We start from the raw sequence: 113,336 nt of genomic DNA, 5'->3' as shown, positions 1-113,336 counted from the left end.
TGTGTGCGGGCTGGATGAGATCGACGAGTCGGAGTTCTCGGGGCTGGCGCAGCGGCACCGGCGCGAGCTGCACGTGCATTGCTACCGGATGCTCGGGTCGTTCGAGGATGCCGAGGACACCGTCCAGGAGACGTTCCTGCGTGCCTGGCGGCGGCGGGAGACCTTCGCGGGGCGCTCGTCGTTCCGGGCCTGGCTGTATCGGATCGCCACCAACGCCTGCCTGGATCTGCTGGCCAAGTGCCGCCCGGAACCGGCGACCGGCGGTGAGGTGCGGTGGTTGCAGCCCTACCCGGACCGGCTGCTCGACGAGCTGGCCGCGGCCGTCGCGGACGAGCCGGAGGTCGTCGCCGTCGCGCGGGAGACGATCGAGTTGGCGTACCTGGTCGCGGTCCAGCACCTGGCGCCGCGCCCGCGGGCGGTGCTGATCCTGCGGGACGTCCTCGGTTGGCCGGCGAAGGACGTCGCGGAACTGCTCGGCGACTCGGTCAACTCCGTGAACAGCGCGTTGCAGCGGGCCCGCGCGGGCATGCGGGAGCATCTGCCCGCTGAGCGGCAGGACTGGACCGGCGGCGAGGAGGACGCCGGGACACGGGAACTGGTGCGCCGCTACACCGACGCCAGCGTGGCCACGGACATCGACCGGCTCGCCGCACTGCTGCGCGACGACGTCCGCTGCTCGATGCCGCCCACCCCGGGCCTGCACGTCGGCCGCGACGCGGTGGTGACCGACTGGGTCGGCAGCGGCTTCGTGGGCATGACGGGCCTGCGTGCCGTCGAGACCCGGGTGAATCGGCAGCCCGCAGTCGCCTTCTACCACTGGCGGAAGCGCGAGGGCGCGTACCTGCCGCTGACGATCGACGTGCTGCGGGTCACCGGCGGGACGATCAGCGAGATCATCACCTTCCACGACGATCAGTTCCCGAGGCTCGGGCTACCGGAACGTCTGCCGGCCGACGGCACCGACTGAACACTCGACCGCACCGGACCGGCCGCAGGTTTCGCTGACCGTCGCATCCGGGTAGCGCAGGGCGCATGAACCGCAATCTCGCGAAGGGGCTGCAGGTTGCGTGGGGTCTGCCGGAGTTTCGCAGTGGGTTGCGACATCTCATCGATCTCGACGAGGTGTCGGTGCTGCTGGCCACGCTCTCCGGTCCGGAACATGACCGCGGGGTGGAACGCAGCGTGTTGACGCTGCTGCGGTCCGGCCTGGACGCGGTCGAGGTTCGTGAGGCGGTGTTGCTGCTGCTGGAGCGGGACGAGGTACGCCGGCCGCTCGTCGCCGCGGTGGGGCCACTTGTGGACCGGCCGGGTCAGGCTGCGGCCATCGCCTCGGCGGCCGAGGATCCGGTGGTGCGACGTGAGGTGCGGGCGGTGCTGGACAGTGCCCGGGTGCGCGAGCTGATCTGGCTGGCGATCGACAACCAGGTCAGCCACGACCGGCTCGGACTGATCCGGCGGGCGGCGCTGCTGTTCGTACGGCACTCGAGCGTACGGCGTCTTGCCTGGGCGCTGCGCCGACACGGCGTGCTGCGCGAGCTACGTCGCAGGCCGTGACCCACGACGATCGCCGGGCGGTCGACCGGCGCGACGGCGTCGACCCGATAAATCGGAGGCGTCGCGGCGGTGTACGTCGCTAGCGTGCCACCTCGTGGGCAGCACGAACCTCCGAACCGAGCGTCTTGAGCTTCGTCCCGTGCGGGACGAGGACATCGACCGCATCCTGGAGTACCGCAACCTGCCGGAGGTCACCCGCTGGCTGGTGCGCACCGAGGTCGACCCGGCGTCCTTCCGGGCGGCGTGGCAGCGCGCGGCGAAGGATCCTGACGACCACAGCAGGGCGGTGGTGCTCGGCGGCGTGGTGATCGGGACCGTCTCGCTCGACGTGATCGACGGCATGGGGCAGCCCGGCATGCCGGCGCGGACCGAAGCCGAGCTCGGCTACATCTTCGACCCGGCGTACGGCGGCCAGGGTTACGCGACCGAGGCGGTCACCGCGATGGTGGCGTACGCGTTCGACCGGCTGGGCGTGCGACGGATCACCGCCGGCTGCTTCGCGGACAACCTGGCCTCGGTGCGGATCCTCGAGAAGGTCGGCATGCGTCGTGAGCAGCACGGTGTCGGTGACTCCTGGCACGCCGAGCTGGGCTGGGTGGACGGCTACACGTACGCCCTGCTCGCCGAGACCTGGCGGCAGATGTCGGGGTCAGGGGCGGCGGAGGTACCTCGACCAGCGCGGAGTCGGTGACCCGACCGGGCCGGGCCGAGCTATCCACGCTCGGCCCAGCCGGCGAATCATCGGGTGAACCGGTTGGCGGCCTCACCTTCCAGATGGCCTGGTGGGAGGCGGCGTCCGCAGATCACGAGCAGGAGATCCTGGGCCAGCCCGCGTACCGGCGTTCCGCTGCCGTGGCACCAGTCGAGGTCGGTTGCCCGCAGCGCCACCCCGGCCAGGTCGGTGCCGAAGAACGCGATGTTCCTGGGTGCCAGCCCAGCGAGGACCATAGCCATGCGGTCCGGCGGAATCCGCCGGCCCAACCCGAGGCTGACGGTGATGTCGAGCCCGTGGATGACGTCGTGGGACAGAGCTCCGAGCGCACCACCGCCCGGCGGTCTCCAGGGATGGGCGACGTTGTCGCGGAGCGTCGCCAGGAGTTCTGCGCTGGTCATGCGCGCCGCGTCACGTCGTGCGCACCGGTCGGCCATCCGGTTGAAACTGCCGCCTGACTTCACCAGCTCCACGAACGTCCGGCCGAGCGAGGTGCGGAACGGCATCGTCGTGTGGGCGACGACCTCGCGGACCCGCCAGCCGTCGCACAGGGTCGGCGCGTCCCACTGGTCTGGTCGGAGGGTGGCGAGCAGGTCCACCTGTTCGCTCCGTTCCGCGGTCACCGCCGCCCGGATGTCTTCTTCAGTCACTGTCAGCCCTTCATCGTCGTGGTACGTCGTCGGAGGGACGTGCTGCATGACATACGGACGAGGCGCGGCGAACTCATCGGTCAGCCCGTGTCGTTCCCGATGCGTAGGGTCGGGAGGATGTTCGAGACGTCGACCGACGAGGTTGCCGAGCTGGAGCGGTTCCGGACGGAACTCACCGGCTACTGCTACCGGATGCTCGGCTCCGGTTTCGAGGCCGAGGACGCGGTGCAGGAGACGCTGGTGCGGGCGTGGCGGTCCTACGACCGTTACGACGAGCGACGAGCATCGCTGCGCACCTGGCTGTACCGCATCGCCACGAACGTCTGCCTCGACATGCTCCGCAGCGCGCAGCGTCGGGTTCTGGCCATGGACCTGGGCCCCGCTACCCAGGCCGGAGCTTCCCTCGGCCCGCCGGTGGCGGACCAGCGGTGGATCCATCCGATTCCGGACGGCCGTGCCCTACCGTCGACCGACAGCCCGGAGGAACTGGCCGTCCAACGCGAGACCATCCGGCTGGCGTTCGTCGCCGTGCTCCAACACCTGCCGCCCCGGCAACGCGCCGTACTGATCCTGCGCGACGTGTTGTGCTGGCCGGTGGGGGAGGTGGCACAGCTGCTGGAGACCACTGTGGCCGCGGTGAACAGCTCGCTGCAACGGGCCCGGGCGACGCTGCGGGCGAACGAACCCACACCCAGCGATCCGTGGCGGCCCGCCGACCCGGCCCACCGGGATCTGCTCGACCGCTACTGCACCGCGTTCGAACGGCACGACATCGCCACGCTGGTGTCGCTGCTGCACCAGGACGCCACGATGTCGATGCCGCCCTTCGCGTGGTGGCTGCGTGGCCGGGACGAGATCCGTCTGGCGTTGCAGGACCCGCAGGCGTCGTGCGCGGGCGCTCGGCTGTGGCCGGTGCGGGCGAACGGATCACCGGCGTTCTGGCAGACGCGCCCCGACCCGGCCGGGGACCATCGGCCGTTCGCGCTCGTGCTGCTCGATGTGACCGACGATCTGATCACCGGCATCGTCACGTACCTCGACGCCGACCGGCTGGTGCCGCTGTTCGGGATTCCGCAGCCGGCCCGGTGGTAGGGCGGTTCCGTCGTTCGGCGGGCGGTCGGGCCTTGGCGCGGCTCGCCTCAGGTGGCGGGCAGGCGGACCTCGAACCGGCAGCCGCGGTCGGTGTTGCGTACGTTGACCCGGCCACCGTGCGCCTCGACGAGTCCGCGCACGATGGCCAGGCCGAGTCCGCCGCCACCGCCTGAGTCGGCCGCTCCGGGGGTGCGGGCTCGTTCACCTCGGAACGCGACGTCGAAGACCCGGTCCAGGTCTTCGCCGGGGATGCCCCCGCAGGTGTCGGAGACGGCCAGCCAGACGTTGTCGGTCTCGTGGCCGGCGGCGATGTGCACGCTGCCGTCCTCCGGTGTGTAACGGACGGAATTGATCAGCAGGTTGCTGACGATCCGGGCGAGTTCGCGTTCGCCGGCCCGCACGTTGGGCCAGCCGCTGTCGGCTGCCACCAGGTGGATCCGGCGGCGGGCGGCCAGCGGTGCGACGCCGGCGATCGCGTCGGACACCACGTCGCGCAACGGCACGGTGGTGGGCATGAGCCGTAGCGCGCCGGCGTTGATCCGGGACAGCTCGAACAGGTCGTCGACGAGTTGGGCCATCCGGTCGGTCTCCACCCGGATCCGCCGGTGGTACTCGTCGATGACGGCTGGGTCGTGGATGATGCCGTCCTCCAGGGCCTCGGCCATGGCTCGCAGCCCGGCCAGCGGGGTACGCAGGTCATGGGACACCCAGGCGACGAGTTCACGGCGGCCGGCCTCCAGCCGCCGTTCGCGTTCCCGGGCAGCCCGGGCCCAGACCGCTGCGGCGGCCAGCCGGCTGCCGAAGGTGGCGCCGACGGCGAGGCTGATCACCGCGGAGGCGCTGACCGTGACGAGAACGACCCACAGGTCGTGCGCGGACAGGAACATCGCCTGCGCGACCGTGGCGACTCCGGCGACCACGGCGAGGACGGTGACCGTGAGCAGCACCAGGATGTGAACGAGGATCGACCGGCCGCGCAGCATCCGTAGCGCTGCGGCGCCGGCCAGGCCGACGACGCCTCCGGCGGCGAGGGCGTAGAGCCCGATGAGCAGCGTGTCGCTCACTGGCCGGTTTCCTCGTCGAGCGGGTCGTAACGGTATCCGACGCCCCAGACGGTGCGGATCCGCTGCGGGTCGGCCGGGTCGTGCTCGATCTTCTCGCGCAACCGACGGACGTGGACGGTGACCGTCGACTGGTCGCCGAACTGCCATCCCCAGACCTTGTCCAGCAGGTCGCTGCGCGACCACGCTCGGCCCGGATGCCGCATGAAGAAGATCAGAAGATCGATCTCCCGGGCGGTCAACGACAACGGTGTTCCACCCATGGTGGCGACGCGGCGGGCGGTGTCCACGGTCAGCGCCGCGTCGGTCAGCTTCGCCGAGACGGTGGGGTGGGCGGTGTGCGCGGCGGTGCGGCGCAGCACCGAGCGGATCCGCAGCACCAGTTCGCGGGGGGAGAAGGGCTTGGTGACGTAGTCGTCGGCGCCGACCTCGAGCCCGAGGACCCGGTCGGCCTCCTCGCCGAGCGCGGTGAGCATGACCACCGGCAGGTCAGGCAGCTGTCGCCGGATCCGGCGGCAGACTTCGAGGCCGTCGATGCCGGGCATCATGAGGTCGAGTACGAGGAGGTCGGGTCGCTGGGCGGCGATCGCGGCAAGGCCGTCGGCGCCGTCGGCGGCCAGCTGGACCTCGCAGCCGGCCTGCTCCAGGTAACGCCGGACGACGTCACTGACCGTCGGGTCGTCGTCGACCACTAACACCCGGTGTCCCATCCTGACCAGGCTATCGACCGAGGATCACGGACGACCCTCGGTGGGTCTTTCGGATTCCTTACGGTCCGCCGCCGCGCGTCGCCGTACCACGCAGGCCAGCAGCGTCGTGCCGGCGACGGCGAGCAGGACGGCGGCCAGATTGCGGCCGTACGGCAGCGGCAGCACCGAGGCGTTGTCGGCGGAGCGTCCGAATCCCAGGGCGAGGGGCAGTCCCACCACGCTGAGCGCCGCGGCGGTGATCGCCGCAGCGCGGACCGTCGTCCGGCACCGTGGCGGAACGCGGGTGAGCGCGACGCCGACGGCGAGCACCGCCGCCATCCAGACGACGTCGTGGCCCACCAGCACGGCGGTCAGGAAGAGCAGCACCCCGCCCGGCGCAACGTCGGCGTCGGTGAGGGCGCCGCCGACGGCGTACGCCATGAGCAGGCAACCGCCGGCGACCAACCCGGCCCGGGTCTTCACGGTGTCCCCGCAACGGTGATCCGGCTGATCCACTTGGTCTGCAGCACGCCGGGCCGGTTGGGCGCGATCAGCCGCGCCGGATAGCCGTGGTCGATGTGCAGGGGCTCGCCGCCCAACCGCAGCGCGACCAGAGTCAGCGGATCTCCCACATGTTCCGGTGGCACCGTGCAGGCCCGGTATCGCCCGCCCACCTGAAGTGACTCGACAAGTGCCGTCGAGCGTCGCGGATCGGCACCCACGAGCGCAACCAGATCGCCCAGCCGCACGCCGGTCCACGTGCCGACGGCGCTCCAGCCCTCCACGCAGGCGATCGGCAGGTCCGCGCGGTACTGCGGAAGTCGATAGAGGGCGGCGAGGTCCAGGCTGACGCTGCGGACCGGTCCGGTAACCCACAGCCGGTACGCCGGGTCGAGGGCCGCGGCGCGCACTCCGGCGCCGGCCGCGGTCCGGTTCACCGGAAGGCCCTGCGGTCCCACGTCGGGGTGGCGTGGGGCGAGCACCGCGAGACCGGCCAACGGCCGGATCGTCTGCCCGACCGTGGTCAGGGTGATCAGTCCGGAGGCGGAGGCGACGCCGCCGAGCAGGGCACGCCGGTTCAGGCCGTCCTGCCGTGGCTCACCGGCCATCGGACGGGCGAGCGCGGCGCGGACCGCCGGCAGGTGTACGCCGATGTGCACCAGGAGCCCGCCGACCGCCAGCCAGGCCACCCAGTAGTGCCCGGCGGTGAAGAAGAACGGCATCGGCGCGTACCAGCGGGAGATGTTGAGGACGCCGCTGACCAGCAGGAACAGTGCGGCGGCGACCAGCAGGCCAGTGCCCGCGCGTTCGGCGGCGTGCGCGATCGAGCGGGCCGGCGGCCAGCTGAACAGGCGCGGGTACACCGACCACAGCTTGGCGCCGAGCAGCGGAATCGAGGCGAGCCCGGTCGCCACGTGCAGACCCTGGGTGAAGCGGTAGAGCCCGACCGGACGGGCCGGCCACCAGAACCAACCCGGCGGGTGCTGGATCAGGTGGCTGAGCAGACCGGTGGCGAAGCAGATGCCGAAGGCCACGCCGAGGGCGACGCCGAGCTGACTGGTCAGCCGGGTAGACCGTAGCCGGGACCGGAACCGCCCGGGGCGCAGCGGTCCGCGCCGCAGCGCCACCGGTGGTGCCGGCAACGGCGTCAGGCACCACCGGGCGAGGCGGCGCAGCACCGCCGCGCGGCCGGTCACCGGGGGGTCAGGGTGGCGAACCACCGACCTGCCTCCGTCCAGGTGTCGCGCAGCCGCATCGCGGTGGCGTCGGCCAGTTCGGGAAGCTCGTTGACGGGTACGCAGGCCCAGGGCAGCACGCGGTCGGTGCCGTCCGGGGTCTGCACCGTCGCGGTCCCGGACCAGGCCGGTGTGCCGGCCGGTGCCAGCTCCGCATGGAGGTACCCGTCGGCGGCCAGCAGTTGACGGCAACGGCGAAGCAGGCGGTACGGGTCACCGCCGATGCCGATGTTGCCGTCGGCCAGCAGCAGGTGCCGCCAGCGGCCGGCACCGGGCACCGGACCGAAGACGTCGCGGTGCAGGGCGGGTGCGCCACGACGGCGCGCCAGCCGAACCGCGCTGGCGCTGACGTCGATGCCGAGGGCCGGCCGGCCGGCGTGGACGAGGGCGCTGGTGAGCCGGCCGGGGCCGCAGCCGACGTCAAGGGTGTGGCCGGTGCAGCACTCGATCAGCGCATCGTCTCCGTCGATCACGTCCCGGCACCAGGCGGCCGGGTCGAATCGGTAGACACCGCCGCTGGGATGCCGGGCCGTGAAGGCGGCCGGGATGCCCGCCGCGGCCCGGTCGATCGCGGTGTCGAAGACCGCGACGGCGTTCACCGGGCGACCGGTGCGGGACGCGGCACCTCGGCGGCGACGGCGTGGGCGAACCGGCTGTCCGGCGGGCACAAGCTCGCCACGGCGCGGGCGTCGGCGGCGGTGTCCACGTCGGACAGGCGAGGCAGCAGGCGTACCCGCAGGCCGCGCCGACGCAACGCCACCTCGGTGGATCGGCCGGTGGTCGCCGTGGAGGTGGCGATGGTACGCAGCACGACGGCGTGGCCGGGGTCGCGCAGCCCCAGTATCCACCATCCGCCGTCGGTGGCCGGGCCGAGCACCGCGTCCGGGCCGCCCGCTGTGGCGAGCAGCTCTCGGGCCTCGTCGAGGTGATCGACGAGGAGCTGTGGGGTGTCCATGCCGATCAGCACGGCGGGTGTGCCGGGTGTGCGGGCGTCGGCGAACGCGTTGGCGAGGCGGTCGCCGAGGGAGTCGCCCCGTTGGGGGAGTGTCGCCCAACCTGGCGGGGCGGGGTGCTCGCCGTCGAGGACGAGAACGCGGGTGCCGGCCGCCGCGGTGGTGACGGTGTCGAGGGTGTCGGCCAGGGCGGCGGCGGCGACCCGGGCGGCCTGCTCGGGGGTGCAGGGTGGGCAGAGTCGCGTCTTGACCCGCCCGGGTGTCGGCGCCTTGGCCAGCACCAGGATCTGGGCGGCGCTCACCGGGCCAGCACCGCGCTCATGTCGCGGATGGCACGGGCGGTGCCGAGCACGGTGCCGGTCACCTTCGAGCGGGTGCCGGCCGCCCTCGGGCGGTAGTCGACGTCGATCTCGATGACCCGCCAACCGGCCCGGTCCGCCGAGATCAGCAGCTCCAACGGGTAGCCGAACCGCCGGTCGCGCAGCCCCAGCGCCAGCAGGTCGTCGCGGCGTACCGCCCGCATCGGGCCGATGTCGTGAACGTCCAGGCCGGTGCTGCGGCGCAGCCGGTGGGCGAGGACGGCGTTGGCTGCCCGGGCGTGCAGCGGCCACACGCCCCGTCCGACCGGGCGGCGTCGGCCGGTGGCCAACTGCGCCTGACCGGTGCGCACGTACGCGGCCAGCCGGGGCAGTTGTGCCGGGTCGAAGGAGCCGTCGGCGTCCATCACGCACACCACCCCGTCGGCGGGGTCGGCCGCCACGACACCGGCGTGCACGGCGGCGCCGTAGCCGGGCTCGGCGACGCTGATCACCTCCGCGCCGTGGGCGCGAGCCACCTCGGCCGAGCCGTCGGTCGAGCCGTTGTCCACCACGATCGGCCGGTATCCGGCCGGTATCCGGGCCAGCAGGCCGGGCAGTGCCGGCGCCTCGTTCCGGCAGGGAAGAACCACATCGGTCATGTCGCGGACGCTAATCAGGATCGAGCGGAGCAGGTATTACCAGCCGATGATGAAGTCTTACGAGACGCTGACGACTGCCCGTCAGGGCCGCCTCCGGCGCCCGGCTGGTTCTAGCGTCGGCCCGTGACCCACGTACTCGTCACCGGCGGAGCCGGTTTCATCGGAACCCATGTCGTCGCCGCGCTGCACCGGGTCGGTCATCAGGTGTCCGTCGTGGACGCCGGCCATCCGGGCGCGCACCGCGTGCCCTTACCGGACGCCGTGGCCGGCGCCCCGCTGCGCCGGGTCGACCTGCGTGACCGGGCCGCCGTCGCCGCAGCCCTGACCGGCGTGGACGTGGTCGTGCACCAGGCGGCCATGGTCGGGCTCGGCGTGGACCTCGACGACCTGCCCGAGTACGTCGGCTGCAACGATCTCGGCACCGCCGTGCTCCTGGCCGAGATGGCCCGCGCGGGTATCCACCGGCTCGTGCTGGCCAGCTCGATGGTCGTCTACGGCGAGGGCGCCTACACCTGCGCCCGGCATGGTGCGGTACGCCCCGCCCCACGCGCCGCCACCGACCTGGCCGCCCGGCGATTCGAGCCCGCCTGCTCCGACTGCGGCACGGCCCTGGAGCCGGGACTCATCGATGAGGACGCACCACTGGACCCACGCAGCGTGTACGCCGCCACGAAGGTCGCCCAGGAACACCTGACGGCGGCCTGGTGCCGGCAGACCGGTGGCACCGTGGTGGCGTTGCGATACCACAACGTCTACGGGCCCGGCATGCCGCGCGACACGCCGTACAGCGGTGTCGCGGCGATCTTCCGGTCCGCGCTGGCGGCGGGCCGGGCTCCGCGCGTGTTCGAGGACGGCTGCCAGCGACGCGACTTCGTCCACGTCGACGACGTGGCGGCGGCCAACCTCGCGGCGGTGACGGCCACCGGGAGCCGGACCGGCTGGCGGGCCTACAACGTCGCCTCCGGGCATCCGGCAAGCATCGGGGAGATGGCCGCCGAACTCGCCCGGGCCGCCGGCGGTCCGAGGCCGGTGGTCACCGGCGAGTTCCGGCTCGGCGACGTACGCCACGTGGTCGCCTCACCGGCCCGTGCCCGGGCCGAACTCGGATTCCGCGCGGCGGTCCGCCTCGCCGACGGAGTCCGGCAGTTCGCCCACGCACCACTGCGCGGATGAGCACGACGCTCCTCGCCCGGCTGCGGCGCACCACCGCACGGGCCGACCTGATCGCCGTCGGGGTCGCCGTCGGGTTGTTCGCCGCCGCCGCCGGTGTCGGCGGTCTGCTGCACCTGCTGGGACGTCCGGTGCACGCCAGTGCGGCACCGTTGTTCGCGCAGTGGCGGCCGCACGTCGGCCCCGGCACCCCGCTGGCGGTGGCGGTGGCCGTACTCGTCTGCTGGCGCGGAGCCGCCCTGGCCGGCCGGCTGCCGTGGCGGCGGCTGCTCGTCCTGTCCTACGCCACCGCGGTGGCCTGGACGCTGTCACTGGCACTTGTCGACGGCTGGCAACGCGGCATCGCCGGCCGGCTGACCACCCACCACGAGTATCTGCACGAGGTTCCCGGCGTCACCGACATCGCCGCGATGCTGGCCGCCTTCACCTCCCGGATCCTCGACTTCCAGCCGGATTCCTGGACCACCCACGTGTCCGGCCACCCGCCGGGAGCGCTGCTGGTGTTCGTCTGGCTGGACCGGGTCGGGTTGGGCGGGGGCGGCTGGGCGGGGGTGCTGTGCATCCTGACGGCGGCGCTCACCGCCGTCGCCGTGCCGCACACCGTGCGGTTGCTCGGCACCGACGACGCGGCGCGGGCCGTGCTGCCGTTCGCGGCGTTGTTCCCGGGAGCGGTCTGGTCCGGAGTGTCCGCCGACGGCCTGTTCGCCGGGGTGACCGCCACCGGGGTCGCCCTGCTGGCGTACGGGCTCACCCGGGGCAGCGCGGTCGGCGCGCTCGGCGGCGGCGCACTGCTGGGTTTCGGCTGTTACCTCTCCTACGGGCTGGTGCTGATGGTCCCGATCGTGCTGGCCGTGGTGATGCTGGGCCACCGGCGCCGGCCCGCCGCCTGGTGGGCGCTCGGCGGCGCGGCACTCGTGGTGGGCGCGTTCACAGTCGCCGGCTTCGACTGGCTGACCGGCTATCACCTGGTCATCGAGCGCTACTACCAGGGCATCGCCAGTCGGCGCGCCTACGGCTACTGGGTCTGGGCCAACCTGGCGATCCTCACCGTCGCCGCCGGCCCGGCAGCTGCCGTCATCCTCCGCCGCGCGGCGGTCGCCGGATGGCAGGCGGTCTCGTCACTGCGGCCGGGCCGCGGTCTGCCGCGACCGCAGCAGGGCTCCGTCGGGTACGCCGCCTGGCTGCTGCCCGTCGCCGCGGCGGCGGCGATCGTCGCCGCGGACCTGTCCGGCTACAGCAAGGCGGAGGTGGAACGCATCTGGCTGCCCTTCACCTGGTGGCTCATGGCGGGCGCCGCCCTGATTCCCGCCACCGGCCGCCGTACCTGGCTCGCCGGGCAGGCAGGGGTGGCCCTCGCGATCAATCACCTGCTCCTGACGACGTGGTAGGGCACTTCTTACCGAACGATGACATACCCGCTCGATGCTGACCCTTCATCACACAAAGGGCCGTATCCCGAGGCGTCGGCGCACCACGGCAGCCGACGTGCCAGTGACGTTCAGGAGAAGCCATGACAAACCGACAGCGGCGCTTCCGGCCGACGCAGACCAGACAGGTCCGGATCGCCATGGCGGCGGTGGTGCTCGCCGCCACCGGCGCGCTCACCGTCACCTTCGTCTCCGGCGGCGGCAACGGCACCGCGGACGCGGCGACAAACCTCGCGCAGTTCGTGGCGATCGAGGACGTACGGCCGAACGTGTCGAACCCGAAGCCGACCGTCGGCGCCGCCACCGGCCGGTTCACTGTGGACTGCGGCACCAACGAGAACGGCAAGTTCAGCCCGGACAACCCGGTCGCACAGCCCGGTGTCAAGAACGGCGCCGAACATGTGCACGACTTCGTCGGCAACCTGGCCATCACCGCGGACTCGTCCAACGCCGACCTCGCCGCGTCCGGCACCACCTGCAAGAACGGCGACAGGTCGTCGTACTTCTGGCCGGTCGTGCGCATCGACCGGACGGTCCGCAGCGGTGACCGGGTCGCGCAGGCCCTCGCCCGGACCCAACCGATGATCGTCTGCCCCTCCGTGCGGGACCGGCTGCCCGCCGTCCCCCTCCGGGTCCGCGACACCGTCGACCGTCGCCTCGCGGAACTGGAACGCCTGCACGCCCAGGCCGGCCGGCGGATGACCGCCAGCCGAGGTCGGGTCGACGCCGCCCTCAACAGGCAGGTCCTCGACGCGCTGCGGACCCGCCGCGCCATCGTGATCAAGAGCATCAGCAACGCCCTGCGCTCCGCCGGCACGGCCCGGCCGGCCGGCCTGGTGTCGCTTGTCGACTGCGATGTGAGCTACGACGGTATGCACGCCTCGATGCACGGCCCCAGCCATGCTGCCAGCGCCACGGCGGACCGCGTCGCGAACCCGCGGCTCCGCTGCCCCACCGTGCGCGGCAGGTTGCCCGGAGTGCCGGCCCCAGCCGTCGCCGAGGTCAACCGTAACCTCGACGAGCTCGACCGGCAGATCTCCGAGGCCACCGAACGGATCGCCACCAGTGGAGGTCAGGGCGGCCCCAATTTCGTGGACAACGCGATCGTCGGCCCGCTGACGGCCAAACGGATCGCCGTGCTCGACCGGATCGGCATCGCCATCGGACGTCACACCGCCCGGCCGCAGGGTCTGGAAGCGCTCGCCCCCTGCACCGTCGACCAGGCGGCCGGCGACCCGGGGCCCACCACGCCCGGCAGCGCACCCAGCCCGACGGCGTCCGCGCTGCCCGAACCCCAGGGGCCCGATTTCGAACTGCCCGGCAACACCGGTGGCATTGTCCGCCCCGCCCAGGTGCTCATCGAGTACCGGGGCAACCCGGTCAGCAAGGTCGTGCCGATGCCCAGGTTCCTGCGGGCGCTCACCGGCGACGCCAAGCCCACCAGCCGTGGCCCGGCCAACGCCCGCCCGTCCTGGACGTGCTCCGGCTTCGCCGACCGGCTCGCCGACAAGTACCCGATCTGCCCGGTCGGCAGCCAGGTGCAGCGCGTGCACGACTTTCCGGGCTGCTGGGACGGCCGGAACATCGACAGCGACAACCACCGTAGCCACGTCGCCTTCGCCGACCCGGCCACCGGCGCCTGCCCGCAGGGATTCCGAGCGATCCCGCAGCTGCGGATCACCATTTCCTACGACATCCCCCGGGACGTGCAGGAGAAGGGTCAGTACGCGCTGGACTCCTTCCCCGAGGAGAACCACAATCCCTTCTCCGACCACGACGACTTCATCAACGTCAACTCCACCCGCACGATGAAACACATCGTCACCTGCATCAACAAGGGCCGGGACTGCTCGTGAATCCGCAGACCGTGTCCCCGTCCGCCGACCTTGCCGTCATCGGTGGCTCGGGTCTCTACGCGCTGCTCGACGGCGCCACCGAATATGTTGTCCAGACGCCATACGGTGCGCCATCCGACGCGGTGACGATCGCCGACGTCGGCGGCCGTCGGGTGGCGTTCCTCCCTCGACACGGCCGCGACCACCGGCATCCTGCGCACCGGATTCCCTACCGGGCCAACCTGTGGGCGCTGCGGTCGCTCGGGGTACGCCAGATACTCGCGCCGTGCGCCGTCGGTGGCCTGCGGCCGGAACTCGGTCCCGGCACGTTCGTGGTACCCGATCAGCTCATCGACCGGACCAGCGGCCGGGCGCAGACGTACTACGAGCAGGGCGCGGTGCACGTCTCCTTCGCCGACCCGTACTGCCCGGTCGGTCGGCGTACCCTGCTGACGGCTGCCACCGGCCGGTCGGTGCCCGCGCACGACGGCGGGACCATGGTGGTGGTCGAGGGGCCGCGCTTCTCCACCCGCGCCGAATCCCGGTGGTACGCGGCGGTCGGCGGCGCGGTCATCAACATGACCGGCCACCCGGAGGCGGTTCTCGCCCGAGAGTTGGCTCTCTGCTACAGCTCGATCGCCCTGGTGACCGATCTGGACGCCGGCGTGGAGAGCGGTCACGGGGTGACCCAGCAGGAGGTGTTCCGGGTCTTCGGTGAGAACACCGAGCGGCTGCGCGGGCTGCTGCTCGACGCGGTCGCCGCGCTTCCGGTCGAGCGGGACTGTCCCTGTCCGCACAGCCTGGACGGCATCACCCTCCCGATCGAGCTGCCCTGACCGGCGGCCGGAACCTCGTTCGCCCGGCTCAGCCGGCCTTCTCCTACCTGGTGGAGGCCGGCTGAGCCGGTGACCGGGCCGCTCCGGACCGAGGCGATCAGCTCCGTTCGAACACCTCGGGACTGGTGCTCGGGTCGGTGAAGCGAAGTCGGTAGAGCGCGGGCATCGGCATCTGCCGCACCGTGGCCCAGCTGACCGGCACGCCGAAGCCGGCCAACGCCCGGCAGATGAAGGTGCCGTGGCTGCCGACGAGAACCACCCGGCCGGCGTGGTGCCGGGCGAGTGCCCGCAGGGCGGCGACGGCACGGATGCTGAGCTGATCGAGGCTCTCCCCGCCCGGGCGTGCGTAGGAGAGGTCCGTCCAACTCCTGACGTAGTGCGACTCCCATACCTCGGTGAAGGCGAGGCCGTCGTCCCACTCGCGCAGCTCGGTCCGGGTGCGTACGGGCAGGCCGAGCGCGTCGGCGGTCGGCTGGACGGTCTGGATCGCGCGCCGGTATGGGCTGGACCAGACCGCCGCAGGGCGTGGCTCGGTGAGCATCGCCACCAGTTCCTGCGCCTGCCGCAGCCCGTCTGCGGTCAGCGGGCGGGTGAAGTCGTCCGGACCGTCGGCGGTCGGCGGGACGGAGCGGGCGTGCCGGACCAGCACGATCTCGGTCGGCATCAGAGACCTCCGCTGTCGCCGTGACCGTACCCCTGCTGCCGTGCCCATCCATCGACGACATCGTCGCCTGCTATTAGGTGCTGGGCTTCCACCCGACGTACCAGCAGCGCAAACCCAACCCGTACGTGGCGCTCCGGCCGTTGTCAGACAGTGCCGAGCCGGCGTGCCGAGCGGGGCGCCGGACGCGTGGGCCGGCCCACCCGGGTGACGTGTAGCAGCCGGTCCGGTGCGACGTCCAGCAGCGCACCGAGCGCCGTCCGGGTGGCATCGACGTCGATCAGCTGGCTCAGCGGATGCGCTGCCAGCCCGGCGGTGTGCAGGGTCAGCCAGACCCGCAGCAGCACCCTGCCGAACTCGACCTGACCGGGCCGGTCGAGGTCCGCCGGGCCGACGAGGACCAGCACCGCGCCGCCGCGCGCGAGCGGGTCGTCGGCGGCGGCGAGCAGCCTCGGCAACCCCAGCCGCCGCAGCAGTGGGTAGGCGGCCAGCGCCGCGCGCAGCCCGGTCGCGGCGGGCCGCGACAACGCGAGGCAGCGGTCGTTGAGCCCGTCGGCGTGGTAGCTCGGATGTGTCGGATCGAGCCGTAGCCAGCGGCGCAGCTCGGTGACGACCGCCGGGTCCGCGTACAGCCGCCGATCGGCGGCGCGTAGCAGGGCACCGAGCCGATCCGGGTACGGCACGGCGTGGAGGCCGCCGCCCGCCTGCCGGGCGATCGCGTCGACCGCGTCGAGGGTCTGCTGCTCCGGACCGGCGGCGAAGCGGCCCCGGTCGGTGCGGCGCTGCCACACGTCGGTGGTGCGAAACGGGGTCGGGTAGCGGTGCCGGGCGGGCCGCAGCCGGCCCACCTGCCGGTGCTGTTCGTCGTAACCGGAGATGAACTCCAGGTGCAGGCCGGCGTCGGCGGCGACGATCAGGCAGGTTTCGACGAACGCGCCGAGGGACAGGCGCAGGTCCCGGCCGGTGGGGTCGGCCGCCGGCAACGTGTGGGCCGCGTGCCAGCCGACGTGGACCGTCCCGGTTTCGTAGCGCAGTCGCCACGGCTGGGTGTTGTGCGCACTCGGCGCCCGCCAGCAGAACGGCTCCAGCGCGCGGAACGCGGCGAGGTCCACCTACCGCTCCTTCGCGTAGAAGGTGTACCCGTGCAGCGGGCGACCGCCGAGCCGCCGGTACTGGGCAGCCGACGCCGGATTGTCCCGCCCGACGTAGGTGCTGCGCAGCGTCGTGTAGCCGGCGGCGTGCAGGTTGCGGTGCAGGTGCGTGGAGAGCAGCCGCTGGTAGCCGCGCCCCTGGTACTGCGGCAGCACGCCCTTGACGATCAGCACCGCCTCCCTCCGGTAGCGGCGACGCGTGGCCAGCAACCGCACCTGGTTGACCGGGTGCAGGTCACCGCGGACGGCGACCAGGAACTCGCTGATGTCCGGTACGCAGAGCACGAACGCCACCGGCCGCCCGTTGCGGGTCAGGTAGAGCAGCAGTGACTCGTCGAGCAGGTATGCCAGACCGTCGGTCTGCCGCCGTAGCTGTCCGGCGGAGATCGGCGTGTAGTAGCCGAGCTGGGCGAAGGAGGCGTTAAGCATCCCGCGCAGCAGGTCGAGCTGGTCGTCGAGCCGCCGGACATCACCACGGTGCAACTCCAGCCGGGCGTCGTCGGGCGCACTGCGAGCCAGCTGCGCCGGGGCGGGCACCGGGCAGATCCAGGTGTCGGACTCGAACCGGCGGTGGAACCCGTACGCCTCGTAGGCGGCCACGTAGCGCGGCGGGTTCCAGGCGCTGTCGACGAAGCCCCGCTCGGCGTAGCCGGAGGTGATCACCCCGCCGGCCTGGTTGGGTAGCAGCGCCACCGGGCCGAACAGCAGGTCCCGGTCGGCGTCGGCATGCGCGGCAATCGCGTCGAACAGCGGCCCGGCGGCCGGCGCGGTGAACTCGGTCAGCCCGAACAGCTGGCACCGACGGCCGATTTTCGTGTCGAAGGCTGAATCGGTGTGCAGGGTGGTGCGTCCGACCACCGTGCCGGCGGCGTCGCGCAGCAGGTACAGCGGTACGCCGTCGCGCCACCACCGCCGGATCTGCTGCCGGGGAACGGGTACGTGACGCGGTTCGTCGGCGTACAGCCGGTCGGTGAACGCCAGGAACTGCCGCAGGTCCCGGCGGGTGGTGACGCGGTCGAACCGGTGGCTGCTCACCGCCGGACCGCCGGACCGGTCGTCTCCGCGCCCAGCGGGGTGAAGGTCGCGATGTGTCCCATCTCCGGGCTTTCGGCCCGCCATGCGCCGTTGGAGTACCCGTCCGGAGCGGCGCTGTAGAGCCGGATGAACCCGGCGGTGGCATTGCGGGTGCCGTCGGTCAACCAGACCATCAGCCGGCGGTGATGGCGGGTACGGGCGAAGCGCAGCATCGCGTCGCGGTCGGTGAAGAACGCGATGGTGCCGAGGGTCAACGGAAACTGCCAGTAGACCGTGTGCCAGCAGTAGCCGGACATCCGGCGCATGTCCCGGACCATCCGGAACCAGGCCGGCGCCAGTCGCAGCAGCACCAGGGGATTGGCGTACCGGGTCCCACCGATGAACATGGCGCCGGCGCGGGCCTGGGCGGGAGCGCGGGAGAAGTCGCGAGTACGCATGGTCACCTCACCAGGTAGACGTTCTTGATCTTCTGCTGCCCGGCGAACGGGCCACTGCCGGGTTCGTGCAACTCCACTCGCAGGTCACCGGCGGTCGGGTCCTCCACGAGGGACTGGGCGAAGTCCCGGGAGACCGAGGTGAGATGCCGGCGTACGCCGCTGCGGCACGCGGCGGCGAGCGCGTCGCGCTGCGCGGCGGCCAGCGGGCGGCGCAGTTCGAGGTGGATCACCGGCCGGGTCTCCAGCGCCGCGTCCTCGACCAACGCCAGACAGAAGCGGTTGATCTCGGCGGCGTGCGGATTGCCGGTGTAGAGGCCGTACTCGACGTCCTGGGGGTAGAGGTTGGCCCCCAGGTAGGAGACAGTGGAATCGCGCCGTCCGAACAGCAGCAGCACCGGCAGGGTCATCCGCTCGGCGGAGACGGCGGTGCGGAACTCGGCCCCGCGTACCGGGTCGGCCTGCGCCAGCTCGACGATCCGCCGGTACGGCACCAGCAGCGCCTCGTCCCCGATGTTGTAACGCAACCGGGGTTGCAGCACGTCGGTGGTGACCGTGCAGACCAGCTCCCGCCGCTCGTTGGTCTCCAGGTAGGTGCTGAACGGGTTGTACTGGAACACCATCGGCAGCCGCTGCTCGTCGGTGCCGAGCAGCGCGGTCCGCAGGGCGCGGTCGGTCTGCAACCGCCGTCGCAGCCACACCGTGAGCCGGGTCTCCGCACCGATGCCGATGGTCAGGTCCGACGCACCGTACGCCGAACGCACAAGCGCGAACCGCTGCTCCAGGTAGTCGCGCAGCGCCTCGGTCATTCCCTCGCCGCCGCAACTGGCGAAGATGCGGTAACGCGACCACGGGAAGCCCTCGGCGTCGAGCCGGTCGCGCAGGTGTTTCAGGAACGGCGGGTACGCGGTCACCAGGTAGTCGAAGTCGGGACCGAATTCACGGAGCGTGTCGACGATCTTCCCGAGGTCCGGGCCGGTGTTCTTCACCACGGCGATGCGGGCCATCGCGGCGCCGGTCGTCGTCCCGGTCGCCCAGGCGCCCATCGAGTAGGCGTTGATGACGAACGGTCGGCGCATCGGAAACACCAGCCCGGTGTAGCCGGCGATGTCGCGGTGCACCGCGCGCAGTTCCCGCTCCGCCCGGGGCCAGTTGAACGGCTGCCCGGACGAGCCGGCCGACTCGTCGACCACCACCCCACGGGTGGGCAGCCGTCCCCGCCAGCAGCGCGCGGCGGCGTCGTGGGCCGTGACGTAGCGGAGCTTGTCGGTCTCCGGAAAGTCGCCGAGTCGGCGGCGGTTACCGGCGGGGCGGGCCCGCAGGAAGGCCCGGTAGGCGGGTACCTGCCGGGCGGCTCGTACGCAGATCGCCGCCGCGTTCGCCGCGGCCAGCCGGTCCAGGAACGGGTGGTGCCGCCGCGCCAGCCACCGCCACCCGGCGGGGTGGCGGCCGGCGAGCCGGCTCAGCGCGGCGACCAGCCGGCCGAGGGTCGCCAGGACGGCCTGCCGGGCCCGCGCGGCCACGACCGGCAAGGGAGAATCGGCGGTACGCAGAGCAGGGTGTCGGTGTGGCAGTTCGGCCATGACGACATCCTGTCGACGCCGCGGCGTCGACACCTGAGCCCGCGCACGGTCCCCGCTGAGTATCCCTACCCAGCCGGCTTCCCGGGTTACTCGTTGAGCAGCTGCTCGCGGAGGATGTCGGCGTGCCCACAGTGCTGGGCGAGTTCGCGCAGCACGTGCAGGTACACCCAGCGCAGCGGCAGCGGGCCCCGTCGGTTGCCGCGCAGTGTGTCGTCCAGATCCAGGGACGACGTCGCCTGGCGTGACGCCGCGCAGGCCTCGCGGTGCGCCTGCTGGACGCTGGCGATCGTGTCGCCGTCGTCGAGGACGAACGACTCGTCCGGCGTCGCCGGAATGCCGATCTCAGCGCGCGACCGGCACGTGACGGCTTCGTCGAACCAGACCTTCTCCACGAATGTCGCATGCTTCACCAGGCCCAGCAGCGTGGTTCGGGAAACCACCAACGAGCGGCGTGCCTGCTCCTCGGTCAGCCCGTCCAGGCAGTTGGTGAGCGCCCTGCGGTGCTCGTCGATGAACGCCTCGAACTGGGCCTTGGCCGGCTGTGCGACGACCTGGTCGGCGAAGGTGGGTGGGTAGGAAGGCATGGACGTAGCATCCCAGACCGCCACTCAGCAGCGGCCACACCGCTCTTAGAATCCGTCGGGTGATTGTACGCAGGGCCGGCGTGGCGGACGTGGCGGCGCTCGCGGAACTACGTGGCATCGACGGGAACACGCTCCGGGCGTACGCCGACTGGGTGGCCGCCCACGCGCAGACGCACCTGCCGTTCGTCGCCGAGATCGACGGACTGGTGGTGGGTGCCGCCTGGCTCCATGTCGCGCAACGGGTGCCGGGTAACGGAGCGCTTGAGCGCTGGTACGGCGACATCCAGTCGGTCGAGGTCCGTGCGGAGTACCGCAATCGCGGCATCGGCGGCGCGCTGATGGCCGCGATCCTGGCCGAGGCCCGCTCCCGGGGGCTGCTGCACGTGACCGTCCACTCCGGTCGCCGCGCGGTCGAGTTCTACCTGCGCAACGGCTTCACCCAGCACCGCCAGACCCTGCTCTGGGAGCCGACGCACCGGCCGTCGCCGTGACCGTACGCGGCCGTTCGCTTGCTGCGACCCACCCTGCCCGACCCGGGCCTGCCCGGGCCTGGCTCGGCGGCGTAATTCGGTCGCGTGCGGTGCGGCTGGCGGGGACGATACGGCGATGCCCGGTGCACCCGAGGGATTCACCTACCGCCTCCGCAAGAACGGTGACGTCGAACTGCTCCATCACGGCCGGCCGGCCGGCGTGCTTCGGGGTGCCGCTGCGGCCCGGTTCCTGATCGACGTGAACACCGAAGATCCTCAGGAGTTGATGGCGCGCATCACCGGCAACTACAAACACGGCAACGAGCGGACGGCCAAGAAACACCCCCGCAACCGCCACCGGTAGCCCCCGTCGGTGTGCCGACACGCACTGGTCCAACTCGCCGGATGCCGGCAGCCGGTGGCCGGACCGTCAGGTGTCGGCTTCGAGGGCGAAGGTGTTGCCGTCGGGATCCTGGAACCACGCGATGCGTCCACCGCCGGCCCGCGCGGTGATGCCCCTGGCGTCATGGTCCAACTGGTCGTACCTGATCATTTCGACGCCGGACGAGACGAGTTCGTCGACGATCTGGTCGATGTCGTCGACGTACCAGGTCGCCAGGGTCGCGGGGCTCTTTCCGGCAGTGACCGACTGGTAGACATTCAGCGCCGGCCTGCCACCGCAACCATAGATGCGGCTGCCGTCGGCGATCTGGGCGCTGGGGCCGGACTGCAATGCCTGAAGGCCGAGCTTGCCTTCGTAGAACCCGATCGCCAGTTGGATGTCGAACACCGCGATCGATGCTCTGAGGTCGTACCTGCTCAACGGCATGAACCACTGTCGCACAGGGCTAGCCGACCGGAGGGCTTATCAGTATGGTCCTGCGTCGCGGGTCGGCTGACAGCCATCCCGTTGCCTGCTCGCTGGGCAGCACCGCCGCCCAAGGGATCTCCGCACGCGTTCGCGCGCCTCTGCCGATGCGCAGCACGAACCGCCAACGCTCCTGACCGCCGGGCCCGCACCAGGCCCGACCACGGATGCACGGTTCGGCGGTCAGCAACTCGTACTGCTCGGCCACCAGACCATCGCACCAGTACCACCGAAGGTGCCGGTCCTCGAAGCCCCGGAACTCCGCGCAGATGCGGAACTCCAGCCGTACCCAAAAATCCTGCTCATCCATGGCGATCCCCACCGACAACCGGGTGCCATCGCACCGTACGCCACTTTCGATGACTGATCGGCGGGCTACTGTCGCTCGCGTACCAGATCGCGCTCAGACCTCCATAGTCAGACGAGGACGGCTCAGTGAGTGATGTTCCGGATCTCGGCCCCGTGCCGCAGCGCATCACCGTCGACGCGGAACAGGTGCGTCGGCTCGTCGCCGACCAGTTCCCGCACCTGGCCGACCTCCCGATCGAGCCGGTGGCCAACGGTGGCTGGGACAACTGGACCTTCCACCTCGGTCCCGACCTGCTGGTGCGTCTGCCCAGCGCCGCCGAGTACGCCCTGGCGGTCGACAAGGAACATCGCTGGCTGCCGGCCCTCGCTGCCCGGCTGCCGCTGCCCATTCCCACCCCGGTGGCGAGAGGCCAGCCAGGTGTGGACTATCCCTACCCGTGGTCGATCTACCGGTGGCTCGGCGGCGAGCCGGCCAGCCTGGACCGCATCGCCGACCCGGCGCGATTCGCGGTCGACCTGGCCGAGTTCCTGGCGGCCCTGCGGTCCGTCGATGCCGCTTGCGGTCCGCAGCCGGGTGTCCACAACTGGTTCCGGGGCGGCACCCTGCGCACCTACGACAAGATTGTGGAGCAGGCGCTTGCGGAGTTGGACGACCACGTCGATGTCGAGCTGGTGCGCGAGATCTGGGCGACAGCACTCGACGCCCGCTGGGACGGTGTCGACCGGTGGTTCCACGGGGACATCGCCCAGGGCAACCTTCTGCTTGCTGACGGCCAGCTGGCGGCCGTCATCGACTTCGGGACATGCGGCGTCGGTGACCCGGCCTGCGACCTGGCGATCGCCTGGACCTTGCTGACCGTCGAAGGCCGGCAGGCATTCCGCGCCCGGCTGTCGGTGGATGATGCGACGTGGGCGCGCGGCCGTGGCTGGGCCCTCTGGAAAACCCTCGCCACCTGCTCCTACACGTTTGACGCTCCCGAGGACGCAGCAGAGTTCGCGAACGCGCAACGCATCCTCGCCGAGATTCTCTCCGAATATGTGGCCAGCACTGTCACCAAGCCTCGCCGGCAACAGTGACACCCGCCCTGGCACCCCTCGGCCCCGGCCGGAGCACTAGGTTGCGACAGATGCGCACCATCGCGAGCGATCGCCTGCTGCTGCGACCCTGGCACGAGGAGGACGCCGACTTCCTTCTGGATCTCGAGTCGCGCTGGGAGGTGGTGCGGTTCCTGGGCACGCGGCCGACACTCCTGAACAGCCGCGAGGACGCCCTCGCCTCGATCGCACGCCGACGCGCCATCGACGATCCGATCCACGGGATCTGGGCCATCACCACCGCGACGGACCGCCGGCTGGTAGGGAACCTCCTGCTCAAACCGATTCCCCTGTCGGCTGGCGAACCTACCGGCCGCCCGACCGATGTCGAGATCGGCTGGCACCTGCATCCGGACGCCTGGGGGCACGGCTACGCCACCGAAGCAGCGGCGGCGGTCCTGGACGACGCGTTCGAACGAGGTCTGACGAGGGCCATCGCGGTCACGAAGCCGGACAACCATGCCTCCCAAGCCGTCTGCCGGCGGCTCGGCATGACGCGCCTCGGCCGGACGACGAGGTACTACGACACGACGAACGAACTCTTCGAGAAGCTGACCGGCCTCTGACCTCGGCATCGTGACCGGGACGTGTCGACCTTTCCGAGCCCCGCCCCTGGCCCGCTACCGCGCGGGTTCCAGTACGACGACGGGGATCTGGCGGGTGGTCTTCCGCTCGTACTCGGCGAAGAATGGGTACGCAGCCTTCTGCGCGCTCCAGATCCGTTCCCGCTCGTCCCCGGTGGCGACCCGAGCGACCAGATCGACCGTGTCCGTGCCGATCTCCGCTCGCGTCTGCGGATTCGCGAGCAGGTTGTGGTACCAGTCGGGGTTGGTGGGCGCGCCGGCCTTGGACGCGAACACGGCGTAGCCGCCGTCCACCTTCTGGTACATCATCGGGTGTACGCGGGGCTGGCCGCTCTTGGCGCCGACCGTGTGCAACAGCAGCAGCGGCTCGCCGGCGAAGTGACCGCCCACCTGCCCGCCGTTGGCGCGAAACTCGGCGATGACCTTGTCGTTCCAGTCGCTCATGTCTTCCCCTCGACCAGTGCGTACCGGCTTCTTGAGTCCGATTCTGACAGTCCCGGCTCCGCCGCACACCGCGACGCGACCGGGCACCGCGCGAGCTTCTCCACCGACCGTCCGTGGCGGGTGGTCACTGCCCGTGGGACGCGGACAACGGCAGGAGTGGACGGACAACGGCCCGGGTCAACGCGTCCATCCTGGTGTCAAGCGTCAATGATCGAGACGCGGTTGGGGTTGCTTGGCTCAGGCTGAAACATGGTCAGCAGGCTCTCGCCCTCGGCCACGACGGCGTCGCGCTCGTCCGTCGTGAGCGTACGTAGCGGCGTGATCCGTAACGTCGCCGCGCCGTCGTCGGCGGTGACCGCCCAGGTGCCCGAGACCCGTCCGTCGACCAACAGGAAGCGTGCGCCGGTGACGCTCAGCCCGCGATGTTCGACGTCGATGACGCGGCTGCGGTCGTCGTAGCCGAGCACCGCGTTGTCGAACGCCGGCAGGAACCGCGGCGGCGCGGGGGTGTGCGGGTCGGGCAGTGCGCCGTCCGGCACGTCGAGCAACTCGCGGCCGCGCTCGTCGCGGAACGTCCGCAACGAGGGGCGCAACCGTTGGACGGACTCCCGCAGCCCGCCCAACCCGGACCAGGCTCGGATGTCGGCGGTGGCCGCCGGGCCGTACGCGGCGAGGTAGCGCAGGACCAGCGCGTCGACGGTGGCGGGCGACGTCGACGCCAACGGCCGACCCAACCACGTCTCGATGGTGGTGTTGTACGCGGCGGCGCGCTGGCCCCAGACACCACGCGGTGGCACCTGCACGAGCGGCACGAGCGTGCTGAGCGCGTCGCCCAACGTGCGCGCCTGCACACCCGGCCAACGGTCGGCGATCACGCGGGCCGCCTCGGTGAGCATGCGCGGCCGCTCCTCGAACAACGGTCTGCCCAGTTTCGTCAGCTCGTCGAGGTCGACGCCGGGCAGCGCCCGGCGCAACGTCGACCACATGCGTGAGACCAGCATCGTCTGGTGCACCGGCCGGAGCGTGACGCAGTCGTCGGCGGTCACCAGGTGCAGGGTTCGGCGCATCAGCAGGGTGCGGACGGCCCGGCGGCTCAGCAGCAGCTCGGCCAGCGCCGCCGGCTGGAAACCGGCCAGCCGGCTCCACAACCCGACGTAGGGCTCCAACGGCTCCTGCGCCTGCAACCCCACCAGGTGCTCAAGGGCGTCGGCGACCGGCATGTCGTGCCGTTGCAACAGGAGCTGACGGGCCAGCAGCGCCCGGTTGAGGGCGCGACGGTCGAGCACGCTCATGGCGCCGACGCTATCGCCCACCCCAGACATCTTCTGCTCGGCGGATCCAGGTGTGCGACGGCTCCACCCTCGTATCCTGGTCAGGCTACGAGCAGGCGGAGACCGAGCTCCGCCGTGTCGAGGGCGACCAGGTCGCGGTTGCGCTCGGCCCACCGACCCGAGGACAGGTCCTCGCGGAGTCTGCTGACCGCCCGCTGCTCGGCCTGCGGTCCGACCCGGGCCCACACCGAAACCGCGCGGCGTACGTGTTCGTCCAGGTACGCCTCAGGTCGACGCCAGTACGCCTCGAAGAACCCGTCGACGCAGTCCCACGGCACGAGCACCGGCTCGGCGCGCCCGCCGATCGCATTGGCCAGATCGGCCAGCGACGGCCACCCGACGAGGAGGTCAGCGAACTCCGGCAGGTAATCGCGGGTGAGCCAGAATCGTTGACGCCAGCCGGTGTCGTCGGCGTCATACGTGAACACCACCACGCGGCGGGCCACCCGTCGCATCTCGCGCAGCCCGGCGACCGGGTCGGGCCAGTGGTGCACGGTGCTGACCGCCATCGCGGCATCGAACGACTGGTCCTCGAACGGCAGACTCTGCGCAGCGGCGGCCACGCACGGCGCCGCGCCCGGAGGACGCAGCGCCCGCATGACCGCCGACGGCTCCACCGCCGTGACGTCGCGGTCGGGCGGCTCGTACGAGCCGGTGCCGGCTCCGACGTTCAGCACCGTCCGGGCGTCACCCAACGCATCCCAGATGCGCGCGGCGATCCGCGGCTCGGTGCGTCGGGTCGCGGGATAGTCGGCTCCGATGGCGTCATACAACTGTGCCCCGAACACTTTCAGCTGCTCCTCCGGTGTCGTCCTGATTCCCCTCGCCCGTGCCTCCAGCTCCCGGTCGATGGCCGTCACCATGGCGGCAGCGCGATCACGCTGATCCAACAGCAGACCCCGCAGCCGGCACAGATGTGCGACCGCGTCCGTGGTCGGATCGTCGACCAGGTCCGCGATCTCGCGCAGCCCGAAGCCGAGCCGCCGGTAGGCGAGCACCTCCCGGAGCCGCTCCACATCGTCGGCGGAGTAGGCCCGGTGTCCGGCCGCGGTTCGGGTGGACGGTTCGAGGAGGCCGATCTCGTCGTAGTGGTGCAGGGTGCGGACGCTGACGCCGGCCAGCTCCGCCACCCGTCCCACGGTCAGATGCTCCGCCATGGCACGACTATCGGGCATCACGCCGCGTGAGGAACAAGGCTCGCCGCCGCCCGATCTTCCTCAGGTCCGCTCCAACGTCTGCGCGCGAGCGCGACCGTATTCGGCCAGGGCGTGAAAGGCGGCCTTCGGCGTCCACGAGCCGTCGGGCAGTACCCGCACGATGCCGCGCGCGGCCAGGTCGTAGTCGTGCGCGGGGTCGCCGGTGGTGGGTAGGTGCCGGTTCGCGAACGTGTAGACGAACGCTGCCTCCACACCGCCACGCTCGTAGTCGCGTAGCAGATCCAGCAGGTAGCGGGACTGGCCCGCCTCGTCCCGTTCCAGGCTGGTGGTGAGCTGCACGGCACGGCCCTGCTCGTCGTAGGTCACCGGCTCCGTCGCGCCCGCGACGTCGGCCGCGCCCCGGAAGGTGCAGCAGCCGAACTCGGTCGCGGCGTACGGCTTGCCCTGCCCCACGGCAGCGGCCAGGGTCTGCGGAAATGCCGCGGCGTTCGTCGCGTCACGGTAGCCGGCGTCGCTGGCGATGATGTCGAACGGCGCCCAGTCGACGTCTTCCAGGGGGATCGCGGCGTAACCGACCAGGCCGCCGAACCGCTGCCGCACCGCAGGCATCACCTCGGCGAAAAAGTCGCGCACGGCGGCTCGGGCAATCGGGACCGCCTCCCGCATCCGCATCGGATCGGCGAACAGTGTCAGCCGCTCGACCAGGTCACGACCGGGCAGGAAGCCGTCGGTGAACAGGGAGATCTCGGAGCCGGTGAGGTACACGACCGAGGCGCCGGTGCGGCGGAGCCGCTCGGCCCGCTCGGCGCCGTCGAGCAGGAACGCTTTGAGCCCGTCGCGGTCGAGGCCATTGGTGAAGGGGGAGTACCACACCTCGAGCCCCGCTTCGGCGGCGAATCGCGCGGCCAACTCCAGCCGGTCCTGGATGCCGCCGGTGAGGCGTACCGCGTCGCAGTGCAACTCCTCGCGGATGACGCGCAGGTCGCGCCGGACGGTCTCGGGGTCGAACGGCTCATGGGTGGTGGAGCCGGCGCTGACGAAGCCGGTGTCGTAGTTCATGCCGAAGACACGCACGGGATCTCCTCGCCCTAGGGTACGCGCCGTACCTTACAGGGTACGTCTAGTACCCTGCAATGAATGGGCACCAGACGCCGGGGCGAGGAACTGGAACGGGCGATCCTGCAGGCGGCGGCGGAGGAACTGCGCCGGTCCGGCTACGCGGGGATGACCATGGACCGGGTCGCCGCCCGGGCCGGGACCAACAAGAACGCCATCTACCGCCGGTGGCCGCATCGGGCGGCGTTGGGCGTCGCCGCGTACCGTCACCTCTCCGACGTCGCGATGCCGAACCCCGACACCGGTACCCTGCGGGGCGACGCGCTCGAGATGCTGCGGCAGGCGAACGAGACGTGGTCCTCGCCGCACGGAGCGGTCCTGCGCAGCCTGCTGGCCGCAGCGGCGGACGACCCGGCGCTGCTCGACCTGATGCGCGAACGATCAGGCGCGGACACCATGGACCGCGCCTGGCTGACCATGCTCGACCGCGCGGTCGCCCGCGGTGAGGCACCGCCGACGGCCGTGCACCCGCGGGTCGCGGCCGCGCCGATGATGCTGCTGAGAGCCGAGTACGCGATGCGCGGCACCCCGTCGGTCCCCGACGAGGTCCTGATCGAAATCGTCGACGAGGTCTTCCTGCCGCTCGTACGCGGTCGCGTCTGACCTCCTCGCCGGCGGTGGCCGACGCGGGGCTGGCCGGGGTCGGGCGGGGCTACCCTGACCGGGTGCGGTTGGTCATCATGGCAGACACCCACCTGCCGAAACGTGCCCGGGACCTGCCGCCCGGGCTGTGGGCCGCCGTCGACGCCGCAGACCTTGTCATCCATGCCGGCGACTGGGTCGACGCCGCCCTGCTCGACGACCTGGAGCGGCGCAGCGCCCGGCTGGTCGGCGTCTACGGCAACAACGACGGTCCCGACCTGCGTGCCCGACTGCCGGAGATCGCCCGCGTGGAGGTCGGCGGGATGCGGATCGCGGTGGTGCACGAGACCGGGCCGGCCAGTGGCCGGGAGCGGCGGTGCGCGGCGCGCTTCCCCGACTGCGACCTGCTCGTCTTCGGCCACTCCCACATCCCCTGGGACAGCGAGGCGCCCGGCGGCCTGCGGTTGCTCAATCCCGGCTCGCCGACTGACCGGCGCCGCCAGCCGTACGCGACATACCTCACCGCCGACCTGGCCGACGGTCGGCTCGACGCCGTCACTCTGCACGAGGTGCCGCGCCAGCCGTAGCCGGGACGCGGGCCGGCCTAGTCTGGACGCATGCCGAAAGCCATCTGGAACGACCTGGTCATCGCCGAGAGCCCGGACACCGTCGTGGTCGAGGGCAACCACTATTTCCCCCGCGCCGCGCTCCGCGACGACCTGCTGCGGGACTCCGACACCCACACGGTCTGCCCGTGGAAGGGCACCGCGTCGTACTACACGCTGGAGCACGACGGGCGGACCAGTGTGGACGCGGTCTGGTACTACCCGCAGCCGCTGCCCGAGGCCGAGATGATCCGGGACCGGGTCGCGTTCTGGAAGGACGTCAAGGTCGTCGGGGACGACTGACGTCGATGTCAGCGCCCGAGGGTGCTGTCGAAGGCGGTCAGCCGCTGCACGAACCAGGACGGGTCGGCCAGGTGGGGGTAGTGGGTGACGGTGGGCGACATCTCGACGACCGCACCGGAATTCGACTGCCCAGCCAGGCCGGATAATCGTCGGCCACGGGTAGGCCGTGTAGCGACAGGAAGGGTGTGGGCTGCCGCATCGCCATCACGTTCGCCATGAACGCGGCCAGTTCCGGCGGTTCGAGGTCGAGCAGGGGCGCCCATGCTCCGAGCAGTACGTCCTGGCGCAGCGTCCGGTTCTTGCTGATCTCTCCGGCGACGGCGGTGTCCAGCTGCCCGTACATCCTGGCCAACGCCGACGTCATGAACGCGGCGAAACCTTCCCCTCGTAGGGCCCTGGCCGCCCGTGCCGGCAGCGGCTTCACGTCGAGTGTCTGATCGACGGTGACCACACCGCGCGTCGGAAAACGGGCGGCGTACGCAGTGGCCACCACCCCACCGAAAGAGTGCCCCACGACCAGGGGATCCTGCTCGATTCCCAGGGCGCGGACGAGTTCGTGGAGGTCGTCGGCCATGCTCAGCGGGTCGTACGGCGGCACTCGTGGCGAGGTGCCATGGCCGCGCAGGTCGACGCGGACCGTACGGAAGTGCGCGGCCAGCGGCACCCGAGCCCAGGAACGGCGGTCCTCGGTCATGCCATGGATCGCGACGAGGAGTGGTCCGACGCCATCGACGTCATGGGCCAGCGGAACGGTCCGGATCATCGGTGCGTGCCTTCCGGTCCGCCGGTCCGGAGACTGGCGCGAACGAGGCTGCGGGCCAGCTCGGTGCTTTCCGCGAGCGTGTCGAGAGCGAGTGGTTGGGTGGCGAGAGCGCCCTCGTGCAGCACGAGGAGCCGGGTGGCGAGGGTGGCGGGTTGTGCGCAGCCCGCCGCGGCGGCGAGTTCCCTGAAGAGATCCAGCAGCCAGTGCTTCTGGTCCGCAGCGATGCGGTGGGCGGGATGCGCCGGGTCCGGCAGTTCGGCCAGCGCGTTGATGAACGCGCAGCCGCGGGTGTTGGTCCTGCTCCAGGTCCGCAGCGCGTCGAACGGTGCGGTGACCGCCGCGACCGGATCGTCGCACGCGTCGACGGTGTCGTGGACGAGCGACCGCCAGCGTCGGTCGCGCTCGGTGAGGTACGCGGAGACGAGGTGGTCTTTCGAGCCGAACTGGTTGTACAGGGTCCGCTTGGTCAGACCCGAGTGCTCGGCGATGAGGTCCACGCCGACGGCGGTGATCCCGCGGTCGTAGAAAAGCTCCTCGGCAGCCGCAAGAATGCGCTGGCCAGCCGGGGTGCGGAACCGCGTTTCCGGCATCTGGGGCTCCTCCTCACCGATCGCTGTACGCTGGGTGGTTCACAGATCAGTGTACTTTGCGGAGGGGGGCAGGCTGATGGCGGTGCCGACGACCATGCGTGCCGTGCGGATCACCCGGCACGGTGGACCGGACGTGCTGACCGAGGCGGAGGTGACGGTGCCCGCCCTGGCGGCGGGGGAGGTGCTGATCCGAGTCAGCGCGGTGGCGCTGAACAACACCGACCTGTGGACCAGGGAGGGTGCCTACGGTCGCCCGGGGGACCCGCAGGCGCGGTCGGGCTGGCGGGGGCCGATCGAGTTCCCCCGCATCCAGGGTGCCGACGTGGCCGGCCGGGTCGTGTCGGTGGGGCCCGGCGTGGACGCGAGCCTCGTCGGTCGCAGGGTGGTGGTCGATCCGGCGATCTACGACGCCGACGGGCCGGACGCGAACCCGGTCGGCCTGATGGGCAGCGAACGCGACGGCGGTTACGCCGAGTACGTGACCGCACCGGCGCGGCAGGTGCACGACATGACGGAGTCGCCGCTCGCGGACGATCAGCTCGCGGCGTTGCCGACGGCGTACGGCACGGCGCTGGGCATGATCGAGCGGGGCCGGCTGCGGGCCGGGGAGACCGTCCTGGTCTCGGGAGCCTCCGGCGGCGTGGGATTGGCGCTGGTGCAGATCGCGCGGGCGCGCGGCGCGCGGGTGCTGGCCATCAGCAGCGGGGAGAAGATTGACGCGGTGCGCGGGGCGGGAGCGCACGACGTGGTGGACCGCGCGCAGGACGTCGTCGAGCAGGTTCGCGCCATCGCCCCGGAGGGCATCGACGTGGGACTGGATGTCGTCGCCGGCGACCTCGTGGGCGAGGGTCTGCCCCTGTTGCGCGACGGTGGCCGGTGGGTCATCGCCGGCGCGCTCGGCGGCTACCAGGTGGCCTTCGACGTGCGCCGCCTCTATCTGCACAACGCGCAGTTGATCGGCTCCGCGATGCACAGCCCGGCACACTTCGAACTCCTGATGGACCTGGCCCGGCGAGGTGAGATCGCACCCGTCATCGCGGCGACCTTCCCGCTGCACCAGGCCGCAGACGCCCAGGAGGAACTCGCCCGTCGGCAGCACGTGGGAAAGATCGTCCTGGTCCCGTAGCGGTCGTCGGAGGCGGCATCCGGCCGGTCGTCCTTCACGCCGGCCGGCGGTGCAGTTCCAGGGCGCCCCGGTCGAGGACCAGCCGGCCCTGACCGTCGACCGCCTGGAAGAGCGCACCACCCGGCCGCCGCCACACCAGCACGCTGAGGGTGTCGCCGGGAAACAGTGGCGCGCTGAACCGGGCGGTGATCCGGTGGATCCGGTCGGGATCCCCGTCGGCCACTGCGTGCAGCAGCGTCCGGGCGGCGAAGCCGTACGTACACAGCCCGTGCAGCACCGGCCCGCGCAGCCCGGCGGCGCGGGCCACGGCCGGGTCGGAGTGCAGCGGGTTGCGGTCGCCACTGAGCCGGTAAAGCAGGGCCTGGTCGGCGCGGATCTGATGGTGGCCGGTGTGATCGGGCTGCCCCGCCGGCCGCTCCCAGGCGGTGACCGGCGCACGCTGTCCGCCGAACCGCCCCGCGTCGATGACGAACATGGCCCGCTCGACGGTGGCCAGCGGTGCGCCGTCCACGCCGTGGATCTCCGAGCGGTGGTGGACCAGGGCCCCGCGGGTCTGGTCGTACACGCCGGTGACGCTGGCGGTGGTGCGGGCCCGACCAGTCGGTGGAAACGGCCGGTGCAGGGTCAGCGTCTCACCGGCGTGCCGGACGACGGCCGGTTCGCCGAGATACGGCGGTTCGGCGGCGAGCAGGGTGGCGAAGGTCGGCAGCGCGGCGTGCCGGTGGCCGGTGGAGTTCTCGGTGGTGAAACGCAGTTCGTCGGCGGGGTCGGCCTGCCCGGCGCCGACGCCGAGGGCGTAGAGGATCGTGTCGGTGACGGTCCACGTCCGCTCGGTCGTCGTTCGCGGGTAACAGTTCGGTGCGCAGAGTCGGGACGCCATCGCGGGTCCGACACGTTCAGTTACTAGCTCCGGCGGTGTTGATGCTGGCCGAGATTTCGGATTCGCCGCATCAACTGGGTTGTTCAGGCACTCCACGGTCGGTGTCTCCTCGATGCGGGGCAAGCGAACTGGGGCCGTACGGCGGAATCTGGCTACTGTCTGTGTCGAGAGCCCAGTGGCCGAAACTCTTGACGTTGTAAACCGCCTCACAGTAGCGTCCCATATTAAGCAACCAAGACCACAATATGAGCCGCTGAAGTCTGGGGTAGCCATGAGAATGCGAGTGCGGGCCGCGGCCGCAGCCCTGCTGATGACCGTCGCCGTGGCGGGGTGTTCCGAGAACCAGTCCTCCGGGGAGCCCGACGGCGACAGCGCCGCCCCCTCCGCCGCCGTCAACTTCGGCGTCGGCGTCGACCCGGCGTACTCGCCGATCTACCTGGCCAACCAGGAGAACCTCTTCGAGCAGGCCGGCCTCAACGTGACCGTCACCCAGTACCAGGAGGGCACCGGCGGGCTCGACGCCATCCTGGCCAAACAGGGCCAGGTCACCGCCAGCACCGAGTCGAGCCTGCTCAACCGGGCGACCCGGGGCGACATCAAGGGACTCGCGGTCTTCTCCCAGTCGCCCAGCTTCATCAAGCTCGTCGCCCGGTCCGGCATCACCGACGTCGCCGGCATCAAGAAGTACGGCGTCGTGCCGGGGACCGTGAACGAGTACGCCACCAACAAGGTGCTCGACAGCGAGGGCATCAGCCGCGACGCGGTCGAGTTCGTCAACGCCTCGCCCGCCGAGATGCCGGCACTGCTGCAACGCGGCGACGTCGACGGCTACATCATGTGGGAGCCGTGGCCGTCGCGTGGCGTCGCCAACGGCGGCACGGTGCTGCTGACCAGCGGGGACATCGGCTACGTCTACAACCTGATCATCGGTGTCGACGGCGCCTGGTACGAGGCCAACAAGGAGACCGCCAAGAAGGTCGTCGACACCATCGCGACGGCGTGCGAGCAGCTCACCGCCGACCCGGCCAAGGCCGGCACGGTCACCGAGGCGGCGATCAAGGTGCCGGCGGCGGAGGCCCAGGCCCTCCTCGAAGGTGTCCAGTGCCAGGTCCGGGACTTCACCGACGAGGACATCGCCCGCTACAACGAGATCGCCCAGTTCCAGCAGGACAGCAAGATCGTGGACCAGAAGGCCGACCCGGCGGCGGTCATGGTCAGGGGAGTGGTGTGAACCGCTCCGGCTCCCCGGTGTCCGTACGCGACGTCGACATCCGCTTCGACGACTTCGTGGCGGTCCGCCAGGCGAACCTGGAAATCGCCGGTGGGGAGTTCGTCTGCCTGCTCGGCCCCAGCGGTTGCGGCAAGTCCACGCTGCTCAACGCGATCGCCGGGTTCGTCAAGCCGGTCGGTGGGGAGGTGACCTGCGCCGGTGCGCGGGTCACCGGCCCCGACGTGTCGCGCGGGGTGGTGTTCCAGAGCGCCGAGGCCCTCTTCCCGTGGCTGACCGTACGCCAGAACGTCGACTTCGGCCCGCGGATGCGCGGCGTCGGCAAGGCGCAGCGGGCCAGCGCCGTGGACCGCTACCTGGCCATGGTCGGGCTCAGTCACAGCGCCGACCGGTTTCCCGGCCAGCTCTCCGGCGGCATGCGCCAGCGTGCGCAGCTGGCCCGGGTGCTGGCCAACGAACCGTCGGTCGTGCTGATGGACGAGCCGTTCGGCGCGTTGGACGCGCAGACCCGGCTGGTGATGCAGGTCGAACTCGACCGGATCTGGCGGGAGACCGGCGCGACGATCGTGTTCGTCACCCACGACATCGGCGAGGCGATCCTGCTCGGCGACCGGATCGTCACCATGACCGCCGGTCCGTCGGCGGCGATCAAGAACGTCTACCCGTGCGACCTGCCCCGGCCCCGTGACCTGACCGACCCGGCGAGCGCCGCGCTCTTCCGTCAGCTGCGCGAGGACATCGGCACCGAGGTGGCCCGGACCCTGCGCGCCCAGGGCCTCGACGACGGGCACGACGGGCCGGATGCCGGCGGCGACGGCGGCCGGCCCGCCGACGAGGACAGGAGGACGCGACGATGAGCGTGGACGTCCGTACCGTCGCCGAGCGGACCGGCCGGACCGGGCCCGAGCCGGCCCGCCGCCGCCGGAGCCGGCCCCGGCTGACCCGAGTCGGGCTGTCGGTCCTGTCGGTGGCGCTCGGCATCGTCATCTGGGACCTGGTCAGCCGCAACTACACGGCTTTCTTCCTGCCGTCGCCGTTGCTCACCTGGCGCGGCGCGGTCGAACTGGTCCAGGACGGCACGCTGTGGAGTTCGGTGAGCGCCTCGTCGACCCGGATCCTGACCGGTTGGGGACTGGGCGTCGTGATCGGGGTACCGGTCGGGCTGCTGATGGGCTGCGTGCCGTGGCTGCGGTTGATGCTGGACCCGTACATCCAGTTCTTCCGGTTCGTGCCGCCGATCGCCTTCGTCACGCTGGCGATCATCTGGCTCGGCCCGGGTGAGGCGTCGAAGGTCGCGCTGATCTTCTACACGACCGTCTTCATCGTCGCGCTCAACACGCTGGCCGGGGTCCTGTCGGTCGACGAGTTGCGGCTGCGGGCGGCCCGGGCCCTCGGCGCCAGTCCGGTTCGCACGCTGGTCTCGGTGGTGCTGCCCTCGACCGTGCCGCACGTCGTGACCGGTGCTCGGCTGGCCATGGGCAACTCCTTCCTGACGATCGTCTCCGCCGAGATCGTGGCGGCGCAGAGCGGCCTGGGTTCGCTGATCTGGACCGCCCGCAACTACGCCAAGACCGAGTGGGTCTTCGTCGGCATCATCGCCCTGGGCATGCTCGGCTACCTCTTCGACTGGATCCTGCGCATGGTCAGCAGCAGGACCCTGCGCCGCTACGGCGTCACCTTCTGACCAGGCCGCCCCGGCGGGCGGCCCGGCCACGTCGCGCCCCATTCCGCGCGCCCACCACTAGCGAAAGGCTCGCCATGCTGTGCATCGGCGTCGACATCGGTGGCACCTTCACCGACGTCATCGTGTACGAGCCGGCCACCGCCCGGCTCGCCGAGGCCAAGACCCTCTCCACGCCGGACGACCCGGCGGCGGCCATCTTCGAGGGCCTGGCCAAGCTCGGCGTACGCCTCGACGAGGTCGACCGGTTCGTCCACGGCACCACCCGGGTCACCAACGCGCTGTTGGAAGGCTCCGGTGAGCCGGTCAGCGTGGTGGCCACGGCGGGCTTCCGTGACGTCCTGGAGATGGGGTTGGGGCATCGGCCACAGCTCTACAGCGTCAAGGAGGCGGGACGTCCGCCGCTGGCCCCGCGTCGGCTGCGGCACGTGCTGCGGGAGCGGATCGGCGCCGACGGCAGCGTGGTGCAGCCGCTGGACAGCGCCGACCTCGACGCCGTGCTGGAGCGGGTGGCCGCCGCCGGGCCGAAGGCGGTCGCCGTCTGCCTGCTGCACTCCTACCGCAACCCGGCGCACGAGCGGGCGGCGGCCTCCCGGCTGGCCGAGCGTTACCCCGGTCTGGTCTGCACGATCTCCTCCGACGTGGTGCCGGAGCAGGGCGAGTACGAGCGGTTCACCACCACCGTGCTCAATGCCAGCGTCCGGTCGACGGTGGCGGACTACCTGCGCGGGCTCGGCACCACGCTCGCGGCCGGCGGCTACGCCCACCCTCTGTCGATCATGACCAGCAGTGGTGGGATCGTCTCCACCGAGGAGGCCGGCCGGCTGCCGATCAACCTGGCGTTGTCCGGTCCGGCCGGCGGAGTCGCCGCCAGCGTCCACGTCGCCGGGCTGGCCGGCTACCCGAACGTGATCACCTGTGACATCGGTGGCACCAGCACCGACGTCTGTCTGATCAAGAACGGCACCCCGTTGATGACGAACGACGGGAAGATCGCCGGCTACCCGAACCGCACCTTCCAGGTCGAGATCAACACGATAGGTGCCGGCGGCGGCTCGATCGCCTGGCGGGACCTGGGCGGCGAACTGCGGATCGGGCCACGCAGCGCCGGCTCGACCCCCGGTCCGGCCGCGTACGGTCGGGGCGGCACCGAGCCGACGACCACCGACGCGCATCTGGTCGTCGGCCACCTCGATCCGCAGGAGAGCCTCGGCGGCGAGGTACGCCTCGACGTCACCGCCGCCCGAGCCGCCGTGCACCGCCTCGCCGCCGAGTTCGGTCTCGACGACCTGGAACTGGCCCACGGCATCATCACCATCGCCACCACCAAGATGACCAGCGCGATCAAGGAGATCTCGGTCGCCTGCGGTCACGACCCTCGGGACTTCGTGCTGATGCCCTTCGGCGGGGCCGGCCCGATGCACGCCACCGTGCTCGCCGACGAACTGGGCATCCGCCGGGTACTGGTGCCACCGGTGCCGGGCAACTTCTCCGCGCTCGGCTTCGTCACCGCCCAGGCCCGGCACGACTACGTGCGTACGGTGCTGGTGCCCGCCGACGAGACGGGTCTCGGTGCCGTACGCGCCGTGGTGGCCGAACTGCGTGACGTCGCGCGGGCGCAGCTCAAGGCGGAGGACGGTGTCGAACCAGACCAGGTCACGTTCGGCCTGTCGGTCGGCATGCGGTTCCGGGGGCAGTCCTTCGACCTCGCCGTACCCGTCGAGGAGGTGCCGGCGACCGCCGAGGAGCTGGTGGCGATGTTCCACGCCGCCTACGCCGAGCGGTACGCGTACGCCCGGTCCGGGCATCCGGCCGAGATCGTCAACTGCCGGCTGACCGCGTTCGGTCCCCGGCCCGCCGTACGCTTCGCGCCCCCGGCCGGGGCCGCGCCGCAGCCCGAACGGACCCGGATCTACGGTGCCGACGGCTGGGTCGACGCCACCGTGTGGCGGCGTACCGAGCTGGCCCCCGGCGGCGCGGTGTCCGGTCCAGCGGTCATCCGGGAGAACGGCAGCACGACCGTGGTCGGCGTCGGCTGGACCGCCACCGTCGACAACCACGGAAACCTGCTGCTCGTCAAGGAGTGACCCGGTGATCCCCTCCGCCTTCGACGCCATCGTCCTGGACCGCGCCGCCCGGGAACCGGACCGTCCGCTCTACGTCTTCGACGAGCGGGACCGACCGGTGTCGGCGGGTGAGTTCGCCGACCTGGCCGGCCGGGCAGCGGCGGTGCTGGCCGCGCTGGGGGTCGGTCGCGGCGACCGGATCGCGGTGTGGGCCGAGAACAGTCTGGGCTGGCTGGTCCTGCTGGCCGCCGCGAGTTGGCGGGGTGCCGCGCTGGTGACGCTGCATCCGGGTCTGAGCACCCCGGAGCTGACCGCGGCACTGGCCCGCAGCCGACCGCGTCGGCTCTTCGTCGCCAACCAGGTGCGGGACCGCGACGGCCCGGCCACCGCCGCGCAGGCCGTCGCCGGGCTGCCGTCCGACGCCCGCCCCGACGGCTGGCACGCGTTCGACGACGACCTGGTCGGACTGCCCGGCTGGACCGACGCTGTGCCGGCCCCGGCCGCGGACCCGGACGCCACCCTGAACATCCAGTTCACCTCGGGCTCGACCGGTCCGGCCAAGATGGTCTCGCTCAGTGCCCGCAACCTGATCGTCAACGCGCGGTGGACTGCCGACGCCGCCGGTCTCGGCACCGGCGACCGGATCGCCTCGCCGCTGCCGCTGGCACACGCGGCGGGTCTCGGCAGTGGCGCCGTCCTGGCCCTGGTCACCGGGGCACTGTGGGTGTCGGTACGCCGGTTCCGGTCCGGCCCGGTGCTGGCCCAGATCGCCCGGCACCGGTGCACGGTGCTCCAGGCGGTGCCGACGATGGCGACGATGCTCGCCGACACCGTCGAGGCCGCCCCGGACCGCTTCGACCTGTCCTCGCTGCGGGTCGGCTTCCTCGGCGGCGCGCCCTGCGCACCGGCGCTGCTCGCCCGCACCCGGCGGGTGCTCGGGCTGGACCGTATCGCCGTGGTCTACGGGCAGACCGAGGCCGGACCGACGATAAGCGTCGACCCCGGTGATGGAAGCTGCGGCCGTCCCGGCGACACCGTCGGCCGGATCGTGCCGGACCTGTGCGCCGTCGTCGTCGCCCCCGGCACCCGGACCGAGCTGTCCACCGGCTGTCCCGGTGAGCTGCTGGTACGCGGCGAGTCGGTGACCGCCGGCTACGTCGACGACCCGGCTGCCACCCGCGCCACGGTCACCTCCGACGGCTGGCTACGAACCGGAGACCTGGGCGTGCTCGGCACCGACCGGATCTTCACCCTCACCGGCCGGGTCAAGGAACTGATCATCCGGGGCGGTGAGAACGTCAGCCCGGCCGAGGTGGAGGCGGCGTTGCTCGACGACCCGGCCGTTGCCCAGGTGTGCGTACTCGGCGTGCCGTCGCCGCGCTGGGGTGAGGAGATCGGCGCCCTCGTCGTCGCCGTCACGGGCGCCGAGATCGACCCGGACCGGCTCACCGGGCTGGCCGCCGCCCGGCTGGCCCGGCACAAGGTGCCCACGCTGATCCGTACGGTGCCGGGGCTGCCGCTGCTGCCGTCCGGCAAGGTCGACCGGCGCGCCGCGCTCGGCCTGCTCACCGGCGAGGAGGAACGCTGATGCAGCTCGGCTCGTGTTTTCTGGACTCGTTGACCGTCACCAGTTTCTTCGGCAACGCCGAGATGCGTGGGATCTTCAACGACCGCCAGCTGATGCAGTCCTGGCTCGACGTCGAGGCGGCCCTGGCCCGTGGCCAGGCCGGCCTCGGCATCATCCCGTCGGCGGCGGCCCAGGCGATCACCGACGCGGCCCGGCTCGACCGGCTCGACACCGCGGTGCTCGCGGCCGGGGCCGCCGACACCGTGCACCCGCTCGTGCCGCTGGTCCGGGCACTGACCGACGCCTGCTCCGGTGACGCCGGCCGCTACGTCCATCTCGGCGCGACCACCCAGGACGTGATGGACACCGGCTTCGTGCTGCGCGCCCGGGCCGGGCTGGATGTCGTGCAGCGCCAGGTCGACGACCTGGTACGCATCCTGCGCCGGCTGGCCCTGCGTCACCGGGCCACCCCGATGCCGGCCCGCACCCACGGTCAGCAGGCGCTGCCGACCACGTTCGGCCTGCGCTGCGCGGTGTGGCAGAGCGAGCTGCAACGGCACCGGGCCCGCCTGGCCCAGCTGCGCGAACGACTGCTGGTGACCAGCATGGGTGGGGCGGCCGGCACGATGGCCGGGTACGGGTCGCAGGCGTTCGCCCTGGAACGCGCGGTGGCCGACGAACTCGGTCTCGGTGTCGCGGACACCCCGTGGCACGCCACGTCGGACCGGTTCGTCGAGTGCCTGATGGTCCTCGGGCTGGTCGCCGCCAGCGCCGAGAAGCTGGCCCGGGAGATCTACTTCCTCGGTCGTACCGAGGTCGGCGAGGCGTACGAGCCGCAGCGGGCGACCCAGGTCGGCAGCAGCACCATGCCGCACAAGCGCAATCCGATCCGGTGCGAGGCGGTGATCGCCGCGGCCGGCACGTTGCGCGCCCAGGTGCCGCTGGCGCTACAGACCATGGTCGCCCAGGACGACCGGGACATGGGCGTCGGCATGACGTTGTGGAAGTTGCTGCCGGAGTGCTTCATCCTCATCGGCGGCGCCCTGGAACGGCTGGTCGAGGTCTTCGGTGACCTCGGCGTCAACCCGGACCGGATGCGGTCAAACCTGGACGCGACCGGCGGGCTGGTGCTCTCCGAGGCGGTGATGCTGCGCCTCGCCGAGCCGCTGGGCCGCGAGCAGGCCCACCACCTGGTGATGCGGATCGTCCGCGACAGCCTGGAGCAGAACCGGCCGTTCGCCGAGGTGCTGCGGGCTGATCCGCAGGTGGCCGCCGCGCTGCCCGGCACCTCACTGGCGGGGTTGCTCGATCCGGTGTCGTACGTCGGCCATGCCGCCGCGCTGGTCGATCGAACCCTGCTGACCTCGGAGTCGACATGACAAGTGACCAGTCCGTGTTGCTGCACCGCTCGGGCCGGTTGGCCCGGGTGACCCTGCACCGGCCCTCCCGGCGCAACAGTTTCGACCTGCGTATGCTCGCCCGCTTCGAGGACGTGCTGCACGAACTCGGCCGCGACCGCACGGTCGAGGTGGTGGTCCTCACCGGCGACGGTACGGCGTTCTGCGCCGGCACCGACCTGCACGAGCTGGCCGGCCTCGACGCCGAAACCACCATGTACGTCCAGCGGCGCACCGCCGACCTGGTGGAGCGCTGGTACCGGCTGGAGCAGACCACGGTCGCCGCGTTCAACGGGCCGGCGATCGGCTCGGGCGCGGTCCTCGGGCTCGCCAGTGACCTGCGGGTGGCCGCCGACAGCGCCTACTTCACCTTTCCCGAGGTGACCTTCGGCATCCCGTTGACCTGGAGCGGCATGGCGATCCTCGCGGATCTGGTCGGTGCCGACCTGGCCAAGCGCTGGTTGCTGCTCGGCGAGCGGGTCGAACCGGCCGACATGCTGGCCCTGCGTCTGGTCACGGCCGTGGTCGACGCCGACGGACTGCCGGCCGCCGTCACCGGCATCACCGACCGGCTGCTCGCCACCTCGGCGGTCGGCCGGTCGATGACCAAGCGCGCGGCCCGGCTGGCCGGGCCCCGGTTCGACGCGGTGGCCAACGACTCCTACCTCGGCGCGCTGAGCGTGGCGCTGCGCCCGCCCGGCGGCTACCTGGACGGGGGAGCACGGTGAAGGTCTTCGAGGCGATCGCCGACGCCGTCGTCGCGCACGGCGTCGACACCGTCTTCGGTCTGCTCGGCGACGCCAACATGTTCCTGGTCGCCGACCTGGTGCACCGGCACGGGGTGCGGTTCGTCGCGGCCCGCAACGAGAACGCCGCGGTGATGATGGCCGACGGGTACGCCCGCACCACCGGCCGGTGCGCGGTCGCGACCGTCACCCAGGGGCCCGGGCTGGCCGTGGCCGGGGCGGCCCTGACCATTGCCCGGCAGGCCCGTACCCCGCTGGTCCTGATCGCCGGCGACACTCCGCCCGGTGACCCGCTGCACGTGCAGCATTTCGACCAGCAGCCGTACGCGCTGGCCACCGCGGGCACCTTCGTGCCGGTCGCCGCCGCCGGGACCGCCGTACGCGATGTCGGGTTGGCGTTCCGGGCGGCCCGCGAGCTGCCCGGCCCGGTGGTGCTGAACGTGCCGATCGATCTCGCGGACGAGGCGGTGCCGCCCGGCCCGGTCGGGCCGGCGCCGGTGCCGCCCCGGGCGCCGCGACCGCTCGTGCCGGATCCCGCCGACGTCGACGCGCTGGCCCGACGGCTGCGTGCGGCGCAGCGTCCGGTGCTGCTCGCCGGCCGGGGCGCAGAGTCGGCCGCCGCCGCGATCCGGGAACTCGCCGACCGCAGTGGGGCCCTGCTCGCCACCACGCTGATGGCCGCCGGCCTGTTCGCCGGGCACCCGTACGACCTGGGGGTGGCCGGCGGGCTGTCCCGGCCGCTGACCCGGCGGGTGTTGGCCGGGGCGGACCTGGTGGTCACCTTCGGGGCCGGGCTCAACAGGTGGACCGCCGACCACGGTGCCCTCTTCCCGGACGCGGTGGTGGTGAGCGTGGACGTCGACCCGGCGGCGATCGGGGCGCGCTGGCCGGTGACCGCCGGGGTGCTCGGCGACGCGGGTGAGACGGCCCGGGCGGTGTCGGCGGTGCTGGCGCCGGTACGCCGGCCGCACTGGCGCAGCTCCGACCTGTCAGCTGAGCTGGCGGTCGCCGACCCGTTCGCCGGGCTGGCCGTCGAATGCACGGCGGACCGGATCGATCCACGCGCGTTCATCCGGATCTGCGCCGGCCGGCTGCCGCGCGAGCGGACCACGGTGGTCGGCGTCGGTCACTTCGGCGGCTGGCCCAACCTGCTGCTCGACTCGGCCGCCACCGACCGGTCCTTCGTCGCGCCGTGGGAGTTCGGCAGCATCGGCGTGGGGCTGCCGTTCGCGGTGGGTGCGGCCGTGGGCCGTCCCGACCGGCCGGTGGTCGCCTTCGAGGGGGACGGCAGCCTGCTCACCGGGCTCGGTGAGCTGGACACTCTGGCCCGGGTCGGTGCGCCGGTGCTGCTGGTGCTGCTCGACGACGCCGCGTACGGCGCGGAGGTGCGCAAGCTCGCCCCTCGGGGGGTCGACCCGGAACTTGCCCGGTTCCCCGAACGGGATCTCGCCGCGGTGGCCCGCGCGCTCGGGGTGCCGGCGTGGACCGTCACCGACGACGCGGGCGCGCAGGCCGCCTTCGACGAGGTGCTGCCGCTGACCGGGCCGGCCGTGCTCCACGTTCGGGTACGCCCCGACGTGGTGCAGGAGAAGTTTTGACCGGGTCAGTCGCCCCAGACGTCGCCGAAGCCGTACCCGAGCTGCCGGGACAACTCGTCGGCGGTCCGGCAGGCCGCCGCGGCGAGTTCCGCCACCCGTGGCTCGTCCAGCCGGAAGATCGGGCCGGACACGCTTATCGCGCCGGTGACCCGGCCGTGGCGGTCGCGGACCGGCGCGGCCACGACCCGCAGTCCCTCCTCGCTCTCCTGGTCGTTGAGGGCCCAGCCCTGCTGCCGGACGGTCGCCATCCGGGAGACGAACGTGTCCAGGTCGGTGATCGTGTTGCCGGTCAGGGCGGTGAACGGTGCGGTGGCCAGCGTGGCCCGCAGTTGCGCGTCGTCCTGGTCGATCAGCAGCGCCTTGCCGGCTGCGCTGCACCACAGCGGGATGCGCCGGCCGAGCCGGGAGACGAGCTGCAGGTTGCGGGTGCCCTGCACGACGTGGATGGAGATCGCGTCGAGGCCCTCCAGGACCGACAGGTTGACGCTCTCGCCCTCTTCCTCGGCCAGCCGGTGCACCAGGGGGCGGGCGACGCCGTGCAGGTCGAGGCCGGCGAGGTAGCGGGCGCCGAGTTCGAAGACGGTGACGCCGAGCCGGTAGTTCCCGTTCTCCTCGTTGCGGTGCAGGAAGCCGGCGTCGGCCAGGGCACGGAACAACCGGCTGGCAGTCGACTTGTGCAGCCCCAGCTCGCGGCTGACGTCACTGACCTTGCGTTCGGTGTCGGTGCCGCGGAAGGCGAGCAGCACGCTGAGCGCGCGGTCCAGCGCCTGCGTGCCGGACTCGCGGGGGGCCGGCCCGTCGTCCGGGCTGGGGTCAGTGGCGTACGACATCTTGCTTCCCACCTTCTCGGTTGCTAGGTTTCATAATATAACTCTAGGACCACAATATGGTCCAGTCCATGACCGGGATCGAGCCGGAACCAGTGAGGCATCCGCATGACTGTGAACCCGATCGACCTGGAAGTCGTCACCGAAGGTCTCATCTCGATCGTCCGGGAGATGCGACAGACGATCTTCCGTACGGCGCACTCGCCGGTGATCGCCGACGCGCAGGACTTCTCGTGCGCGCTGTTCGACCCGCAGGGACAGATGGTCGCCCAGGGCCGGGACATGCCCGGTCACGTCATCGCCATGCCGGCCTCGGTCGGGGAGATCTTCGCCGACTTCGCCGACGAGATGCGTCCCGGTGACCTCTACATCGTCAACGACCCCTATCGCGGCGGCAGCCACCTCAACGACGTCACCCTGATCAGCCCGGTCTTCGTCGACGGCAAGCTCTTCCTCTTCCCCTGCGTACGCATGCACTGGGCGGACATCGGCGGGATGACCCCGGGCAGCGTCTCCGGCCAGGCCACCGAGATCCTTCAGGAAGGGCTGCGGATCCCGCCGATCAAGCTGATCGAGCAGGGCCGACCCAACCGGGCCGCGTTCGACATCGTCTTCGCCAACGTGCGGATGGCCGAGGAACGCCGCGGCGACCTCGAATCCAGCATCGCCGCCTGCCACACCGCTGAACGCCGGCTGCGGGAACTTGTCGCCCGGCACGGCACCGACCTGATCGGCGAATCCGTCGCCGCCAACATGGACCGCACCGAGCAGCGGCTGCGCGCCATGATCCGGGCCCTGCCCGACGGCACCTACCGCTACGAGGACTACCTCGACCTCTACACCGACGGCCACTACGACGCGGCCATCGTCCGCTGTGCGCTCACCGTCGACGGTGACGAGATCGAGGCCGACTTCCGTGGCTCGTCGGCCCAGGTGGCGGCCGTGGTGAACTCCTCGCGGGCGATGACCGTCGCCGGCGTCTTCATCGCGGTCAAGTCGGCACTGGACCCCGGCGGCCTGGTCAACCACGGTGCGTTCCGGCCGCTGCGGGTGCTCACCGAACCCGGCACCGTCGTGCACGTCAGCTATCCGGCCCCGGCCAACGCGCACAGCGAGGTCCGCAAGCGGGTCATCTCGGCCGTGATGGCCGCCCTCAGCCAGGTGGCACCCGACCTCATCGCCGCCGACCAGTTCGGCACCACCTTCCAGAACCTCATCGGCGGCGTCGACGAGCACACCGGGCGGCCCTACCTCTACTACGACTACCCGGCCGGTGGCAACGGCGGATTCCTCGAATCCGACGGGCCCAGCGCGATGAACCCCGTCGACCTCGGCGACATCTCCACCATCCAGTCCGTCGAGCGGCTGGAGACCGAGATACCCATCCTCGTCGAAGCGTGCGAGCTGCGGGCCGGCTCCGGCGGCGACGGGGTGCGCCGCGGTGGGCTCGGCAGCCGCCGGGAAACCCGCCTGCTGGCCAGTGGTGGCGCGTACTCGGTGCAGACCGACCGCACCACCGTCCCGCCGTACGGGCTGCGCAACGGCGGGCCCGGCGCACCCACCGTGACCCACATCCGGCGCGCGGACGGCGAGCGCGTGGACTTCGCCACCCCCGGCAAGGTCGCCGGCTTCCCGATGCGTGCCGGCGACGTACTGGTCATGGAGTCGGCCGGCGGTGGCGGCTGGGGAGATCCGCTGGAGCGGCTGCCCGAGGACGTCGCCCAGGACGTCGCCCAGGAGTACCTGACCGTTGCCGAGGCCCGGCGGCGCTACGGCGTCGAGATCGACCGGGCCGGCCGGGTCGACGCCACCGCGACCGCCGCGCACCGGCAACGACTGCGCGACGAGCGGCGCTGGCTGCGCACCACCGTCACCGCCAACCCGGCCTACACCGGCCAGCGGGGACAGCGACGCCTGGCCTACGTCGCCGCCGGCAGCGATCTCGCCGAGGACACCCTCGTCGAGGTGCACGGCGCACACCCGGCCCCGCTGCGGGCCTGGATCCGGCACGACGCGGCACTGGCCGCGGACGAACTCGCCCTCGACGACGACGGGCTGCAGATTCTCGGCGCCGCCCCGCACGACCGTAGCTACGTGCGGGTGCTCACCGGGGAAGGATGGTCATGAGCAAGGTCTTCCGGGTGCCGCTGCCGCCGGCCCGGGGCGGCGCCACCACCGCCCCGCGGGCACCGCAGCCGACCGCCACGCCGCCACGCTGCGGCATCGTCGCCGGCTGCCTGAGTCCACACCCACCACACCTGATCTACGCCGAGAATCCGCCGCAGAACGAACCCCGCTCCACCGGCGGCTGGGAAACGCTGCGCTGGGCGTACGAGCGGCTGCGCGCCCGCATCCGCGAGGTGCACAAGCCGGACGTGCTCATCGTGCACGCCCCGCACTGGATCACGATGGTCGGTCACCACGTCAACTGTGTGCCGAACCCGCGTGGCATCTCCGTCGAGCCGATCTTCCCGCACCTGTTCCGCTACCGCTACGACTTCCGTACCGACGTCGAACTCGGCGAGGCGATCGCCGACGAGGCCGGCGGCCTCGGCCTGGTCACCCGCAAGCTGCGCGATCCCCGGGTACGCGTCGACTACGCCACCATCGGCGCCCTGCACCTGGCGAACCCGGCCTGGGACATCCCGGTGGTCTCGCTGTCGGCGAACAACAACCCGTACTTCTACTCCGACGCGTCGCTGGAGGAGATGGAGGTGCTCGGCGAGGCCACCCGGCGGGCGGTCGAGGCCACCGGCCGGCGGGCCGTCCTGCTCGCCTCCAACTCGCTGTCGCACCTGCACTGGCACGAGGAACCGGAGCTGCCCGAGGACATGGAGCGGGAACACCCGTACAACAATCACCAGTACCGGTGGGACATGAAACTGCTGGAGGCGATCCGGCGTGGACCCACCGCACCGCTGCGCGAACTCATCCCCGAACACATCGAGGCGACCGCCTCGGAAACCAAGGCCGGCAGCCTCACCTGGATGCTCGCCGCGATGGGCTGGCCCAAGGTCGGCGGCGACGTGCTCGGCTACGGCACGATCATCGGCACCGGCAACGCGGTGGTGGAGTGGCTGCCCGAGGGGAGCCACCATGGCTGACCGGACCGGAATCCTCGCCGGGGCGCTGCTGCCCGGCATGCCCCACCTGCTCGCCGACCAGGCGGCGCCGAGCTGGTCGGCGCTGGCCGACGCGGCCCGCGACGTGGGCGCCCGGCTGCGCCGCCTCGAACCCGACGTGGTGCTGCTGCTGTCGACGCAGTGGTTCACCGTCCTCGGCCACCAATTCCAGTGCGACCCCAACCCGCGCGGCCAGCACGTCGACGAGAACTGGTACGCCTACGACTACGGCCTGCTCGACTACGACCTGCGGTTCGACGTCGACTTCACCGAACGCTGGGCAGCGCGGGTGCAGGCCGGGGGATTGCAGGCCCGACGGACCCGTTACGACGGGTTCCCGATCGACACCGGCACCATCGTCACCTCCGCGCTGCTCGACCCGGACCGGAAGCTGCGCTGGGCGCAGGTCTCCTGCAACCTCTACGCCGACGCCGACACCCTCGCCGACGTCGGTCGGGCCGGTGCCGCCGCCGCCCGCGACGCCGGTCTGCGCGCCGCGGTCGTCGTGGTGACCGGGATGTCCTCCGGGCTCATCCAACAGTGGATCGAGCCCGGCCAGGACCGCATCGGCGCACCCGGCCACGACCAGTGGAACACCCGGATCCTCGACCTGCTCACCACCGGCAAGGTCGACGAGGTCCTCGCCGTGCGGGAGGACTTCGCCCGGCAGGCGCAGGCCGACAGCCAGTTCCGGGCGCTGGCGTTCGCCACCGGCGCCGAAGCAACCACCGGTCCGGCCCGACTGCACGCCTACGGCCCGATCTGGGGCACCGGCGGCGCCGTCGTGTCCTGGAACCTGCCAGACCACCACTAGAGGAGAGAGCATGCGGAACATGGCCGTGGGCTTCGTCGAAGCCGAAGGTTTCACCCCCATCTTCGACGCCGTCGACGCGATGGTGAAGGCCACCGAGGTCGAGGTGACCAAGGTGGTCCGGCTCGGCGGCGGCATCGTGGCCGTCGCCGTACGCGGTGACCTGGCGACCGTCGAGGAAGCCGTCGACATCGGCGAGGAGACCGCCCGGGCCAAGAGCCGCTCGGTGCGTTCGATCGTCTTCGCGAGCCCCTGCGACGCCGTCAGCGCGCTGGCGGCCGACCCCCAACTCGTCGGCAACTGACCCACCGGTAAGGAGAACCAGACATGTCCTCCGACATCGCTATCGGAATCGTCGAGACCCGCGGAGTCGTGGCCCTCTCGGCGGGCATCGAAGCCATGATCAAAACCGCGGACGTACGGTGTGTCGGCGTCGAACGGGTCACCAGCGGCTATCTCGCCGTCGCGGTACGCGGCACCCTCGCCGCCGTACGGCAGGCAGTCGCCGCTGGCGAGACCGCCATCCGCGCCCACGGCGAGCTGCGCAGCTCGCAGGTCTATCCCAAGCCGCACCCGAACACCGCGGCGCTGCTCGACAACCCGGAAACCGCCCGGATCCGCGAGGTCATGGCCGGCCTGCACGGAGCGAGCTGATGGTGCTCGGCGAGGTCGTCGGCAAGGTGTGGGCCGACCGGATCCTGACCCCGTTGCAGGGCCGGCGGCTGGTGCTGATCCGGGTCCGGCCGGACGGCCCCGACCTGGTGGCCGTCGACCCGCTGAACGTCGGCGTCGGCACCACCGTGCTTGTCGTCACCGACGAGGCAGCCGCCGCGGTGGCCGGTGAGCCCACCGTCGACGCCGCCGTCATCGCCCTGGTCGCCGACGCCGGCACCGCCGAGGCCGCCGACACCGCGCCCATCACCGCCTGACCGAAAGGTACGCCTGATGACCGACGGGCTCTGGTCCCCCAGCCTGCTCGCCGGCCGGCCGGCCGGCGAGCCGACCGTGCTGCCGAACTTCGTCAACGGCGAGTTCGACACCTCCGGCACGCACTTCGCCAAGGTCTCCCCGGTCACCGGAGACACCATCCGGTACGTCGCCGAGGCTGACAAGTCCACAGTGGACGCCGCGGTTGCGGCGGCCCGATCGGCGGTGCGTGGACCGTGGGGTCGGATGGGGGAGCGGGAGCGGGCCGCGGTGCTGTACCGGGTCGCCGACGAGTTGGAGCGTCGGTTCGACGACCTGCTGGCTGCGGAGGTCGGTGACACCGGCAAGTCGATCGCGCAGGCACGGACCCTCGACATCCCGCGCGGCGCGGCGAACTTCCGGGCCTTCGCGGAGATCGTCTCGACCGCGCCGGCGGAGTCGTTCACGACGGTGACACCGAGCGGCGGACGGGCACTGAACTATGCGGTGCGCAAACCGGTCGGTGTGGTGGCGGTGATCGTGCCGTGGAACCTGCCGCTGCTGCTGTTGACGTGGAAGGTGGCCCCGGCGCTGGCCTGTGGCAACGCGGTGGTGGTGAAGCCGTCGGAGGAGACGCCGTCGTCGGCGACGTTGCTGGCGGAGGTGATGGCGGCCGCCGGGGTGCCCGACGGTGTTTTCAACGTGGTGCACGGGTTCGGGCCGGGTTCGGCGGGGGAGTTCCTGACCCGGCATCCGGGGGTCGACGCGGTCACGTTCACGGGCGAGTCGGCGACCGGTGGAGCGATCATGCGGGCCGCGGCCGACGGGGTGAAGGCGGTCTCGTTCGAACTGGGCGGCAAGAACGCCGGCCTGGTCTTCGCGGACGCCGACCTCGACGCCGCGGTCTCCGGCTCGGTGCGGTCGTCGTTCACAAACGGTGGGCAGGTGTGCCTGTGCACGGAGCGGTTGTTCGTGCAGCGGCCGGTGTTCGACGAGTTCGTGACCCGGCTGGCGAAGCGGGCCGACGAGTTGGCGTTCGGCTGGCCCGCCGACGAGGCGACGGCGAACATGCCGCTGATCTCCCACCAGCACCGGGAGAAGGTGCTGGGCTACTACGACCTGGCCCGCGCCGAGGGCGCCACGGTCCTCGCCGGGGGCGGTGTCCCGAGCTTCGACGACGCCCGCGACGGCGGCGCGTACGTCCGACCGACCGTGCTGACCGGCCTGACGCCCGACGCCCGGGTCAACCGGGAGGAGGTCTTCGGCCCGCTCTGCCACGTGGCGCCGTTCGAGGACGAGGACGAGGCGTTCGCGCTGGCCAACGACAGCGAGTACGGATTGGCCGGCACCGTCTGGACGCGGGACGTGGGCCGGGCGCACCGGGCCGGCGTACGTCTGGACGCGGGGATCGTCTGGGTGAACACCTGGTTCCTGCGGGATCTGCGTACGCCGTTCGGCGGCGTGAAGGCATCGGGCGTCGGCCGTGAGGGCGGCGTCCACTCCCTGAACTTCTACTCGGAGTTGACGAATGTCTGCGTGGATCTGTCATGACTGATGTGGCCCGGGCCGCGGACCTGCTCCGAGGCGCGTACGAGACCGGGAGACCCGTGCCGCCGCTGCGCGGCGAGTTGCTGCCGGCCGGGGACGTCGACGCGGCGTACCAGGTGCAGCAGGCGCAGGTCGTCGCGTGGGAGGCAGCGGGCCGCCGCCGGGTCGGAGCCAAGGTCGGCCTGACGTCGGCGGCGGTGCAGCAGGCGTTCGGCGTCTTCCAGCCGGACTTCGGGGTGTTGTTCGCCGACATGGCCGTCCCGGACGGCGCCGAGGTCGCCCGTGGTCGGCTGCTGCAACCTCGGGTGGAGGCCGAGGTGGCGTTCGTGCTGGGGGCGGATCTGCCGTTCGAGCAGGTGACGGCCGTCGACGTCATCCGGGCGACCGACCACGTGTTGCCGGCGATCGAGATCGTGGACTCCAGGATCGCGGGTTGGGACATCTCGATCGTGGACACGGTCGCCGACAACGCCTCCTCGGGCCTGTTCGTGCTCGGTAACCAGCCCCGGAAGCTGTCGGACGTGGACCTGCGGCTGGCCGGGATGGTGCTCGAACACGCGGGAGAGCCGGTGTCGGTGGGGGCCGGCGCCGCCTGCCTCGGCAATCCGGTGCACGCGGTGGCCTGGTTGGCGCAGACGCTGGCCGTCGCGGGCGCTCCGCTGGTCGCCGGCGACGTGGTGCTCTCCGGGGCGCTCGGGCCGATGGTGCCGGTCACCGCCGGCGCGGCGTACGAGGCACGGATTTCCGGCCTGGGCTCGGTCCGGGCCTGCTTCGAGCTGGGGGAGACGACATGACCACGGGTGTTGCGGTGATCGGGTCGGGCAACATCGGCACCGATCTGATGATCAAGGTGTTGCGGTTGTCGGAGTCGCTGCGGATGGTGGCGATGGTCGGGGTCGATCCGAACTCCGACGGCCTGGCCAGGGCCCGTCGGCTCGGGGTGGCCACGACCGCCGACGGGATCGACGGGCTGCTGGCGATGCCGGAGTTCGCCGACGTGCGGGTGGTGTTCGACGCGACGTCGGCGGGGGCGCACCACCGGCACGCCGCGCTGCTGCGGGAACACGGCCGGCTGGTGGTGGACCTGACCCCGGCCGCCGTCGGCCCGTACGTGGTGCCGCCGGTGAATCTGGACGAGCATCTGGACGAGCCGAACGTGAACATGGTGACCTGTGGTGGTCAGGCGACCGTTCCCGTCGTCGCCGCGGTCGGCCGGGTGACGCCGGTGCGGTACGCCGAGATCGTGGCGTCGATCGCGTCCAGGTCTGCGGGGCCGGGGACGCGGGCGAACATCGACGAGTTCACCGAGACGACGGCACGGGCGATCGAGGTCGTCGGCGGCGCCGAGCGCGGCAAGGCCATCATCGTGTTGAATCCGGCGGAGCCGCCGATGATCATGCGGGACACCGTCTACTGCCTGTGTCCGGGCCGGGACGTCGACCGGGAGGCCGTCGCGGCGTCGGTCGAGGCGATGGTCGCCACCGTCGCCGGGTACGTGCCCGGCTACCGGCTGAAGCAGCGGGTGCAGTTCGACGAGGTCGACGCCCACGTGCCCGCGTTGGGTGCCCGGTTCACCGGCGTGCAGGTGTCGGTGTTCCTGGAGGTGTCCGGGGCCGGGCACTACCTGCCGGCGTACGCCGGGAACCTCGACATCATGACCTCGGCGGCGCTGCGCACCGCGGAGCGGATGGTGGCGTCACGTGCCGGACGGGAGGTGCCGGCGTGACCGGGCTGTACATCCAGGACGTGACGTTACGGGACGGCATGCATGCCGTCCGGCACCAGTTCACCGTCGACCAGGTCCGGTCGATCGCCGCGGCCCTCGACGCGGCCGGTGTCGCGGCGATCGAGGTCGCGCACGGCGACGGCCTGGCCGGATCGAGCGTGAACTACGGGCACGGCGCCGCCTCCGACGCGGACTGGATCGCCGCGGCGGCCGAGACGGTCACCACCGCGAAGCTGACCACCCTGCTGCTGCCCGGCATCGGCACCATCGCCGACCTGAAGGCGGCCCGCGACCTGGGGGTGACAAGCGTACGGATCGCCACGCACTGCACCGAGGCGAACATCTCCGCCCAGCACATCGGATGGGCGCGCGACAACGGCATGGACGTGTCCGGGTTCCTGATGATGGCGCACATGACCGACCCGACGGCCCTTGCCGAGCAGGCGAAGCTGATGGAGTCGTACGGTGCCCACTGCGTCTACGTCACCGACTCCGGTGGCCGGCTGCTCACCCGGGACGTCGCCGAGCGGGTCGACGCGTACCGGCAGCGGCTCGACCCGGGCACCCAGATCGGTATCCACGCGCATCACAACCTGTCCCTCGGCGTGGCGAACAGCGTCGCCGCGGTCGAGCACGGCACCACCCGGGTGGACGCGTCCCTGGCCGGACACGGCGCGGGTGCCGGGAACGCACCCCTGGAGGTGTTCGTCGCCGTGGCCGACCTGCACGGCTGGGACCACGGCTGTGACGTGTTCGCGCTCATGGACGCCGCCGACGACCTGATCCGGCCGGTGCAGGACCGGCCGGTCCGCGTCGACCGGGAAACCCTCACCCTCGGCTACGCCGGGGTCTACTCCAGCTTCCTTCGGCACGCCGAACGGGCGGCGCAGCGCTACGGGGTCGACGTCCGCTCGATCCTCGTCGAACTGGGCCGCCGCGGCATGGTCGGCGGGCAGGAGGACATGATCGTCGACGTCGCCCTCGACCTGGTGAACGCCGCCACCGACACCGGAGGGGACCGATGAGCACCGTCGACCAACTCGCCGTACGCCTCGACGACGCGGCGACCGGCCGCACCGCGCTCCCGTCGTCCAGGGCCGGGACCGGGCTGGACGTGCCCACCGCCTACCGGGTGCAGCAGGCGGTGGTGGACCGCCGGCTGTCCCGTGGCGAACGTCCCGTGGGGTTGAAGCTGGGGCTGACCAGCCGGGCCAAGATGACGCAGATGGGCGTCGACGAGGTCATCTGGGGCCGGCTCACCGACGCCATGCGGATCCCGGACGGCGGCACCATCAGACTCGGCGACCACATCCACCCGAAGGCCGAACCGGAGGTCGCCTTCCTCGTCGAGGGCGGTGCCATCATGGCGGTCGCGCCGGCGATCGAGGTCATCGACTCCCGGTACGTCGACTTCCGCTTCACGCTGCCCGAGGTCATCGCCGACAACACCTCGGCCAGCGGCTTCGTGCTCGGTGCCTGGCAGCCGATACCGGACGGGATCGACAACCTCGGCGCGCTGCTGGAGGTCGACGGGCGGACCGTCCAGATCGGCTCGACGGCCGCCATCCTCGGCGATCCGCGCCGGGCGCTGTCGGACGCGGTCCGGCTCGCCGACGCCAACGGTGTGGACCTGGCCGACAACTCGGTCCTGCTCGCCGGTGCGGCGACGGCCGCCGTACCGTTGCGCGCCGGATCACACGTGCGGGTCACCGTCGAGCAGCTCGGCACGGCGTCGCTGCGGGTCGGGTCATGACCGGCGGGAGCGAGGCGGCCATGGGCCACGGGGGAGTCGTGCCGGGCATGGCCACGCCACGCGGCCGGTTTCCGCACGTCAAGCTCGCCGGCGATCTGATCTTCGTCTCGGGCACGTCGAGCCGCCGGCCGGACAACACCATCGTCGGCGCGGCCGTGGACCCGATGGGCGTCACCGACCTCGACATCCGCGCGCAGACCCGCGCCGTCATCGAAAACATCCGCGACATCCTGCACTCGGTCGGCGCCGACCTGACGGACCTTGTCCAGCTCACCACCTACCTGGTCAACATGAACGACTTCGGTGGCTACAACGAGGTCTACGCCGAGTACTTCGACGAGACCGGCCCCACCCGCACCACCGTCGCCGTACACCAGTTGCCGCACCCGCACCTGCTCATCGAGATCCAGGCGGTCGGCCGGCGGCGGCCATGACCTGTCGACGCCAGCGTCCCGAGGCCGCCCAGGGGAATGGTGAAACCATCGTCCTAGGACGGGCTGGCCGTTGTGGGGGGCGTCACGGCAGGTAGCGGAGACCCGGACACCTGCGCGAAGTTGTGCAGGGGCATGGCAACCGGCATCCGCGACGGCTGCGAACGGGCACTGGCGCATCGCCCGGCCCGCTGCGCACCAAGATGATCTACGGTGGCGGTCGAGGAGCGCGGATGATGTCACGACCCGGGGTGCAGCGTGCGCTTATCGCTGCCGTCCAGGTGCTCAGCCTGGCGGTCTGGTTCTCGGCCTCCGCCGTGGTGCCGGCGCTACGCGAGTCGTGGCAGATCAGCGCCGCCGCGTCCGTCTGGCTGACCGCGTCCGTCCAACTCGGGTTCGTCGCCGGTGCCGTCACGTCCACCGTGCTGAACCTGGCCGACCGGATCAGGCCGCACCTGCTGATGGCCGGCTGCGCGACGTTGGCCGCCGTCTGCACCGGCGTCTTCGCCCTCACCGTCGACGGGCTGGCCGGGGCCGTCCCGCTGCGCTTCCTCACCGGTGTCTTCCTGGCCGGGGTGTACCCGGTCGGCATGAAGCTGACCGGGTCCTGGGCGCCGCCGGCCTGCCGAGGGCTCGCGTTCGGCGTCATGATCGGCGCGCTGACCCTCGGCTCGGCGCTGCCGCACCTGATCGGGGGGCTGGGCGACCTGCCATGGCGCGGCGTGATGGGCACCGCTGCCGGCTGCGCGCTGCTCGGCGCGGCGGTGGCCGTGACCCTGGTGCGGGAGGGTCCGCAGTTCGCCCCGGGCACGCCACCGCGTCCGTACCCCCGGTACGCCCTGGCGATGTTCGCCCAGCGTGGTCCCCGGTTGGTGAACCTGGGCTACTTCGGACACATGTGGGAGCTGTACGCGCTCTGGACCTGGCTGCCCAGCTTCCTGATCGCGGGTACGGCCGCCCGGACCGGCCGCGACGGTGTGAACGTCAGCCTGCTCGCGTTCCTGGCCATCGGCCTCGCCGGAGTCGCCGGATGCCTGGCCGGCGGGTGGGCCGCGGACCGATTCGGGCGACCCCGGGCCGCGTTCACCGCCCTGGTGGTCAGTGGTGCCTGCTGCCTGGCCTCACCGCTGTTCTTCACCGCGCCGCCCGGCGCCGTCGTGCTGCTGGGCGTGGTGTGGGGTGCCGCGGTCATCGCGGACTCCGGCGTCTTCTCGACCGCCCTGAGCGAGGTCGCCGACAGGCGGTACGTCGGAACCGCGCTCACCGCGCAGACGGCCATCGGGTTCGCCCTGACCGTCGTCACCATTCAACTCGTGCCCGTGCTGGCCGACGCGGTCGGCTGGCGTTGGGCGTTCCTGCTGCTCGCTCCGGGCCCGTTCGTCGGCGCGCTGGCGATGCGCGCCTTCGGCCGCCAGCCCGCTCGCGCCTGAGCAGCGGAGAGGCTGCCGCCGTCCGGCTGGCAGGCGGCGGGCCGACTGTCGGTCATCGCGCGCGAGGTAGGGCGGCGGTGGTGACCGCGCGCCCGGCCTCGTCGTGCGCGGTGACCGTCGGCGGCCGGCGGGAGCCCCAGACCACGATCAGATGACCGTGGTACGGGACGGGCAGCCGACGGTCGGCGACCCGTAGTTCCGCGATCCCAGAACCGACAAGTATCTCCCCCGCGTGCACCCACCGGCTGCCCCATGGCAGCGGGCGCCGGGTGTCGCGGAGGGCACCGGAGCTTCCCTCCACCACCACGTCATGCGGCGCGAGGCCGACGCGGGCGCGTTCGAACTCGTCCGCCGTCAGGTCTTCGCCGCTGGACGACGCGCTGCCGCCGAGCTGTCGCCAGGTGCCGCGACCGTCGACGGCCAGCAGGTGTGTCTCGTCCCAGTGGCAGCCGACGCCGCGACGGAGAAACCGGGTGGCGGCGATGTCGCCATCCACGTCGACCGCGACCGGCGCGAATCGGCGACGCCGGCTCAACCGCACCGGGCGGTCCGGCAGACCCGATCTGATCAGACGCAGGCTCTCGGCCTGACTGTCGTACGCCACCCGCCGACCGTATCGGCGTGGAGGCGCGTTGTGCGTGCGACCGTCTGCGCCGGCCGGAACAGCCTCGACCTGGAGGAGGGGACGACAGCGTACGTCGCACTTGGTCAATCGGTGGAAATCAGATCTCGTCGTCGCTCTTTCGCCCAAAATGGCCGGGTGAGCGCTCCACCGCCGTTGCGCCGGTCCCGTTGGCTCCGGCCGGTCATGCCCGGCTCTCGGGTCACCCGGCTGGAGCTGTTCTTCGACCTGATCTTCGTTTTCGCGTTCCTCAACGTCGCTGGGCTGGTGTCGGCCGAGGTGACCACGCAGGCCGTGCTGTCCGGCGTGGTCGTGCTGGCTCTGCTCTGGTGGTGCTGGACGACGTTCGCCACGCTGGGCAACCTGGTCCGAGCCGATTACGGACTGCTGCCCATGTTCGGGCTCGGCGTGATGGCCGCCGCGTTCGTACTGGCCATCGCCATCCCGCAGGCGTTTCTCAACCAGCCCGACGACCTGACCGGCCCGGTGGTCTTCGCCGTCGCCTACCTGGTCTTGCGGGCCCTGACCCTGGCCGCGTTCCTGTACGCGCTCAGCGCCGCCGGCCGCAGCCGTCGACAACTCATGCTGATCAGCCTGCCAGCGGCGCTGGCGGCAGTGCTCGTCGGGTTGGCGGTCTCCGTGAGCCGGTGGGTGCCGGCGGAAGCCGTCCTCGACGTGCGTCTCGGGGTTGTGGGCCGCCGCCCTGTTGGTCGAGTACTCGGTCGGCCTGTTCCTGCCGTACACCCGATGGGCCGTCGCCTCGGCCGGGCACTGGGCGGAGCGGCATTCGCTGATCGTCATCATCGCCCTCGGGGAGGCGGTCATCTCCCTCGGGCTCGGCCCGGGCCGGTTCGACCGGCTCGCCCTGACCGCCACGGTGATCACCGGATCCGTGCTCGGCATCGCGCTGCTCGCGACGCTGTGGTGGCTGCACTTCGACACGCTGCTGCCGAGTGTCGAGCAGGCGATGCACGGCACCCGGGGTCCGGAGCGGATCACCCTTGCCCGGGACGTCTTCTCCTACCTGCACTTCGTCAGCATCGTCGGGATCGTGGGGACCGCCCTCGGGCTGAAGTTGGTGCTTGAGGCGGTAGCCATGCCCGAGGCCGAACCGCTGCCCTGGCCGGCCGTCACCATCCTGTACGGTGGCGTCGCCCTCTATCTGCTGGCGGGCGTGGCCGTCGCGGCGCGGACGTTTCCCCGGCTGCGGGCCACCACGCTGATCGCCGCAGTGGTCGTCGGTCTGCTGGCGGTGCCGGCGGCCGCGCTCACCCCTCTCGTCGCGCTGGCCGTGCTGGTGTCGGTCTGCGGTGCCCTCGTGGTGATCCAGCGGTTCAGCGCCGCCGAGGCGCTGGCACGGATCAAGGCCTCGGTCCACGCGGAGGAACGGGCGGTCGAAGTGGCGGCCAGCGAGTGGCGCCGCCAGCATCTCTGACCTGGCGGCGGTGAACCACCGGTGTGCCCATGTCGGCGACGGGCGCTGCCATCTCCCGTTGGCAGGGCGCGAGGCGTTGGATGGGTGATTCGGTCGCGACCTCGCGGGTACCCGGTCGGGATGGCACGAGCACCTTCACCGGAGGACATCTACGGCAGCGCCCGCGCCGAGGGCGAACGGCGACTGTCCAGCAGCGCTCTGGAGCAGGCCTCCACCGGGTTCATCGCCGGGGTCACGATCGTGTTCGGCATCGTGGCGCTGGGCGTGGCTCGGGAACTGGCCGCACCCGACTTCGCTTCCGGCGTGGGGCAACTGGTCGGCGCGCTGGCCTTCGGTATCGGCCTGGTCTTCGTGGTGGTCGGACGCACCGAGTTGTTCACCGAGAACTTCTTCGACCCGGTCGCCGCCGCGGTGGCCCGTCGGCGGCTCGGCGCGCTGTGGCCGCTGGCCCGGTTGTGGCTGCTTGTCCTCGTCCTGAACTTCGCCGGCGGTGCTCTGATGGCTGCCGTCTTCACAGTCCCCGGCACGCTGCCGGGCCGAGCCCACCACACCCTGGCCCTCGTCGCCGAGGAGATCGCCGCCAAGGACGGGCTGGCGACCTTCACCCGGGGCATCGCCGCCGGAACCCTGTTGACCCTGCTGTCCTACCTGCTGCATGCCGTCGAATCGGTGGGCAGTCGGATGCTCCTGGCCTACGTGGTGGGGTTCTTCCTCGCCCTTGGCCCGTTCGATCATGTCGTGGTCTCCGGGCTGCATCTGCTGTTCGGCATCTGGCTGGGCGCTCCCGTCTCCTACCCGGATCTTGGGCTCAACATCGTCCTCTCCGGTGCCGGGAACCTCCTGGGCGGCCTGCTCCTGATGACGCTGACCCATGCGGTCCAGGTCAAGGGCAGCGGCTGAGGACGGTCAGCTGCGGCCCCAAGGCGTGGTCGGTTGCAGGACCGCCTGTTGCAGCGCGGCGGTTCGCCACCTTGTGACCTGCTGATATTCGGGATCGGCGACCATCCGGCTGAAAGCCGTCCGGCTCGGGTACCGCACCAGCAGCACCGCGTCCCATGCCTGGCCCTCCTCGGCGACCAGGGCCGGTCCACCGTCACCGGCGTAGAGCACCTCGCCGCCGTGGCGGGGCAGGAAGGTCTCGCGCAGCGCGGCGGCGTACCGTTCGTACGACTCCCGTCCGCCGTCGGCGAAACGCAGCAGGTTGAGCATCACCACAGGCGCCTCGGGGTCGGTGGCGAGGAACTCCTTCAGATCCCGACCGGTCGGGTCGACGGCCATGTTCGCGTCTCCTTCAGTTGCGGGTGGCGACATCAGACCACAGACCTCGGTGGCGGGAGAACCGCCCGCTGGCCTGGCCGGGGTACGCGGGTGTCAGGGCCGCCCGGGTACTGGTGCGGTGGGCCGGGCAGTTCCTGGTGGCGGAGCATGGACGGTGATGTCCTGGGTGACGGAGGCGACCCGGAGGCCGTTTTCGGTGAAGCGATCAAGCACTCTCCGGGTGACCTGGTCCTTGACCTGTCGGGCTGCGCGTACCGGCACCACGAACCGGGCGGACAGCTCGATCCAGTTGGGGGTGGCACGGATGAAGACCCGAGGATCCACCTCGGCATCGGCGACCGGGTAGCGGTGGCGCATCTGCTCGATGGCGCGCTGCGCCTCGGCGGTGGAGGAGATGTTCTGTGCCTCTTCGCACAGGATGCGCTCCGCCAGGTGCCAGTCCGCCTCGTAGGGGACCGGCAGGGTCAGTTCCTCCCACAGATGGTCCAGCACGGTGCTGCTGTTGAATACCGGCGCGGTGAACACGAAACGGTTCGACAGGGACACCACGCGCCCGGTGTACTGGCGACCGCGGATCCAGGACTCCGGGTCTGAAGAGGAGCCGCTCTCCAGGATCCGGGTACGTAGTGGGGTGATGTCCAGGACGTCGCCGCGTACGCCGCACATCTGGATGCGGTCCCCGACGCGGAACTGCCGGCCGGTGAGGATGCTGACCCAACCGGCGAATGCGCCCAGGACCTCCTGCAGCGCCAACGCGAGGCCGGCGGCGAGTAGACCGAAGACCACACCGACCCGGCCGGCGAACGGCCTCCACAGCAGCGCCAGCGCGAACAACAGCGCTACGACGGTCAGGTAGTGCACCGCCTTGCGGAGGTAGTAGCGGTTGGTGGTGTCCTTCACCTTGACTGTGGCCAGCCGACCAGCCAGGGCGGCGACGACGACAGCGAGCAGGGCCAGGACGACGCTGGTCACGAGTCGACCGTTCACGCTGCTCGTGTCCCACAGTATTTCCAGGAACCGCGCCATGGTGCTGCCCATCGTTCTCGGCGGCCGACCGATGTGTGTCCGTCGCGTCTTCACCTTAGGCAGCCGCCGACGGGGGATTCGCGGAATGCGCGACACACCATCCGTGCCGGTCGGGCGCGGCGTCAATCGCTGTGGTCGGCCCCGTCGTGGATCTCGGCCTCCTCGGGCTCGACGACTGGTGGTGGCGGTGGCACGGGGGTCAGGGCAGCGGCGACCGGTGCCGGGCCGGTGACGCGTTGCCCATTGCCGAAGTCGAAGGTGACAGAGGCGTGCTGCCCGGAGCGGAGAGACTCGTCCAGATCGAGGAGTTGAAAAGTACCGGCCGGCTTGTTCGTTGAACCGCGCGAAGCTCAGCGGCGGGAGTTGAATCCGAGCGGGCCCGGTCGCGGGCGTCCTGCGAGGTGACGGTCACCGTGACCGGCCCCAACGCAGACTAAGAATTCAGCAGCGGGTGTACGCGCGTTTCGGTCAGTCCGTCCCCCTAAGCGTTTCAGTACCGGTCGTCGAGGATCTCCTTCATCTGGTTGATCTCCTCCTGTTGCGACCGGACGATCTGGTCGCACAGTCGTACGATCTCGGGGTCGGTGATCTGGGATTCCTGGCACACGAGGATGGCCCGGGAATGATGGGGGATCATGGATTTGAGGAAGGCTTCGTTGCCCACGAACGGCTCCGTACGCACGGCCGCGAACCCGCCCACGAAGAGCACGCCCAGCGCGATGTAGAGGGCGATGTTGAGACGCCGGACGGCGAACATCTGGTGCATGACGCCCATCATGATGAGTCCCATGGCGGCCACCATGATCAGCGACATGTAGAAGTTGCTGAGGTTCAGGTAGAAATCTGACCAGCCGCGAATCTGGGACAGCGTCAGGACGAACATGACCGCCAGGCTGATCACTAGGACCAGCCCGAACCGAACGTAGTTCTGCTTCATTTTCCCTCCGCCAGCCGGTCGGGCAGTTTCACCCACTATCTGGTGGTAAGAAACCATACGCGCTTACGGGCGGCTGGTCCGGCCGCCGGGCAAGCCGGACCGGACGGTCGACGGTCCCGCCCGGCGGACGTGGGTCGACCGGATCCAGCTGTGATAGGCGGCCAGGTCGACGTTGCTGCCGCAGACGATGATGGCGACGTGCCGGCCGGCGAACCGGTCAGGATCTTCGAGGATCGCGGCGACGCCGAGCGCGGCTGACGGTTCGGCGACCAGGCCGGCCTGGTCGAGAAGCATCCGCATACCGGCGATGATCGAGGTTTCCTGGACGAGGATGGCGTCGTCGGCGACCAGGAGCAGGTCGTCCAGGACGGCCGGGATGGGTCGCCGGCCAGCGACGCCGTCGGCGATCGTGTTGATCGATTCGGTGGTCACGACCGCCCGCTGGTGCCAGGAGCGGGTCATCGCCGGTGCGCCCAGCGGCTGGACGCAGAGAACCTCGACATGGGGGGCCTGTTCCTTCAGGACGTGCCCCACTCCCGTGGCCAGCGCGCCACCGCCGAGCGCGATCAGCACAGCGTCGAAGGACGGCGCGGTGTCCACCAGTTCCAGGCCGATGGTTCCCGCGCCGTCGCAGGTCTCGATGTCGAGGCTGTCTTCGAGGAGCCGGATGCCGCGCTGCTGGGCGATGGCTGCCGCCCGGTCGCGGGCCAGCTCGTGATCGCCGTCGACCAACTCCAGCCTGGCGCCCAGGGCCCGGATGCGATCGAGCTTGGCGACGGTCGCCCGGCGGGTGGCCACGACGGTGACGTCGAGTCCTCGACCGCGACCGGACCAGGCGAGGGCCTGGCCGAGGTTGCCCGCGCTGGCGCACACCACCGCGTGTTGTCCGTCGTCTGCGAGCTGACTCGCGACCAGTTCGGTGCCGCGGGCCTTGAAGCTGCGGACCGGGTTCGCTGTTTCGAGCTTGATGCTCACGGCACACCCGAGTTCGGGCTCCAGCGGCTCGCATCGGTACAGCGGAGTGTCGAGGAAGACCGGGTCGATGGTCCGGCGGGCCGCCCGGATCCGGGCGGTGTCCAGGCGGGTCTTCGGCACGACCGATCAGCGTAGCGGCGGCCGGACGCTGCGTGGGGGCACTCGGGTGCCGGATTTCTTTCACGGTTCTGTCAGGCAGCGGTATCGGGCCGACGGGTCCGGCAGAGTTGCGGACGCTGGCCTTTACCTGTGGAGGGTGGGCGTTGACCTTGACGCGTCACGGAACGGACGACTCGACCAGGGATCGGCAGGCGGACGGACCAGTGATCCGTGTGCGCGACCTGGCGAAGACGTATCCCGTGCCGGGTGGTGAGTTTCCCGCGCTGACCGGGGTGGACATCTCTGTGGAAGCCGGCGAGTTCGTCGCGGTGGTAGGTCGATCGGGCAGCGGCAAGACGACACTGTTGAATCTGCTCGCCGGGATCGACCGGCCGACCGTCGGGGAGATCAGGGTGGCCGGAATCGCCCTGCACGAGGTACCCGAGGCCCGGTTGGCGGCCTGGCGGGGGCGCGCGGTCGGGTTGGTGTTCCAGTTCTTCCAGTTGCTGCCGACGCTGACCGTCGCGGAGAACGTGATGCTGCCGATGGACTTCTGCGGCACGGTACCGGCGCGCCGCCGCCGGCCGCTCGCGCTGGAGCTGTTGAGCCGCGTCGGCATCGCCGACCACGCCGACAAGGTGCCGGCCGGGTTGTCCGGCGGGCAGCAGCAGCGGGCCGCGATCGCCCGGGCTCTGGCCAACGACCCGCCGGTCGTCCTGGCCGACGAACCGACAGGCAATCTCGACAGCTCCACCGCCGAAGCCGTGCTCGGACTGTTCCGGGATCTGGCTCGCGCCGGCAAGGCCGTCGTCATGGTCACCCACGAGCGCGACCTTTCCGGGTACGCCGACCGTCTGGTCACGCTCGTCGACGGACGGGTGGCGGAGGACGTGGCGGTCTCAGCGTGATGCGGCCACGCACGGTCAAGATGTGGCGGGACCTGTCCGCTGCTCGGGGCCGGGTAGCGGTCATGATTCTGGCGATCACGGTGGCGATGTCCGGTGTGGGCGCGCTGCTCATCGCCCGTACGGTGATCGTCCGTGAGGCCGAGGCGGTCTATGCCGGCACCAACCCGGCGAGCGCGACTCTGGAGGTCGAAGGCGGCGTCGATGCCGCCCTGCTCGCCCAGGTTCGCGCCCGACCCGGTGTCACGGACGCCGTGGCGCGTCAGACCGTCCTGACCCGGGTCCGGGTCGGTGACCAGTGGCGTCGCATGCTGCTGTTCGTCATCGCGCCGGACGATCCGATGCGGGTGGCGAAGCTGCGCATGGAGTCCGGTGCCTGGCCGCCAGCCGACGGTGAACTGCTCCTGGAACGTACCGCGGGGCCGGTCCTGGACGCGGCAGTCGGCGACCGCCTGGCGGTTGCCGGACCCTCCGGCGCGACGACGGAGGTGCGGATCGCCGGCACCGTGTACGACGCCGCGTTGGCCCCGGCCGGGCAGGAGAGCGTCGGCTACGGCTACCTCACCCCGGCTGGGCTGGCTCGTCTCGGTTTCACCGCTTCGGCCGACGAGCTGCGTATCGTCACTGCCGAACGGGACGAGGCAACTGTGGCGGCGACCGCGACCGGCGTCGCGGCATGGCTGACCGCCCAGGGCCGCGAGGTGCATCTGATCCAGGTACCTCCGTACCAGCATCCGCACCACAGCCAGTCCGAGACGATCACCGGCATGTTCCTGGCCTTCGCCATCGCGGCCCTGGTTCTCGCCGGAGTCCTGGTGGCGGCGACACTCGGCGCGATGCTGGCGGCACAGACCCGTCAGATCGGCATCATGAAGACCGTCGGCGCCACCACCGGCCAACTGCTGCGGGTCTACCTGGGGGCGGTTGCCGCGATCGCCGCGACCGCCACCGTGCTGGCCGTCGTCCCGGCACTGCTGGCCGGTTACGGGCTGACCGGGCTGGTGGCCGAGATGCTCAACGTGGAGATCACCAACCGGGCGACGCCGTGGTGGGCACCGGCGGCGTTCTTTGCCGTCGGACTCGTGGTGCCGCTGGCGGTCGCGCTCGTACCGCTCGTCCGGGCGGCCCGGATCACCGTACGGTCCGCACTCGACGAGCATGGCGCCGGTACGAGAGTGGGAACTCGGCGCGGCGACCGGTGGCTGACCCGGCTGCGCGGTGGCCGACTCAGCGCCCTCGCCCTGCGTAATCTGCTGCGCCGCCGAGGCCGGCTGGCGCTGACCCTGGCACTGCTGGCCGCGGGCGGGGCGATGTTCACCAGCGGGCTCAACAGTTCTGCCGCCTGGCGGAGCTGGGTCGACGACGGCATGGCCCGCCGGGCGTACGACGCGCAGCTGCGGCTCGCCGCACCGGCGTCGGTCGACACCATCACCAGGGCCGCGAGCGTCGTCGACGGCGTGATCGCGGTCGAACCGTTCGTGTCACTACCGGCGACGCCGGCCAGCGCGGACGGGCAGATCGAGGTGGAGCGCACCTACCCCGACGACGGACACGGCCGGTTCCTGCTCGCCGCGCTGCCGGTGCCCACCCGCATGGTGGACTTCGAGGTCACCGCCGGTCGCTGGCTACAGGCAGCAGACACCGACGGCGTCGTGCTGAACCAGAGCGCCGTGTCTCGGCTCGGCGATCCGCGCGTCGGCGACGAGGTGCACCTGGCCGTCGACGGAGTGGTCGGGCGGTGGCGGCTCGTCGGCACTGTCGCGGAGGCCGGCGGACCCGCCACGGCGTACACGAGTCCGCAGAGCGTCACCCGGTTCGTGGACCCGGGGACCGCCAACATGCTGCACATCGTCACCGCCGGAGACACCGCGGTGGTCACCGGCGCGGTGGAAGGGGCGCTCACCAGCGCGGGGCTGACGGTCGGCGAGTCGATGCTCACCGAGGACCTGCGCACGGCGATCGACGAGCACGTGGCCATCTTCATCGGCACCCTGCTCGCACTCGCCGCGCTGATGGCGGCCGTCGGCATCCTCGGGCTGGCCGCCACGATGAGCATCACCGTCACCCAACGCACCCGCGAGTACGGCATCATGCAGGCCATCGGTGCCCGTCCCACAGTCATCCGCCGCATGGTCGTCCTCGAAGGCACTGTCACCGGTCTGCTCGGCTCGCTCGTGGCCATCTCCCTCGGAGTGCCGCTGTCCATCCTGGTGGGCGAACTGCTCGGCCGGATCTCCTTCGGGCTGCCGTTGCCGCTGCGACTCTCACCGGGCGGACTCGTCGGCTGGCTGTTGCTCTCCATCGTTGCGGCGGCCGCCGCGTCGCTGGTCGCGGCGCACCGAGCGGCTCGGCTCACCGTGCGGGAGACGCTCACCTACCAGTGAACCGGTGCGGGGCCGGCGGAGGCACTATCGTGCTGGCGTGCAGATCCGTTTCGACGTACCCGCCGATCCCGCCTATCCGGGCCGGGTGGCCGCTGCGCTCAGCGGTGCTCAGGCGCGGAGGTACCGCCTGATCGGCGCGGTGCTGGTGGCGGTCGGTGTGATTGGTTTTGTCGTCTCGCGGGGGTTCGGGTGGGGCGCGCAGACGCTGTCGGTGTGGATGACGCTGGGTTTGGGTGGTCTGCTGGCGATGCTGTACTGGCCGTGGCTGCGGTGGCGGGCCCGCCGTCGCTCCAGCGGCTATGCCGTCGAGGGCGGTTACGACATCACCGAGGACAACATCATGATGCGCAGTGGGTCGGAGTCCGGCGGCATCGCCTGGGACGGGGTGACCCAGGTGCGGGCCACCCCTGAGTTCTGGATCGTGTACGTGGGGCGGATGCCGGCGACGGTGATCCCGCGCCGCCTGATGTCCGCCGAGGACGCGGAGACACTGCGCGCCTACATGGCCGGACGTGGGCTGCTTCGGACGTGACCTGATCTGTGGGGTCGCGGGCGACCGGGCCGGGTGGCCGCCCGGGGCGCGCGCCATCTCCGCACGCCCCGGGCAGGTTCGGCACTGTCAGGGGGTGAGCACGACCGTGGAGATGCTGCGGGCGCCGACGTTGACGGAGACCTGCCCGCCGTTGACGGTCACCGGCTGACTGGCCGCGTTGGCGTTCTGCGAGGTCAGGTAGTGCTCGGCCCGGGAGACGTTCTGCGGCACCTGGATCACCGCATTGTTGACCGCGCTGGTCGAGCGGTTCAGGATCACCAGCGTGGTCTTTCCGCCGCCGGTGTAGGCGGTGACCTCCAGCGGCGCGGCCTTGCTGCTTTTCGTGAGGGCGACCCGCTGGTAGCCGGGACGGACGTACTTGGCGTACTGCGAGAACGCGTACCCGCGCTTGAGCGGGGCTCCGGCGGTGGTGCCGAAGGCGGACTCGCCGTCGCCGATGAAGGAGTAGTAGCGCTTGCCGTACCACCACACGTAGGCGGACCAGTTGGCTTCCATCGACCTGTGCACCGTACGCATGATGTCGTCGAGGGTCTCGTTCCAGACCGTCTGGTTACTGGGGTTGCCCCAGATGTTGGAACCGTTGCCGTCGGCCTCGTGCAGGTTCCACTCGGTCATCCACACCGGCTTGTTGTGCTGGTCGGCCAGGGGGTAGGAGCGTAGCCGACCGGACGCTTCGGTGCCGTACAGGTGGCCACCGATGTAGCCGATGTTGTTGCGGGCGGTCGCGTCGTTGAGGGTCGGATCGGTGTAGGTGTAGTTCAGGTTCACCGCCTCAGCGACCATCAGCCTGGTGTTCTGCACCCGCGTCCCGTGGTCGCGTACGAAGTTGCGCAGCTCGGTGCCGCTCCAGTCCATCGAGTCGTAGTCGGGGTGCCAGTCCGGCTCGTTCTGCACAGAGGTGACGTCGATCGTGACGCCCTGGTTGCGCATCGACTGGACGTAGCTGTTCAGATGGTTCGCGTAGTCGTCGTAGTAGTCGGTTCTCAGCTTGCCGCCGTTGGTCCGGCTGTTGTTCGTCTTCCATGCCGCCGGTGCGGTCCACGGCGAGGCGAGGATCTTCACATCGGATCCGTACGACTTGGCAGTCCGCAAGGCGTTCACGTGGACCGGCCACTCGCCGGACTCCGGCGAGATGCCGGTACGGACGATCGACAGGCCCAGCTGGTTGGGGCCCAACCCGACCAGCGTCTGGGTCTCGGCCGTCGACCAGGTGCCGTTGCCCCAGATCGAGGTGGCGGCCCCGAATCCGTCGATCGTCTGGTGGCGGGTGGCGGTGTTCACCGTGATGTCGGCCGGCCCGGTCGGCGGCGGGGTGGTGGGCGACGGCGGCGGGGTGGTGGTGGGTGGGGTGGTGGGGGTGACGCCGCCGGTGCAGGTCACGCCGTTGAGGGCGAAGGTGGTGGGGGCGGGGTTGCTGCTGTTCCAGGAGCCGTTGAATCCGAAGGAGGCGGTTCCGTTGGTGGGGATGCTGCCGTTGTAGCTGACGTTCCTGGCGGTGACGGCGGCGCCGTTCTGGGTCAGGGTGGTGTTCCATGACTGGGTGACGGTCTGCCCGGCGCCGAACGACCACGTCAACGTCCAACTGGTCAACGGGTCACCGAGGTTGGTGATGGTGACGTTGGCGCCGAAGCCGCCGGGCCACTGCGAGGACACCGCGTAGTTCACCGAACAGCCGGCCGCCGCCGCGCCGGCTGGCATCGCCGCGGCGGCGACTGCGGCCGACGCCAGGAGGACGGTGCTCGCCGACACCAGTGCGGCGTTGACTCTGAATCTACTTCTCACACGTCTCATCGCTGATGTGCCCTTCAGGATTGGTGTGTGGGGTGGAGTCGGGTGACGTCGACTGCCCGTCATGCGCTGAGAACGTTCACCTGCCGGGTCGGCCCGGCCTGTCCGCGTACGTGCCCTACTGGTGGGTGACCAGGTCTGCCAGCTCAAACGGGATTCAACGATCGATTGCCTCCGATCGATGCTTGAGGCCGTGGGAGCGCTCCCGTAATATACACGACGCAGCTGTTAACGTTCACCTAACACCGATGACAGCCAATGTGTATCTGCCATCCCATCGGGAGGATGCCTTATGTCAAGATCCAGACGCGTCAATGTCGTCGCGGCATCGTTCGGCGCCGCGCTGCTGGCGTCCACGGCGCTCGTCGTGGCGATGCCGGCAAGCGCGGCGGCGGCCGGCTGTTCGGTGAACTACGCGGTGTCCTCGCAGTGGCCCGGCGGCTTCGGCGCCAACGTCACCATCACCAACCTCGGTGACCCGTTGACCAGTTGGACGTTGACGTGGTCGTTCGGCGCCGGGCAGACCGTCACCCAGTCATGGAACACCACCCTGACCCAGAACGGCGCCGCCGTCACCGCCAGGAACGTCAGCTACAACGGCAGCATCCCCACCAACGGAACCGCCTCCTTCGGATTCAACGGCTCCTGGAACAGCAGCAACCCCGCCCCCACCACCTTCGCCCTCAACGGCGTGACCTGCACCGGCGGCGTCACCCCCACCACCCCACCCACCACCACCCCACCTACCACCACGCCACCCACCACCACCCCGCCGACCACGCCGCCGCCGACCGGTACCTGCAACCTGCCGTCGTCGTACCGGTGGTCGTCGACGGGTGCGCTGGCGCAGCCGCGGTCGGGTTGGGTGTCGTTGAAGGACTTCACCCACGCGCCGTACAACGGTCAGCACCTGGTCTACGGGACCACGCATGACACCGGCACGTCGTGGGGTTCGATGAACTTCGGTCTGTTCTCGAACTGGAACCAGATGGGCTCGGCAAGCCAGAACGCGATGCCGTTCTCGGCCGTCGCGCCGTCGTTGTTCTACTTCGCTCCGCGTAACGTCTGGGTGTTGGCGTACCAGTGGGGTGGGCCGGCGTTCTCCTACCGGACCTCGACGAACCCGACGAACGTGAACAGCTGGTCGGCGCACCAGACGTTGTTCACCGGGTCGATCTCGAACTCCGGTACCGGTCCGATCGACCAGGCGCTCATCGGTGACGACCAGAACATGTACCTGTTCTTCGCCGGCGACAACGGCCGCATCTACCGGGCCAGCATGCCGATCGGGAACTTCCCCGGCAGCTTCGGGTCGAACTACACCACGATCATGACCGACACCACGAACAACCTGTTCGAGGCGGTGCAGGTCTACAAGCTCCAGGGCCAGCAGCGGTACCTGATGCTTGTCGAGGCGATCGGTTCGCAGGGTCGTTACTTCCGGTCGTTCACCGCGACGAGTCTGGGTGGGACGTGGACCCCGCAGGCCACCAGCGAGAGCAACCCGTTCGCGGGCAAGGCAAACAGCGGTGCCACCTGGACCAACGACATCAGCCACGGCGAGCTCATCCGGTCGAACGCCGACCAGACCATGACCGTGGATCCCTGCAACCTGCAACTGCTGTACCAGGGACGGTCACCCAACTCCGGCGGTGACTACGGCCTGCTGCCGTACCGTCCCGGCCTGCTCACTCTGCAACGCTGAGCGGGCTCGATCGTGGTCCGGACACCACCGGGTGTCCGGACCACGCTTCGCCCTGCCGGATAGGGACCGTGGGGAGGCCACCTCAGCGGCGGCTGGACGTATCCGGCCGCCGTTTTCGCACCAGGTCGACGAGACCGCGCCACACGTGGCCGACCGTGGCAGCGGTGCGGATGGTCACCAGCGGGTTCCAGAAGTCCCGGAAGTGAACGATCCTGCCGTCCCGAAAGCGGACCACGGAGATGTAGACCTGGTGGAACGGTCGTTTGGTGATCACGCCCCTGCCGTGACCCACGAACTCGGCGATGACCAACTCGGGATCGGTCGTCTCGTGGAAGACCAGGCCGGAGAAGCGCACGTCGAACTGCTTTGGGAAGTCCTTCATGTGCTCGTACAGCTGGTGGTGCCCGACGAACCGGGGTCGGACGCCCGGCGGTGGGTACGGAAACTCCAGCACCCCGTCCGGGTCGAACAGGTCGACCCATTCCCGGATCCGTCCTTCGGTGATGTATTCGAGGTTGCGGGCGAACAACGCCTGCGCTCGTGCCCGGCTCTGCTCGGTATCCACGTCTGGCCACCTCTCGATGTCGGTCGTCACGGTTCGGGCTGAGGGCGAGAGACGGTGAGTCAGCCATCGCGCGGCGGGACGAGCGCGGCGAGGTTCCGGTCGATCAGGTTGTCCGGCAACAGCCGGGCGGCCAGGCTCGCGATTCGTACGTCGGGGCCGACCGGGTACCGGGTCCTCGGCCGAGCCGCGGTGAGGGCACGGGCCACCGTCCGGGCGTACTGCCCGGGGGTGGTCCTGCTGCGATGCACCTGGCGTGCGTTGCGGCGCAGGAAGGCCCGGAACGCCGCCCGGTACAACGCCGCGGTCGGCTCCGGCACGCCGTCGATGAGCTCCTCCCCGGCCTGGTCGAGCTTCTCCCAGATCGGCGTACGGATCGCGCCCGGCTGCACCACCGAGACCGTGACACCGAACGGCCGCAACTCGCGCCGCAGACTGTCGCTGATCGCCTCCTTGGCGAACTGCGCCGCCGCGTAGGCGCCCAGGTACGGCAGCGCCACCCGGCCGAGTCCCGAGGTGACGTTCACGATCCGCCCCCGGCCGGCCCGCAGCAGCGGCAGGAACCCCTGGATCGTCTCCACCTGCCCGATCACGTTCGTCTCCAACTGCCGCCGGAACTGCTCACCGGACAGGCACTCCAACGGACCGGGTTGAGCGACACCGGCGTTGTTCACCAGGCCCCAGAGCCCGACTTCGCCGAGCCGCCGGGCCACCTCGTCCACCGCCTGCCGGATCTGACCCGGCTCGGTCACGTCGAAACGCAGCGGATGCAACCGGCCGGCCGACGACTCCGCGAGCAGCCGCTCGCCGTCAGCCGTGGCGCGCACCCCGGCGCAGACCTGGAAACCGATCCGCTCGAGGTGTAGGGCCGCCTCCCTGCCAAGACCGGACGACGCCCCGGTGATCACCACGGTGCGACCCGACGGCGTGATCCCTGCTGCTCTCCTGATCACGGGCGGCTCCGCCCCGGCCGGCAGCCGATCGCGGCGAGCGCAGCGTCGACGCTCGCCTCCACCAGGCCGATCGCCCGCTGCTCGGGCAGTGCGTCGGGCACGTAGGTGAAGTTCCAGAACAAGCGCCCGTGGCTGGTGTTCACCGTGGAGACGAGGTAGCCGCACACGGAAAGGCCGGCGACGAACTGGGCACCGGAGAGCTGCCACGGCCCGATCCGGGCGGGGAAGTCGTACCGGCCGATGTTGGACAGGCACAGGTTCACCGGACCGCTGCGTTCCATCATCTCGATGAACCGCCCGCTGGCGGTGACCGACTTCGGACCGGTGAGCCCGACCAGGTCGATCATGGAAAAGTGGCTGCCCGCCCGGCGACGGGCCGCGAGATCGTCGCTGATCGAGCGGGCGAGCTGCCAGAGGGAGAGCCCTGGACGGTATCTGACGAGGGTGGGCACGGTGGCGACGTACGCCCCCACGGCCCGTTCGGGCACGGCGGGCTCCAGCGCGTCGCGGAAGGTGACCGGGGAGCCGATCGTCACGTGTCCCGGCGCCGGTGGGCCGGTCTCGGCGGTGACGGCCAGCACCATCGCGGCCGCGAGTGCGCCGTGCACCGTGGTCTCCTCCCGCCGACAGGCCACCACCAGCGCCTCGACCTGCTCCGGAGTGAGGCTCCGGGCGAGCAGCCGGGTACGCCGCGCGGTGAACGGCACGAAGTGGCTCGGCACGACCCGGGCCGGACGGTGACGGTGCACCCGGTACAGGTCCCGGAGCAGCAGCCGCCGCAGCCGCAGCGCCCCGAGCACGCCCCGGTACCGGCGGGGAAACATCGCCTCGCAGGCGGGCAGCGCCGGCTCACCCGGCGCGCCCACCGGGTCCGGCACGGCCGACTCGGCACGGTCGACGTCCTGGGTGACGGAGTACGCCGGCTTGGCGAGTTCGATCCACTGCCGCAGCAGCGAGAGCACGGTCGTGCCGTCGGCCACGCAGTGCGGCATGGTCAGCAGCAGATCGTGCACCTCGTCGTCGGGCACGCCGGTGCTGGAGGCCCGGGTGAGCACCACGGCTCGACACAGCGGGCCGGTGCGCCAGTCGACCCGGTCGACGAGCTCGTACTCGTTGACTCGCCGCACCCAGCCCGGTGTCGCATCCGACGAAACGTCCTCGACGTCGGACACCTGATGCAGCGGTATCGGCCGATCGACAGGCACGAACCGGGGGGATCGCCCGTCCGGCGCGGCGGCGATCGCCACTCGCAGCAGCGGGTGCCGTCGGCGCAGGTGGTGCAGCGCGGCGCGGAGCACAGGGGCTGGTAACGGCCCGCGTACCCGGACGCGGGCAACGACGTTGAGCGGTGACACCTGATCGGCGATCCAGTACCAGCGTTCGAGCGGGCTCAACGTCCGCCGTGCCTCGGTCGTCGGCACGATCATTTCGGGGTCACCGTCGGGTCCGGGGAGCCGGCGAAGGTGAGTGCGATCTCGTTGCGCCGGTCGAGGAGGCGATCGGGCAGCCAGCGCAGGTAGAGCCGGCGGACCAGGTCGGCGATCGGGTGGGCCAACTGCTCGACCCGACTGAGCGAGTACGCTTCCCGGACCATCCAGCGGGTCCGATCGCGCCGCGCGGTCTCGTAGCGTCGCAGGGCTTGGGGCAGATCGACTGCCTGACGTAGGCAGTGGGCGAGGACGACGGCGTCCTCCACGGCCAGCGCCGCGCCCTGGCCGAGGCTCGGCAACATCGGGTGGGCCGCGTCACCGAGCAGCGTCACCGGTCCGCAGCCCCACCGGTCAAGGAACGGCCGGTCCCGGGCCGGCACGCTGATGATCGCCGACTCGGGCGTCTGGGCGATAGCGACCCGGATCTCCTCGGCCCAGCCGGAGTACGCCCGCTCGATCTCGGCCTTGCCGCCGCGCCAGTCACGGGCCACAGCCGGTGCCATGTTCAGCGTGCCCCACCAGTAGACCCGGTCGCCGTCGAGTTGAACCAGGCCGAACCGCTGGCCCCGTCCCCAGTAGTGGGCGGCGTAGCCGTCACGGATCTTCGGGTGTCGCAACGGGAGGGTAGCCAGCCAGCAGACGTACCCCGGTTCGCGGGGCCGCTCGAGTCCGGCTATCTGCCGGCGGACGGCCGAATGGAATCCGTCGGCACCGATGAGCAGGTCCCCCTCGGCGGTCTGCCCTTCGTGGAAGTCGACCCGGACGTGGTCGCCGGTCACCCGGAACCGCCGGGCCGTGGCGCCGAGCCGCACCGGTGGGTCGCCGGCGGCGGCGAGCAGCGCCTGGTGCAGCTCGGCCCGGTGGATGGCGACGTTCTGTGCTCCGAGTCGGTCACCGAGCCGCGCGAACGACACGGTCCTGATCGGATCGCCGGTGGCGGTGCAGAGCCGCAGTGCCGGGTAGGCGCGGCCCCGCCGCTCGACGTCGAGATCGAGGCCGAGGGTGCGCAGTGCGACGCGCGCGTTGGCGCTCAGCGACAGCGCCGATCCGCCGGGCCGCATGTCACCGGCTTTTTCGTAGATCTCCACGTCGACACCGACGTGACGCAGGGTGGCGGCTGCCGCCAACCCGCCGATGCCCGCGCCGATGATGAGTGCCTTGGGGCGTCGTCGCGCCGGGCGTCGCGTTCCGTCCGCTGCCGCCATCACCGGCCGCCGCCAACCGGGCTGGATTCGCTCTGGCCGGTCACCGGTGTGGTGGAACCGGCCAGCAGCTCGGCGATCCGGTGGGCCACGTCCACCACGTGCGGCGGGTCCATCAGTGCCAGATGGTCGCCAGGCACATCGAGCACGTCGATCCGGCCCGTGGTCAGTTCACCCCACCCGTTGAGCGGGTCGAGGTGCAGCGACCCGGCGATGTCGTGCATGGGTTTGAGCAGAGGCGGAAGCGGGTCGGAGGCCCGCAGCAGGGTGATGTTCTGGTCGACGACTTCGGGACGGTAGGCGATGATGGCCTCCCAGTTGGCCTTGAACACCTCGAACAGCCGACGCACCGCCGCCGGCGAGTCGCCCGGGCGTAACACCCCGGCGGCGCCGGCCCGGCGGGCGACGAAGTCCAGCCTTTCCTGGGGCGAAGTCAGATTCGACGGAATCGGCTCCAGTAGCGGCCGGTCCTGGTCGAGCGGCATCAGTTCCCAGAAGAACCAGTCGAGCAGCACGTCGTCGGTCACTGGCACCGGCTCGTCGGAGCGTCTGGCGATGGGATCGATGAGGATCAGCTGCTCTACCGGGCGGGCTCCGGTGGGGTCGAGCCGGCGGGCCGCCCGGTTGAGCTGGCGGGCCATCTCGAAGGCCACGACGCCGCCGAACGACCAGCCGCCGATCGTGTACGGCCCGTGCGGCTGGACCCGGCGGATCGCGGCGAGGTAGCTGGCCGCCAGTGCCGGCACGGACCGCAGCGGCTTCGTCCCGGCGGTGATGCCGGCAGCCTGGAGCGCGTGGACAGGCTGCTCCCGGGGCAGGTGCCGGGCGAGCGGCAGGTAGCACAGGACGTTGCCGCCGATCGGGTGAACGAGGAAAAGCGGCGTTCGCTCACCGGCGGCACGTATCGGCACCAGCGGGTCGACCGACGCCGGGTCCGCTCCGCCCGCCCGAAGCAGCGCGGCGAGGCTGGACACGGTCGGGGCGGTGACGAAGGCGGCGACTGGCACGACCACGCCGTACCGCCTCTCGATGAGCGTGACCAGGCGCATCGCGGTGAGCGAGGTGGCACCCAGCTCGAACAGGTTGTCCTGGACGTCGACCTGCGGCAGGTGGAGCAACTCCGCGACGATCTCCGCGAGGACGCGTTCGTACCGGTTGCGGGGCACCGTTGGCCGAGCCGCTTCCATGCGTAGCGGAAGCTCGCGCAGTCGGCGTTCGTCGCGTTTGCCGCTCGGAGTCAGCGGCATCTCCGGTAGCCAGTGGAAGTGGGTGGGCACCAACTGCTCGGGCAGCATTTCCCGCAGCCGGCGCCGCAGGTCGGTGAGGTCGACCCGAGCCGGCTCACCGACGACGAAGGCGGCCAGGAAGGCATCGGCGTTGTCCGGGCGTCGAGCCACCACCGCGGCCTCGCGGATGCCCGGGTGGTGCGTGGCCAGCTTCATCAGCGCTATCTCGGCTTCAAGCGGCTCCACCCGGAAACCCCGGATCTTGGTCTGGGTGTCGGTACGCGCGAGCCAGACCAGGTCGCCGTTGGGCAGCACCCGGGCCAGGTCTCCGGTGCGGTAGAGCCGCGCACCGGGCGTACCGGACGGGTTGGGCACGAACCGTTGAGCGGTCAGTCCGGGCTGCCGGTGGTAGCCCCGCGCCACCTGGACGCCGCCCAGGTACAGCTCCCCGGCGACTCCGGTTGGTACCGGACGCATCCGCCCGTCCAACAGGTACAGCTCGACCCCGGGAATCGCCGGCCCGATCGGGGGGAGATCGGGGAACCGGTCCGGGTCGCCGGTCATCGGGTACGCGGTGACGACGTGGGTCTCGGTCGGTCCGTACTGGTTCTCCAGGACCGCGCCGGCCGGCAGGGCCGCGATGAACCGGCGGATCTCGGCGGTCACCCGGAGCTGTTCTCCCGACGAGATCACCACCCGCAGCGCGCGGGGGTGGATCCCCAGCGTCACCGCGGCCCCGGCGAGTTGCTGGAGCATCACGTACGGCAGGGCGACCCGTTCGACGGACTCCCGGTCGAGCAGTCGCAGCAGCTCCGAGGTGTCTCGCCGCTGCCGTTCGTCGATGAGTTGGAGCGTCCCGCCGGCACTGATCGTGGTGAAGATCTCCTGGAACGACACGTCGAAGCTGAGCGGTGCGAACTGGAGGGTGACGCCGCCGGCTGCCGCACTGGCCGCTCCCGTCTGCCACGTGTGCAGGTTGCCGAAGGCGGCGTGGGACACTGCCGCCGCCTTCGGTACGCCGGTGGAACCGGAGGTGAAGAGCACGTAGAGCAGGTCGTCCGGCCGGTGCCGGGGCAGTGGGGCCGGTGTGACGACCCGAGGCGGTGCGAGGATGTCCTCCACGACCAGCACGATCCCGGGTCGGCCCACCAGTTCGGCGTGCGACCGGTCCGCGATGATTCGGACCGGTCGCGCCTGGGTGAGCATCGCCGCGATCCGCTCCGGCGGGTAGGTCACGTCCAGCGGCAGACAGGCCGCGCCGGCACGGGCGACGCCGTAGATCGACGCGATCATCTCGGGGGAGCGGCCCACCGCGATCCCGACCAGGTCGCCCGGACGCACCCCGGCGTGGATCAGCGCGTACGCGATTCGGTCGACCTTCTGCCGCAACCGCGCGTACGTCCACCGACGGGTCCCGGCGGCGACCGCCACGGCCTCCGGCGTGTGCCGCGCGTGATCGACGAGGCGGCGGACGATGTCGCTGTGCGGCCCGCTCGCCGGCCTGACCGGACCGGCCGTGACCACCGGCGTGGCCGGGGCCAGGAACCCGAAGTCCGGTGTGGCGTCCGGTTCGTCGGTGATCCGGGCGAGGATCCGCAGGTACGTCTCGGCGATCAGGTCGGTCTGCGCCCGGGTGAACGTCCGGCGGTCGGCGTCGATCCGCAGTGAGATGCGCTGCTCCGCCGGGTGGACGAAGACGTTGAGCAGCAACGCGAAGTTGGTCTCCTCCCAGGCGTCGAAACCGAGCAGCGTGATCGAGGGAAGTCCGAGCAGCGGCGCCAGGACGTGCATGTGCACGTAGTTGAAAGCCAGCTCGAAGACCGGCCCGCCGCCCCGGTCGTGCTGGATGGCGTGCAGCGGATAACGCCGGTACGGCTGGCACTCCTGCTCCCGCTGGTGCACCTCGCGGACAGCTTCCAGCCAGCAGGGGTGCTCGGACCGAAGACGCAACGGCACCGTGTTGAGGAAGAGCCCGGCCAGCCGCTCCGCTCCGTCCCGCTCGGGTCGGCCGTGGGTGACCAGCCCGACGGTCACGTCCGTGGCGCCGGAGTACAGCCGCAGCGTCAGGCAGTAGGCGGCGAGGAACACCGACTTCAGCGGGAGTCCGTGATCGTGGGCGAAGGCGCGTACCCGCTGCTCCAGACCCATCGGCAGCGGGACCAGCTGCGTCGGCGACTCATCGTCGCCCGGCGGCTCGTACTGCCGGAAGCCGTCGAGCTGGGTCAGCTCGGCGCCGTCGAGCCGGTCGGCCCAGAATCGCCGGGCCGACGTGGAGGCGAGCGCGCGGCGTTCCTCGACGACGTATGCGGCCGGGCCGGGCAGCGTCGTCTCGGCGACCGCCTCGATTCCGGCGCCGATCAGGTGCAGGTAGTCGCGGAACAGGTCACCGACAACGGTGGCGACGCTCCAGCCGTCCAGAAGCACGTGATGGAAGCTGAACACCAGGTCGACCACGCCGGAGGGGAGGACATGTGCCCGGAACAGGAACAGCGGCGGCTGGTCGAACGCGTACCGGTGGCGGCGTCGCTGTCGCATGTGTGCCAGCACCTCGGCCCGGGCGGCGTCCGGATCGAGGGTACGCAGATCAGCGATGTCGAGGCCGCCGGCGATCCGGGTGTGCACGATCTGCAGCGGTTCGGTGCAGCCACCCACGTCGAAGGCGGAGCGCAGGCCCGGGTGCCGGGTGACCAGCCGGTCGTACGCCGCGCGGAAGGCGTCCTCGTGCCACGGCATCCGGACCTCGTAACGGAAGACGTCGTGGTAGGCGGTGGCCGTCTCGTGCTCGCTGCTGTGGTAGAGGAGCCCGAGTTGGAGCGCGGTGGCGGGAAAGGCGTCCGCTGCGTCGCCGAGCCGGGCCCGGTCGAGCGGGGACACGAGTGCGAACGGGGCCTCCGCAGCGGGCGGGCTGGGTGACAGGTCGGCGGGCGCAGTGCGTCGGGCGTGCTGCGCCAGCGCCGCGATGGTCGGGTGTTCGGCCAGGTCGGCGAGGGTGAAACGCAGGCCCTGCCGTTCCGCCTCGGCACGGATGCGCAACGCCAGGATCGAGTCGCCGCCGATGGCGTGGTAATCCTGGTGGATGCCGACCGACGGCAGGTCCAGCACCCGTGACCAGATCGTGGCCAGGGTGCGCTCCACGTCGTCGCGGGGCGCCTGCGCCGGCTCCTGATGCGGCCGTGCCACCGGTACGGGCAACGCCGCGACGTCGAGCTTGCCGTTCGTGGTGAGAGGCATCCGGTCCAGCCGGCCGAAGAAGGCGGGCACCATGAAGTCCGGCAGGTGGCGCAGCAGGTGACCGCGCAGCCGCGCCGGGTCGAGGTCCGCCTCCGCCACGTAGTAGCCGACCAGGTGGAGGTCCCGACCGGCGGAGGTACGGGCGACGACCGCGGCCTCGCGGATCCCCGGGTAGCCGACGAGCACCTGCTGGACCTCGCCGGTCTCGACCCGGTTGCCCCGGATCTTCACCTGCCCGTCGAGCCGGCCGAGATATTCGAGGTTGCCGTCGGCGAGCCACCGGGCGAGGTCACCAGTGCGGTACATCCGGCCCTCGCCGCGCACCGGGTCGGTGACGAACCGGGTGGCGGCCGGCGCCTGCCCGCCGGTCCCGGTCCCGCCGACCCCGGCGCGTCCCAGGTAGCCCCGGGCGACGGCGACCCCGGCGACGCAAAGTTCACCGGGTACGCCCACCGGCTGCGGCTGGTCGTCCCGGCCGAGCACGTAGAGCCGGACGTTGTCGATCGGTCGGCCGATCGGCACGCGTCGCGTCGGCCGGTCCGGATCGGGGTGGCACTCGTGATGTGTGACGTCGACCGTCGCCTCGGTCGGCCCGTACAGGTTGATCAGCCAGGGCCCGGCGGAGGGGTCGGTGCCGGGCGGTCGGTGGAACAACCTGTGGAACTCGTCGACCCGTCGGGCGGGCAGCTCCTCACCGCTCGCGAAGACCAGCCGGAGCGGGTCGGCCTGCCGGCGCAGTTCCGGTGCCTCGGCCAGCAGGTCGAGGAACGGCCCGAACATCGACGGCACGAAGTGGATGACCGTCACTCCGTGCCGTGCCACGGTGGTCACCAGCGTGCGGGGATCCCGGTGCGCCCCGGGGCACGGCAGGACGAGTCGAGCACCCGCGAGCGCCCACCAGAACAGCTCCCACACCGACACGTCGAACGAGATCGGGGTCTTCTGCACGAGCACGTCGTCGCCGTCGAGCGGGTAACAGCGCTGCATCCACGCCAGCCGGTTAACCACCGAACGGTGTTCGACCATCACTCCCTTGGGGGCGCCTGTCGATCCCGAGGTGTAGATGACGTACGCGAGGTCGGTAGGCCGGGCGGACGGTGCGACCGGGTCGCTCGGGTAGGTCGTCAGCGCGTCGAGGCAGCGCACGGTCAGGCCCGGGACGGCATCCGGGCCGCCGCCTTGGGAGGCCGGCTGCGCACCGCAGGTCAGCAGGACCTTCGCGCCGCTGTCGGCGAGCAGGTACCGGATCCGGGCCGGCGGATGATCCGGGTCGACGGGGACGTACGCCCCGCCCGCCTTCAAAGTGCCGAGGATCGCGGCGAGCAGCGACGCTCCCCGCTCGGCCAGGATCGCCACCCGGTCGTCGCGGCCGACGCCGTCGGCACGCAACGCCTGCGCCACCCGGTTGGCTCGCGCGTCGAGGTCGGCGTAGCTGAGCGTCTCGCCAGTACCGTCCACCACCACGGCGATCCGGTCGGGTGTCCGGGCTGCCTGTTCCTCGAACAGAGCGTGGAGTGTCGCCTCGGTCGGATGGTCCACGTCGCAGTCGCCGTGCGCCCCGGTGACCTGGTCGAGTTCGGCGTCGCTGAGCATCGGGATCCGGTTCAGGGGCACGTCGGACCGGTCGAGCGCGTGGCTGAGGAGGGTGACGAGGTGTCGGCCCAACGCCTCGGCGGTGAAGTCCTCGTCGAACACGTCACGGGAGTAGTCGAGGTCGACGGTCAACGTGCCGTCGTCGTACTCGTTGACGAGCACGGCCAGAGCGTTCTGCTCACCTACCCGGCTGGCACCGAGTGTCCGGTGGGCGATGCCGGGAATCAACTCCGGACGTGGCCAGCGTAGCCAGGAGAGGGTCACGTCGTAGAGCTGACGGGGCCCATGGGGTGGGGTGACTTCGCGCAGCAGTTCGCCCCGCGACAGGCGTTGATGGGTACGCATCGAGCGCAGGGTCTGCTGCAGCTCGGCCGCCAGTGCGAGCATCGTGCGGGTACCGGGAACCGCGACCGGCACCGGCAGTTCGTTGGCGAAGTGGCCGACGGTGTGCCGCTGCGCGTACGTGCTCCGGTTGAGCATCGGCACGCCGAGCACGACCTGTTCGGCCCGATGGATACGACCGAGGCAGACCGCGAGGGCCGCCGCGAAGACGGTGAACGGCGACTGACCGGTGGCCCGGATCCGGTCGACGAGCTCCGGACGTAGGGGAAAGCTGTGCCGGGCGGTCCGGTAACGGCCGGTGGTACGAGGGGCGAACAGGGCTGGGGTGATGCCGTCAAGGCAGGCGCGGAAGTGTTCGACGTCCCGCTTGCGCTCAACGGATCCGGCGTAGTCGGCCATGTCCCGCACCAGGTCCAGGTAGGACGGGCGTCCGCCCGCGACCGGAGCCGTTCCCGCGAGGGCCGCCGCGTACCCGGCGCAGACCTGCCGCAGCAGCAGCCGGGCGCCCCAACCGTCGGTGACCAGGTGGTGGGCGTTGAGGTAGGCGTACGCGACGGACTCGCTCTCCCGCAGCAGGGCCAGCCGGTAGAGCCGGTTGCGGTGCAGCTCGAAGGGCTCGGCGAACGACTGTGCCATCCAGGAATGGCACGCCTCGTGCGGGTCGGGGGCGCTGGTGAAATCGTGGACCTCGACCACTGCCTGCTCAGGCTCCACCCATTGGAAGGGCAGTCCGTCTTTTTCGTCGAAGCGTAATCGCAGCGCGTCATTGGACTCTATCGCCTGCCGTACGCAGCTGAGCAGGAGCCCGTGGTCGAGGGGGCCGACGAACTGTTCCCATCCGCACACATTGAACTGCGGGTTTTTCGGAGACAAACGGCTTGCTACCCAGATGTCTGATTGGTATGTGGTTAACGACGTACGGCCCGGATTGATCACTGGTCACCTTTTCGCTCGCTACCGCACCGGACCGGGGCACCGATGGCATTCGCGATCGTGCCCGGTTCCGGAAGTGCGGAGGGTGTCGCTGCGGTCGAGATTGGCCGCTACGGACGAGGCGCGCGGCGGTGGAGACAAGGTGAGGTCAGCCGCCTGTTCTCGGCGGCTGTTCCTGACGTTTCTGTGGCGAAATTCTCCGGCGTGGCGTTCTCACGCCACCGCCGCTCCCGTTGATCACTTCGGGGCAGCGTAGCCGAGAGGTGGTGCCGGGGTCACGGCATCATTCTGATGTCTGTCAGCCTTTGGGAGTCGCCTCTCGTTCGTCTCTAGCGTATGACCCGAATTGAGCTTCCGGACGTGATCCTGGGCGTGATGGTCTTTGCGTGCGTGGGTCCTTGTGCCGGCTTTCAGGTGGGGGAATGAGGCGGGTGGACGCACCGGATCGGCGATCTGAGACGGGCATTTCATCTCGGGTGGCGGGAGCGTGATGTCCGGGCCCGGCACCCTCCTGCGGTGGACGGTGCGGCACGGTCTGCTGCGGCTCGGCATCGCCGCCGCCGCACGTCGGGGCGACACGCAGGCCCGGCTCTTTCTCGACCCGGTGATCCGCGAGAACCCGTACCCGTTCTATCGCCAGGTCCGCCAGACCGGTGCCCTCGTCCGTGGCCGCCTCATGTGGAGTGCCACGCGGCATGACGTGGTCACCGAGGTACTCCGCCGCGACGCGTTCGGCGTGCATCCGGACACGGTTCCGGTGCCCCGCCCGCTGGCGACGCTGCGCCGGCTGAGCCGGCGGGGGATGCCGATCGGGCCTATCGATCCGCCGTCGATGCTCGTCACCGACCCTCCCGCGCACACCCGCTACCGTCGACTCGTCGTCAAGGTCTTCACCGCCCGGGCGATCGAGGGTCTGCGGTCCCAGGTCGAGCGGCACTGTGCCGACCTGCTCGACGAACTGGGCCGGGCCGCCCCGCACCGCGGGCCGGTGGATCTGGTTGCGCGCTACGCCAGTCTGCTACCGGTCACCATGATCGCCGAGATCCTCGGCGTGCCACGGCAACTGCGCCAACGCTTCCTGGACTGGGGTTCCGCCATGTCGCCGGCGTTGGACCTTGGGCTCTCCCTCGGCGAGTTCCGCCGTGTCGAGGCGGGGATCCGGCAGCTCAACGCCTGGCTGCGGGGACACTTCGCCCGCCTGCGCGCCGATCCCGGCAACGACCTGCTGAGCCAACTGGTACTCCTGGACAGCGACGGTGAACGGCTGACCGAGGAGGAACTGGTCGTCCTCGCCGGCCTGCTGATGGCGGCGGGCTTCGAGACGACCGTGAATCTCCTCGGCACCGGCACGGCGCTACTGCTGGCCCACCCCGAGCAACTCGCCCTGCTGCGTGCCGAGCCGCACCGGTGGCCGAACGCGGTGGAGGAGATCCTGCGTTATGACTCCCCGGTGCAGACGACTGCCCGATACTGCCGGACCGACACCGAGGTGGCCGGGGTACGGCTACGCCGGGGCGAGGTCGTGGTGCCGATGCTGGGCGGGGCCAACCGGGACCCGGCTGTCTTCGCCGATCCGGACCGCTTCGACGTGACCCGGGGCAACGCGCGCGACCATCTCGCCTTCTCCAGCGGGGCACACTACTGTCTCGGCGCCAACCTGGCCCGACTCGAGGGCGAGATCGGACTGCGCAGCCTGTTCGAGCGGTACCCCGATCTGGCGCTGGACGGCGTACCGCAACGCCGGCCGACCCGGGTGCTCCGTGGCTACGACCACCTGCCGGTACGCCTCAGGCCATGACGCCGAGCCCGAAGCCGACGTACCGGTGTCGACGTGTCAGGAGCCGAGGTGCCAGCAGCAGCCGGGGCCGTGCCCCGCAGGCCGATCATGTTCGCCAGCCCGTCCCACCCCGGACAGCTCAACCCGTTGCTGACCATCGCCGCCGAGATGTCCCGACGGGGTGAACCGGATCTGTGGTTCAGCGTCGACGTCGACGCCCGGCACCGGGTCGAGGCGGCTGCGCTCGGCAGCCCGCTGCGTTATCTGCCCGGCGCCGACGTGCCGGTGCGGATCGAGGGCGAACTGTATGCGGCGATGGCCGGTGGACGACGTACCACCGCCGGCCTGGCCGCTCTCGCCCGGGCGGTACGTACGGCCGACGCCACCGCACAGGTATACCGGCGCAGCCTGGACCACATCGAGCGGGTCGACCCCCGGCTGATGGTCATCGACGTGATGAACCTCGGCGCACTCGACGCGGCGACCACTGCGGGCGTGCCCTACGTGCTGAGCGTGCCGTATCCGATCAGCGCCGCCTACCTGAGCCGTCTGCCGTGGGACTACCCGACGCCGACCTCGGGGCTTCCGCGCCGGCTGACCGGGGCACAGCGGTTGACCAATGTGCTGTTCCGCGCACGGCTGCACATGGCGCTGCTGCGCGCGCTGGCCGGGCCGACCTGGCGGCGCCGGGCCCGCGGCCTGGCCAACGCCTCCGGTGACCCCGCTGAGTACGCCGCCGCAGCGGTCGCCGTCTTCGGCTACACCGTGTTCGGGCTGGAGTACCCCTTTCCCGCACCGGACCATCTGCACCTGTTGGGCGCGATGGTGCCTGAGGAAACCACGACGCCCGGGCGACCCTGCGACGAACTGACCGACTGGCTGGACCAGCAGACCAGCGTGGTGTACGTCTGCCTGGGCACCCTGGCCAGTCTCTCCGCTGCCCAGCTCGACGCGTTCGCCGAAGCACTCGGTCGGATCGGCCCGGAACACCAGGTGCTGTGGAAACTGCCACCCCAGCAACGTTGCGTGCTGACCAGACCGCTGCCGGCGAACATCAGGGTCGAGGAGTGGGTACCGTCCCAACTTGCGGTGCTCGCTCACCCGGGGGTACGCGCCTTCGTCTGCCACGGCGGTGCGAACGGTTTCCACGAGGGGATCCATTTCGGACAGCCGATGCTGATCACCCCGTTCTGGCTGGACTGCTACGACGTCGCCGCCCGGGCGGTCGACGCGGGTGTCGGGCTGGCCCTCGACGAACCGCCCCAGGTGGACCCGGACGAGATCACCGGCAAGCTGCGTCGGCTGCTTTCGGAGGACGGCTTCCGGCAGCGCAGCTGCTACTGGAGTGAGCAGAGCCGTAAGGCGGGCGGGGCAGGGCGCGCGGCGGACCTGTTGCGCGAGCTCTCCGGCCGCGACGAGCGGCCAGCGGAAGTGGCGTGACCCGGTGACGTCAGCCCCGACCCGGGACGGCCGAACGCCGGTGGCGGGGTGCGTCCGATCCGCACCCCGCCACCGGGCCGTCGAAGGGTCAGGGGTTGGTGATGCCCAGCGAGTAGCTGCCGGAGCCGCTGTACGCGTGCACCTCGAAGCGGTAGTAACCCGCCGTGCCGTTGTAGGTCAGCGACTCATCCGGCCCGGCGCTGTAGGAGCCGGCCACGTCGACCCAGGCCGATCCGCTCCACTTTTGCAGGTAGAGGTCGAAGTCCACCCCGGTCGGCCCGTCCAGGCAACCGCGGTGGGTGCCCGAGGAGGACGAGTAGTAGTAGCTGCCGTTCGGCTGGTAGCGACTCTGGCCGGAGGAGATGCTGCCGGTGTAGGTCGCCTCGTAGCCGCTGCACCCGGTGGGCGGCGGCGGCTCGTTACCACCGCCACTGGTGCGCAGCGTCAGGCCGTACGCCGAGAGGATCTCGTTGACCGGCTGGAAGTAGGTGGTCCCGCCGGAGGAGCAGTTGCCGGAGCCACCCGAGGTCACGCCCTGGGCCTGCTGGCCGGACAGCCACGACCCGCCCGAGTCGCCCGGCTCGGCGCAGGCGTTCGTGCGGGTCAGTCCGCTGACCGAGCCCTCGGCGTAGTTGACGGTCTGGTTCTTGGCCTGGATGGTGCCGCACCGCCAGCCGGTGGTCGAGCCGGAGCGGCAGACCGCCGCACCGACGGCGGCCTCGGTGGAGCCGGCGACCGTCACGTTGCCGCCTGAGTAGTTGTTGACCCACGGCTGCGGCGTCCAGTTCGAGTTGGTCTGGACCCAGCCGTAGTCGTTGCCCGGGAACGACGAGCCGCGGAAGGTGCCCTGGGTCACCTGGTTGTAGCCCTGGGTGGCGGTGCCGGTGCGGCCACAGTGTCCGGCGGTGACGAAGCCTCCGGTCACCGAGAACCCGACCGAGCAGCGTCCGCCCATGTAGTAGGCGTCGCCGCCCCGGACGTCGTAGAGCAGCCGAGGAGCCTCGGTGGTGCTGACCACCCGGACCGCGGTGGCGTCGACGCGGCTCGTGCGGACGAACTTCGCGGCCGCTGCGGTGTTCCCGTTGGCGAGGACCACGACGGTGTTGGTCGTGACGTCGACGTACCAGCCGGGTACCGCGCCGGCCGGCGCCTTGGCTGCGTGGCGGTCCAGGGTCGCCTTGATCCGGTCCAACTCGGCGCCGCTGCGCTCGACGATCGTCGCCTGCGCGCCAGCGGCCTTGACCCGGTTGGCTGCGACCTTGCCGGTAACGGCGACGACCAGGCCGTCGGCGGTCATCCAGCCACCGGCGTACGACGAGCCCAGGGACCGGCGCAGACTGGCGTCCGTCCTGGTTCCCTTGTCGTCCCGGGCGATCCGGGTGCGCGCCTCGGTGGGGGTCAGATCGAGGTCACGCTGCATCGCGGCGAGCATCTCCGACGATGCGGCCGCCACGGCGGCGCTGGCGGTGTCCGGGGTGGGCAGTGGGGCCGCTGCGGCGGGGGTTACCGCGACGGCGATGGCACCGACGGGCAGCAGGATCGCTGCTGCCGCGAGGGTGAGAACTCGTCTCATCTATTGCCTCCTGTGGAAACGGCGGCGCGGATCGGGGGTGCGCCGCGATCGGGGCGGGGTTGTCCCGCCGCGCTCCGCCCTCGGGGTTTGGGCGACGATGCTGCGGGTGTCGCAGCCCGTTGACCTGGCCGGTGCCGCTGCCGGGCGCCTCGGAGGTACGCCAGCCGGATCAGGTGGGCCACCGCCAACCTAACCGGAATCCATAGAGAAAGATCTATACCAGTTAACTCATATTAAGGCGAGCGATGCTCGGTTCCTGGCGTACGCCGGCTGCTCACGCGGGCTTGACCGCGTGTACGCGTTCGACGGTGCCGGCCTTCGACCGCTCGGCCTCGACGACGGTGAACCCTGCCGTCCGCACGAGTGGCAGCTGACGGCGGGTGAGGTGCTCGCCGGCCGAGCGAATCGTCAGCCGTTCAAGGAGCCACTGCGCGGCGTAGATCGGTGGCCACGTGCTACCGATGTGGTCCAGCAGGAGCAGTCGGCCGCCGGGTACGAGGGCCCGCTTCATCTCGTCGATCGCCCGCGCCGGCCGCGGAATGCTACACAGTGAGAGGGCGCAGACCACGGTGTCGAACGAGGCGGCAGCGAAGGGCAGCTCCTCCGCGTCGCCCTCGCGCAGGTCGACGGTGCGGCCGAGATCTGCGGCCCGTCGCCGCGCTATGTCCAGCATCGCCCGGCTCAGCTCGACGCCCGTCACCGTCGTGTCGACGGGGTAGTACGGCAGGTTACGGCCGGTGCCGATGGCGACCTCCAGCACCCGACCACGCGCGCGGGCACCCAGCCATTCGCGGCCACCGGCGAACTGGACCCGCTCGAAGAACGCGATCTGCTTGTCGTAGCGGGGTGCGGACCTGTCCCACACCCGTCGCTGCCTCGCCGTCGGCGTCTCGGCGATCTTCCTCTGGGCGGGGCCGTTCATGATGGTGGTCTTTCCTCGTAGCCGGGCGGCCGGACGGATTGTCGGTGCTGAGCGACATGTCGCTGTGACATGAATATGCCGCTGAGACAGTTTGTTCGGGCTCTTGTCGTCGCTCGGGTCACCCGCTCGCTCAGACCGTGAGGGTAGTGGCCGTGCCGGGGGTGAGCCAGCGCAGGCTCTCCCGGACCGGGGACGGAGCTGCGGCGAAGGCGGCCTCGATCGCCGGTCGGCCCTCGCGGAAGTGACCCCAGCCCTCGTAGTGCACCGGTAGCACGGTGTGGGCCTTGAGCAGACCGCACAGTTCGGCGCCCTCGGCTGCGGTCATCGTGTAGCGCAGCGGACCGGTGAGGCCGAACCGCACCGCTCCGAGGTGCAGTACGACGGTGCCGATGGCGAACCGGTCGGCGACCTGACGGACTCCGTCGTAGAGCACGGTGTCGCCGGTGATCCAGAGCGGACCGTGCCGCTGGCCGGGCCAGCGCAGCACGAACCCGGTCACCTCGCCGACGACCGGCCGGCTCAGTGGTGGGCCGTGCCGGCACGGGGTCGCGATGACCTCGATGGTCGGGCGGCCGGGTGCGGTGAGTGTGGTGTGCTGCCACGGTGCCAGGCCGGTGGCGCCGGCACCGAGTCGCCGGCCGCCGGCCACCGTGGTGACGACCCGGCTCGCCGCCCGCAGCAGGCCCCGGCCGGCGTCGTCGAGGTTGTCGGCATGGTGGTCGTGGGTCAGCAGCACCGCGTCGAGGTCGCCGAGCGACTCGGCGGCCAGTGCGGGGCCGGCTAGCTTGCGTGAGGCGGTGCCCCAGCCGAACTGGTAGGTCCGCCCGGGCTCGTCGAACGTCGGGTCGGTGAGCAACTGCCAACCGTCGACCTCGATCAGCACGGTCGGACCGCCGATGGGCGTGATCCGTACGTCGGTCATGCCGCCTGCCGCACGGCCCAGTCGAGCACCTCGTCCGCGATCCGCTGCCACCCCTGCTGGGCCGGCAGCAGGTGGGCGTACCCCGGGTACTCGCGGCGTTCGGTGACGGTGTTGGAGGTGTAATGCTCCGCGTTCGACCTCTGTACGGCGGGCGGCATGATGTGGTCCTCACCGCCGGAGACGAACAGCAGCGGCGCGCGGTCATCGTTCTGGTAGTCGACCCAGGTGTCCTGGTGACCGGGCTGGAAGTTGGCCAAGACACCGCCCCACACGATGCCGCCGGGGGCGGGGATGTGGTAGCGCTCGTAGAGTGCCCGCGACTCCTCGTCGGTGAACGTGTTGGTGAAGGCGTACTTCCACTGTTCGAGGGTCAAGCCGACCGCCTTGTGTCGGTTGGCGGGGTTCCTGAGCACCGGGAAAGTGGATTTGACCTGGGACAGGGGGACCACGCGAACACCCTCGGTGGGTGCCGAGTTGAGCGCCACGCCAGCGGCGCCGAAGCCGTGGTCGAGCAGGATCTGGGTGAAGGCGCCACCGGCGGAGTGACCGATGACGATCGGAGCCTCCGGCAGCCCCCGCACGACCTCTTCGAGGTGGGCGATGATCTGCGGCACCGTCACCTGTGCGATCGGGGCCGGGTCGGCGTTGAGCGCCTCCACCTCGACCTCGAATCCTGGGTATGCGGGGGCCACCACCTGGTGGCCCTTGCTCTCATAGTGGGAGATCCAGTGCTCCCAGCTGCGGGGCGTCACCCAGAAGCCGTGCACCAGGACGATCGGTCTCATGGCTGGTACTCCTCTGTAACACGTCCACAACTGCGCCGTATCAAACACCGTGCGGATGGAGAAACCCCGTCGTGCGTTCGCGGTTGCGGCAGAACGGCGAACGAGACGACGAGGTCGAGCTCAGTATGCGCCCCGCCGAGGGGTAGGACAACGCAGGCAAGTAGATCCAACATCTGCTATATATGGGAACGCTCCCAAGCCTCGCCACCCCAATTTGCCGTGGTGGAAATCAGCTCCTGGAGGAGAACATGCGCAGCCTTCTTGCCGCGTTGACGGCCCTGACGGTCGGCGTCACGGTCGGCAGTGTCCCGTCCGACGCCGCGGACGCCGCCCACCGAGGCTCCTGCACCCGGCAGATGCTCTTCTGCGAGGACTTCGAGCGACTGCCGCGCGGTGGCGCCAGCACCCTGGACTGGGGCATCGACACGCGCAACGGCACACTCACCGTGGAACGTGCCCGTCGTGGCAACCAGGTGTTGCACATTCACACCGTCGACAACGGACGAGCCTTCCTTCGCGTCGATGATTTCGCCGCGCCAGGAAACCGCTTCTACGGTCGGATGCGGCTGCGCGTCGATGCCTTCCCCACCGGCCCGGACTGGGCGCACTTCACCCTGGTCGAGGCGACCGGCACCGGCAGCTCGGAGATCGTCCGTCCGATCGGCGGGCAGTACGCACCCACGGTTCCCGGCATCTTCTGGGGGGTGGGCGCCGACGGCGGGCCGACCGGCGACTGGACCAACTGGCGCGAGTCCGCCCCGGTCGTCGAGGACACCTGGCAGTGCTTCGAGTGGCAGCTTGACCCGGCGGACAACCGGGTCGCGGTGTGGATCGACGGGGTGGCGAACCCGGAGCTGACCGCCTCCACCACCGAACACGGTGGCAACGACGTGCCGTTCGTCCTGCCGACGGTGAACACCGTCAAGATCGGCTGGCAGCTCTACCAGGGCGGCACCACGCCGGGCGAGTTCGATCTCTGGATCGACGACATCGCCCTGTCCACCAGGCGCCTCGGCTGCTGACCTCCACGGCCGACACGCCGTTCGGGGAAGACCACGCGGGCGTCGTCGGGATATTCGGCTGTGCCCGGCGACGAATCTCCCTACGCTCCACCCGGTGAATGGCGCTGCCGATGATGGTCAGCCGACGATCCGGGGGATGCAATGACGTGTCAGCTGGTCGCGGTGTGTTTCGATGCCAGCGCGCCGCTGCGGTTGGCGCAGTTCTGGGCCGGCCTGCTCGGCCGGGATGTCGTTCGTGACGCCGGCGGCGCGTTTCTCCCCGGCACGGACACGCAGCTCGGCCTCCGGTTCGTGGCAAGCCGCGCGAAGCGGGTGGGGGAGAACCGCCTGCACCTGCACCTCACCAGCGCCAGCCCGGACGACCAGCAGCAGACGGTGGCCAGGGCGCTCGCTCTCGGTGCGGGCCACCTGGACCTGGGACAACGCCCGGAGGAAGGACACGTCGTCCTGGCCGACCCCGAAGGTAACGCATTCTGCGTGATCGAGCCGGGCAACAAGTTCCTCGCCGGATGCGGGTTCCTCGGTGAAATCGCCTGCGACGGCACCCGGGAGGTCGGCCTCTTCTGGCAGGCGGCGCTGCACTGGCCGCTCGTGTGGGATCAGGGTCAGGAGACCGCCGTGCAGTCACCGCGCGGTGGGACGAAGGTCGCCTGGGGTGGTCCGCCTGTGGCACCGAAGCAGGGAAGGAGCCGGCAGCGCTTCGAACTTGCGCCACCCGCTGACGGTGACCAGCGGTCGGAGGCCGACCGGCTGGTGTCCCTCGGCGCCACGTGGATCGGGGTCGGCGAGGACGGCACGGTCATGCTGGCCGACCCCGACGGCAACGAGTTCGGTGTCCTGCCCCCCGGATAGCCCACATGACCCGGCATTGACCGCTGCCGGTGCTGACAACCGGCGGTCCGTCGACCGCGCGGAGATCGCCCGGGTCAGGAGTGGGTGGCGGACTTCTCGGGGTGGTCCGGGGAGGCGGTGCCGTGGGCGGGGCGGCGGGTCAGGACCCGGGGGCCGGAAGCCGTGACGGCGACCGTGTGCTCGGAGTGGGCGGTGCGGGAACCGTCGGCCGATCGGATGGTCCAGCCGTCCTTGTCGTACCTGATCTTGTCGGTGGAGTGGCAGAGCCAGGGCTCGATGGCGATGGTCAGACCGGGTTCGAGTTTCAGGCCGCGCCGGGGGCGGCCGCTGTTGGCCACGTGCGGGGCCTCGTGCATGGTGCGGCCGATGCCGTGGCCGCCGAACTCGCCGTTGACCCGGTAACCGTAGGCGTTGGCGACCTCGCCGATCGCGGCGGAGACGTCGCCCAGCCGGCCGCCGGGCTGGGCGGCCTTGATGGCGGCTTCCAGTGCGACCTCGGTGGCCTCGATCAGCCTCAGGTCGGCCGGGTCGGGGGTGCCGACGACGATGGAGAGCGCGGAGTCGGCGACCCAGCCGTCGATGCCGACCGCCATGTCGATGCTGAGCAGATCGCCGTCACGTAGGACGTAGTCGTGGGGAAGACCGTGCAGTACCGCGTCGTTGACCGACAGGCACAGCACGTTGCGGAACGGGCCGCGGCCGAACGAGGGGGCGTAATCCCAGTAGCAGGACTCCGCACCGCGTTCGTTGATCCGACGGCGAGCGTAGTGCTCAAGGTCCATCAGGTTGACGCCGACGGCGGCGACACCGCTCAGCTCGGCGAGCAACTCGCCGACGAACTGGCCGGTCACCGCCATCAGCTCGATTTCCTCGGCCGACTTGAGCTCGATCATGAAAAAGCCTCCCTCACTCCTGCGGTATTTTTATACCACGTCACGATGGGGCGGCTCGGAGGGATATCCTGCTGGCATGGTTCGCCAACCGCTCACCGCCGAACAGATCGCCGCGGGCCAGCGCCTCGGAGCCGCCCTGCGGGCCGCTCGAGCCGGCCGCAGCCTCGTCGACGTGGCCCTGGCAGCCGGCATCTCGCCCGAGACGCTGCGCAAGATCGAGGCGGGCCGCCTCCCCGCGCCGGCGTTCGGCACCGTGGTCCGCCTCAGCCACGCCCTGGACGTTTCTCTCAGCGATCTGGCCGAGGTCTGGCGGGCCGACATGCCCGTCCGCCAGGCGTCCTAGGGTCCCTGCCGACCTTATGCGTCCGTTGAATCCCCCCCCGCGCGGGACGGCCTGACCTACCCGTCATCTTCCTGGACCTCGACGGCGTACTGAATCCCTTCGCGGCACCGACCTGCCCGGACGGCTACCAGGAACGTGTCCTCTTCGACGGGGAAGATCCGCAGCGCTACTGCGTGGCGCATGCCGACTGGATTCGGGAGTTGGCCGTCGCCGGAGAGCTGTGGTGGGCAACGGGTTGGGGCGAGGACGCCAACGAGCTCTACCTGCCGCTGCTCGGAGTCGGGCCGCTGCCGGTGGTCGGCTTCCCGCCGGTGCCGTTCGATCCTGAACTCAAGGTGCCGGCCGTGGCCGCCGTGGCCGCCGATCGACCGGCCGCGTGGATCGATGACGACCACACCGCCGTCGGCCGGCGGTGGGCCGCTGCCCGTTCGGTACCGACCTTGCTCGTATCGATCGATCCCGCGCTCGGCTGGGCGCGATCGGACGTCGACCGCGTGCTCACCTGGGCGGCATCCCTGCCCAGGTGAGCACGGGTCGCACGAAGCCCGAGAGGCCCCGTCCTACCTCGCCGAGTCGTGATCCGGTCGACCTGCGGACCCATCCGTGCCGGATCGGGCCGTCAGTGTCCGGCGCAGCTCGCGGACGGTGTCGAAGGCCGGGTTGTCGTCGTCGGCGTACGCCTCCTGCCACAGGTCGTGCCATTCGGAATCTGCGGACATGATCCGCTCGAGCGCGCTCGCGGCCAGTGCGGGCAGGTCGCCGGGCAGGTCGAGTCGGCCGCCGCTGCGGAGAACCTCCGGCGCGTACGGTGAAGTGACGGGTTGCCCGCCGGGCAGGTGCGCGGCCACGATCGCGGCTGCGGCGATCGCCTCGCAGGCGATGTCGGAGTCGAGGTAGTCCTGCTCGACGGCGGCCCCGTGCAGGGCCTTGCGGACCAGTGCCGGACGCTCAGTGGCGTCGGCCTTGTCGAGGTCGCCACACCAGTCGGCGGCGGTGTCGTTGTCGAACGGTCCGCTGTCCCAGCTACCCACGTAACCCTCCCAAGATCGGTTGTGCGGCATTCTGGCACCGGCCACCGACAGGCTTCGACGCTGACCGGGACGACGGTGGCGCATCGACCGCCGGATGTCTGGCACCCGAACGAGGAGCCCGAGACGGACCGGAGTGAGCGCGCCGTCGAGGGGACCACTTAGGATGGTCGACGGCGTCGGCCGCAGGATGTCGAGCAGGTGCAGTTCGGCCGACCGTGATCCGGTGTGGACGAGGAGACGAACTGTGGCGAATGAAGAGGTGGCACCGTCCGGGGTCGACATGAGCGTGCCGAGTATCGCCCGGGTGTACGACTTCATGCTCGGTGGCAAGGACAACTTCGCTGTGGACCGTGCCGTCGCCGAGCACGCGCTCAGGATCACGCCGGACGGCCCGCAGGCGGGCCAGGCGAATCGGGCCTTCCTGCGTCGGGCGGTGCGCTTTCTCACCGAGCAGGGCATCGGGCAGTTCCTCGATCTCGGTTCCGGTCTGCCCACTCAGGGCAATGTGCACCAGGTGGCCCTGCGCCACGACCCGCAGGCGCGGGTGGTCTACGTCGACAACGATCCGATCGTGCTGGCGCACGGTAGGGCGCTGCTGGCCGACGCCGGAACCGCGACGGTGGTCCAGGCCGACATCCGGTCGCCGGAGGCCATCCTGGAGCACCCGGAGGTCCGCCGGTTCCTGGACTTCGACCGCCCCGTCGGGCTGTTGCTCTTCGCGATCCTGCACCACCTCACGGACGACGAGAACCCGAAGGCGGTGGCGGCGAGGCTGATCGACGCCCTGCCGTCGGGCAGCTACGTCGCGATCTCCCACTTCCGTGATCCCGGTGACCGGCACCCCGATGCCTCCCGGAAGGCGCGCGAGGTCGAGCGCATCTTCAACGAGTCCCTCGGCACCGGTCGTTGGCGTACCGACGAGGAGATCCTCTCCTTTGTCGAGGGGCTGGAGGTGGCGGAACCGGGCCTGGTGCCGGTGGCCGCGTGGCGACCGGACCCGGATGAGACCGCACCGGAGCAGAGCGACACCTACCACACCTTCGTCGGGGTGGTCGCCCGCAAGCCGTAGTACCGCGGCGTGGCCGGCTGCGCGGAGCCCGTCACCGCCACACGGTGATCTGACTGGCCACCAGCGCCTTCTGCCCTTCGAACGGGCGGTACGCCGCCCGGTCGGTCAGGTGGTGGCGGGTCGCGAGGCTGCGGTACGAGAAGCGGACCACGGTCCCCTCCACGCTGAGCAACTGCGGCGGGGTCGCCTCCACCGCCTGCCCGGTCAGGACGAGCAGGGTGCGGTCGGCCAGATCGACATCCCGTACGACGAGCGCGCGCTCGTCGATGACCCGGTCCACGGTCGCGGTCACGGTCAGCGCGTCACCGACGTCGACCTTCGCGAGGGTGTTCGGCGGGCTGGTGCCGGTGGCGGGAGGTGGCGGTTCCGCCGCCGGCTCGGGGGCGCAGCCGGTGACGGTGAGTAGGGCCGTCAGTGCGGTGCCGAGCGCTGCGTGCCGGACGCCGCGCGGAACGGCTCCTCCTTGGCCGCCTCGCACGGCCGGATGGACTGCTGGATCGCCGGCAGCGCGCACCCGCCGCGTGGTCCAGTTGGCAAAACGTCGGTCGCGCATGTCGTCGCCTCCTCGAAACGATGCCTGTTCCCAGAGATGCCCTGCGGGATGACGGGTGCCGCGCGAACGTGTGACGGTCACGTGACATCACGAATCGAGACGTACCAACTGATTGACCAGGGGTTTTCCCGCCTCCGGCCGGGGGTAGCGCGATAGTCGACCAGGGCGGTGACCGGACACGATCCGCCGACGGGACACCCTGCCAGGGTGCGCGACCGGAGCGGGAGGTTGGGCTCGTGCGATGTCTGCAGCGGCGTTACCGGCTCGACGAGCCGGTCGGCCGGGGCGGGATGGCCACCGTCTGGCGCGGCTACGATCTGCGGTTGCAGCGTACCGTCGCGGTGAAGCTGTTGTCGGCGCCGCTGCTGGGCGACCCGGCGGCCCGCGACCGCATCCGCCGCGAGGCGCTGGCCGCCGCCCGGCTGGACCACCCGGGTGTGGCCCGGGTCTACGACTACGGTGAGCAGCGGCACCTGACCCGCACACCCACCCCGTTCCTGGTGATGGAGTTCGTCGCCGGATCGACGCTGTCCGCTCGGCTCCGTGCCGCCGGCCCGCTGCCCCCGGACGAGGCGCTGCGGATCGGTCAGCAGGTTGCGGCGGCTCTCGCCGCCGCGCACGAGCAGGGCATCGTGCACCGGGACGTCAAGCCCGGCAACATCATGCTCACCGAGAGCGGCGTGAAGGTGGTCGACTTCGGTATCGCGGCCGGCGCGGGTGACGACCCGGCGGAGCCGGACGGGCAGTTGTGGGGGACCCCGAGCTATCTGCCGCCGGAGCTGACCGCCGGAGCGGAGGCGGTGCCGGCGGGCGACGTGTTCGCCCTCGGCGTCGTGCTCGCCGAGTGCCTCACCGGTCAGGCTCCCCGACGCGCTCCGCACGAATCGGTGGCCGTTCCCGCCGTCGAGGGACTGTCCGACTTCCACGCGCACCTGATCGGTAGGTGTCTGGCCACCGATCCGGACCGGCGTCCGGGCGCGGCCGAAGTCGCCGAGACGCTGGCCGGGGCGACCATGACCGTGCGGCCGGCACCCGGCGCCGCGCCGACCTCGGTCGCCGTACCCACCCGGACGGTCGCCGGCCCCACCAGGCCGGCCGGCGCACCTGCCCGGCGGTCGGCGGTCGTCGGGCGGCGGCGCGGACTGCTGTTCGCCGCTCCTGCCGCCGCGGCGGCCGCGCTGGCCGGGATCCTGCCGGGACTGCTCACCGCCGAGGAAGGCTCGGCGGACCCACCGGCCGCCGAGGCCGGCTGCACGGTGCAGTACCGGGCGCAGCAGGCCGCCGATGGCCGTTTCCTGGCTCAGATCAGCGTTACCGGAACCGGGCGACCCGCGACCGGGCAGCGGGCGCTGACCTTCACCCTGCCGGCCAGCCAACATCTCCTCGACGTGCAGGGCGCCGCCTGGACACACGACGAGCAGCGGGTGACCCTGCGACTGGCCGAGCCGTCGGCCCCGGGCACCGGTGTGACGGCGACCCTGCACGGTCGGGTCGAGTCCGGCGGGCACGAGACGCCGGAGCGGTTCAGCCTGGCGGGTGTCGCCTGCGAGCATGCCGGCACGCACGTACGGACGTCGGTCCTGGCCTCCGCGTCGGCCGAGCCGGCGGCGTCGATGGAGGGGGCCTCCCGGGGGCGGTCGGGTGCGCCGGACGGCGACCGCCCGTCTCCGGACGGCGGCGGAGGCGGATCGGGTCAGCCCGACGCCCAGCCGTCGGGTGCACCATCGGCGACGCCACCGGGCACGCCGACCAGCACGACGCCGACCACGTCCGATCCGTCGACCTCCCCGAGCCCGTCGGCGACCAGCCCCACGCCCAGCCCGTCGGCGACGTCGAGTCCCGCGGCGACCTCGCGGCCCCCCACCCCGTCCCCGCCGCCGGATCCGACCCCGGCACCGAGCACGGAACCTGCCGAAACCACAGCTCCCCCTGCCGATCAGACGTCTCCCACCGCCTCGGTGACCTCGGCCACGTCGGCGGCTGCGGACGAGGGCGGGGACACCGGCGACACGAATGCCTGATCCCGCGAAAACTTGATTGATTCCAGAAGAGTCGAGTAGGTTCGTCGGCATGACGGCCGACTTCGAGGCGCAGCTGCGGGCGGTCTCGTTGCGCGTGACCCGGCCCCGGTTGGCGGTGCTCGCGGCGCTACGCGACCACCCGCACGTCGACACCGACACCGTGATCCGGCTGGTCCGCGCCGATCATCCCACCGTGTCCCACCAGGCGATCTACGATGTGCTGCGGGCACTCACCGACGCCGGTCTGGTGCGGCGCATCCAGCCCACCGGAGCGATCGCCCGCTACGAGTCCCGGGTCGGGGACAACCACCATCATGTCGTCTGCCGCTCCTGCGGCGTGATCGCCGACGTGGACTGCGCCGTCGGCTACGCCCCCTGTCTGACCGCCTCCGACGACCACGGGTTCGTGGTCGACGAGGCGGAGGTCGTCTACTGGGGCACCTGCCCCGACTGCGCGACCGCCCGCACCACAAGTGAACCGCCAGGTCGGAAGGAAGCACATTGAGCAACGCAGAGCACGACGCCCCGTCCAGCGCCCAGGGCGTGGACGCCAAGGCGGCGGCCGGCTGCCCGGTCGCGCACGACTCCGTGACCGCCCACGGCAGCGAGAGCGAGAACCCGGCGATCGACTCGCCGACCCCGAAGACCGGCGGTCGTCCGCGTACGAACCGGGACTGGTGGCCCAACCAGCTCGACCTCTCGGTGCTGCACGCCCACTCGTCGAAGGGCAACCCGCTGGGGGAGGACTTCAGCTACGCCAAGGAGTTCGCCAAGCTCGACGTCGAGGCGCTCAAGCGGGACATCACCGAGGTCCTCACCACCTCGCAGGACTGGTGGCCGGCCGACTTCGGTCACTACGGCGGCCTGATGATCCGGATGAGCTGGCACGCCGCGGGCACCTACCGCATCGAGGACGGCCGCGGCGGCGCCGGTGACGGCGGGCAGCGCTTCGCCCCGCTCAACAGCTGGCCGGACAACGCCAACCTGGACAAGGCGCGCCGCCTGCTCTGGCCGGTGAAGCAGAAGTACGGCCAGCAGATCTCCTGGGCCGACCTGCTCGTGCTCGCCGGCAACGTGGCCCTGGAGTCGATGGGCTTCAAGACCTTCGGGTTCGGCTTCGGCCGGGAGGACGTCTGGGAGCCCGAGGAGATCTTCTGGGGCCCGGAGGACACCTGGCTGGGTGACGAGCGCTACGTCTCCGAGAAGGAGATGTCGCAGGGCGTCGGCGCGACCGAGATGGGCCTGATCTACGTCAACCCCGAGGGCCCGCGCGGCAACGCCGACCCGCTCGCGGCGGCGCACTTCATCCGGGAGACCTTCGCCCGGATGGCGATGAACGACGAGGAGACCGTCGCGCTCATCGCCGGTGGCCACACCTTCGGCAAGACCCACGGCGCCGGTGTCGCCGACGACCACGTGGGCGCGGAGCCTGAGGGCGCGCCGCTGGAGGCGCAGGGCCTGGGCTGGCTGAGCACGTACGGCAGCGGCAAGGGCGCCGACACCATCACCAGCGGCCTTGAGGTCACCTGGACCGACCGGCCGACGCAGTGGAGCAACCGGTTCTTCGAGATCCTCTTCGGCTACGAGTGGGAACTCACCACCAGCCCCGGCGGTGCCAAGCAGTGGGTCGCCAAGGACGCCGAGGCGATCATCCCGGACGCCCACGACCCGTCGAAGAAGCACAAGCCCACGATGCTCACGACCGACCTGTCGCTGCGCGTGGACCCGGCGTACGAGAAGATCTCCCGCCGGTTCCTGGAGAACCCGGACGAGTTCGCGCTGGCCTTCGCCAAGGCGTGGTTCAAGCTGCTGCACCGCGACATGGGTCCGGTCAGCCGGTTCCTCGGGCCGTGGGTGCCGGAGCCCCAGCTGTGGCAGGACCCGGTTCCGGCCGTCGACCACGAGCTGGTCGGTGAAGCTGACATCGCGGCGCTCAAGGCGAAGGTGCTGGAGTCCGGTCTCACCACTGCCCAGTTGGTGAGCACCGCCTGGGCCTCGGCCGCGAGCTTCCGGTACACCGACAAGCGCGGCGGTGCCAACGGTGCCCGGATCCGCCTTGAGCCGCAGCGCAGCTGGGAGGTCAACCAGCCGGAGCAGCTCGCGACGGTGCTGAGCACCCTGGAGGGCATCCAGCGGGAGTTCAACGCGGCGGGCGGGGCGCAGATCTCCCTCGCCGACCTGATCGTGCTGGCCGGTTCGGCCGCGGTCGAGAAGGCGGCGCGGGACGCCGGTGTCGAGATCACCGTCCCATTCCACCCGGGCCGCACCGACGCCAGCCAGGAGCAGACCGACATCGAGTCGTTCCGGGTCCTGGAGCCGCGTGCCGACGGGTTCCGCAACTACCTGCGTGCCGGCGAGAAGACCCAGCCGGAGGTGCTGCTCATCGACCGGGCGTACATGCTCAACCTGACCGCGCCCGAGATGACCGTACTCGTGGGTGGCCTGCGCTCCCTCGGTGCCAATGTCGGCGGCAGCCGGCACGGCGTGCTCACCGACCGGCCCGGCGTGCTCAGCAACGACTTCTTCAGCAACCTGCTCTCCCCGGGCACGCGCTGGAAGGCGTCGGAGTCCGACGAGCACGTGTACGAGATCCGTGACGTGGCCACCGAGCAGGTGAAGTGGACCGCCACCGCGGTCGACCTCATCTTCGGCTCCAACTCCCAGCTCCGCGCGCTCGCCGAGGTCTACGCCAGCGACGACGCCCGGGTCAAGTTCGTGGCCGACTTCGTGGCGGCCTGGACCAAGGTGATGGAACTGGACCGCTTCGACCTCGCCTGATCCGACACCACCGACGAGCCCCGGGCGACCAGCAACGGTCGACCGGGGCTCGCCGCACCTGAGGTCTGCGGGTGCCTCAGCCCTTCAGACCGGTGTGGGCCAGACCTTCGATGAACTGCCGTTGCGCGATCACGAAGATCACCAAAATGGGGATGGCGGTCATCGACGCCGCCGACAGCTGTACGTCCCACATCGGCCCGCCGTAGGCGTCGACGAACTGGGTCAGCGCCTGCGGCAGGGTGAACTTCTCCGGTGTGGAGAGGAAGACGATCGGCTCCAGGTAGAGATTCCAGCTGTGCAGGAAGGTGAAGATCGCCACCGCGCCGAGCGCCGGACGGGCCAGCGGCAACGCGATGCGCCAGAAGGTGGCGAAGCGGCCCAGCCCGTCCACCCGCGCCGCCTCCTCCAACTCGGCGGGGAGGGTGATGAAGAACTGCCGCATGATGAAGGTGGCCAGCACGCTCGGCGCGCCGAGGATCGGCACCAGGATCAGCGGCCAGTGGGTGTCCACCATGCCCCACGAGTTGAACATCCGGAACAGCGGCACGATCGTCACCTCGCTCGGGATGAGCAGCCCGACCAGCACCACCACGAACAGCACCTGCTGACCCCGGAAGCGGATCCGGGCGAAGGCGTACCCGGCCAGCGACGACACCGCCAGGGTGCCGATGGTGACCACGGCCGCGATGTACCCGCTGTTGAAGTACTGCTGCGCGAACGGTTGCAGCTCGAAGACCCGACGGTACGCGGAGAGGCTGGCCTCGGTCGGGATCAGCGACGGCGGGAAGGCGAAGATGTCGCCCACCGGTTTCACCGACGAGGTGACCATCCACCAGGTGGGGAAGACGAACGGCAGGGCCAGCAGGCAGAGCGCACCGTAGAGCGCGACCCTGGCCCGTGCGGAGAGCCTACTGTTCATGGAAGACCCACTTCCTGCGCATCCGCCACTGCACGACGGTGAGCACCAGCACGATCAGGAAGAGCAGCACCGACAGCGTGGCGCCGTAGCCGAACTGGTGGAACTGGAACGCCCGCTGGTACAGGTAGTAGACGAGCACCGTGGTCGAGGTGCCCGGCCCGCCCTGGGTGAGCACGGCGATCTGGGCGAACACCTGCAACGACCCGACCACCGTGATGATCGAGGTGAGCAGGATGGTCGGGCTGATCAGCGGCACGGTGATCCGACGGAACCGGGTCCAGGCGTTGGCGCCCTCGACCCGGGCCGCCTCGTACAGTTCCGCCGGCACCCCCTGCAGGGCAGCCAGGAACAGCACCATGTTCAGGCCGACGTTCTTGACCACCTGCACCACGATCACCGACAGCAGTGCCGTCCAGTCGCCGCGCAGCCAGTTTGGCCCGTCCACGCCGGCCACGCCCAACGCCCCGTTGACACCGCCGTTGTCCTGGAGCAGGAAGCCCCACACGATCGTCCAGGCGACCAGCGAGACGACCACCGGGGAGAAGAACAACGTCCGGAACACGACGGTGCCGCGTAGCCGCTGGTTGAGCAGCACCGCGAGCAGCAGGGCCAGGCTGAGGTTGAACGCCACCAGGCCGATCGAGAACAGCGCGGTGACCCGCAGCACCGACGGCAGGTTCGGGTCGTCGGCCATGGCCTGGTAGTTGCCCGGGCCGACGAACTCGAAGGTGCCGGCGAGCACGTTCCACTCGTGCAGGCTGTACCAGAAGACCAGCCCGAGCGGAATCAGCACGAACAGCACCGACCCGGCGAGTTGCGGTGCGACGAAGAGCAGCCCGGCGAGCTGGTCGCGGCGGCGGGTCGTCCACCAGCCGCGCCGCCGGTGCGGCGCGGCCCCGCCGGGGGCGGACCGGTCACCGGCCCGCCCCACGGTGTCCCTGGTCAGGACCGACATCGAGGATCCCTACTTCGTCAGCAGCGGGTTGATCGCGGTGCAGACGCCGTCGAGTACGCCCCGCACGTCGGCGTCCGGCCGCCACAGCGGGTCCAGTGCGGCCCGGACCGCCTGGTTCAGCTCGGCCTGGCCGGTGTGGCTGGGCTTGACCACCCCGTCGGCGATCCCGTCGATGACAACCTCCTGCAACTGCTCCGGGCTGAGCAGCGGGTTGGTCTTGGCGAGGGTCTCGGCGGTGAGCAGCGAGGTACGCGGCGGCGGGAAGAACTGCGCGAGCTTCGCCGAGTTGGCCGGGTTGGTCAGGTAGGCCAGGAAATCGGCGGCGGCATCGGCGTTGCGGCCCTGCTTGAGCACACCCATCCCGCCCTGGCCGATCACCGCGTACTCACCCTTCGGTCCGGCGGGCAGCGGCACCAGGTCCCAACCGAACTTCTGCCCCTCCAGCAGCGACGCGCGGGAGATCTGGGTGATGGTCATGCCGGCGTCACCGGCGAAGAAGTCGGCGGTGGTGCCCGGGCCCGGTAGCGCCTTGTCGACGAAGATCCCCCGGTGCAGGACGGTCATCGCCTCGACCATCTCGGCCGAGTTGAAGCCGCAGGTGCGGCCGTCCTCGCTCCACGCCTGCGCGCCCCAACCGGTCCAGACGGTGGACAGGAAGTCCCAACCCTTGTAGTCGAAGTCGCGGACCACCAGACCCGCCTTGCCGGTCTCCGCCTGCACCGCCTTCGCGGTGGTCAGCGCGTTCTGCCAGGTCCACTGGCCGGCGGCGATCAGCTCGGCCGGGCTCTGCGCGCCGGATGACTTCACCAGGTCGGTGTTGACGAACACCCCGAACGGCGAGGTGGAGAAGGGGTACGCGTACAGCTTGCCGTCGGCCTGCCACAGCTTCGTCGCGGCCGGGGCGAGCTCGTCGAAGCCGTACCCCTCGGTGCCCTTGAGGGTGTCGTCAAGCGGCACCAGCGCGCCGGAGGTGACGAAGTCGGGCGCGGAGTTCTCCAGCACCCAGGCCAGGTCGGGCGGGTTGCCGCCGGCGATCTGGGTGGTCAGGGTGGTGGTGTAGCTCTCGAACGGGATCGGGTCGAAGGTGATTCCGGCGATGTCCGGATTCGTCGCGGTGTACTCGGCGGCGATCTCGTTGAACAGCTTCAGGTGGGCCTCGTTCGCCGACCAGGTGGTCATCCGCAACGTGACCGGGCCGTCGGACTCGGTGGAGTCGCCACCGCAGGCGGTCAGGCCGAGCAGCGCGCTGAGCGCGACGACGGCCGTCAACCGGTTCCTCATGGGGGATATGTCCTTCCTCAGTAGCCGGCGATGTCGGGCCAGCGCAGCTCGACACCGGAATCGGCGAGGCGGTTCTGGAAGTCGGCCAGCAGGCCGGGGGTGTAACGCACCGCGCGGGGGGTGACCCGCCGGGCCAGGCAGAAGTCCGCGAGCAGACCGGCGACCTCGCCGACGTTCCACTCCACGGGGTGCAGGCGGTAGGAGCCGTTTGTGATGTGCGTGGTGCCGATGTTCTTGCCGGCGGGCAGCAGGTTCTCCACCCGCCTGGGGATCAGGGCGCCGAGCGGGATCTCGAACGGGCAGGAGGCCACGTCGATGTAGTTGTCGCCGCCGGTGGAGGGGTGCAGGTCGATGCGGTACATGCCGACCCCTACCGAGTCGGCGTAGCTGACCGCGCCCTTGTCGCCCCGGATCTCCAGGGAGAGGTCCTGCTCGACGACTGTGTACTCGGCGCGGATACGGCGCGACTCCCGGATGTAGGGCGCCTGGGCCAGGCCGCTGTGGGTGACGTCCCCGCCGGTGGCGGCGGTGCCGGTGCCGGTGACGTCGCCGCGCAGCCGCAGCCCGGGAAAGCCGGTGCCGCCGTCGGCGCGGGGGGCCTCGGTCTGCAACCAGTAGAGCACCGACAGGGACAGCTCCCGGGCTGCCCCGATCTGCGCGTCCGGATCCGGTACGTCGATCACCGGATGTTCGAAGTAGTCGAGCATCGGCCAGTTGACCAGGCAGATGTCGCTGTCGTACGCACCGGGGGTGAAGTTGCGTCGGGCGGCGATGCGGCGGAACGTCCACAGGTTCCCGTCGCCGGGATTGACCCGCTGGTCGGCCTGGACCAGCCAGGGGTCGTCGTCCGGGTTGGGGGTGAAGCTGCGTTCGGAGATCGCCAGGGTGCGCGGGTTGGGGGAGCGGAACGACAGCATCCGGTCGCCCCAGAACGGTGGCCGGTACGCCCGCCAGAAGTCGTACGCCGCCGGCTTGTCGATCGTGTGGTCGCCGTCGACGTGATCGACCGCGAAGCACACCGACACCGCCTGCATGTTCGCCGGCTGGGCCTGCTCCGGCGCGCTCGGTTCACCGGTGTCGGCCCGGGACTCGAAGCCGGTGACGTACTCGGTGCCGGTCAACGGCAGCAGCTCGCCGGTCTCGGTGGCGTCCAGCACGTACGGCGCGCTCAGGTGCACCCGCTCACCGGTGTACCGGTGCGCCACGGTGACACCGACGACCCGGTCGCCGTCGGTGTCGGCGGCCACCGGCCGGTACGGCTGGAGCACCCGCAGCCGCCCGGATCCCCGGTACGGCCCCAGCATGCCCTCCAGCACCGCCACCGCGACCCGGGGTTCGTGGCAGAGCCGGCTGACGTGCCCGGCGCCCGGGTTGAGCGCGGTGGTGCGCCGAGCCCGGTCGGTCAGCGGATACCAGCGACGGTAGTGCTCCCGGATGCCGTCCCGCAGCGCCCGGTAGCTGGCGGTGACGCCGAAGTGCTCCACCCAGGAGTGCTCGTCCGGCGGTACGGCCTGGCTGGTGAGTTGCCCGCCGAGCCAGTCGTACTCCTCGGTCAGCAGCACGCTGCGGCCGGCGCGCAGCGCGGCCAGGGCGGCGGCCACGCCGCCGAGCCCACCGCCGACGATAAGTACTTCGGCCTGCATCTCGGGCACGGTCGGTCCTCTCATGGAACGGTCCAGGGTCGCCGGGCAACGGGATGACGACCGGGGGTGAGCTGGTCAGTGCCGGGGCGGCAGGAGGGTGACGCCGTCGACCGGCTGGCACGGCAGCAGCCGCTGGGTCACCGTGCCGGGCACCCCGGCGAGCAGCCCGGTGAGCACCTCGACGGCCTGCCATCCCATCTCGCGGCGGGGGATCCGGAAGCCGGTGAACTCCAGGTCGCTTGTGGTCGGCCGGGTCGGGTCGCCAAGCGCGAGGATGGACAGGTCGGCGGGCACGGTCCGGCCGCGCTCGGCGGCGGCGGCGGCCAGCGCGACCCCGTCGGCGTACTCCTCGACCACCACGGCGGTGACTCCGGTGTCGAGCAGCGTGTCGAGCAGGTCGGCGGGGGAGCGGTCGGTGGGTTCGTGCCGGGTCGGCAGCCCGGCCGCGTCGAGGGCGGCCCGGTAGCCGGCGAACCGGTCGGTGTGTGATTCCGGGCCGGCGCCCTGGCCGAGGTACGCCAGCCTGGTGTGGCCGGCGTCGAGGGCGCGCCGGACCACGTCGGCGGTGGCGGCGGCGTAGTCCGCGCCGACGTACGGCACCGGTCCGCCCGCGTCGTCGCGTCGGCCGACGGAGACGAACGGCTGCCCCTCGGCGACCAGGCGGCCCAGCTCGTCGCGGTCCAGTGAACGACCGAGCAGGACGCAGCCGTCGGCCAGCCGCAGCCGGTTGTCGTCGTGGAAGATTCGCCGCCGGCCGTCGGTGACCGGGGCGCTGGTGAGCAGCAGCAGGTCGCAGCCGAGGCGCTCGGCGGACTCCTCGATACCTACCAGGAAAGGGTGGTAGAAGTCGCCGGTGCCGGCCGGGAAGACCGGCTCGTAGGTGAAGACGCCGATGATCCGGTTGTGTCGGGCGGCGAGCCGCCGGGCCACCGGGTCGGCGACGTACCCGGTGGACCGGATGGCGCCCAGCACCCGTTCCCGGGTCTCCGGGGCGATCCGGACGCTGCCGTCGTCGCGGCCGTTGAGCACCAGCGAGACCGTCGCCTGGCTGACGCCGGTCATCCGGGCGATGTCCTGCTGGGTCACCCGCCTGCGCGATCCGGTCACGTTCCGTGTCCAATCGTTTCTGCGCTAATACGCATTAGCTACGTTGGTGTGAAATCCTGCGACCCGCCACCGCCTGTCGTCAACCCCCCGTCGTCGGAAAATTTCTCCGGATGATCGGCGTGATAATTCGTATTAGCGCCTTGACCGGGGCTCGTCGCCGACCGCAGACTCATCGATCACAAGGTTCGCTCCCTCATGGAGCCCGATCTCACGCACGGTCACCGGCAAGTGTTGCGGTGGCCGCGGTCCACGCCTGCCACCCACCGTTCCGCCGCGTTCCCGCCGGCAGGGCGGTCCCGCACCATCCCCAGCTCCGCCATCGACGAGCGTCCCCTCACGATCGGAGACCCGCATGCCCGACCGGACCCCCCGACCCGCCCCGGTGACCCGCCGTGGCCTGCTGCGCGGCGCCGCCCTGATCGGCACCGCCACGGCCGCCGGTACCGCGATCGGCGGCACCCTCGCCGCCGCTCCGGCCCTCGCCGGCCCGGCCGGCTTCCCCAGCTACCGGTACGTCCGCGACGCGTTCGCCACGCCGCTGCGCTACAACCCCACCGGCGAGATGATCTTTCCCTGCGTACGTGGGGTCTACGACAAGATCTCCGGTGCCCGGGGGCGGTACTACCTCTACTACGCCCCGCACGACGCGCCCGGCGGCATCTGCCTGGCCTACGCCGACCGGCTCGAAGGCCCCTACACCGAACACCCCGGGAACCCGATCGTCGACCGGGTGCTACCCACCACCACTGTCAGTCACGTCTCCTCACCGCACGTGGTGTGGAACGCCTCCACCAGGGAGTTCTTCCTCTACTTCCACGGGGAGAACTTCACCACCCGGGTGGCCCGGTCCCGCGACGGCATCAACTTCACCAACGAGACGCCGATCCTGAGCACCCGGCTGGTGCCGAACACCACCGAGACCTCGTACGCCCGGGTCTTCGAACACTCCGTCGCCGGAAAGAACAACAAGTACGTCATGCTCTTCATGGGTGCGCACACCGTCGGCCCCGGCACCCGCAAGATCTTCTGGGGTTGGTCACCGAACGGCTGGGACCAGTGGCAGTTCGCCCCGAACCCGTTGATCTCGCCGGCCGGTGATGGGTTGACCGACATCTCCAGCCCGCACCTGCTCAGGCGCAACGGCACCAGCTACGTTGCCTACCACGGCAACGACGGTCGGATCCGGCTCACCGAGGTCGGCAACAACTTCGACCGGGAGGTGCACCTCGGGGTCTTCCACGCCCCGATCGCCTCGGACAACGGTCGGGTCGCCGCGCCGGCCTTCGGCACCGACGGCGGCGTCTCGTACATGATCTACGAGGCCGGACCCCGGCTCGACGCCCGCATCTGCATCGCCCGCGCCGTCTGAGCGGTGCGGGGCCGCCGCCCCGCTCCGGCAACTCAGCTCCGGTGCCGGCTGGTCACGGCCACCGGACGGAGAGGAGATCGGCGACGACCGCGGCGGCCAGAAGGCGGACATGCAGGTGGTGGCCACCGCCCTGAGTGGGCGGTGGCCACCACCGGAGCCACCTCACCGGCCACGGCCCGTCAGCGTGGTCGGCTGACCTGGCCCGGGCCGGGTGTCACAGGTTGGCGCAGTACCCGACGCTGAAGGTGCTGGCGCCGGCGGCCAGGGTCCGGTTCCACTTCACCCCCTGGATCCGGTAGCTGCCGTCGGCCAGCCGCTCCCGCTTGAAGTTCCAGGCGGTGTAGATGTCACCCTCCAGATCGACCACCGCGGTCCACTCGACGGGCTTGTCGCCGTTGTTGGTGGCGGTGATGGTGGCGCAGTAGCCGCCGCCGCTGTCGGAGTTCCAGCGGGCGATCCGCTCCATCGCGACCTCCACGTTGGAGCCGGCGACCAGCCGACCCACGCCCCAACGGGCGGTGGTCTGGTAGCCCTCGCCGTTCTGCTCGGCCCAGTTGCGGATCGACGTGCGTGCGCCGTCGGAGGCGTCGTTGACCTGGAAGTCCAGGCCGTGGAACGTGCCGAGACCACCGTATTCGAGCAGGCTGATCGCCGCCTCGACGGTGTAGCCGGTCTCGGTACGCACGGCGGCGCTCTCCAGCCGCCCGGCCTGGAACGCTTCGTCACCGGTGCCGAACGACACGACGTTGTCAGCGTTGATGCGGATCTGGGTGTCGTCGTAGCGGAACGGACCGTTCTTGGCGTTGCCGGCGTCGACGTAGATCTCGACCGAGTCCTGGGTCCACGGGTCGGAGCCGGAGACGTCCACCACCGGGTCGGTGACCTCGGCCAGCACGTACAGCGTCTGGCCTCGCCAGAGGGTGCGGACGTTCGCGGTCGCGCCGTCGGTGCCGGAGACCTGCTTGGCGGTGGTGACCGAGGTGGCCTGGGCCCAGCCGGCATCCACCGTGCCGTCGATGACCGGCGCGGTGCCCGTCTCGCGGACCTCCAGGTACGACAGCTCCTCCACCAGGCTCAGGGTGCCCACCGCGCCCGGAGTGTTCCAGCCGGAGGTGGTGCCGTTGTCGGTCACCCGCACGTCGAAGGTGCGGGTCTCGCCCTCGGCGGCATCGACCAGCGGCAGGTGGGCGACCAGGTGGTAGCCGTCGTCCCGCTCGGCCGCCACGGCCGGCACGTCGCCGCTGCCGTCGCGGGAGACCCGGTAGGTCTCGTCACCCAGGGCGAAGGTGACCCGGTCGTCGTCGGAGACCGAGGCGTCGTCGACCGTGACGTACGCGGTCAGGTGGTCCGGCGACCAGCGCAACTGGAACCGGGCCGCGTCCTCGATCGGATGCAGGGGCAGTTTGCGCCAGGTCAGGTCCTTCGGCGCGGCGGCCGTGAGGGCCACGTCACCGGCGAAGACGTTGGCCGTGCGCAGGCGTGCCGGCAGGTCGCCGTCCACCGCCCCGTAGTAGGCGGGCTTGGCCCGCAGGTTGTCGTCGAACAGCAGCGGCGCGTTGGCCGACCGCCACGAACGGCCGTCGGTGAGGCCCCACACCGTCACGGCGAACAGGTCCTCGGTGTGCTCCCGGAAGATGCGGAAGGCGTCCCGGTAGAAGTAGCCCTGCTCGATCAACCGCGCCTGGGTCACCGGAGTGCCGGTGGTGACGTCGAGTTCGGTGACGGCCTGGGTCAGCGGTAGCCCGGCGAAGGCGTCCAACGTGGCCTCCAGGCTGCTGACCGGCGTGGCCAGCGAGACGTGGAACTGGTGCCCCACCCCGTCGATCGGCACGTCGCGGTCGACAAGCCGCTGCACCAGTGCCCGGTAGCGGGCCTGCTTGCCACTCTGCTCGGTGTTGTAGTCGTTGATGAACAGGGTGACCGGGTCGCTGTCGGCCACGGCGTGGACGTCGTTGAACGCCTCGTGCGCGTACTCGAACGACAGGTCGATGAAGTTCTCGCCGAGAATCCGGTACCACTCGCTGCGGCGCAGGCCGTCGGCGTACTCGCCGCTGTCGCTGATGACCTCGTTGACGACATCCCAGGCGTACAGCGGGTTGGTGGGGGAGCCGAAGAGGCCGTACCGCTCGGACAGCGATTCGGCGACGTTGAAGATGTGGGTACGCAGGCGGTCGCGCAGCAACTGCTGGTGTTCCGCCGACGTGGTCAGCGGCTGGCCGTCCGCGTCCTGGAAGAACCAGTCGGGGGTCTGGCTGTGCCAGACCAGCACGTGACCGTAGACGCGCAGGTCGTTGTCGCGGGCGAAGTCCATCACCGCGAGCGCCTGCTCGTGCGGTCGGAAGGTGCGTTCGTCGTCGTACCAGGCCTCGGGCTTCATGTGGTTCTCGTGCGTGACCTGGTTGAAGTGCCGGTTCAGCAGATCGGCGGCGCCGCCGACGGTCTCCCGGGCGTCGATGGCCACGCCGACCGGGAAATCGGTGGTCTCGTGGATCCCGGTCAGGTCTTCGATGACCGGCGGCTCCGGCACCCGGACGACGATGTCGTCGACCAGGAAGTCGCTGGTGTTGCCGGCTACGTCCGCGCCCTCCCAGCGGGTTTCGAAGTAGAGCGACGCCTCGTCCGAGGCGGGCATGGTGAAGCGGGCGCTCACCTCGGTCCAGCCCGTGTTCGTGATGGACTCGAACTGGGCGAGGGTGCTGAACGACTGGCTGCCGCCGGAGGTGCTGGCCAGGCTGAGCCAGATCTGGTCGGTCGGCTGGCCCTCAGCGAACCGCAGCCAGGCGCTGAACTCGTAGGTGACGCCCGCTTCGAACAGGCCGGCGACGTCACGCCCGAGGCCGGCGCCCTGGTTGACCCGGTCGGTGACCAGCGCCGCGGCCGAGCCGCCGTGTGCGACGTCGTTGATCTCGACCGTCGGGGCGCCGGCACCGCTGTCGCGCGGACCCCAGCCGTCCAGACCGTCCTCGAAGTCGGTGTCGATGACGACGGTGCCGGGTTCAGGTCCGCCCGGTTCGCCGTCCGGCCCGGTGATCAGGACGTCGTCCAGGAGGAACGGGGTGCTCTCCGCCGCCTCGACGTACACGGTGGCGGCGCTGAGCCCGTCGGGCAGCGTGTAGGTGCCGCCGATCTGCACCCAGCTCTCGGCGGTGGTGGGGACGTCGCCGCCGATCCAGGTGTAGGTGTTGTCACCGCCGTCGGCCGGGGTCGCCTCGACGGTGAAGTGCACTCCCGCGGTGCCCTCGGTGCCGGCCGGCAGCTTGACCCAGGCGGTGACCGAGTACTGCGTGCCGGGCCGGAACAGCGCCGTCGCGCTCGTCGCCGGGCCCTGCCAGTTCGCCGTACGGCCGGTGACCGACAGGCTGCTGTCGCTCTCGTGTCCCTCGTCGGCTATGGCGAGGGTGATGTCGCCGCGCGGTCCCCACGGCGCGTACGAGCCGGACTCGAAGTCGTTGGCGAGGACGATCTCGGCGGCTGCCGCCGGCGCGGGTGCCACGGCGACCGCCGCGACGAGCGCTGCCGAGCAGAGCAGCGCGACGGTTCGGGATCGGCGTCGTGATCGATGGGAGAGGTTCCAGAGGCGCATCGAAATCCCTCTACTTTTTATCGGTGCTGGCGGGGTGTGTCTGACGTGGCCCTTGGGACGGATTCAAGCGCGTGCATGCTATGTCGAGACCGCCGTGGTGGCCATAACTTCCGGAAGTTTCCGGTAACGACGCAGCGGTGGCGGCCGGTGAGACGCAGCGGTGGCGGCCGGTGAATTGCCAGCGGCCAGGGCTACCGCAGGGGCTGGCTGGCCGGCCGGTGCGGCACCGTGGGGCGGGCAGACGCGCCGACCCGGTACCGGAAGACGTGCCGGTAGGTCTGCGGGGTCATCCCGCTGATCCGACCGAAGTGCTGGCGCAGGTTGGCGCCGCTGCCGAAGCCGGTACGGTGCGCGATCCGCTCGACCGGATCCTCGGTGGTCTCCAGCAACTCCTGTGCCAGCCGGACGCGCTGCTCCAACAGCCACTGCAACGGCGTGGTACCGAGCGAGTCGCGGAACCGGCGGGCCAGGGTGCGCGGGCTCAGGTTGGCCGCGCGGGCCAGATCGTTCACCGACAGCGGCCGGTCGAGGCGTTGTCGAGCCCACTCCAGCACCGGGCTCAGGTCGGCCGGGGAGACTCCGCGCACCGGCGGCGCCGGATACTGGGTGTGGTCGGCGCCCCGCTGCGGTGCCACCACCATCCGCCGGGCCACCTCGGCGGCTACCGCGGCACCGTGGTCCAGCCGCACCAGATGCAGGCACAGGTCGATGGCCGCGGCCGTACCGGCCGAGGTGAAGATGTTGTCCTCCGCCACGTACAGCACCCGGGGGTCGAGGTCGACAAGCGGGAACCGGCCGGCGAAGTCCTGCGCGTTCATCCAGTGCGTGGTGGCGCGGCGACCGTCGAGCAGGCCGGCTGCGGCGATCGGGTACGCGCCGGTGCAGATGCCGACGATGCGTCTGCCCCGTGCGTACGCGGTGCGCAGCGCCTCAACCAGCGCTGCCGGGGGACTGACCTGGGTCGGTCGGGCGCAACCGGGCACCAGCACGGTGTCGGCCTCGACCAGATCGTCCAGGCCGTACGCGGGGTCGAGCCACGAGCCACCCGTGGTGCGCAGCGGGCCCGGCTCGGCCGCGCACAGGCGCAGCTCGTACCACGGGTCGACTATGTCCCGTCGGTCGGTGCCGAACACCTCCTGCGGGACCGCCAGCTCGAAGATCGGCGGGTTGTCGGTCACCGCCACCGCGACGACGTGCGGACGCATGGCAGAAATCTAACGCAGCTCGGCGTCAATCCTGCTGTCCCGGTCGGCCGGCCTGAACGACGGTGATCACATGACCCAGACCCGTGCCACGCCGGTGACCGGTGGTCGGCTGACCGCCGCCCAGGGCACCGCTCTCTACGTCGGTGCCGTACTGGGTACCGGCGTGATCGCGCTGCCCGCGCTGGCGGCCGAGGCCGCCGGCCCCGCCTCGCTGCTCGCCTGGCTGCTGCTCGTGATCGTCTCCGCTCCCCTGGCCGGCACGTTCGCCGCGCTCGGTTCCCGTCACCCGGACGCCGGCGGCGTGTCGACGTACGCCCGGATGGCCTTCGGACCGCGGGCGGCGGCCGTCGTCGGCTGGTGTTTCTACTTCGCGGTGCCGCCGGGCGCATCCGCGGCGGCGCTGTTCGGGGCCGCCTACGTCGAGGCGGCGGTCGGCGGCGGTACGCCGACCGTCGCGGTCACGGCGGCGCTGCTGATGGTCGCGGTCACCGCCACCAACCATGCCGGTGTGCAGCTCGCCGGCCGGGTACAGCTCGCGCTCGCCGGGGTGCTTGTCGCGTTCCTGCTGCTGGCGGTGCTGTTGTCGCTGCCACACGCGGACGCCGCGAACCTCACGCCCTTCGCCCCGCACGGCCTGCCGGCCGTGGGCCCGGCGGCGGCGTTGCTGATGTGGAGCTTCGTCGGCTGGGAGGCGATCACCCACTTGACGGGCGAGTTCCGCCGTCCCGAGCGGGATCTGCCCCGGGCCACTGCCGCAGCGGTCGTCGTGGTCGGCGCGCTGTATCTGGCGGTGGCCTTCGCGACCGTCGCCGTGCTCGGCTCGACTGCGGCGGACTCCACGGCACCGCTGGGCGACCTGTTCGCGGTCGCGCTCGGCGGCGACGCCCGCTGGCTGGTCGCCGGGGCGGCGTTGCTGCTGACCTTCGGTGCGATGAACGCCTACTACGCCGGAGCGGCGAAGCTCGGTGCGGCGCTCGGCCGCGACGGCGCGCTGCCGGACTGGCTCGCCCGGGGCAGCGTGGCCGGCGAGGTGCCCCGCCGCAGCCTCGCCGTCACCGCCACCCTGGCCTTCCTCGCGCTGGGCGCGGTACTGGTCACCGGCCTCGGCACCCATTCGCTGGTGCTGCTCACGACCGGCTCCTTCATCACCGTCTACGTGATCGGTGTCGCGGCGGCGCTGCGGCTGCTGCCCCGCCGCAGCGCCGCCTGGTACGCCGCCGCCGCGACCATCGGTGTGGTGCTGTTCCTCCTGGTCATGACCGGCGTGTACCTGCTCTGGCCGGTGGCGGTGACCGGGGCGGCGCTGCTGTACCTCCGGGCGCGGGGCCGAATCCGGTCCTGATCGGCACACACCCGCCGGGGTTCGGGGCTCGGCGGGTGTGTGCCGGTTCGGCGCCGACCTTGTTAGGCTTGCCCTGCGGATCAACCCGCCAGGTACGGAGCGAGGAGCGCTCGGCATGCTTTCGGGGGACGACGACATCTCAGGGTGAGCAGCCCTGCCGCCGGGTGACGGCGGCCTGTCGAGTCGCGGTCCTGTCTGCGTGACCGGGGCGTTGTGTCCCCGGCCTCCCACCTGAGGTCTTCTCCGATGTCCGACGTCTGCGTCGTGTGTACCAACCTGTCCTTTTCCTGGCCCGACGACACCCAGGTCTTCCAGGATCTGTCATTCACCGTGCCGCCGGGCCGCACCGGCCTGGTCGCGCCGAACGGCGCCGGCAAGTCGACGCTGCTGCGCCTGATCGCCGGCGATCTCGTACCCACCGGGGGCGGCGTGACGGTCGAGGGAACGCTCGGCTACCTGCCGCAGAACCTTCCGTTCACCGGTGACCTGACCGTGGCGGAGGTGCTGGGTGTCGCCCCGGCGTTGACCGCGTTGCGCGCGATCGAGGCCGGCGACGCCCGCGAGGAGAACTTCGCCGCGGTCGGTGACGACTGGGACGTCGAGGAGCGCAGCCGCGCCGAACTCGACAGGTTGGGGCTGGGCGAGGTGGCGTTGGATCGTCGCCTGGACACTCTGAGCGGTGGGCAGGTCGTCTCCCTCGGCCTGGCCGCCCAACTGCTCCGGCGTCCCGACGTGCTGCTGCTCGACGAGCCCACGAACAACCTCGACATCGACGCCCGGCATCGGCTGTACGCGGTGCTGGAGAACTGGTCCGGCTGCCTGCTGCTGGTCAGCCACGACCGGATGCTGCTGGACCGGATGGACCGCATCGCCGAACTCGACGGCGGGCAGCTGCGCATGTACGGCGGCAACTTCTCTGCCTACGAGGAGGCATCCCGGGCTGCTCGGGAGCTGGCGGAGCGCCAGGTCCGCAGCGCCGAGCTGGAGGTCAAGCGGGAGAAACGGGAGATGCAGCAGGCCCGCGAACGCGCCGAGCGGCGAGCCGGCAACGCGGCCCGCAACCTCGGCAACGCGGGCCTGGCCCGCATCGTGGCCGGTGGGCTCAAGCGCAGCGCCCAGGAGTCCGCGGGTCGGGCCCAGCAGGCGCATGCCAGCCGGGTCAGCGACGCGCAGTCCCGGCTCGACCAGGCCGGCCGGGCGCTGCGGGACGATCAGACGCTGGCGTTGGAGCTGCCGGAGACCGACGTCCCGGCCGGCCGGACTCTGGTCGAGGGGCAGCGGATGCAGGTCCGGTACGGCGGCCGGGCGCTGTTCGCCGGGGAGGGCGTCGACCTGACCATCCGCGGCCCGGAACGGATTGCGTTGACCGGCCCCAACGGCGTCGGCAAGTCCACCCTGCTGCGCCTGCTGCTCGGTGACCTGAATCCGGAGGGCGGGCAGGTGCGTCGGGCCGACGGCCGGGTGGCGTACCTGTCGCAGCGGCTGGACCTGCTCGACGTGGACCGCACCGTGCTGGAGAACCTCACCGCGTACGCCCCGGACCGACCGCAGGCGGAGCGGATGAACCTGCTGGCCCGGTTTCTGTTCCGGG

Annotated in this window: 105 protein-coding genes and 1 pseudogene (2 of these 106 only partly in view); 57 read left to right on the top strand and 49 right to left on the bottom strand. The window is 71.0% G+C overall.

The window, feature by feature from the left end; genetic code table 11:
* From ACN26Z_RS19830 to ACN26Z_RS19820, 3 genes are all read left to right on the top strand, one after another.
* Positions 1–967 carry the 3' portion of an RNA polymerase subunit sigma-70 gene (locus ACN26Z_RS19830; protein ID WP_421462737.1) on the top strand. 35 nt of this gene lie to the left of the window's left edge, so the window shows 967 of its 1,002 coding nt (coding positions 36–1,002); its start codon lies beyond the left edge, outside the window; its stop codon occupies positions 965–967.
* 65 nt (positions 968–1,032) lie between these two features.
* Positions 1,033–1,554, top strand: coding sequence for a hypothetical protein (locus ACN26Z_RS19825; protein WP_282238001.1), 522 nt, complete (start codon positions 1,033–1,035; stop codon positions 1,552–1,554).
* 94 nt (positions 1,555–1,648) lie between these two features.
* Positions 1,649–2,245: a GNAT family N-acetyltransferase gene (locus ACN26Z_RS19820; protein ID WP_396885547.1), complete on the top strand. Its 597-nt coding sequence runs from the start codon at positions 1,649–1,651 to the stop codon at positions 2,243–2,245.
* Between the two features lie 47 nt (positions 2,246–2,292).
* Here ACN26Z_RS19820 and ACN26Z_RS19815 read toward each other — a convergent pair whose 3' ends face one another.
* Positions 2,293–2,916: a maleylpyruvate isomerase family mycothiol-dependent enzyme gene (locus tag ACN26Z_RS19815; protein WP_421462735.1), complete on the bottom strand. Its 624-nt coding sequence runs from the start codon at positions 2,914–2,916 to the stop codon at positions 2,293–2,295.
* A gap of 117 nt (positions 2,917–3,033) precedes the next feature.
* Here ACN26Z_RS19815 and ACN26Z_RS19810 point away from each other — a divergent pair, with 117 nt between their 5' ends.
* Positions 3,034–4,008 (top strand): sigma-70 family RNA polymerase sigma factor, encoded by a 975-nt coding sequence (locus ACN26Z_RS19810; RefSeq protein ID WP_421462734.1) that lies wholly within the window; start codon positions 3,034–3,036, stop codon positions 4,006–4,008.
* Positions 4,009–4,055: 47 nt separating this feature from the next.
* Here ACN26Z_RS19810 and ACN26Z_RS19805 read toward each other — a convergent pair whose 3' ends face one another.
* From ACN26Z_RS19805 to ACN26Z_RS19775, 7 genes are read right to left on the bottom strand one after another with little or no spacing between them, the layout of a single operon-like run.
* The gene (locus tag ACN26Z_RS19805; RefSeq protein WP_282238005.1) at positions 4,056–5,072 is read right to left on the bottom strand and encodes a sensor histidine kinase; all 1,017 of its coding nucleotides are present in this window, start codon (positions 5,070–5,072) and stop codon (positions 4,056–4,058) included.
* A complete protein-coding gene (locus ACN26Z_RS19800; protein WP_421462732.1) occupies positions 5,069–5,779 on the bottom strand; it encodes a response regulator transcription factor in 711 nt (236 codons plus the stop codon). The genes ACN26Z_RS19805 and ACN26Z_RS19800 overlap by 4 nt, the downstream gene beginning before the upstream one ends.
* A 24-nt stretch (positions 5,780–5,803) precedes the next feature.
* Complete coding sequence (locus ACN26Z_RS19795) at positions 5,804–6,241, bottom strand: hypothetical protein (protein WP_421462730.1); 438 nt, start codon at positions 6,239–6,241, stop codon at positions 5,804–5,806.
* Positions 6,238–7,455 (bottom strand): molybdopterin-dependent oxidoreductase, encoded by a 1,218-nt coding sequence (locus ACN26Z_RS19790; protein ID WP_421462728.1) that lies wholly within the window; start codon positions 7,453–7,455, stop codon positions 6,238–6,240. The genes ACN26Z_RS19795 and ACN26Z_RS19790 overlap by 4 nt, the downstream gene beginning before the upstream one ends.
* A complete protein-coding gene (locus ACN26Z_RS19785) occupies positions 7,452–8,093 on the bottom strand; it encodes a class I SAM-dependent methyltransferase (protein ID WP_421462726.1) in 642 nt (213 codons plus the stop codon). Before ACN26Z_RS19785 ends, ACN26Z_RS19790 begins: the two co-directional genes overlap by 4 nt.
* Entirely contained in the window at positions 8,090–8,749 is a 660-nt protein-coding gene (locus tag ACN26Z_RS19780) for a TIGR04282 family arsenosugar biosynthesis glycosyltransferase (RefSeq protein ID WP_421462724.1), read from the bottom strand. Before ACN26Z_RS19780 ends, ACN26Z_RS19785 begins: the two co-directional genes overlap by 4 nt.
* On the bottom strand, positions 8,746–9,405 hold the full coding sequence (locus ACN26Z_RS19775) for a glycosyltransferase family 2 protein (protein WP_093408771.1): 660 nt from the start codon (positions 9,403–9,405) through the stop codon (positions 8,746–8,748). The genes ACN26Z_RS19780 and ACN26Z_RS19775 overlap by 4 nt, the downstream gene beginning before the upstream one ends.
* A 123-nt stretch (positions 9,406–9,528) precedes the next feature.
* Between ACN26Z_RS19775 and ACN26Z_RS19770 the strand changes: the two genes are divergently transcribed.
* From ACN26Z_RS19770 to ACN26Z_RS19755, 4 genes are all read left to right on the top strand, one after another.
* Entirely contained in the window at positions 9,529–10,578 is a 1,050-nt protein-coding gene (locus ACN26Z_RS19770) for an NAD-dependent epimerase/dehydratase family protein (protein ID WP_282238012.1), read from the top strand.
* Positions 10,575–11,963, top strand: coding sequence for a hypothetical protein (locus ACN26Z_RS19765; RefSeq protein WP_421462722.1), 1,389 nt, complete (start codon positions 10,575–10,577; stop codon positions 11,961–11,963). Before ACN26Z_RS19770 ends, ACN26Z_RS19765 begins: the two co-directional genes overlap by 4 nt.
* Before the next feature lie 122 nt (positions 11,964–12,085).
* Positions 12,086–13,858: a DUF1996 domain-containing protein gene (locus tag ACN26Z_RS19760; protein WP_421462720.1), complete on the top strand. Its 1,773-nt coding sequence runs from the start codon at positions 12,086–12,088 to the stop codon at positions 13,856–13,858.
* A gap of 11 nt (positions 13,859–13,869) precedes the next feature.
* Complete coding sequence (locus ACN26Z_RS19755) at positions 13,870–14,673, top strand: S-methyl-5'-thioadenosine phosphorylase (RefSeq protein WP_282240778.1); 804 nt, start codon at positions 13,870–13,872, stop codon at positions 14,671–14,673.
* Positions 14,674–14,770: 97 nt separating this feature from the next.
* Here the strand turns inward: ACN26Z_RS19755 and ACN26Z_RS19750 are convergent, their stop codons facing one another.
* The 6 genes from ACN26Z_RS19750 to ACN26Z_RS19725 form a co-directional block, all read right to left on the bottom strand.
* Positions 14,771–15,337, bottom strand: coding sequence for a histidine phosphatase family protein (locus ACN26Z_RS19750; protein WP_421462718.1), 567 nt, complete (start codon positions 15,335–15,337; stop codon positions 14,771–14,773).
* A 143-nt stretch (positions 15,338–15,480) separates the two neighbouring features.
* Positions 15,481–16,446 (bottom strand): nitroreductase, encoded by a 966-nt coding sequence (locus tag ACN26Z_RS19745; RefSeq protein WP_421462717.1) that lies wholly within the window; start codon positions 16,444–16,446, stop codon positions 15,481–15,483.
* Positions 16,447–17,520, bottom strand: a complete 1,074-nt coding sequence (locus tag ACN26Z_RS19740; RefSeq protein ID WP_421462715.1) for a GNAT family N-acetyltransferase — start codon at positions 17,518–17,520, stop codon at positions 16,447–16,449.
* Complete coding sequence (locus tag ACN26Z_RS19735; protein ID WP_093408755.1) at positions 17,517–17,957, bottom strand: DUF4188 domain-containing protein; 441 nt, start codon at positions 17,955–17,957, stop codon at positions 17,517–17,519. Before ACN26Z_RS19735 ends, ACN26Z_RS19740 begins: the two co-directional genes overlap by 4 nt.
* 2 nt (positions 17,958–17,959) lie before the next feature.
* Complete coding sequence (locus tag ACN26Z_RS19730; RefSeq protein WP_421462713.1) at positions 17,960–19,537, bottom strand: phenylacetate--CoA ligase family protein; 1,578 nt, start codon at positions 19,535–19,537, stop codon at positions 17,960–17,962.
* Positions 19,538–19,623: 86 nt separating this feature from the next.
* On the bottom strand, positions 19,624–20,121 hold the full coding sequence (locus tag ACN26Z_RS19725; protein ID WP_421462711.1) for a DinB family protein: 498 nt from the start codon (positions 20,119–20,121) through the stop codon (positions 19,624–19,626).
* A 59-nt stretch (positions 20,122–20,180) separates the two neighbouring features.
* Here ACN26Z_RS19725 and ACN26Z_RS19720 point away from each other — a divergent pair, with 59 nt between their 5' ends.
* Together ACN26Z_RS19720 and ACN26Z_RS19715 are read left to right on the top strand one after the other, a co-directional pair.
* Positions 20,181–20,612, top strand: a complete 432-nt coding sequence (locus ACN26Z_RS19720; protein WP_421462710.1) for a GNAT family N-acetyltransferase — start codon at positions 20,181–20,183, stop codon at positions 20,610–20,612.
* A 115-nt stretch (positions 20,613–20,727) separates the two neighbouring features.
* Positions 20,728–20,955, top strand: coding sequence for a hypothetical protein (locus ACN26Z_RS19715; RefSeq protein ID WP_210934804.1), 228 nt, complete (start codon positions 20,728–20,730; stop codon positions 20,953–20,955).
* A 66-nt stretch (positions 20,956–21,021) separates the two neighbouring features.
* Here the strand turns inward: ACN26Z_RS19715 and ACN26Z_RS19710 are convergent, their stop codons facing one another.
* Together ACN26Z_RS19710 and ACN26Z_RS19705 are read right to left on the bottom strand one after the other, a co-directional pair.
* Positions 21,022–21,435 (bottom strand): VOC family protein, encoded by a 414-nt coding sequence (locus ACN26Z_RS19710; RefSeq protein ID WP_421462707.1) that lies wholly within the window; start codon positions 21,433–21,435, stop codon positions 21,022–21,024.
* A gap of 4 nt (positions 21,436–21,439) precedes the next feature.
* Entirely contained in the window at positions 21,440–21,769 is a 330-nt protein-coding gene (locus tag ACN26Z_RS19705; protein WP_421462706.1) for a hypothetical protein, read from the bottom strand.
* 125 nt (positions 21,770–21,894) lie between these two features.
* Here ACN26Z_RS19705 and ACN26Z_RS19700 point away from each other — a divergent pair, with 125 nt between their 5' ends.
* Together ACN26Z_RS19700 and ACN26Z_RS19695 are read left to right on the top strand one after the other, a co-directional pair.
* On the top strand, positions 21,895–22,845 hold the full coding sequence (locus ACN26Z_RS19700) for an aminoglycoside phosphotransferase family protein (RefSeq protein ID WP_421462705.1): 951 nt from the start codon (positions 21,895–21,897) through the stop codon (positions 22,843–22,845).
* A gap of 50 nt (positions 22,846–22,895) precedes the next feature.
* Positions 22,896–23,429: a GNAT family N-acetyltransferase gene (locus tag ACN26Z_RS19695; protein ID WP_421462704.1), complete on the top strand. Its 534-nt coding sequence runs from the start codon at positions 22,896–22,898 to the stop codon at positions 23,427–23,429.
* A gap of 54 nt (positions 23,430–23,483) precedes the next feature.
* On the opposite strand, the gene ACN26Z_RS19690 is transcribed toward ACN26Z_RS19695, so the two are convergent.
* The 4 genes from ACN26Z_RS19690 to ACN26Z_RS19675 all read right to left on the bottom strand — a co-directional run bounded on the left by ACN26Z_RS19690 (position 23,484) and on the right by ACN26Z_RS19675 (position 27,453).
* Positions 23,484–23,891 carry a nitroreductase family deazaflavin-dependent oxidoreductase gene (locus tag ACN26Z_RS19690; protein ID WP_421462703.1) on the bottom strand — a complete coding sequence of 136 codons (408 nt, stop codon included), beginning with the start codon at positions 23,889–23,891 and terminating at the stop codon, positions 23,484–23,486.
* 197 nt (positions 23,892–24,088) lie between these two features.
* On the bottom strand, positions 24,089–25,183 hold the full coding sequence (locus ACN26Z_RS19685) for a winged helix DNA-binding domain-containing protein (RefSeq protein WP_421462702.1): 1,095 nt from the start codon (positions 25,181–25,183) through the stop codon (positions 24,089–24,091).
* A gap of 80 nt (positions 25,184–25,263) precedes the next feature.
* Positions 25,264–26,379 (bottom strand): MerR family transcriptional regulator, encoded by a 1,116-nt coding sequence (locus ACN26Z_RS19680; protein ID WP_421462701.1) that lies wholly within the window; start codon positions 26,377–26,379, stop codon positions 25,264–25,266.
* 60 nt (positions 26,380–26,439) lie between these two features.
* Complete coding sequence (locus ACN26Z_RS19675) at positions 26,440–27,453, bottom strand: hypothetical protein (RefSeq protein ID WP_421462700.1); 1,014 nt, start codon at positions 27,451–27,453, stop codon at positions 26,440–26,442.
* 63 nt (positions 27,454–27,516) lie between these two features.
* Between ACN26Z_RS19675 and ACN26Z_RS19670 the strand changes: the two genes are divergently transcribed.
* The 3 genes from ACN26Z_RS19670 to ACN26Z_RS19660 all read left to right on the top strand — a co-directional run bounded on the left by ACN26Z_RS19670 (position 27,517) and on the right by ACN26Z_RS19660 (position 28,985).
* The gene (locus tag ACN26Z_RS19670; RefSeq protein WP_421462699.1) at positions 27,517–28,098 is read left to right on the top strand and encodes a TetR/AcrR family transcriptional regulator; all 582 of its coding nucleotides are present in this window, start codon (positions 27,517–27,519) and stop codon (positions 28,096–28,098) included.
* A 62-nt stretch (positions 28,099–28,160) separates the two neighbouring features.
* Positions 28,161–28,664, top strand: a complete 504-nt coding sequence (locus ACN26Z_RS19665) for a metallophosphoesterase family protein (protein WP_421462698.1) — start codon at positions 28,161–28,163, stop codon at positions 28,662–28,664.
* Between the two features lie 30 nt (positions 28,665–28,694).
* Entirely contained in the window at positions 28,695–28,985 is a 291-nt protein-coding gene (locus ACN26Z_RS19660; protein ID WP_282238030.1) for a DUF427 domain-containing protein, read from the top strand.
* Positions 28,986–29,022: 37 nt separating this feature from the next.
* On the opposite strand, the gene ACN26Z_RS19655 is transcribed toward ACN26Z_RS19660, so the two are convergent.
* Together ACN26Z_RS19655 and ACN26Z_RS19650 are read right to left on the bottom strand one after the other, a co-directional pair.
* Complete coding sequence (locus ACN26Z_RS19655) at positions 29,023–29,748, bottom strand: alpha/beta fold hydrolase (protein ID WP_421462697.1); 726 nt, start codon at positions 29,746–29,748, stop codon at positions 29,023–29,025.
* Entirely contained in the window at positions 29,745–30,338 is a 594-nt protein-coding gene (locus ACN26Z_RS19650; RefSeq protein ID WP_421462696.1) for a TetR/AcrR family transcriptional regulator, read from the bottom strand. Before ACN26Z_RS19650 ends, ACN26Z_RS19655 begins: the two co-directional genes overlap by 4 nt.
* Positions 30,339–30,420: 82 nt before the next feature.
* On the opposite strand from ACN26Z_RS19650, the gene ACN26Z_RS19645 reads away from it, so the two are divergent.
* Complete coding sequence (locus ACN26Z_RS19645; protein ID WP_421462695.1) at positions 30,421–31,464, top strand: zinc-binding dehydrogenase; 1,044 nt, start codon at positions 30,421–30,423, stop codon at positions 31,462–31,464.
* A gap of 34 nt (positions 31,465–31,498) precedes the next feature.
* Here the strand turns inward: ACN26Z_RS19645 and ACN26Z_RS19640 are convergent, their stop codons facing one another.
* Entirely contained in the window at positions 31,499–32,344 is an 846-nt protein-coding gene (locus tag ACN26Z_RS19640; protein WP_421462694.1) for a MaoC/PaaZ C-terminal domain-containing protein, read from the bottom strand.
* 271 nt (positions 32,345–32,615) lie between these two features.
* On the opposite strand from ACN26Z_RS19640, the gene ACN26Z_RS19635 reads away from it, so the two are divergent.
* The 8 genes from ACN26Z_RS19635 (at position 32,616) to ACN26Z_RS19600 (ending at position 42,627) form a co-directional block, all read left to right on the top strand.
* On the top strand, positions 32,616–33,575 hold the full coding sequence (locus ACN26Z_RS19635) for an ABC transporter substrate-binding protein (RefSeq protein ID WP_093408704.1): 960 nt from the start codon (positions 32,616–32,618) through the stop codon (positions 33,573–33,575).
* Positions 33,572–34,429, top strand: a complete 858-nt coding sequence (locus tag ACN26Z_RS19630; RefSeq protein ID WP_421462693.1) for an ABC transporter ATP-binding protein — start codon at positions 33,572–33,574, stop codon at positions 34,427–34,429. The genes ACN26Z_RS19635 and ACN26Z_RS19630 overlap by 4 nt, the downstream gene beginning before the upstream one ends.
* A complete protein-coding gene (locus ACN26Z_RS19625) occupies positions 34,426–35,256 on the top strand; it encodes an ABC transporter permease (protein WP_282238036.1) in 831 nt (276 codons plus the stop codon). Before ACN26Z_RS19630 ends, ACN26Z_RS19625 begins: the two co-directional genes overlap by 4 nt.
* A gap of 74 nt (positions 35,257–35,330) precedes the next feature.
* A complete protein-coding gene (locus ACN26Z_RS19620) occupies positions 35,331–37,340 on the top strand; it encodes a hydantoinase/oxoprolinase family protein (RefSeq protein WP_421462692.1) in 2,010 nt (669 codons plus the stop codon).
* 4 nt (positions 37,341–37,344) lie between these two features.
* Positions 37,345–38,907, top strand: a complete 1,563-nt coding sequence (locus ACN26Z_RS19615) for a class I adenylate-forming enzyme family protein (protein WP_421462691.1) — start codon at positions 37,345–37,347, stop codon at positions 38,905–38,907.
* A complete protein-coding gene (gene purB / locus ACN26Z_RS19610) occupies positions 38,907–40,265 on the top strand; it encodes an adenylosuccinate lyase (RefSeq protein ID WP_282238039.1) in 1,359 nt (452 codons plus the stop codon). Before ACN26Z_RS19615 ends, purB begins: the two co-directional genes overlap by 1 nt.
* Positions 40,262–41,011: an enoyl-CoA hydratase/isomerase family protein gene (locus ACN26Z_RS19605; protein WP_232511382.1), complete on the top strand. Its 750-nt coding sequence runs from the start codon at positions 40,262–40,264 to the stop codon at positions 41,009–41,011. The genes purB and ACN26Z_RS19605 overlap by 4 nt, the downstream gene beginning before the upstream one ends.
* Complete coding sequence (locus ACN26Z_RS19600; RefSeq protein ID WP_421462690.1) at positions 41,008–42,627, top strand: thiamine pyrophosphate-binding protein; 1,620 nt, start codon at positions 41,008–41,010, stop codon at positions 42,625–42,627. Before ACN26Z_RS19605 ends, ACN26Z_RS19600 begins: the two co-directional genes overlap by 4 nt.
* 5 nt (positions 42,628–42,632) lie before the next feature.
* Here the strand turns inward: ACN26Z_RS19600 and ACN26Z_RS19595 are convergent, their stop codons facing one another.
* Entirely contained in the window at positions 42,633–43,457 is an 825-nt protein-coding gene (locus ACN26Z_RS19595) for an IclR family transcriptional regulator (protein WP_232511381.1), read from the bottom strand.
* 105 nt (positions 43,458–43,562) lie between these two features.
* On the opposite strand from ACN26Z_RS19595, the gene ACN26Z_RS19590 reads away from it, so the two are divergent.
* From ACN26Z_RS19590 to ACN26Z_RS19530, 13 genes are all read left to right on the top strand, one after another.
* Positions 43,563–45,581 (top strand): hydantoinase B/oxoprolinase family protein, encoded by a 2,019-nt coding sequence (locus ACN26Z_RS19590; protein WP_421462689.1) that lies wholly within the window; start codon positions 43,563–43,565, stop codon positions 45,579–45,581.
* On the top strand, positions 45,578–46,558 hold the full coding sequence (locus tag ACN26Z_RS19585; protein ID WP_282238042.1) for a tRNA U-34 5-methylaminomethyl-2-thiouridine biosynthesis protein: 981 nt from the start codon (positions 45,578–45,580) through the stop codon (positions 46,556–46,558). The genes ACN26Z_RS19590 and ACN26Z_RS19585 overlap by 4 nt, the downstream gene beginning before the upstream one ends.
* On the top strand, positions 46,551–47,390 hold the full coding sequence (locus ACN26Z_RS19580) for a 2-amino-5-chlorophenol 1,6-dioxygenase subunit alpha (protein WP_421462688.1): 840 nt from the start codon (positions 46,551–46,553) through the stop codon (positions 47,388–47,390). The genes ACN26Z_RS19585 and ACN26Z_RS19580 overlap by 8 nt, the downstream gene beginning before the upstream one ends.
* A 10-nt stretch (positions 47,391–47,400) precedes the next feature.
* A complete protein-coding gene (locus tag ACN26Z_RS19575) occupies positions 47,401–47,691 on the top strand; it encodes a BMC domain-containing protein (RefSeq protein ID WP_093408679.1) in 291 nt (96 codons plus the stop codon).
* A gap of 23 nt (positions 47,692–47,714) precedes the next feature.
* Positions 47,715–48,041 (top strand): BMC domain-containing protein, encoded by a 327-nt coding sequence (locus tag ACN26Z_RS19570; protein ID WP_093408676.1) that lies wholly within the window; start codon positions 47,715–47,717, stop codon positions 48,039–48,041.
* Positions 48,041–48,316, top strand: a complete 276-nt coding sequence (locus tag ACN26Z_RS19565; protein WP_421462687.1) for a EutN/CcmL family microcompartment protein — start codon at positions 48,041–48,043, stop codon at positions 48,314–48,316. The genes ACN26Z_RS19570 and ACN26Z_RS19565 overlap by 1 nt, the downstream gene beginning before the upstream one ends.
* A 16-nt stretch (positions 48,317–48,332) precedes the next feature.
* Complete coding sequence (locus ACN26Z_RS19560) at positions 48,333–49,844, top strand: 2-hydroxymuconic semialdehyde dehydrogenase (RefSeq protein ID WP_421462686.1); 1,512 nt, start codon at positions 48,333–48,335, stop codon at positions 49,842–49,844.
* Positions 49,841–50,635 (top strand): 2-keto-4-pentenoate hydratase, encoded by a 795-nt coding sequence (locus tag ACN26Z_RS19555; protein ID WP_282238045.1) that lies wholly within the window; start codon positions 49,841–49,843, stop codon positions 50,633–50,635. Before ACN26Z_RS19560 ends, ACN26Z_RS19555 begins: the two co-directional genes overlap by 4 nt.
* Complete coding sequence (locus tag ACN26Z_RS19550; RefSeq protein WP_421462685.1) at positions 50,632–51,567, top strand: acetaldehyde dehydrogenase (acetylating); 936 nt, start codon at positions 50,632–50,634, stop codon at positions 51,565–51,567. The genes ACN26Z_RS19555 and ACN26Z_RS19550 overlap by 4 nt, the downstream gene beginning before the upstream one ends.
* Complete coding sequence (gene dmpG, locus ACN26Z_RS19545) at positions 51,564–52,592, top strand: 4-hydroxy-2-oxovalerate aldolase (protein WP_421462684.1); 1,029 nt, start codon at positions 51,564–51,566, stop codon at positions 52,590–52,592. The genes ACN26Z_RS19550 and dmpG overlap by 4 nt, the downstream gene beginning before the upstream one ends.
* Entirely contained in the window at positions 52,589–53,320 is a 732-nt protein-coding gene (locus ACN26Z_RS19540; protein ID WP_421462683.1) for a 2-keto-4-pentenoate hydratase, read from the top strand. The genes dmpG and ACN26Z_RS19540 overlap by 4 nt, the downstream gene beginning before the upstream one ends.
* Positions 53,317–53,754 carry a RidA family protein gene (locus ACN26Z_RS19535; RefSeq protein WP_282238049.1) on the top strand — a complete coding sequence of 146 codons (438 nt, stop codon included), beginning with the start codon at positions 53,317–53,319 and terminating at the stop codon, positions 53,752–53,754. Before ACN26Z_RS19540 ends, ACN26Z_RS19535 begins: the two co-directional genes overlap by 4 nt.
* 230 nt (positions 53,755–53,984) lie before the next feature.
* Positions 53,985–55,181, top strand: a complete 1,197-nt coding sequence (locus ACN26Z_RS19530; RefSeq protein WP_421462682.1) for an MFS transporter — start codon at positions 53,985–53,987, stop codon at positions 55,179–55,181.
* 52 nt (positions 55,182–55,233) lie between these two features.
* On the opposite strand, the gene ACN26Z_RS19525 is transcribed toward ACN26Z_RS19530, so the two are convergent.
* Complete coding sequence (locus ACN26Z_RS19525; RefSeq protein WP_421462681.1) at positions 55,234–55,785, bottom strand: hypothetical protein; 552 nt, start codon at positions 55,783–55,785, stop codon at positions 55,234–55,236.
* Between the two features lie 204 nt (positions 55,786–55,989).
* Here ACN26Z_RS19525 and ACN26Z_RS19520 point away from each other — a divergent pair.
* From ACN26Z_RS19520 to ACN26Z_RS19510, 3 genes and pseudogenes are all read left to right on the top strand, one after another.
* Positions 55,990–56,439, top strand: a pseudogene (locus ACN26Z_RS19520) (low temperature requirement protein A); the annotation flags it as partial.
* Between the two features lie 52 nt (positions 56,440–56,491).
* A complete protein-coding gene (locus ACN26Z_RS19515; protein ID WP_421462680.1) occupies positions 56,492–57,238 on the top strand; it encodes a low temperature requirement protein A in 747 nt (248 codons plus the stop codon).
* A 120-nt stretch (positions 57,239–57,358) separates the two neighbouring features.
* Positions 57,359–58,138 carry a formate/nitrite transporter family protein gene (locus ACN26Z_RS19510; RefSeq protein ID WP_282238053.1) on the top strand — a complete coding sequence of 260 codons (780 nt, stop codon included), beginning with the start codon at positions 57,359–57,361 and terminating at the stop codon, positions 58,136–58,138.
* Between the two features lie 6 nt (positions 58,139–58,144).
* On the opposite strand, the gene ACN26Z_RS19505 is transcribed toward ACN26Z_RS19510, so the two are convergent.
* From ACN26Z_RS19505 to ACN26Z_RS19490, 4 genes are all read right to left on the bottom strand, one after another.
* A complete protein-coding gene (locus ACN26Z_RS19505; RefSeq protein WP_093408647.1) occupies positions 58,145–58,516 on the bottom strand; it encodes a DUF1330 domain-containing protein in 372 nt (123 codons plus the stop codon).
* Between the two features lie 93 nt (positions 58,517–58,609).
* Positions 58,610–59,488 (bottom strand): mechanosensitive ion channel domain-containing protein, encoded by an 879-nt coding sequence (locus ACN26Z_RS19500; protein WP_282238055.1) that lies wholly within the window; start codon positions 59,486–59,488, stop codon positions 58,610–58,612.
* A gap of 544 nt (positions 59,489–60,032) precedes the next feature.
* A complete protein-coding gene (locus tag ACN26Z_RS19495) occupies positions 60,033–60,479 on the bottom strand; it encodes a DUF305 domain-containing protein (RefSeq protein ID WP_282238057.1) in 447 nt (148 codons plus the stop codon).
* A gap of 63 nt (positions 60,480–60,542) precedes the next feature.
* Positions 60,543–61,574, bottom strand: coding sequence for a threonine ammonia-lyase (locus ACN26Z_RS19490; protein WP_421462679.1), 1,032 nt, complete (start codon positions 61,572–61,574; stop codon positions 60,543–60,545).
* 203 nt (positions 61,575–61,777) lie between these two features.
* Between ACN26Z_RS19490 and ACN26Z_RS19485 the strand changes: the two genes are divergently transcribed.
* The 3 genes from ACN26Z_RS19485 to ACN26Z_RS19475 all read left to right on the top strand — a co-directional run bounded on the left by ACN26Z_RS19485 (position 61,778) and on the right by ACN26Z_RS19475 (position 65,374).
* Positions 61,778–62,461 (top strand): ABC transporter ATP-binding protein, encoded by a 684-nt coding sequence (locus ACN26Z_RS19485; RefSeq protein ID WP_421462678.1) that lies wholly within the window; start codon positions 61,778–61,780, stop codon positions 62,459–62,461.
* A 62-nt stretch (positions 62,462–62,523) separates the two neighbouring features.
* Positions 62,524–64,842, top strand: a complete 2,319-nt coding sequence (locus ACN26Z_RS19480; RefSeq protein WP_421462677.1) for an ABC transporter permease — start codon at positions 62,524–62,526, stop codon at positions 64,840–64,842.
* 37 nt (positions 64,843–64,879) lie between these two features.
* The gene (locus tag ACN26Z_RS19475) at positions 64,880–65,374 is read left to right on the top strand and encodes a YcxB family protein (protein ID WP_282238061.1); all 495 of its coding nucleotides are present in this window, start codon (positions 64,880–64,882) and stop codon (positions 65,372–65,374) included.
* An 87-nt stretch (positions 65,375–65,461) separates the two neighbouring features.
* Here ACN26Z_RS19475 and ACN26Z_RS19470 read toward each other — a convergent pair whose 3' ends face one another.
* Complete coding sequence (locus tag ACN26Z_RS19470) at positions 65,462–67,186, bottom strand: cellulose binding domain-containing protein (RefSeq protein ID WP_421462676.1); 1,725 nt, start codon at positions 67,184–67,186, stop codon at positions 65,462–65,464.
* Positions 67,187–67,475: 289 nt separating this feature from the next.
* Here ACN26Z_RS19470 and ACN26Z_RS19465 point away from each other — a divergent pair, with 289 nt between their 5' ends.
* A complete protein-coding gene (locus tag ACN26Z_RS19465) occupies positions 67,476–68,888 on the top strand; it encodes a non-reducing end alpha-L-arabinofuranosidase family hydrolase (protein ID WP_421462675.1) in 1,413 nt (470 codons plus the stop codon).
* A gap of 82 nt (positions 68,889–68,970) precedes the next feature.
* Here the strand turns inward: ACN26Z_RS19465 and ACN26Z_RS19460 are convergent, their stop codons facing one another.
* The 5 genes from ACN26Z_RS19460 to ACN26Z_RS19440 are packed head-to-tail and all read right to left on the bottom strand — an operon-like array spanning position 68,971 to position 80,363.
* The gene (locus ACN26Z_RS19460; RefSeq protein ID WP_421462674.1) at positions 68,971–69,453 is read right to left on the bottom strand and encodes a nuclear transport factor 2 family protein; all 483 of its coding nucleotides are present in this window, start codon (positions 69,451–69,453) and stop codon (positions 68,971–68,973) included.
* 59 nt (positions 69,454–69,512) lie between these two features.
* A complete protein-coding gene (locus ACN26Z_RS19455; RefSeq protein WP_282238065.1) occupies positions 69,513–70,403 on the bottom strand; it encodes an SDR family oxidoreductase in 891 nt (296 codons plus the stop codon).
* On the bottom strand, positions 70,400–71,830 hold the full coding sequence (locus ACN26Z_RS19450) for a phthiocerol/phthiodiolone dimycocerosyl transferase family protein (RefSeq protein WP_421462673.1): 1,431 nt from the start codon (positions 71,828–71,830) through the stop codon (positions 70,400–70,402). Before ACN26Z_RS19450 ends, ACN26Z_RS19455 begins: the two co-directional genes overlap by 4 nt.
* Positions 71,827–73,038: an FAD-dependent monooxygenase gene (locus ACN26Z_RS19445; protein WP_421462672.1), complete on the bottom strand. Its 1,212-nt coding sequence runs from the start codon at positions 73,036–73,038 to the stop codon at positions 71,827–71,829. Before ACN26Z_RS19445 ends, ACN26Z_RS19450 begins: the two co-directional genes overlap by 4 nt.
* Positions 73,038–80,363: an amino acid adenylation domain-containing protein gene (locus ACN26Z_RS19440; protein WP_421462671.1), complete on the bottom strand. Its 7,326-nt coding sequence runs from the start codon at positions 80,361–80,363 to the stop codon at positions 73,038–73,040. Before ACN26Z_RS19440 ends, ACN26Z_RS19445 begins: the two co-directional genes overlap by 1 nt.
* A gap of 487 nt (positions 80,364–80,850) precedes the next feature.
* On the opposite strand from ACN26Z_RS19440, the gene ACN26Z_RS19435 reads away from it, so the two are divergent.
* Both ACN26Z_RS19435 and ACN26Z_RS19430 read left to right on the top strand, forming a co-directional pair.
* Complete coding sequence (locus tag ACN26Z_RS19435; protein WP_421462670.1) at positions 80,851–82,158, top strand: cytochrome P450; 1,308 nt, start codon at positions 80,851–80,853, stop codon at positions 82,156–82,158.
* Positions 82,159–82,206: 48 nt separating this feature from the next.
* A complete protein-coding gene (locus tag ACN26Z_RS19430; RefSeq protein ID WP_421462669.1) occupies positions 82,207–83,577 on the top strand; it encodes a glycosyltransferase in 1,371 nt (456 codons plus the stop codon).
* Between the two features lie 88 nt (positions 83,578–83,665).
* Here the strand turns inward: ACN26Z_RS19430 and ACN26Z_RS19425 are convergent, their stop codons facing one another.
* The 4 genes from ACN26Z_RS19425 to ACN26Z_RS19410 all read right to left on the bottom strand — a co-directional run bounded on the left by ACN26Z_RS19425 (position 83,666) and on the right by ACN26Z_RS19410 (position 87,779).
* Positions 83,666–85,150, bottom strand: coding sequence for a S1 family peptidase (locus ACN26Z_RS19425; RefSeq protein WP_421462668.1), 1,485 nt, complete (start codon positions 85,148–85,150; stop codon positions 83,666–83,668).
* 274 nt (positions 85,151–85,424) lie between these two features.
* Positions 85,425–86,072 (bottom strand): class I SAM-dependent methyltransferase, encoded by a 648-nt coding sequence (locus ACN26Z_RS19420; RefSeq protein WP_421462667.1) that lies wholly within the window; start codon positions 86,070–86,072, stop codon positions 85,425–85,427.
* Between the two features lie 130 nt (positions 86,073–86,202).
* The gene (locus ACN26Z_RS19415) at positions 86,203–86,994 is read right to left on the bottom strand and encodes an MBL fold metallo-hydrolase (RefSeq protein ID WP_421462666.1); all 792 of its coding nucleotides are present in this window, start codon (positions 86,992–86,994) and stop codon (positions 86,203–86,205) included.
* Positions 86,991–87,779 (bottom strand): alpha/beta hydrolase, encoded by a 789-nt coding sequence (locus ACN26Z_RS19410; protein WP_421462665.1) that lies wholly within the window; start codon positions 87,777–87,779, stop codon positions 86,991–86,993. The genes ACN26Z_RS19415 and ACN26Z_RS19410 overlap by 4 nt, the downstream gene beginning before the upstream one ends.
* A 248-nt stretch (positions 87,780–88,027) precedes the next feature.
* Here ACN26Z_RS19410 and ACN26Z_RS19405 point away from each other — a divergent pair, with 248 nt between their 5' ends.
* On the top strand, positions 88,028–88,801 hold the full coding sequence (locus ACN26Z_RS19405) for a hypothetical protein (protein ID WP_093407120.1): 774 nt from the start codon (positions 88,028–88,030) through the stop codon (positions 88,799–88,801).
* A 141-nt stretch (positions 88,802–88,942) separates the two neighbouring features.
* Positions 88,943–89,653, top strand: coding sequence for a VOC family protein (locus ACN26Z_RS19400; protein WP_282238074.1), 711 nt, complete (start codon positions 88,943–88,945; stop codon positions 89,651–89,653).
* Between the two features lie 74 nt (positions 89,654–89,727).
* On the opposite strand, the gene map is transcribed toward ACN26Z_RS19400, so the two are convergent.
* Entirely contained in the window at positions 89,728–90,546 is an 819-nt protein-coding gene (gene map / locus ACN26Z_RS19395; protein WP_421462664.1) for a type I methionyl aminopeptidase, read from the bottom strand.
* A gap of 76 nt (positions 90,547–90,622) precedes the next feature.
* On the opposite strand from map, the gene ACN26Z_RS19390 reads away from it, so the two are divergent.
* Positions 90,623–90,889, top strand: coding sequence for a helix-turn-helix domain-containing protein (locus tag ACN26Z_RS19390; RefSeq protein ID WP_093407114.1), 267 nt, complete (start codon positions 90,623–90,625; stop codon positions 90,887–90,889).
* Positions 90,890–91,062: 173 nt separating this feature from the next.
* Positions 91,063–91,416, top strand: a complete 354-nt coding sequence (locus tag ACN26Z_RS19385; protein WP_421462663.1) for a hypothetical protein — start codon at positions 91,063–91,065, stop codon at positions 91,414–91,416.
* Positions 91,417–91,449: 33 nt separating this feature from the next.
* Here the strand turns inward: ACN26Z_RS19385 and ACN26Z_RS19380 are convergent, their stop codons facing one another.
* Entirely contained in the window at positions 91,450–91,920 is a 471-nt protein-coding gene (locus ACN26Z_RS19380; protein WP_282238077.1) for a DUF4259 domain-containing protein, read from the bottom strand.
* A gap of 244 nt (positions 91,921–92,164) precedes the next feature.
* On the opposite strand from ACN26Z_RS19380, the gene ACN26Z_RS19375 reads away from it, so the two are divergent.
* Positions 92,165–92,989: an SAM-dependent methyltransferase gene (locus ACN26Z_RS19375; protein ID WP_421462662.1), complete on the top strand. Its 825-nt coding sequence runs from the start codon at positions 92,165–92,167 to the stop codon at positions 92,987–92,989.
* 31 nt (positions 92,990–93,020) lie between these two features.
* Here the strand turns inward: ACN26Z_RS19375 and ACN26Z_RS19370 are convergent, their stop codons facing one another.
* A complete protein-coding gene (locus ACN26Z_RS19370; protein WP_421462661.1) occupies positions 93,021–93,542 on the bottom strand; it encodes a hypothetical protein in 522 nt (173 codons plus the stop codon).
* A gap of 236 nt (positions 93,543–93,778) precedes the next feature.
* Between ACN26Z_RS19370 and ACN26Z_RS19365 the strand changes: the two genes are divergently transcribed.
* The 3 genes from ACN26Z_RS19365 to katG are packed head-to-tail and all read left to right on the top strand — an operon-like array spanning position 93,779 to position 98,341.
* Positions 93,779–95,563, top strand: a complete 1,785-nt coding sequence (locus ACN26Z_RS19365) for a serine/threonine-protein kinase (protein ID WP_421462660.1) — start codon at positions 93,779–93,781, stop codon at positions 95,561–95,563.
* Positions 95,564–95,612: 49 nt separating this feature from the next.
* Complete coding sequence (locus tag ACN26Z_RS19360; protein WP_093407101.1) at positions 95,613–96,068, top strand: Fur family transcriptional regulator; 456 nt, start codon at positions 95,613–95,615, stop codon at positions 96,066–96,068.
* Positions 96,065–98,341, top strand: coding sequence for a catalase/peroxidase HPI (gene katG / locus ACN26Z_RS19355; protein WP_421462659.1), 2,277 nt, complete (start codon positions 96,065–96,067; stop codon positions 98,339–98,341). Before ACN26Z_RS19360 ends, katG begins: the two co-directional genes overlap by 4 nt.
* A 76-nt stretch (positions 98,342–98,417) precedes the next feature.
* Here katG and ACN26Z_RS19350 read toward each other — a convergent pair whose 3' ends face one another.
* The 5 genes from ACN26Z_RS19350 to ACN26Z_RS19330 all read right to left on the bottom strand — a co-directional run bounded on the left by ACN26Z_RS19350 (position 98,418) and on the right by ACN26Z_RS19330 (position 104,225).
* Positions 98,418–99,260 carry a carbohydrate ABC transporter permease gene (locus tag ACN26Z_RS19350; RefSeq protein ID WP_282238082.1) on the bottom strand — a complete coding sequence of 281 codons (843 nt, stop codon included), beginning with the start codon at positions 99,258–99,260 and terminating at the stop codon, positions 98,418–98,420.
* Positions 99,250–100,215, bottom strand: coding sequence for a carbohydrate ABC transporter permease (locus ACN26Z_RS19345; protein WP_282238083.1), 966 nt, complete (start codon positions 100,213–100,215; stop codon positions 99,250–99,252). Before ACN26Z_RS19345 ends, ACN26Z_RS19350 begins: the two co-directional genes overlap by 11 nt.
* 9 nt (positions 100,216–100,224) lie before the next feature.
* Entirely contained in the window at positions 100,225–101,496 is a 1,272-nt protein-coding gene (locus ACN26Z_RS19340; protein ID WP_282238084.1) for an ABC transporter substrate-binding protein, read from the bottom strand.
* A 17-nt stretch (positions 101,497–101,513) separates the two neighbouring features.
* Complete coding sequence (locus ACN26Z_RS19335) at positions 101,514–103,139, bottom strand: FAD-dependent oxidoreductase (protein ID WP_421464681.1); 1,626 nt, start codon at positions 103,137–103,139, stop codon at positions 101,514–101,516.
* Positions 103,140–103,214: 75 nt separating this feature from the next.
* Entirely contained in the window at positions 103,215–104,225 is a 1,011-nt protein-coding gene (locus ACN26Z_RS19330; protein WP_421462658.1) for a LacI family DNA-binding transcriptional regulator, read from the bottom strand.
* A 373-nt stretch (positions 104,226–104,598) separates the two neighbouring features.
* On the opposite strand from ACN26Z_RS19330, the gene ACN26Z_RS19325 reads away from it, so the two are divergent.
* Positions 104,599–105,615 carry a hypothetical protein gene (locus ACN26Z_RS19325; protein ID WP_421462657.1) on the top strand — a complete coding sequence of 339 codons (1,017 nt, stop codon included), beginning with the start codon at positions 104,599–104,601 and terminating at the stop codon, positions 105,613–105,615.
* 214 nt (positions 105,616–105,829) lie between these two features.
* Here ACN26Z_RS19325 and ACN26Z_RS19320 read toward each other — a convergent pair whose 3' ends face one another.
* Positions 105,830–109,198, bottom strand: a complete 3,369-nt coding sequence (locus ACN26Z_RS19320; protein WP_421462656.1) for an endo-1,4-beta-xylanase — start codon at positions 109,196–109,198, stop codon at positions 105,830–105,832.
* A 191-nt stretch (positions 109,199–109,389) separates the two neighbouring features.
* Positions 109,390–110,403, bottom strand: coding sequence for a GlxA family transcriptional regulator (locus tag ACN26Z_RS19315; RefSeq protein WP_421462655.1), 1,014 nt, complete (start codon positions 110,401–110,403; stop codon positions 109,390–109,392).
* A 70-nt stretch (positions 110,404–110,473) separates the two neighbouring features.
* On the opposite strand from ACN26Z_RS19315, the gene ACN26Z_RS19310 reads away from it, so the two are divergent.
* Entirely contained in the window at positions 110,474–111,745 is a 1,272-nt protein-coding gene (locus tag ACN26Z_RS19310) for an APC family permease (RefSeq protein WP_421462654.1), read from the top strand.
* Between the two features lie 246 nt (positions 111,746–111,991).
* Positions 111,992–113,336, top strand: the 5' portion of a protein-coding gene (abc-f, locus tag ACN26Z_RS19305) for a ribosomal protection-like ABC-F family protein (protein ID WP_421462653.1). 293 nt of this gene lie beyond the right edge of the window; 1,345 of the gene's 1,638 nt are visible here — the first part of the coding sequence; its start codon is at positions 111,992–111,994; the stop codon falls past the right edge of the window.

This window comes from Verrucosispora sp. WMMD703 (assembly GCF_049178935.1).
GTDB classification, from domain to species: domain Bacteria; phylum Actinomycetota; class Actinomycetes; order Mycobacteriales; family Micromonosporaceae; genus Micromonospora; species Micromonospora sediminimaris.
This window is presented reverse-complemented; position numbering and strand designations above follow the sequence as displayed.

Excerpts from the sequence above, each read along its gene's own strand:
- ACN26Z_RS19685 (WP_421462702.1), bottom strand. The coding sequence starts at position 25,183 with ATGAGCGTGCTCGACCGTCGCGCCCTCAACCGGGCGCTGCTGGCCCGT.
- ACN26Z_RS19340 (WP_282238084.1), bottom strand. The coding sequence starts at position 101,496 with ATGAGGAACCGGTTGACGGCCGTCGTCGCGCTCAGCGCGCTGCTCGGC.
- ACN26Z_RS19480 (WP_421462677.1), top strand. The coding sequence starts at position 62,524 with ATGATTCTGGCGATCACGGTGGCGATGTCCGGTGTGGGCGCGCTGCTC.
- ACN26Z_RS19765 (WP_421462722.1), top strand. The coding sequence starts at position 10,575 with ATGAGCACGACGCTCCTCGCCCGGCTGCGGCGCACCACCGCACGGGCC.
- ACN26Z_RS19810 (WP_421462734.1), top strand. The coding sequence starts at position 3,034 with ATGTTCGAGACGTCGACCGACGAGGTTGCCGAGCTGGAGCGGTTCCGG.
- ACN26Z_RS19705 (WP_421462706.1), bottom strand. The coding sequence starts at position 21,769 with ATGGATGAGCAGGATTTTTGGGTACGGCTGGAGTTCCGCATCTGCGCG.
- ACN26Z_RS19605 (WP_232511382.1), top strand. The coding sequence starts at position 40,262 with ATGACAAGTGACCAGTCCGTGTTGCTGCACCGCTCGGGCCGGTTGGCC.
- ACN26Z_RS19570 (WP_093408676.1), top strand. The coding sequence starts at position 47,715 with ATGTCCTCCGACATCGCTATCGGAATCGTCGAGACCCGCGGAGTCGTG.
- ACN26Z_RS19325 (WP_421462657.1), top strand. The coding sequence starts at position 104,599 with ATGCCCGACCGGACCCCCCGACCCGCCCCGGTGACCCGCCGTGGCCTG.
- ACN26Z_RS19640 (WP_421462694.1), bottom strand. The coding sequence starts at position 32,344 with ATGGCGTCCCGACTCTGCGCACCGAACTGTTACCCGCGAACGACGACC.
- ACN26Z_RS19390 (WP_093407114.1), top strand. The coding sequence starts at position 90,623 with ATGGTTCGCCAACCGCTCACCGCCGAACAGATCGCCGCGGGCCAGCGC.
- ACN26Z_RS19350 (WP_282238082.1), bottom strand. The coding sequence starts at position 99,260 with ATGAACAGTAGGCTCTCCGCACGGGCCAGGGTCGCGCTCTACGGTGCG.
- ACN26Z_RS19725 (WP_421462711.1), bottom strand. The coding sequence starts at position 20,121 with ATGCCTTCCTACCCACCCACCTTCGCCGACCAGGTCGTCGCACAGCCG.
- ACN26Z_RS19625 (WP_282238036.1), top strand. The coding sequence starts at position 34,426 with ATGAGCGTGGACGTCCGTACCGTCGCCGAGCGGACCGGCCGGACCGGG.
- ACN26Z_RS19550 (WP_421462685.1), top strand. The coding sequence starts at position 50,632 with ATGACCACGGGTGTTGCGGTGATCGGGTCGGGCAACATCGGCACCGAT.
- ACN26Z_RS19445 (WP_421462672.1), bottom strand. The coding sequence starts at position 73,038 with ATGGCGGCAGCGGACGGAACGCGACGCCCGGCGCGACGACGCCCCAAG.
- ACN26Z_RS19715 (WP_210934804.1), top strand. The coding sequence starts at position 20,728 with ATGCCCGGTGCACCCGAGGGATTCACCTACCGCCTCCGCAAGAACGGT.
- ACN26Z_RS19565 (WP_421462687.1), top strand. The coding sequence starts at position 48,041 with ATGGTGCTCGGCGAGGTCGTCGGCAAGGTGTGGGCCGACCGGATCCTG.
- ACN26Z_RS19575 (WP_093408679.1), top strand. The coding sequence starts at position 47,401 with ATGCGGAACATGGCCGTGGGCTTCGTCGAAGCCGAAGGTTTCACCCCC.
- ACN26Z_RS19660 (WP_282238030.1), top strand. The coding sequence starts at position 28,695 with ATGCCGAAAGCCATCTGGAACGACCTGGTCATCGCCGAGAGCCCGGAC.
- ACN26Z_RS19825 (WP_282238001.1), top strand. The coding sequence starts at position 1,033 with ATGAACCGCAATCTCGCGAAGGGGCTGCAGGTTGCGTGGGGTCTGCCG.
- ACN26Z_RS19435 (WP_421462670.1), top strand. The coding sequence starts at position 80,851 with ATGTCCGGGCCCGGCACCCTCCTGCGGTGGACGGTGCGGCACGGTCTG.
- ACN26Z_RS19635 (WP_093408704.1), top strand. The coding sequence starts at position 32,616 with ATGAGAATGCGAGTGCGGGCCGCGGCCGCAGCCCTGCTGATGACCGTC.
- ACN26Z_RS19690 (WP_421462703.1), bottom strand. The coding sequence starts at position 23,891 with ATGAGCGACTGGAACGACAAGGTCATCGCCGAGTTTCGCGCCAACGGC.
- ACN26Z_RS19450 (WP_421462673.1), bottom strand. The coding sequence starts at position 71,830 with ATGATCGTGCCGACGACCGAGGCACGGCGGACGTTGAGCCCGCTCGAA.
- ACN26Z_RS19405 (WP_093407120.1), top strand. The coding sequence starts at position 88,028 with ATGCGCAGCCTTCTTGCCGCGTTGACGGCCCTGACGGTCGGCGTCACG.
- ACN26Z_RS19730 (WP_421462713.1), bottom strand. The coding sequence starts at position 19,537 with ATGGCCGAACTGCCACACCGACACCCTGCTCTGCGTACCGCCGATTCT.
- ACN26Z_RS19465 (WP_421462675.1), top strand. The coding sequence starts at position 67,476 with ATGTCAAGATCCAGACGCGTCAATGTCGTCGCGGCATCGTTCGGCGCC.
- ACN26Z_RS19320 (WP_421462656.1), bottom strand. The coding sequence starts at position 109,198 with ATGCGCCTCTGGAACCTCTCCCATCGATCACGACGCCGATCCCGAACC.
- ACN26Z_RS19535 (WP_282238049.1), top strand. The coding sequence starts at position 53,317 with ATGACCGGCGGGAGCGAGGCGGCCATGGGCCACGGGGGAGTCGTGCCG.
- ACN26Z_RS19410 (WP_421462665.1), bottom strand. The coding sequence starts at position 87,779 with ATGAGACCGATCGTCCTGGTGCACGGCTTCTGGGTGACGCCCCGCAGC.
- ACN26Z_RS19585 (WP_282238042.1), top strand. The coding sequence starts at position 45,578 with ATGAGCAAGGTCTTCCGGGTGCCGCTGCCGCCGGCCCGGGGCGGCGCC.
- purB (WP_282238039.1), top strand. The coding sequence starts at position 38,907 with ATGCAGCTCGGCTCGTGTTTTCTGGACTCGTTGACCGTCACCAGTTTC.
- ACN26Z_RS19495 (WP_282238057.1), bottom strand. The coding sequence starts at position 60,479 with ATGAAGCAGAACTACGTTCGGTTCGGGCTGGTCCTAGTGATCAGCCTG.
- ACN26Z_RS19595 (WP_232511381.1), bottom strand. The coding sequence starts at position 43,457 with ATGTCGTACGCCACTGACCCCAGCCCGGACGACGGGCCGGCCCCCCGC.
- ACN26Z_RS19425 (WP_421462668.1), bottom strand. The coding sequence starts at position 85,150 with ATGAGACGAGTTCTCACCCTCGCGGCAGCAGCGATCCTGCTGCCCGTC.
- ACN26Z_RS19800 (WP_421462732.1), bottom strand. The coding sequence starts at position 5,779 with ATGGGACACCGGGTGTTAGTGGTCGACGACGACCCGACGGTCAGTGAC.
- ACN26Z_RS19370 (WP_421462661.1), bottom strand. The coding sequence starts at position 93,542 with ATGCGCGACCGACGTTTTGCCAACTGGACCACGCGGCGGGTGCGCGCT.
- ACN26Z_RS19415 (WP_421462666.1), bottom strand. The coding sequence starts at position 86,994 with ATGACCGACGTACGGATCACGCCCATCGGCGGTCCGACCGTGCTGATC.
- ACN26Z_RS19750 (WP_421462718.1), bottom strand. The coding sequence starts at position 15,337 with ATGCCGACCGAGATCGTGCTGGTCCGGCACGCCCGCTCCGTCCCGCCG.
- ACN26Z_RS19345 (WP_282238083.1), bottom strand. The coding sequence starts at position 100,215 with ATGTCGGTCCTGACCAGGGACACCGTGGGGCGGGCCGGTGACCGGTCC.
- ACN26Z_RS19695 (WP_421462704.1), top strand. The coding sequence starts at position 22,896 with ATGCGCACCATCGCGAGCGATCGCCTGCTGCTGCGACCCTGGCACGAG.
- ACN26Z_RS19470 (WP_421462676.1), bottom strand. The coding sequence starts at position 67,186 with ATGAGACGTGTGAGAAGTAGATTCAGAGTCAACGCCGCACTGGTGTCG.
- ACN26Z_RS19670 (WP_421462699.1), top strand. The coding sequence starts at position 27,517 with ATGGGCACCAGACGCCGGGGCGAGGAACTGGAACGGGCGATCCTGCAG.
- ACN26Z_RS19540 (WP_421462683.1), top strand. The coding sequence starts at position 52,589 with ATGAGCACCGTCGACCAACTCGCCGTACGCCTCGACGACGCGGCGACC.
- ACN26Z_RS19530 (WP_421462682.1), top strand. The coding sequence starts at position 53,985 with ATGATGTCACGACCCGGGGTGCAGCGTGCGCTTATCGCTGCCGTCCAG.
- ACN26Z_RS19335 (WP_421464681.1), bottom strand. The coding sequence starts at position 103,139 with ATGCAGGCCGAAGTACTTATCGTCGGCGGTGGGCTCGGCGGCGTGGCC.
- ACN26Z_RS19505 (WP_093408647.1), bottom strand. The coding sequence starts at position 58,516 with ATGGCCGTCGACCCGACCGGTCGGGATCTGAAGGAGTTCCTCGCCACC.
- ACN26Z_RS19555 (WP_282238045.1), top strand. The coding sequence starts at position 49,841 with ATGACTGATGTGGCCCGGGCCGCGGACCTGCTCCGAGGCGCGTACGAG.
- ACN26Z_RS19420 (WP_421462667.1), bottom strand. The coding sequence starts at position 86,072 with ATGAACGGCCCCGCCCAGAGGAAGATCGCCGAGACGCCGACGGCGAGG.
- map (WP_421462664.1), bottom strand. The coding sequence starts at position 90,546 with ATGATCGAGCTCAAGTCGGCCGAGGAAATCGAGCTGATGGCGGTGACC.
- ACN26Z_RS19400 (WP_282238074.1), top strand. The coding sequence starts at position 88,943 with ATGACGTGTCAGCTGGTCGCGGTGTGTTTCGATGCCAGCGCGCCGCTG.
- ACN26Z_RS19680 (WP_421462701.1), bottom strand. The coding sequence starts at position 26,379 with ATGGCGGAGCATCTGACCGTGGGACGGGTGGCGGAGCTGGCCGGCGTC.
- ACN26Z_RS19510 (WP_282238053.1), top strand. The coding sequence starts at position 57,359 with ATGGCACGAGCACCTTCACCGGAGGACATCTACGGCAGCGCCCGCGCC.
- ACN26Z_RS19560 (WP_421462686.1), top strand. The coding sequence starts at position 48,333 with ATGACCGACGGGCTCTGGTCCCCCAGCCTGCTCGCCGGCCGGCCGGCC.
- ACN26Z_RS19310 (WP_421462654.1), top strand. The coding sequence starts at position 110,474 with ATGACCCAGACCCGTGCCACGCCGGTGACCGGTGGTCGGCTGACCGCC.
- ACN26Z_RS19735 (WP_093408755.1), bottom strand. The coding sequence starts at position 17,957 with ATGCGTACTCGCGACTTCTCCCGCGCTCCCGCCCAGGCCCGCGCCGGC.
- ACN26Z_RS19650 (WP_421462696.1), bottom strand. The coding sequence starts at position 30,338 with ATGCCGGAAACGCGGTTCCGCACCCCGGCTGGCCAGCGCATTCTTGCG.
- ACN26Z_RS19760 (WP_421462720.1), top strand. The coding sequence starts at position 12,086 with ATGACAAACCGACAGCGGCGCTTCCGGCCGACGCAGACCAGACAGGTC.
- ACN26Z_RS19580 (WP_421462688.1), top strand. The coding sequence starts at position 46,551 with ATGGCTGACCGGACCGGAATCCTCGCCGGGGCGCTGCTGCCCGGCATG.
- ACN26Z_RS19655 (WP_421462697.1), bottom strand. The coding sequence starts at position 29,748 with ATGATCCGGACCGTTCCGCTGGCCCATGACGTCGATGGCGTCGGACCA.
- ACN26Z_RS19620 (WP_421462692.1), top strand. The coding sequence starts at position 35,331 with ATGCTGTGCATCGGCGTCGACATCGGTGGCACCTTCACCGACGTCATC.
- ACN26Z_RS19590 (WP_421462689.1), top strand. The coding sequence starts at position 43,563 with ATGACTGTGAACCCGATCGACCTGGAAGTCGTCACCGAAGGTCTCATC.
- ACN26Z_RS19360 (WP_093407101.1), top strand. The coding sequence starts at position 95,613 with ATGACGGCCGACTTCGAGGCGCAGCTGCGGGCGGTCTCGTTGCGCGTG.
- ACN26Z_RS19775 (WP_093408771.1), bottom strand. The coding sequence starts at position 9,405 with ATGACCGATGTGGTTCTTCCCTGCCGGAACGAGGCGCCGGCACTGCCC.
- ACN26Z_RS19315 (WP_421462655.1), bottom strand. The coding sequence starts at position 110,403 with ATGCGTCCGCACGTCGTCGCGGTGGCGGTGACCGACAACCCGCCGATC.